Origin of the sequence: Exiguobacterium sp. s48 (assembly GCF_018617395.1) — a bacterium.
In the GTDB taxonomy this organism is placed as follows: Bacteria; Bacillota; Bacilli; order Exiguobacteriales; family Exiguobacteriaceae; genus Exiguobacterium.
Genome location: NZ_JACSKC010000002.1, coordinates 229,756 through 320,851, shown reverse-complemented (window position 1 = coordinate 320,851; position 91,096 = coordinate 229,756). Strand labels below are relative to the sequence as shown.

At 48.0% G+C, this 91,096-nt stretch carries 98 protein-coding genes, 10 tRNA genes, 1 riboswitch and 2 other annotated features (1 of these 111 cut by a window edge); of the genes, 40 read left to right on the top strand and 68 right to left on the bottom strand.

What is annotated here, in order from left to right:
• Positions 1 to 97 precede the first annotated feature (97 nt).
• From KNO66_RS12055 to acpS, 18 genes are all read right to left on the bottom strand, one after another.
• Positions 98 to 174 (bottom strand) — tRNA-Ile (locus KNO66_RS12055).
• Positions 175 to 184: 10 nt separating this feature from the next.
• Positions 185 to 261: transfer RNA gene (locus KNO66_RS12050), tRNA-Arg, on the bottom strand.
• 3 nt (positions 262 to 264) lie between these two features.
• Positions 265 to 352, bottom strand: a tRNA-Leu gene (locus KNO66_RS12045).
• Between the two features lie 24 nt (positions 353 to 376).
• A tRNA-Lys gene (locus KNO66_RS12040) sits at positions 377 to 452 on the bottom strand.
• Between the two features lie 10 nt (positions 453 to 462).
• A tRNA-Gln gene (locus KNO66_RS12035) sits at positions 463 to 534 on the bottom strand.
• Between the two features lie 7 nt (positions 535 to 541).
• Positions 542 to 617 (bottom strand) — tRNA-Asp (locus tag KNO66_RS12030).
• 21 nt (positions 618 to 638) lie between these two features.
• A tRNA-Val gene (locus tag KNO66_RS12025) sits at positions 639 to 714 on the bottom strand.
• Positions 715 to 719: 5 nt separating this feature from the next.
• Positions 720 to 794 (bottom strand) — tRNA-Glu (locus KNO66_RS12020).
• 29 nt (positions 795 to 823) lie between these two features.
• A tRNA-Ser gene (locus KNO66_RS12015) sits at positions 824 to 915 on the bottom strand.
• Positions 916 to 924: 9 nt separating this feature from the next.
• Positions 925 to 999 (bottom strand) — tRNA-Asn (locus KNO66_RS12010).
• 204 nt (positions 1,000 to 1,203) lie between these two features.
• On the bottom strand, positions 1,204 to 3,378 hold the full coding sequence (locus tag KNO66_RS12005; protein WP_214742692.1) for a Tex family protein: 2,175 nt from the start codon (positions 3,376 to 3,378) through the stop codon (positions 1,204 to 1,206).
• A 24-nt stretch (positions 3,379 to 3,402) separates the two neighbouring features.
• Positions 3,403 to 4,203: an RNA polymerase sigma factor SigB gene (gene sigB, locus KNO66_RS12000; RefSeq protein ID WP_015880560.1), complete on the bottom strand. Its 801-nt coding sequence runs from the start codon at positions 4,201 to 4,203 to the stop codon at positions 3,403 to 3,405.
• Positions 4,169 to 4,648: an anti-sigma B factor RsbW gene (rsbW, locus tag KNO66_RS11995; protein WP_015880559.1), complete on the bottom strand. Its 480-nt coding sequence runs from the start codon at positions 4,646 to 4,648 to the stop codon at positions 4,169 to 4,171. Before rsbW ends, sigB begins: the two co-directional genes overlap by 35 nt.
• Entirely contained in the window at positions 4,645 to 4,971 is a 327-nt protein-coding gene (locus KNO66_RS11990) for an STAS domain-containing protein (RefSeq protein ID WP_015880558.1), read from the bottom strand. The genes rsbW and KNO66_RS11990 overlap by 4 nt, the downstream gene beginning before the upstream one ends.
• 141 nt (positions 4,972 to 5,112) lie before the next feature.
• Positions 5,113 to 5,463: a type II toxin-antitoxin system PemK/MazF family toxin gene (locus tag KNO66_RS11985; protein ID WP_026824472.1), complete on the bottom strand. Its 351-nt coding sequence runs from the start codon at positions 5,461 to 5,463 to the stop codon at positions 5,113 to 5,115.
• A gap of 5 nt (positions 5,464 to 5,468) precedes the next feature.
• Positions 5,469 to 5,747, bottom strand: coding sequence for a hypothetical protein (locus KNO66_RS11980; protein WP_214742691.1), 279 nt, complete (start codon positions 5,745 to 5,747; stop codon positions 5,469 to 5,471).
• 129 nt (positions 5,748 to 5,876) lie between these two features.
• The gene (alr, locus tag KNO66_RS11975) at positions 5,877 to 6,953 is read right to left on the bottom strand and encodes an alanine racemase (protein WP_214742690.1); all 1,077 of its coding nucleotides are present in this window, start codon (positions 6,951 to 6,953) and stop codon (positions 5,877 to 5,879) included.
• Positions 6,940 to 7,308, bottom strand: a complete 369-nt coding sequence (gene acpS, locus KNO66_RS11970) for a holo-ACP synthase (RefSeq protein ID WP_214742689.1) — start codon at positions 7,306 to 7,308, stop codon at positions 6,940 to 6,942. The genes alr and acpS overlap by 14 nt, the downstream gene beginning before the upstream one ends.
• Positions 7,309 to 7,371: 63 nt before the next feature.
• On the opposite strand from acpS, the gene KNO66_RS11965 reads away from it, so the two are divergent.
• Positions 7,372 to 8,097: a rhomboid family intramembrane serine protease gene (locus KNO66_RS11965; protein ID WP_214742688.1), complete on the top strand. Its 726-nt coding sequence runs from the start codon at positions 7,372 to 7,374 to the stop codon at positions 8,095 to 8,097.
• 35 nt (positions 8,098 to 8,132) lie between these two features.
• On the opposite strand, the gene argF is transcribed toward KNO66_RS11965, so the two are convergent.
• The 10 genes from argF to KNO66_RS11915 form a co-directional block, all read right to left on the bottom strand.
• Positions 8,133 to 9,059: an ornithine carbamoyltransferase gene (gene argF, locus KNO66_RS11960; RefSeq protein WP_214742687.1), complete on the bottom strand. Its 927-nt coding sequence runs from the start codon at positions 9,057 to 9,059 to the stop codon at positions 8,133 to 8,135.
• A complete protein-coding gene (carB, locus tag KNO66_RS11955) occupies positions 9,056 to 12,076 on the bottom strand; it encodes a carbamoyl-phosphate synthase (glutamine-hydrolyzing) large subunit (RefSeq protein ID WP_214742686.1) in 3,021 nt (1,006 codons plus the stop codon). The genes argF and carB overlap by 4 nt, the downstream gene beginning before the upstream one ends.
• Positions 12,069 to 13,121: a carbamoyl phosphate synthase small subunit gene (locus tag KNO66_RS11950; RefSeq protein ID WP_214742685.1), complete on the bottom strand. Its 1,053-nt coding sequence runs from the start codon at positions 13,119 to 13,121 to the stop codon at positions 12,069 to 12,071. The genes carB and KNO66_RS11950 overlap by 8 nt, the downstream gene beginning before the upstream one ends.
• Positions 13,118 to 14,263 (bottom strand): acetylornithine transaminase, encoded by a 1,146-nt coding sequence (locus tag KNO66_RS11945; protein ID WP_214742684.1) that lies wholly within the window; start codon positions 14,261 to 14,263, stop codon positions 13,118 to 13,120. The genes KNO66_RS11950 and KNO66_RS11945 overlap by 4 nt, the downstream gene beginning before the upstream one ends.
• Positions 14,223 to 15,002, bottom strand: a complete 780-nt coding sequence (gene argB / locus KNO66_RS11940; protein WP_214742683.1) for an acetylglutamate kinase — start codon at positions 15,000 to 15,002, stop codon at positions 14,223 to 14,225. The genes KNO66_RS11945 and argB overlap by 41 nt, the downstream gene beginning before the upstream one ends.
• Positions 14,999 to 16,216, bottom strand: coding sequence for a bifunctional glutamate N-acetyltransferase/amino-acid acetyltransferase ArgJ (gene argJ / locus KNO66_RS11935; RefSeq protein WP_214742682.1), 1,218 nt, complete (start codon positions 16,214 to 16,216; stop codon positions 14,999 to 15,001). Before argJ ends, argB begins: the two co-directional genes overlap by 4 nt.
• A gap of 11 nt (positions 16,217 to 16,227) precedes the next feature.
• A complete protein-coding gene (gene argC / locus KNO66_RS11930; protein WP_214742681.1) occupies positions 16,228 to 17,253 on the bottom strand; it encodes an N-acetyl-gamma-glutamyl-phosphate reductase in 1,026 nt (341 codons plus the stop codon).
• A gap of 159 nt (positions 17,254 to 17,412) precedes the next feature.
• Positions 17,413 to 17,730, bottom strand: a complete 318-nt coding sequence (locus KNO66_RS11925; protein ID WP_015880545.1) for a hypothetical protein — start codon at positions 17,728 to 17,730, stop codon at positions 17,413 to 17,415.
• 33 nt (positions 17,731 to 17,763) lie between these two features.
• Entirely contained in the window at positions 17,764 to 18,246 is a 483-nt protein-coding gene (locus KNO66_RS11920) for a hypothetical protein (protein WP_251125863.1), read from the bottom strand.
• Positions 18,239 to 18,514 carry a 4a-hydroxytetrahydrobiopterin dehydratase gene (locus tag KNO66_RS11915; RefSeq protein WP_214742680.1) on the bottom strand — a complete coding sequence of 92 codons (276 nt, stop codon included), beginning with the start codon at positions 18,512 to 18,514 and terminating at the stop codon, positions 18,239 to 18,241. The genes KNO66_RS11920 and KNO66_RS11915 overlap by 8 nt, the downstream gene beginning before the upstream one ends.
• A 140-nt stretch (positions 18,515 to 18,654) precedes the next feature.
• On the opposite strand from KNO66_RS11915, the gene KNO66_RS11910 reads away from it, so the two are divergent.
• Together KNO66_RS11910 and KNO66_RS11905 are read left to right on the top strand one after the other, a co-directional pair.
• Positions 18,655 to 19,188, top strand: coding sequence for a cysteine hydrolase family protein (locus tag KNO66_RS11910; RefSeq protein ID WP_214742679.1), 534 nt, complete (start codon positions 18,655 to 18,657; stop codon positions 19,186 to 19,188).
• Positions 19,189 to 19,210: 22 nt separating this feature from the next.
• Positions 19,211 to 20,656, top strand: coding sequence for a nicotinate phosphoribosyltransferase (locus KNO66_RS11905; protein WP_214742678.1), 1,446 nt, complete (start codon positions 19,211 to 19,213; stop codon positions 20,654 to 20,656).
• 33 nt (positions 20,657 to 20,689) lie between these two features.
• Here the strand turns inward: KNO66_RS11905 and KNO66_RS11900 are convergent, their stop codons facing one another.
• A complete protein-coding gene (locus KNO66_RS11900) occupies positions 20,690 to 20,992 on the bottom strand; it encodes a 7TM diverse intracellular signaling domain-containing protein (RefSeq protein WP_214742677.1) in 303 nt (100 codons plus the stop codon).
• Positions 20,993 to 21,104: 112 nt separating this feature from the next.
• Here KNO66_RS11900 and KNO66_RS11895 point away from each other — a divergent pair, with 112 nt between their 5' ends.
• The gene (locus tag KNO66_RS11895) at positions 21,105 to 21,578 is read left to right on the top strand and encodes a YwpF-like family protein (protein ID WP_214742676.1); all 474 of its coding nucleotides are present in this window, start codon (positions 21,105 to 21,107) and stop codon (positions 21,576 to 21,578) included.
• 75 nt (positions 21,579 to 21,653) lie between these two features.
• Here the strand turns inward: KNO66_RS11895 and KNO66_RS11890 are convergent, their stop codons facing one another.
• The 3 genes from KNO66_RS11890 to KNO66_RS11880 all read right to left on the bottom strand — a co-directional run bounded on the left by KNO66_RS11890 (position 21,654) and on the right by KNO66_RS11880 (position 23,739).
• Complete coding sequence (locus tag KNO66_RS11890; RefSeq protein WP_214742675.1) at positions 21,654 to 22,130, bottom strand: DUF456 domain-containing protein; 477 nt, start codon at positions 22,128 to 22,130, stop codon at positions 21,654 to 21,656.
• 10 nt (positions 22,131 to 22,140) lie between these two features.
• On the bottom strand, positions 22,141 to 22,740 hold the full coding sequence (locus KNO66_RS11885; RefSeq protein WP_214742706.1) for a histidine phosphatase family protein: 600 nt from the start codon (positions 22,738 to 22,740) through the stop codon (positions 22,141 to 22,143).
• Positions 22,741 to 22,803: 63 nt separating this feature from the next.
• The gene (locus KNO66_RS11880) at positions 22,804 to 23,739 is read right to left on the bottom strand and encodes an alpha/beta hydrolase (protein ID WP_214742674.1); all 936 of its coding nucleotides are present in this window, start codon (positions 23,737 to 23,739) and stop codon (positions 22,804 to 22,806) included.
• Between the two features lie 172 nt (positions 23,740 to 23,911).
• Between KNO66_RS11880 and KNO66_RS11875 the strand changes: the two genes are divergently transcribed.
• Complete coding sequence (locus tag KNO66_RS11875) at positions 23,912 to 24,889, top strand: metal ABC transporter substrate-binding protein (RefSeq protein ID WP_214742673.1); 978 nt, start codon at positions 23,912 to 23,914, stop codon at positions 24,887 to 24,889.
• Positions 24,890 to 24,927: 38 nt separating this feature from the next.
• Here KNO66_RS11875 and KNO66_RS11870 read toward each other — a convergent pair whose 3' ends face one another.
• The 5 genes from KNO66_RS11870 to KNO66_RS11850 all read right to left on the bottom strand — a co-directional run bounded on the left by KNO66_RS11870 (position 24,928) and on the right by KNO66_RS11850 (position 30,371).
• Positions 24,928 to 25,374 (bottom strand): hypothetical protein, encoded by a 447-nt coding sequence (locus KNO66_RS11870; protein WP_214742672.1) that lies wholly within the window; start codon positions 25,372 to 25,374, stop codon positions 24,928 to 24,930.
• 53 nt (positions 25,375 to 25,427) lie between these two features.
• Positions 25,428 to 25,883 carry a hypothetical protein gene (locus KNO66_RS11865; protein ID WP_214742671.1) on the bottom strand — a complete coding sequence of 152 codons (456 nt, stop codon included), beginning with the start codon at positions 25,881 to 25,883 and terminating at the stop codon, positions 25,428 to 25,430.
• Between the two features lie 84 nt (positions 25,884 to 25,967).
• A complete protein-coding gene (locus KNO66_RS11860; RefSeq protein WP_214742670.1) occupies positions 25,968 to 27,413 on the bottom strand; it encodes an alanine/glycine:cation symporter family protein in 1,446 nt (481 codons plus the stop codon).
• Between the two features lie 190 nt (positions 27,414 to 27,603).
• Complete coding sequence (locus tag KNO66_RS11855; RefSeq protein WP_214742669.1) at positions 27,604 to 30,069, bottom strand: CoA-disulfide reductase; 2,466 nt, start codon at positions 30,067 to 30,069, stop codon at positions 27,604 to 27,606.
• Positions 30,066 to 30,371 carry a rhodanese-like domain-containing protein gene (locus KNO66_RS11850; protein WP_214742668.1) on the bottom strand — a complete coding sequence of 102 codons (306 nt, stop codon included), beginning with the start codon at positions 30,369 to 30,371 and terminating at the stop codon, positions 30,066 to 30,068. The genes KNO66_RS11855 and KNO66_RS11850 overlap by 4 nt, the downstream gene beginning before the upstream one ends.
• Before the next feature lie 276 nt (positions 30,372 to 30,647).
• On the opposite strand from KNO66_RS11850, the gene KNO66_RS11845 reads away from it, so the two are divergent.
• The 3 genes from KNO66_RS11845 (at position 30,648) to KNO66_RS11835 (ending at position 32,451) form a co-directional block, all read left to right on the top strand.
• The gene (locus tag KNO66_RS11845) at positions 30,648 to 30,914 is read left to right on the top strand and encodes a metal-sensitive transcriptional regulator (protein ID WP_214742667.1); all 267 of its coding nucleotides are present in this window, start codon (positions 30,648 to 30,650) and stop codon (positions 30,912 to 30,914) included.
• Positions 30,915 to 30,981: 67 nt separating this feature from the next.
• Positions 30,982 to 31,413 carry a type III secretion system chaperone family protein gene (locus KNO66_RS11840; protein WP_015880528.1) on the top strand — a complete coding sequence of 144 codons (432 nt, stop codon included), beginning with the start codon at positions 30,982 to 30,984 and terminating at the stop codon, positions 31,411 to 31,413.
• A 90-nt stretch (positions 31,414 to 31,503) separates the two neighbouring features.
• Positions 31,504 to 32,451: a DUF4003 domain-containing protein gene (locus KNO66_RS11835; protein ID WP_214742666.1), complete on the top strand. Its 948-nt coding sequence runs from the start codon at positions 31,504 to 31,506 to the stop codon at positions 32,449 to 32,451.
• Here the strand turns inward: KNO66_RS11835 and KNO66_RS11830 are convergent.
• Both KNO66_RS11830 and KNO66_RS11825 read right to left on the bottom strand, forming a co-directional pair.
• Positions 32,448 to 33,170 (bottom strand): YwiC-like family protein, encoded by a 723-nt coding sequence (locus KNO66_RS11830; RefSeq protein ID WP_214742665.1) that lies wholly within the window; start codon positions 33,168 to 33,170, stop codon positions 32,448 to 32,450. The two genes, KNO66_RS11835 and KNO66_RS11830, sit on opposite strands and share 4 nt — an antisense overlap.
• Before the next feature lie 109 nt (positions 33,171 to 33,279).
• Positions 33,280 to 33,465 (bottom strand): hypothetical protein, encoded by a 186-nt coding sequence (locus tag KNO66_RS11825; RefSeq protein WP_214742664.1) that lies wholly within the window; start codon positions 33,463 to 33,465, stop codon positions 33,280 to 33,282.
• Between the two features lie 140 nt (positions 33,466 to 33,605).
• Between KNO66_RS11825 and KNO66_RS11820 the strand changes: the two genes are divergently transcribed.
• A complete protein-coding gene (locus KNO66_RS11820; RefSeq protein WP_214742663.1) occupies positions 33,606 to 34,061 on the top strand; it encodes a hypothetical protein in 456 nt (151 codons plus the stop codon).
• 10 nt (positions 34,062 to 34,071) lie between these two features.
• On the opposite strand, the gene KNO66_RS11815 is transcribed toward KNO66_RS11820, so the two are convergent.
• The 3 genes from KNO66_RS11815 to KNO66_RS11805 form a co-directional block, all read right to left on the bottom strand.
• Positions 34,072 to 34,704 carry a YitT family protein gene (locus tag KNO66_RS11815; RefSeq protein ID WP_214742662.1) on the bottom strand — a complete coding sequence of 211 codons (633 nt, stop codon included), beginning with the start codon at positions 34,702 to 34,704 and terminating at the stop codon, positions 34,072 to 34,074.
• A 248-nt stretch (positions 34,705 to 34,952) separates the two neighbouring features.
• Positions 34,953 to 37,076, bottom strand: coding sequence for an MMPL family transporter (locus KNO66_RS11810; RefSeq protein ID WP_214742661.1), 2,124 nt, complete (start codon positions 37,074 to 37,076; stop codon positions 34,953 to 34,955).
• A gap of 91 nt (positions 37,077 to 37,167) precedes the next feature.
• Positions 37,168 to 37,968: a hypothetical protein gene (locus KNO66_RS11805; protein ID WP_214742660.1), complete on the bottom strand. Its 801-nt coding sequence runs from the start codon at positions 37,966 to 37,968 to the stop codon at positions 37,168 to 37,170.
• Between the two features lie 126 nt (positions 37,969 to 38,094).
• On the opposite strand from KNO66_RS11805, the gene KNO66_RS11800 reads away from it, so the two are divergent.
• Positions 38,095 to 38,259 carry a YycC family protein gene (locus KNO66_RS11800; protein ID WP_015880521.1) on the top strand — a complete coding sequence of 55 codons (165 nt, stop codon included), beginning with the start codon at positions 38,095 to 38,097 and terminating at the stop codon, positions 38,257 to 38,259.
• 15 nt (positions 38,260 to 38,274) lie between these two features.
• On the opposite strand, the gene pulA is transcribed toward KNO66_RS11800, so the two are convergent.
• A complete protein-coding gene (pulA, locus tag KNO66_RS11795; RefSeq protein ID WP_214742659.1) occupies positions 38,275 to 40,272 on the bottom strand; it encodes a type I pullulanase in 1,998 nt (665 codons plus the stop codon).
• Positions 40,273 to 40,340: 68 nt separating this feature from the next.
• Between pulA and KNO66_RS11790 the strand changes: the two genes are divergently transcribed.
• Both KNO66_RS11790 and KNO66_RS11785 read left to right on the top strand, forming a co-directional pair.
• Entirely contained in the window at positions 40,341 to 40,832 is a 492-nt protein-coding gene (locus tag KNO66_RS11790; RefSeq protein WP_214742658.1) for a YajQ family cyclic di-GMP-binding protein, read from the top strand.
• The gene (locus tag KNO66_RS11785; protein WP_214742657.1) at positions 40,829 to 41,407 is read left to right on the top strand and encodes a metallophosphoesterase family protein; all 579 of its coding nucleotides are present in this window, start codon (positions 40,829 to 40,831) and stop codon (positions 41,405 to 41,407) included. The genes KNO66_RS11790 and KNO66_RS11785 overlap by 4 nt, the downstream gene beginning before the upstream one ends.
• 41 nt (positions 41,408 to 41,448) lie before the next feature.
• On the opposite strand, the gene argS is transcribed toward KNO66_RS11785, so the two are convergent.
• Positions 41,449 to 43,131 carry an arginine--tRNA ligase gene (gene argS, locus KNO66_RS11780; protein ID WP_214742656.1) on the bottom strand — a complete coding sequence of 561 codons (1,683 nt, stop codon included), beginning with the start codon at positions 43,129 to 43,131 and terminating at the stop codon, positions 41,449 to 41,451.
• A gap of 57 nt (positions 43,132 to 43,188) precedes the next feature.
• Positions 43,189 to 43,400: a binding site (T-box leader), on the bottom strand.
• A gap of 154 nt (positions 43,401 to 43,554) precedes the next feature.
• Here argS and KNO66_RS11775 point away from each other — a divergent pair.
• Together KNO66_RS11775 and KNO66_RS11770 are read left to right on the top strand one after the other, a co-directional pair.
• Positions 43,555 to 45,234, top strand: a complete 1,680-nt coding sequence (locus KNO66_RS11775; protein ID WP_214742655.1) for a GGDEF domain-containing protein — start codon at positions 43,555 to 43,557, stop codon at positions 45,232 to 45,234.
• Between the two features lie 99 nt (positions 45,235 to 45,333).
• Positions 45,334 to 45,428, top strand: a riboswitch (SAM riboswitch).
• A 67-nt stretch (positions 45,429 to 45,495) separates the two neighbouring features.
• Positions 45,496 to 46,779: a Na+/H+ antiporter NhaC family protein gene (locus KNO66_RS11770; protein ID WP_214742654.1), complete on the top strand. Its 1,284-nt coding sequence runs from the start codon at positions 45,496 to 45,498 to the stop codon at positions 46,777 to 46,779.
• A gap of 15 nt (positions 46,780 to 46,794) precedes the next feature.
• On the opposite strand, the gene KNO66_RS11765 is transcribed toward KNO66_RS11770, so the two are convergent.
• Positions 46,795 to 47,439 (bottom strand): TVP38/TMEM64 family protein, encoded by a 645-nt coding sequence (locus KNO66_RS11765; protein ID WP_214742653.1) that lies wholly within the window; start codon positions 47,437 to 47,439, stop codon positions 46,795 to 46,797.
• 225 nt (positions 47,440 to 47,664) lie between these two features.
• Here KNO66_RS11765 and trhO point away from each other — a divergent pair, with 225 nt between their 5' ends.
• The 4 genes from trhO to ald all read left to right on the top strand — a co-directional run bounded on the left by trhO (position 47,665) and on the right by ald (position 51,724).
• On the top strand, positions 47,665 to 48,606 hold the full coding sequence (trhO, locus tag KNO66_RS11760) for an oxygen-dependent tRNA uridine(34) hydroxylase TrhO (protein WP_214742652.1): 942 nt from the start codon (positions 47,665 to 47,667) through the stop codon (positions 48,604 to 48,606).
• 126 nt (positions 48,607 to 48,732) lie between these two features.
• Positions 48,733 to 49,146 (top strand): divergent PAP2 family protein, encoded by a 414-nt coding sequence (locus tag KNO66_RS11755; RefSeq protein WP_214742651.1) that lies wholly within the window; start codon positions 48,733 to 48,735, stop codon positions 49,144 to 49,146.
• A 91-nt stretch (positions 49,147 to 49,237) separates the two neighbouring features.
• Positions 49,238 to 50,461, top strand: coding sequence for a PucR family transcriptional regulator (locus KNO66_RS11750; protein ID WP_214742650.1), 1,224 nt, complete (start codon positions 49,238 to 49,240; stop codon positions 50,459 to 50,461).
• Between the two features lie 132 nt (positions 50,462 to 50,593).
• Positions 50,594 to 51,724, top strand: a complete 1,131-nt coding sequence (gene ald, locus KNO66_RS11745; RefSeq protein ID WP_214742649.1) for an alanine dehydrogenase — start codon at positions 50,594 to 50,596, stop codon at positions 51,722 to 51,724.
• 92 nt (positions 51,725 to 51,816) lie between these two features.
• Here the strand turns inward: ald and murB are convergent, their stop codons facing one another.
• Both murB and KNO66_RS11735 read right to left on the bottom strand, forming a co-directional pair.
• Complete coding sequence (gene murB / locus KNO66_RS11740) at positions 51,817 to 52,737, bottom strand: UDP-N-acetylmuramate dehydrogenase (RefSeq protein ID WP_214742705.1); 921 nt, start codon at positions 52,735 to 52,737, stop codon at positions 51,817 to 51,819.
• A gap of 155 nt (positions 52,738 to 52,892) precedes the next feature.
• Positions 52,893 to 53,543 carry a diacylglycerol/polyprenol kinase family protein gene (locus KNO66_RS11735; RefSeq protein ID WP_214742648.1) on the bottom strand — a complete coding sequence of 217 codons (651 nt, stop codon included), beginning with the start codon at positions 53,541 to 53,543 and terminating at the stop codon, positions 52,893 to 52,895.
• Between the two features lie 199 nt (positions 53,544 to 53,742).
• On the opposite strand from KNO66_RS11735, the gene KNO66_RS11730 reads away from it, so the two are divergent.
• Positions 53,743 to 54,318, top strand: a complete 576-nt coding sequence (locus KNO66_RS11730) for a DUF1836 domain-containing protein (protein ID WP_251125864.1) — start codon at positions 53,743 to 53,745, stop codon at positions 54,316 to 54,318.
• Between the two features lie 56 nt (positions 54,319 to 54,374).
• Here KNO66_RS11730 and KNO66_RS11725 read toward each other — a convergent pair whose 3' ends face one another.
• Both KNO66_RS11725 and KNO66_RS11720 read right to left on the bottom strand, forming a co-directional pair.
• Entirely contained in the window at positions 54,375 to 54,857 is a 483-nt protein-coding gene (locus KNO66_RS11725) for an LURP-one-related family protein (protein WP_214742646.1), read from the bottom strand.
• 218 nt (positions 54,858 to 55,075) lie between these two features.
• Complete coding sequence (locus KNO66_RS11720) at positions 55,076 to 55,570, bottom strand: restriction endonuclease (RefSeq protein WP_214742645.1); 495 nt, start codon at positions 55,568 to 55,570, stop codon at positions 55,076 to 55,078.
• 126 nt (positions 55,571 to 55,696) lie between these two features.
• On the opposite strand from KNO66_RS11720, the gene KNO66_RS11715 reads away from it, so the two are divergent.
• Both KNO66_RS11715 and KNO66_RS11710 read left to right on the top strand, forming a co-directional pair.
• Entirely contained in the window at positions 55,697 to 57,871 is a 2,175-nt protein-coding gene (locus tag KNO66_RS11715) for a PAS domain-containing sensor histidine kinase (RefSeq protein WP_214742644.1), read from the top strand.
• Entirely contained in the window at positions 57,868 to 58,938 is a 1,071-nt protein-coding gene (locus KNO66_RS11710) for an SDR family oxidoreductase (protein WP_214742643.1), read from the top strand. The genes KNO66_RS11715 and KNO66_RS11710 overlap by 4 nt, the downstream gene beginning before the upstream one ends.
• Positions 58,939 to 59,036: 98 nt before the next feature.
• Here the strand turns inward: KNO66_RS11710 and KNO66_RS11705 are convergent, their stop codons facing one another.
• Positions 59,037 to 60,416 (bottom strand): TrkH family potassium uptake protein, encoded by a 1,380-nt coding sequence (locus KNO66_RS11705; protein WP_214742642.1) that lies wholly within the window; start codon positions 60,414 to 60,416, stop codon positions 59,037 to 59,039.
• A 221-nt stretch (positions 60,417 to 60,637) separates the two neighbouring features.
• On the opposite strand from KNO66_RS11705, the gene KNO66_RS11700 reads away from it, so the two are divergent.
• The 3 genes from KNO66_RS11700 (at position 60,638) to KNO66_RS11690 (ending at position 62,433) form a co-directional block, all read left to right on the top strand.
• On the top strand, positions 60,638 to 60,808 hold the full coding sequence (locus KNO66_RS11700) for a hypothetical protein (protein WP_251024965.1): 171 nt from the start codon (positions 60,638 to 60,640) through the stop codon (positions 60,806 to 60,808).
• A gap of 85 nt (positions 60,809 to 60,893) precedes the next feature.
• Complete coding sequence (motA, locus tag KNO66_RS11695) at positions 60,894 to 61,676, top strand: flagellar motor stator protein MotA (RefSeq protein ID WP_214742704.1); 783 nt, start codon at positions 60,894 to 60,896, stop codon at positions 61,674 to 61,676.
• Positions 61,654 to 62,433: a flagellar motor protein MotB gene (locus KNO66_RS11690; protein ID WP_214742641.1), complete on the top strand. Its 780-nt coding sequence runs from the start codon at positions 61,654 to 61,656 to the stop codon at positions 62,431 to 62,433. The genes motA and KNO66_RS11690 overlap by 23 nt, the downstream gene beginning before the upstream one ends.
• A gap of 33 nt (positions 62,434 to 62,466) precedes the next feature.
• Here the strand turns inward: KNO66_RS11690 and KNO66_RS11685 are convergent, their stop codons facing one another.
• The 4 genes from KNO66_RS11685 to KNO66_RS11670 form a co-directional block, all read right to left on the bottom strand.
• Positions 62,467 to 63,891 (bottom strand): dihydrolipoyl dehydrogenase family protein, encoded by a 1,425-nt coding sequence (locus tag KNO66_RS11685; protein WP_214742640.1) that lies wholly within the window; start codon positions 63,889 to 63,891, stop codon positions 62,467 to 62,469.
• Positions 63,888 to 64,253, bottom strand: a complete 366-nt coding sequence (locus KNO66_RS11680) for a DUF1499 domain-containing protein (protein WP_214742639.1) — start codon at positions 64,251 to 64,253, stop codon at positions 63,888 to 63,890. The genes KNO66_RS11685 and KNO66_RS11680 overlap by 4 nt, the downstream gene beginning before the upstream one ends.
• Positions 64,254 to 64,317: 64 nt before the next feature.
• Positions 64,318 to 65,697 (bottom strand): sensor histidine kinase, encoded by a 1,380-nt coding sequence (locus tag KNO66_RS11675; RefSeq protein WP_214742638.1) that lies wholly within the window; start codon positions 65,695 to 65,697, stop codon positions 64,318 to 64,320.
• On the bottom strand, positions 65,694 to 66,386 hold the full coding sequence (locus tag KNO66_RS11670) for a response regulator transcription factor (protein WP_214742637.1): 693 nt from the start codon (positions 66,384 to 66,386) through the stop codon (positions 65,694 to 65,696). Before KNO66_RS11670 ends, KNO66_RS11675 begins: the two co-directional genes overlap by 4 nt.
• 129 nt (positions 66,387 to 66,515) lie before the next feature.
• Between KNO66_RS11670 and KNO66_RS11665 the strand changes: the two genes are divergently transcribed.
• Together KNO66_RS11665 and KNO66_RS11660 are read left to right on the top strand one after the other, a co-directional pair.
• The gene (locus KNO66_RS11665) at positions 66,516 to 67,337 is read left to right on the top strand and encodes a Cof-type HAD-IIB family hydrolase (protein ID WP_214742636.1); all 822 of its coding nucleotides are present in this window, start codon (positions 66,516 to 66,518) and stop codon (positions 67,335 to 67,337) included.
• A gap of 30 nt (positions 67,338 to 67,367) precedes the next feature.
• Positions 67,368 to 68,366, top strand: a complete 999-nt coding sequence (locus KNO66_RS11660; RefSeq protein ID WP_214742635.1) for an alpha/beta hydrolase — start codon at positions 67,368 to 67,370, stop codon at positions 68,364 to 68,366.
• A 50-nt stretch (positions 68,367 to 68,416) separates the two neighbouring features.
• On the opposite strand, the gene KNO66_RS11655 is transcribed toward KNO66_RS11660, so the two are convergent.
• The 4 genes from KNO66_RS11655 to KNO66_RS11640 form a co-directional block, all read right to left on the bottom strand.
• Positions 68,417 to 69,976 carry an aromatic amino acid hydroxylase gene (locus KNO66_RS11655; RefSeq protein ID WP_214742634.1) on the bottom strand — a complete coding sequence of 520 codons (1,560 nt, stop codon included), beginning with the start codon at positions 69,974 to 69,976 and terminating at the stop codon, positions 68,417 to 68,419.
• 45 nt (positions 69,977 to 70,021) lie between these two features.
• Positions 70,022 to 70,216, bottom strand: a binding site (T-box leader).
• A 131-nt stretch (positions 70,217 to 70,347) separates the two neighbouring features.
• Positions 70,348 to 71,025: a uracil-DNA glycosylase gene (locus KNO66_RS11650; protein ID WP_214742633.1), complete on the bottom strand. Its 678-nt coding sequence runs from the start codon at positions 71,023 to 71,025 to the stop codon at positions 70,348 to 70,350.
• 80 nt (positions 71,026 to 71,105) lie between these two features.
• The gene (locus tag KNO66_RS11645; protein WP_214742632.1) at positions 71,106 to 71,741 is read right to left on the bottom strand and encodes an FMN-dependent NADH-azoreductase; all 636 of its coding nucleotides are present in this window, start codon (positions 71,739 to 71,741) and stop codon (positions 71,106 to 71,108) included.
• Between the two features lie 118 nt (positions 71,742 to 71,859).
• Positions 71,860 to 72,291 carry a MarR family winged helix-turn-helix transcriptional regulator gene (locus KNO66_RS11640; protein WP_031424396.1) on the bottom strand — a complete coding sequence of 144 codons (432 nt, stop codon included), beginning with the start codon at positions 72,289 to 72,291 and terminating at the stop codon, positions 71,860 to 71,862.
• 159 nt (positions 72,292 to 72,450) lie between these two features.
• Between KNO66_RS11640 and KNO66_RS11635 the strand changes: the two genes are divergently transcribed.
• From KNO66_RS11635 to KNO66_RS11625, 3 genes are all read left to right on the top strand, one after another.
• On the top strand, positions 72,451 to 72,825 hold the full coding sequence (locus tag KNO66_RS11635) for a hypothetical protein (RefSeq protein ID WP_015880488.1): 375 nt from the start codon (positions 72,451 to 72,453) through the stop codon (positions 72,823 to 72,825).
• 133 nt (positions 72,826 to 72,958) lie between these two features.
• Positions 72,959 to 73,843: a diacylglycerol/lipid kinase family protein gene (locus tag KNO66_RS11630; protein ID WP_214742631.1), complete on the top strand. Its 885-nt coding sequence runs from the start codon at positions 72,959 to 72,961 to the stop codon at positions 73,841 to 73,843.
• 58 nt (positions 73,844 to 73,901) lie between these two features.
• On the top strand, positions 73,902 to 74,426 hold the full coding sequence (locus KNO66_RS11625; protein ID WP_214742630.1) for a GNAT family N-acetyltransferase: 525 nt from the start codon (positions 73,902 to 73,904) through the stop codon (positions 74,424 to 74,426).
• 35 nt (positions 74,427 to 74,461) lie between these two features.
• On the opposite strand, the gene cbpA is transcribed toward KNO66_RS11625, so the two are convergent.
• The gene (gene cbpA, locus KNO66_RS11620) at positions 74,462 to 75,097 is read right to left on the bottom strand and encodes a cyclic di-AMP binding protein CbpA (RefSeq protein WP_214742629.1); all 636 of its coding nucleotides are present in this window, start codon (positions 75,095 to 75,097) and stop codon (positions 74,462 to 74,464) included.
• A 186-nt stretch (positions 75,098 to 75,283) separates the two neighbouring features.
• Here cbpA and pdxK point away from each other — a divergent pair, with 186 nt between their 5' ends.
• The 3 genes from pdxK to bshB2 are packed head-to-tail and all read left to right on the top strand — an operon-like array spanning position 75,284 to position 77,182.
• Positions 75,284 to 76,108 (top strand): pyridoxine/pyridoxal/pyridoxamine kinase, encoded by an 825-nt coding sequence (pdxK, locus tag KNO66_RS11615; RefSeq protein ID WP_214742628.1) that lies wholly within the window; start codon positions 75,284 to 75,286, stop codon positions 76,106 to 76,108.
• Between the two features lie 55 nt (positions 76,109 to 76,163).
• Positions 76,164 to 76,535 carry a YojF family protein gene (locus tag KNO66_RS11610; RefSeq protein WP_214742703.1) on the top strand — a complete coding sequence of 124 codons (372 nt, stop codon included), beginning with the start codon at positions 76,164 to 76,166 and terminating at the stop codon, positions 76,533 to 76,535.
• Entirely contained in the window at positions 76,532 to 77,182 is a 651-nt protein-coding gene (gene bshB2, locus KNO66_RS11605; protein WP_214742627.1) for a bacillithiol biosynthesis deacetylase BshB2, read from the top strand. Before KNO66_RS11610 ends, bshB2 begins: the two co-directional genes overlap by 4 nt.
• A gap of 161 nt (positions 77,183 to 77,343) precedes the next feature.
• Here bshB2 and KNO66_RS11600 read toward each other — a convergent pair whose 3' ends face one another.
• The 5 genes from KNO66_RS11600 to nhaC form a co-directional block, all read right to left on the bottom strand.
• On the bottom strand, positions 77,344 to 78,177 hold the full coding sequence (locus tag KNO66_RS11600; protein WP_214742626.1) for an undecaprenyl-diphosphate phosphatase: 834 nt from the start codon (positions 78,175 to 78,177) through the stop codon (positions 77,344 to 77,346).
• Positions 78,178 to 78,292: 115 nt separating this feature from the next.
• Positions 78,293 to 79,363: an MFS transporter gene (locus KNO66_RS11595; protein ID WP_214742625.1), complete on the bottom strand. Its 1,071-nt coding sequence runs from the start codon at positions 79,361 to 79,363 to the stop codon at positions 78,293 to 78,295.
• A gap of 166 nt (positions 79,364 to 79,529) precedes the next feature.
• Positions 79,530 to 80,042 (bottom strand): type 1 glutamine amidotransferase domain-containing protein, encoded by a 513-nt coding sequence (locus KNO66_RS11590; RefSeq protein ID WP_214742624.1) that lies wholly within the window; start codon positions 80,040 to 80,042, stop codon positions 79,530 to 79,532.
• Positions 80,043 to 80,124: 82 nt separating this feature from the next.
• Entirely contained in the window at positions 80,125 to 80,709 is a 585-nt protein-coding gene (locus tag KNO66_RS11585) for a DNA-3-methyladenine glycosylase (protein ID WP_214742623.1), read from the bottom strand.
• An 84-nt stretch (positions 80,710 to 80,793) separates the two neighbouring features.
• On the bottom strand, positions 80,794 to 82,170 hold the full coding sequence (gene nhaC, locus KNO66_RS11580) for a Na+/H+ antiporter NhaC (RefSeq protein ID WP_214742622.1): 1,377 nt from the start codon (positions 82,168 to 82,170) through the stop codon (positions 80,794 to 80,796).
• A 217-nt stretch (positions 82,171 to 82,387) separates the two neighbouring features.
• Here nhaC and queC point away from each other — a divergent pair, with 217 nt between their 5' ends.
• Genes queC through queF form a run of 4 tightly spaced genes read left to right on the top strand, consistent with a single transcriptional unit; the run spans position 82,388 to position 84,679 of the window.
• Entirely contained in the window at positions 82,388 to 83,032 is a 645-nt protein-coding gene (gene queC / locus KNO66_RS11575; protein ID WP_015880476.1) for a 7-cyano-7-deazaguanine synthase QueC, read from the top strand.
• Positions 83,029 to 83,487, top strand: coding sequence for a 6-carboxytetrahydropterin synthase QueD (gene queD, locus KNO66_RS11570; protein ID WP_015880475.1), 459 nt, complete (start codon positions 83,029 to 83,031; stop codon positions 83,485 to 83,487). Before queC ends, queD begins: the two co-directional genes overlap by 4 nt.
• Positions 83,469 to 84,179, top strand: coding sequence for a 7-carboxy-7-deazaguanine synthase QueE (gene queE / locus KNO66_RS11565; protein WP_214742621.1), 711 nt, complete (start codon positions 83,469 to 83,471; stop codon positions 84,177 to 84,179). The genes queD and queE overlap by 19 nt, the downstream gene beginning before the upstream one ends.
• An 11-nt stretch (positions 84,180 to 84,190) precedes the next feature.
• Positions 84,191 to 84,679, top strand: coding sequence for a preQ(1) synthase (gene queF, locus KNO66_RS11560; RefSeq protein ID WP_015880473.1), 489 nt, complete (start codon positions 84,191 to 84,193; stop codon positions 84,677 to 84,679).
• A 30-nt stretch (positions 84,680 to 84,709) separates the two neighbouring features.
• Here the strand turns inward: queF and KNO66_RS11555 are convergent, their stop codons facing one another.
• Positions 84,710 to 85,366 (bottom strand): TVP38/TMEM64 family protein, encoded by a 657-nt coding sequence (locus KNO66_RS11555; protein ID WP_214742620.1) that lies wholly within the window; start codon positions 85,364 to 85,366, stop codon positions 84,710 to 84,712.
• 111 nt (positions 85,367 to 85,477) lie between these two features.
• Between KNO66_RS11555 and KNO66_RS11550 the strand changes: the two genes are divergently transcribed.
• A complete protein-coding gene (locus tag KNO66_RS11550) occupies positions 85,478 to 85,975 on the top strand; it encodes a hypothetical protein (RefSeq protein WP_214742619.1) in 498 nt (165 codons plus the stop codon).
• A gap of 24 nt (positions 85,976 to 85,999) precedes the next feature.
• Here KNO66_RS11550 and KNO66_RS11545 read toward each other — a convergent pair whose 3' ends face one another.
• The 3 genes from KNO66_RS11545 to KNO66_RS11535 form a co-directional block, all read right to left on the bottom strand.
• Positions 86,000 to 86,488, bottom strand: coding sequence for a hypothetical protein (locus tag KNO66_RS11545; protein ID WP_214742618.1), 489 nt, complete (start codon positions 86,486 to 86,488; stop codon positions 86,000 to 86,002).
• A gap of 88 nt (positions 86,489 to 86,576) precedes the next feature.
• The gene (locus tag KNO66_RS11540; RefSeq protein WP_251127448.1) at positions 86,577 to 87,035 is read right to left on the bottom strand and encodes a GNAT family N-acetyltransferase; all 459 of its coding nucleotides are present in this window, start codon (positions 87,033 to 87,035) and stop codon (positions 86,577 to 86,579) included.
• Between the two features lie 58 nt (positions 87,036 to 87,093).
• On the bottom strand, positions 87,094 to 87,858 hold the full coding sequence (locus KNO66_RS11535) for a TrmH family RNA methyltransferase (RefSeq protein WP_214742616.1): 765 nt from the start codon (positions 87,856 to 87,858) through the stop codon (positions 87,094 to 87,096).
• A 220-nt stretch (positions 87,859 to 88,078) separates the two neighbouring features.
• Here KNO66_RS11535 and KNO66_RS11530 point away from each other — a divergent pair, with 220 nt between their 5' ends.
• The 3 genes from KNO66_RS11530 to KNO66_RS11520 all read left to right on the top strand — a co-directional run.
• Entirely contained in the window at positions 88,079 to 89,707 is a 1,629-nt protein-coding gene (locus KNO66_RS11530) for a PTS transporter subunit IIBC (protein WP_214742615.1), read from the top strand.
• Positions 89,708 to 89,760: 53 nt separating this feature from the next.
• Positions 89,761 to 90,552, top strand: a complete 792-nt coding sequence (locus tag KNO66_RS11525) for an endonuclease/exonuclease/phosphatase family protein (RefSeq protein WP_214742614.1) — start codon at positions 89,761 to 89,763, stop codon at positions 90,550 to 90,552.
• 117 nt (positions 90,553 to 90,669) lie between these two features.
• Positions 90,670 to 91,096, top strand: partial view of an MFS transporter gene (locus KNO66_RS11520; protein WP_214742613.1) — the 5' portion only. Its footprint extends 752 nt past the window's final position; the window shows 427 of its 1,179 coding nt (coding positions 1-427); the start codon lies at positions 90,670 to 90,672; its stop codon lies off the right edge, out of view.

The following is a 91,096-nucleotide window of genomic DNA, read 5'->3' as shown; positions in this document are numbered from 1 at the left end:
GATATAGCTCTTAAATTGACGAAGCTTGCGCTTCATTCAAAAATTGTAAAACTTATTTTTGCCTCATCGTTCAGTTTTCAAAGTTCGTCAGTTTAAATGGTGGGCCTAAGTGGACTCGAACCACCGACCTCACGCTTATCAGGCGTGCGCTCTAACCGGCTGAGCTATAGGCCCATAAAAAGAATGGTGCACCCTGAGAGATTCGAACTCCCGGCCTTTAGATTCGTAGTCTAACGCTCTATCCAGCTGAGCTAAGGGTGCATATGGTGCGGTCGAGAGGACTTGAACCTCCACGGTGTTAACCACCACTAGGCCCTCAACCTAGCGCGTCTACCGATTCCGCCACGACCGCAGCGTATAAAGTTAAAAAGAAAAATGGTGAGTCATGCAGGGCTCGAACCTGCGACCCTCTGATTAAAAGTCAGATGCTCTACCAACTGAGCTAATGACTCAAATAAAAAGCTGGGCTGGAAGGGATCGAACCTTCGCATGTCGGAATCAAAATCCGATGCCTTACCACTTGGCTACAGCCCAACGTAAATGGCGGTCTTGACGGGATTCGAACCCGCGATCTCCTGCGTGACAGGCAGGCATGTTAACCCCTACACCACAAGACCAGATTACGTTTTTATTTGAAATGGTGGAGGATGACGGGATCGAACCGCCGACCCCCTGCTTGTAAGGCAGGTGCTCTCCCAGCTGAGCTAATCCTCCATATATGGTGACCCGTACGGGATTCGAACCCGTGTTACCGCCGTGAAAGGGCGGTGTCTTAACCGCTTGACCAACGGGCCAATCTATGTGTCTTCTAAGTAATGTTAAGTGGCGGAGACGGAGGGATTCGAACCCTCGCACCGGTTTCCCAGCCTACTCCCTTAGCAGGGGAGCCCCTTATAGCCTCTTGGGTACGTCTCCAAAATAAAATGGCTCCGCAAGTAGGATTTGAACCTACGACCTACCGGTTAACAGCCGGTTGCTCTACCACTGAGCTATTGCGGAACGTTGCTTGAAATTATCGAAGTAACGATTTATATTGTAACCGCAAACCAGAAACCTGTCAATCACTTTCTTAGAAAAACGTTTATTTCGCGTGCCGTCTCTCGGCGACTTCTATAAGATATCATGGTACAAAAAGACCGTCAACACTTTTTCTAAAAAAAATCAGGTAAAATGAAAAACATTTTACCTGATTCGAGTTTCTTCTTATTTAATGCTCGGCGCAAGCATTGTTAAACTAATTCGTCCCCGATTCACATCGACTTGTTCGATCCACACGGTCACGATATCACCAACGGCCACGACATCTAACGGATGTTTCACGTAGCGATTCGATAATTTCGAAATGTGGACCAAGCCATCCTGTTTCACCCCAATGTCAACGAACGCTCCAAAATCAATGACGTTTCGAACGGTCCCTTGGAATTCCATGCCGACTTGAAGGTCTTCAAGACTCATGACATCTGTTCGTAGTAACGGTTTCTGGATATCTTCCCGCGGGTCACGACCTGGTTTGGCTAACGACTTCAAAATATCTTCGACTGTCGGAAGACCTGCCTCCAATCGTTCACTTAAAGCTTTGGCGTCGACTTGTTGCAATCGTTCTCGAAGCGCGACCGTTCCGACCTCCGACTTTGAAGAACCGATTTCTTTTAAAATCGATAACGCGAGCGGATAGCTTTCTGGGTGAATCTCTGTCTGATCGAGAACGTCCTTCCCGTTCATGATCCGCAAGAATCCAGCCGCTTGTTCAAACGCCTTCGCTCCGAGGCGAGGAACTTTCTTAATTTCCTTTCTCGTTTCAAAGCGTCCATTCTCTTCACGGTATGCCACAATATTTTTTGCAGTTGTTTTATTGAGTCCCGAGACGTACGTCAATAAAGACTCGGACGCACGGTTCACATCGATTCCAACCATGTTGACCACGCTCTCGACGACGAACTCTAAAGAGGCCTTCAGTTTATTCTGGCTGACGTCATGCTGATATTGTCCGACACCGACAGATTGTGGGTCGACTTTGACGAGTTCCGCCATCGCATCCTGAATTCGACGTGCAATCGAGACGGCTGACCGTTCCTCGACTTTCAAATCCGGGAATTCACTTCGTGCGACTTCCGATGCCGAGTAGACACTCGCCCCCGCTTCGTTCACGATCGCATAAGCAATGTCACGTTCCGCTTTCTTCAACCAGTCGGCGACGAACTGTTCCGTCTCTCGTGACGCCGTTCCGTTTCCGACGACGATGACCGAGATTGGGTATTTCTTCGCAAGTCTCGTCAGTACGTTTTCAGCACCGGCGATATCGTGCTTCGGTGCAGTCGGATAGAAGACGCCAACCTCTTCGACTTTTCCGATCTCATTGACGACTGCCCATTTACAACCAGTTCGATAAGCCGGGTCGATCCCTAGGACGACGACCTCTCGAAGGGGCGGCTGCATATAAAGTTGTTTCAAGTTTTTCGAGAAGACATCGATCGCCTGCTCTTCTGCCTTTTCTGTCAGCTCACCACGAATCTCCCGTTCGATAGCTGGGAAGACTGACTTCTTGTATGCCTCTGTCACAGCTGCCTCCACAACTTCACGCTTTTCTTTCGGAAGTCGTTCATATGTACGGAGCGCTTGATCCATGAAACGCGTCTCGTCAAATACCACTTTCACTTGGAGCACATCCGTACGTTCCCCACGGTTTAAAGCGAGTACGCGGTGTGGGACAATCCCAGCAATTTTTTCTTCATATTCATAATACTGCGCAAAAATCTCTTTTTCGTCTTCCGCTTGTTTTTTCTTCTTCGAGCGCAAGAGTCCTTCTTTTCGTACACGATCGCGAAGCATCTGACGTAGTTTCGCTTCTTCTCCCCATTCTTCGCCGATGATGGCGTGAACGAGTGGCATCGCCTCTTCTACCTCAACTTCTTGAGAGAGTTCTTCTACCATGTCCGAAGAATAAGGTGACTTGTCCCGGAACCAGTCCGCTAGCGGCTGTAATCCTTTTTCGCGTCCTTGTTCCGCCTTCGTCCGTCGTTTTGGACGATATGGCAAGTAGATGTCTTCCACTTGTTGAAGCGTAGTCGCTGCCTCTAACGCTTTCGTTAGTTCAGGCGTATTTTTTTCCAACTCTTCTAATTTAGCAAGGACATCCGCTTTACGTTTTTGTAGACTCTCTTCATATTGAAGAGCATCTAAGATTCCTTTGATTTCGACTTCGTCTAGATTTCCCGTCATTTCCTTCCGATAACGGGCCATGAACGGAATCGTCGCCCCTTCAGATGCGAGCTGCCGAACCGTCTCGACTTGGTTCACTTTCAAGTTTAACGCGTTAGCCACTTTCGTAATCACTTGAATCACTTCCTTTTTTGATCTCTTCCAAAGTGTAGCAAACATTCAAACAAAAAAGCGATGACTCGATTAGTCATCGCTTGAGAATACTTCATTGAGTGGGACCTTGATGGCTTCACGCAGCTTTTCGAGTGCTCGTCGTTGCAAACGGGACACATGCATCTGCGAGATTCCAAGAAGTTCTCCTGTCTCTTTTTGACTCATATTCTTATAATAGGCGCATTCTAAGATGGCGCGTTCACGCTCGTTTAAGACATTGAATGCCTTCTCTAGAATGAGACGTTGGTCGACCGATTCATATCCACGCTCTTGGCTACCGACCAAGTCGAGTAACGTGACGGTGCTGCCTTCGTTATCCGCTTCGATTGAACTATCAACCGATAAGGCTTGATAACTCTTACCCATCTCGAGCGTTTCGAGAATTTCTTCATCGGATACACCGAGGTGATCGGCAATCTCATCGATCCGTGGTGAACGTTGTAATTCGGTCGTCAACTCTTCGACCGTCTTTTTAATCTTTGGACCGAGCTCTTTAATCCGGCGCGGCACGTGGACACTCCACGTCTTGTCACGGATGAATCGTTTGATTTCTCCGATGATTGTCGGGACGGCAAACGATTCGAAACTACGACCAAATTCCGGGTCGAATCGACGAAGTGCCGCTAATAATCCAATCATCCCAACTTGCACAAGGTCGTCGTGAATCGCACGCCCACGCGAGAATTTGCGGGCGAGTGCTTCAACGAGGTCTGAATAGCGGTTGATGAGGAGCATTTGCACTTCTTCGTTTTGATCGTCTTGTTGATAGCGTTCAATCCACTCTAGTACCTCGTCATCACTGTGATGGCGTTGTTGAGATTTTGCTGGCACTCTGATCCACCTCGTCCCTGTTGAGGAGTTTTGTCATCGTCACTTTGACACCGTTGTCTTTATTGATCGAGACATCGTCCATTAATGCTTCGATCAAGAAGAGACCAAGTCCTCCTTCATGGAGCGATTCAATCTCGGTCGTCTCTTCGACCGGAGCGGCCTGACGCTTCACATCGTCTGCGAACGTCTTACCTGAATCTTCAATCGTGATTTCAAGACGATCGGCATAGACGCCACAAGCGAGTTTGACTTCTCCATCTTGATGATCGTCATAAGCATGTTGGACGGCGTTGCCACATGCTTCCGAGACCGCGATTTTAATATCCTCGATCTCGTCGTACGTATATCCCATACGGTTAGCGATTCCTGAAACGACTAATCGAACCACACCGACATATTCGGGTTTGGCCGGGAACGTCATGACCGTCTGTTCAACATTGTTCATTGCGTGCCACCTCTTACGTTCGAATTAATAGAAAGAAGTTTGTGAAGACCCGTCAATTCGAATAGACGATTGACTCGGTCTGTGACTCCGACAAGTGACAATTCTTTCTCGTTGCGTGTGGCAATTTTCAATGCCCCTACGAACACGCCAAGACCTGTCGAATCCATATACTCCACTTCGTCTAAATGAACGACCACGTCTTGTTCACTGATGGCCGGGTGCAATACTTCTTTCAATTTTGGTGCAGTATATGTATCCACTTCTCCGGATACGTAAAGGTGTAATTGTTCTCCAATGACTTGCTCGCGAATCGCTAAATCCATCGTCTATTCCCTCCTAAATGTCCGTACAGAAAAATTGAGTACGATTAACTTAAATTCCCCTTCAACAAAATCTTAAACCACTTTTTTAAAAAAAGTTTAAAAAAAGACCGATACCTATGTACCAGTCTTATCTATGTAAGGCTAGAGAGGGATCAATCCCATACTGATCTCTAGCGCTCTGTCCACTTTATGCATCGTCTCATCATCGAGATGAGTGACTTTATCCGTCAGACGACGCTTATCAATCGTTCGAATCTGTTCAAGCAAAATCACAGAGTCTCGTTCGAGCCCGTGCTTCTCTTGATATACTTCCACATGAGTCGGCAGTTTTGCTTTTTGAATCTGAGCTGTAATCGCAGCGACAATGACGGTCGGGCTAAAGCGATTGCCGATGTCGTTCTGTACGATGAGAACGGGTCGAACGCCACCTTGCTCTGAGCCGACTACGGGCGACAGATTCGCATAAAACACGTCACCACGCTTTACGATCACGCTGCTCACACCCCACTTACTTGACGTAAGAGAGCGTGTTCGGCTTCGGTTTCAATCGTGAGCATCTCTTCTGCCATATTCAAGTTAAACGCGGCCATCTCTTGATAGCCTTTCGCCAATTCTTCACGCAGTGCTTGTTGTCGATCAGCAATTTCTTTAGACAAGTATGTCACTACATCGTTCAAGGACAGTGTTTCACGGTCTTTCATCGAAATCGGACCCCCTTGTTGCGAGAACCGATCTGGGACGGACGCTAGCGCACCCGCAGTTCGCTGCTTCAACATCTTACACCTCCAGAATCGTTTCATGGACTGGCGGAAAATCTCCCGCGTTCTTTATCAATATAACACGCGGGAATGGGAAAATATAGAGAAATCGAGAAAGAATTCAGATAATTTCACACGATTTATGATTCATACATAAAGACGCGGCAATCGGCTTGTGAATTGGCAGACGATCTCATAGTTGATGGTCCCGAGATAAGACGCCAGTTCATCAATGGTGACGTTTCCACCAACAAGGGTCACATCCGTCCCGACAGGAAACTCTTCTGGAAGTCGGATCATGAAACGATCCATACAGACGCGTCCCACGATTGGGCAACGGACCCCGTTGACCTCCACTTCAAATCCACTCGCCTTGCGTAACCATCCATCCGCATAACCGACCGGGACCGTACCAATCCATTCATCGGCTGACGTCGTATACGTCGCACCGTAACTGATTGTCTGACCTGCCTCTAGCCGTTTCACCTGCATGAGCTGACTTTTTAGCGTGAAAGCCGGGCGCAGGAACGAATAGAACGTCTCCATCTCATGTGATGGATATAACCCATAGAGCGCGATGCCGACACGAACCAGATTATAAGAAACGTCTTGTCCCGCCATCCGGATGGCCCCGGCCGAGTTCGACGTATGGATATAGCGGAACTGCTCATGCAGCCCATCCATTAAGCGTTCGAACCGCTCTTGTTGTGTGAAGTATAAGTCGCTATCAAGTTCATCCGCCGTCGCAAAATGAGTGTAGATGCCTTCAATGACAAATAAGTCGTTCGCTTCTTCAAGTAAGGCATCTAATTGTTCACGGGTGCGTAGGCCGAGACGTCCCATTCCGGTATCCACTTTGATATGAACCGTCAACGGTTTTTCTTCTATATAAGGAGCAGCCTCTTGTAACCATTCAGCAGAAAATACAGATAGCGTGATGCCCTGTTCTGCCGCCACTCCGGCATATTCCGGGAATTGTGCTTCCATGACAAGAATGGGTGCCTCAATTCCTGCATCCCGAAGTTCGATTGCTTCCTCGAGTAATGCGACACCTAGCATCGTCGCCCCGTTCTCAAGTGCGATTTTCGCCACTTCGACAGCCCCGTGTCCATAGGCATTCGCTTTGACGACCGCCATGAGGTCCTGCGGAATCCGTCTTGTTAATTCTTTTATATTATGGGCAATGGCCGCCCGATCAATCTCGATTCGACTAGGACGAAACATGTTGTCCCTCCTCTTCTAAGATGACTTGTGCGATGGCATAAGTTTGACTGTGGCTGATGCTGACATGAATCTTCCCCGCAAACGGCGCGGTCATGACAGGTCGGCCTGTCTCATCCGGTAAAATTTCTATATGACGCCACGATAAACCACGTGCGATGCCAGTCCCAATCGCCTTGGCGTAAGCCTCTTTTGCGGCAAAGCGACCTGAGACAAATTCGATTTGACGTGGAAGTGGATACTGTTGAGACAACTCATATTCTGCATCGGTGAGCAGACGTTTTAAAAAGCGTGGTTGTTTCATCGAGCGAGCCATCCGATCAAGCTCGACGATATCGACTCCGATTCCTACAATCACAGGACACTCGCTCCTTTCCTTTTTTCCCCGTTTCCTTATACAATTGAGGAAAGAGGTGATGTTATGTTTAGTCGTACGGAAAATGTACAAACGTTTGTACGGGCATATCCACTCGTAACGCTGTTCATTGTAATCCAACTCCTTGTGTTTGTCATCGATTCTTTCGCTCCTGGCTTACGAATCGTGGCGACGGGAGGATCGTTCCATTTGGCACTGGCGGACGGACAATGGTACCGCTTGGTCACGGCCAACTTCATTCATTTGAGTCTCGGCCACTTGCTGTTCAACTCGTTCGCGCTGATCATCTTCGGACCGGCGATGGAACGAATGGTCGGACACGTGAAATTTGCCTTGTTTTATGTATTTGCCGGAGCACTTGCTAACTTGTTTACGTATTTTACCGTCAGCAACTTATTTTATTTACAAGCCGGTGCGTCAGGTGCCATCTTGGCCGTCCTCGGATTTTACGTATTTATTGGACGCTTCCGCCGGACATTGATGTATAGCCAAGATGCCCGCTTGGTCTATATCTTTGTCGCCATCAGCGCCGTCTTCACATTGATTGGATCGAATGTGTCGCTTTGGGGACACGTGTACGGTTTCTTGGCAGGATTCTTACTCGCCATCCCGCTCTCACGATTCACTGTTCCGTACACAAGACCGACTCGCTACGGACCTTATAAACAACGTTCGTACGCACCTCCTGTCATTCATTCCGGTGACGGGAAATGGTTCTTCTACATCATCATCGGACTAGCGATCTTTGGTTTATTGGCGCGATTCCTATAACAAAAGGGTGACACTTCGCGTGTCACCCTTTGTCGTTACGTCAACAATGTCAGCATCAATGCCTTTTGCGCATGCAAACGATTCTCGGCTTGATCAAACACCCATGACTGCGGTCCATCGATCACATCGGCTGTCACTTCTTCCCCGCGATGTGCCGGCAAACAGTGAAGGAAGATGGCGTCGGTGTTTGCAAGAGCCATCAACTCTTCATTCACTTGAAACCCGTTAAACTTCAATAGACGCTCCTCGGCTTCCTCCTCCTGCCCCATGCTCGCAAAGACGTCCGTGTAGACAACATTCGCCTCGTTCATAGCAAGCGACGGGTCTTCAAACAACGTGATGCTTCCCCCGGTCGATGCGGCCAACTTCTGCGACGTTTCATAAATGGTTTGATCAACGGTATATCCGTTCGGTGAGGCGATGCGGATATGCATCCCACTCAGTGCCCCACCAATCATGAGCGAGTGAGCCATATTATTGCCGTCTCCGATATACGTCAACACTTTTCCGGCACGACTCCCGAACTTCTCTTCAATCGTCAATAAATCCGCGAGGACTTGGCACGGATGATGCAAGTCCGTCAGTCCATTGATGATTGGAATCGAACCGTGTTGCGCCAACGTCTCTACCGTTTCATGCGCATATGTTCGAATCATGAGCGCGTCCACGTAACGATTCATCACTTGGATCGTATCCGTTAACGGTTCTCCGCGCCCGATTTGAAGATCTTGACCGCTAAGGAAGAGTGGGTATCCACCTAATTCGACGACCCCGACTTCAAATGACATACGCGTCCGTGTCGATGCCTTTTCAAATAGCAAAGCGACTTTCTTCCCTGCCAGTGCCGTTGCGTAAGATTGAGGCGAGCGTTTTACTTCGTCTGCCAATTGAATCAACGTATCGAGCGTATCCGGCGTCAATTCCTCCATCGTTAAAAAATGTTGCATCGTCTTTACTGTCATTTGGCTACTCCCTCTCTCATTTGAATGGATTGTAACGACTGAACCGGATTGCCGGTCTGTGACTGACTCATCTGATAATACTGAGCTAACTGTTTGGACGAAATGATATGCACCCCGTGACGGACGGCGATTTCACGTGATTCTCGCTCTTCGATTACGTCCGATAACAGGACAGCGACATCTTGGAAATCAGTGACGTCTGCGAGTGGTGTATCTCCGATATGTTCAAACCCTTTTCCAAATACAATCTGCGTACGATTCATCACTCGTGTCGTCAACGCATCATACGTGAACCGCTCCGGCACATATGGGGATGAACTGAACTGAAGCGTCTCGCCTGTCGAACGCATGACGGGACCCGTCATCGGATCGACGCCCGGCAATTTGACGTTCGAGAAGATTGGGGTCTTCACCGCATAGTTCGTCAATGTCGAAGGATGTGTCGGAACGAAATCCTTCAATGCGAGACCATACGCCGCATACGTCGCCCATTCGATCAATGGTTCACCCGTCACTTTGCTGACAATCGGCACGGTCCGTGACGCACGCGGATTGATTTCAAGGACGTAAATCGTGTCTTCCTTCAACACGAACTGGATGTTTAGGGCTCCCTTGTAATCGAGCGCCTGTCCAATTCGTTTCGCAATCGACTCCACTTGTTCTTGAATCGACAAACTCGTCTCAACTGGTGGCAAGACCATCGTCGAGTCTCCCGAGTGAACACCTGCCGCTTCGATTTGTTCCAGGACGACCGGCACATATACCGTTTCTCCGTCCGTCACACAATCCACTTCGAGCTCACGCCCAGCGACGTATTGATCCACTAGCGTTGGATAGGAAAGGGTCGGTAATGCCTCTTCCAACTGTTCCTCTGAACGAATGAGTAGCATTCCTTTCCCTCCAATTACGTAGGACGGGCGCAGGATACATGGATAGCCAAGCTTTTGAACGGCATCATGCAACTGTGTTGGGGAAGTGACTTCTTCACCCGGGATATGTTCGACTTCAATCGAATCAAGGAATTGGTAGAAACGTTCCCGGTCTTCCATTTGGTCAATGGTGTTTGCGGATGCACCGAGCAAGTGATACCCCGCCGCTTCTAAATCATGAGCGAGTGCAATCCCCGTCTGTCCACCGAACTGAATCAAGACATCCTGGCACCCTTCTGCTTCTAACACGTTCATGACGTCTTCGCTCGTCAGCGGTTCGACGTACAGTTTGTCCGCAATCGAGAAGTCGGTCGACACTGTCTCCGGGTTGTTATTGATCATGATGGTTTCGACGCCACGTTTTTGAAGGGCCCAGACCGCATGTACCGAACTGTAATCGAACTCAATCCCTTGACCGATTCGAATCGGACCAGCCCCAATGATGGCCACTTTTCGCGTGTCACTCGACTCCACCTCAGACGTCCCGTGCCACGAGCCGTAAAAATAAGGGGTCTTACTTTTAAACTCGGCTGCGCATGTATCGATCATCTGATATACCGGTTGAATGGAAGCCGCTTCTCGGAGCGCTTTGATGTCTTCCACTTGCATGTGCATCACGTCGGCAATTTGTGCGTCCGTGAACCCGAGTCGCTTCGCTTGAAGCAACTGAATCGGATTCGCCAAATCCTCCTTCGTCATCTGAATGAGTCGTTTTAAAATGTGAATGAAATGAGGGGTGATACCTGTAATCTGCTGTAATGTATCGGCCGACATCAACTCACGGTCGAGCAAGGCGAGACAAGCGTGCAATCGACGATCGGTCGGTGCCTCGACTTCATTCATCAAGACGTCGACCGCGGCTTCATGCATCCACTTCGGATAAAGCGGTGACTGTTCAATCCCGGCACCACGCCATGCCTTTTGTAACGCTTCTTCTAATGTTTTCCCCATCGCCATACTCTCGCCAGTCGCCTTCATCTGTGGTCCGAGGGCACGGTCTGTCTCCGCGAACAAGTCGAACGGGAAACATGGTACTTTCGCTGTAATGTAATCAAGTGCCGGTTCAAAACTTGCCATCGTATTCGTTGTAATTGGATTGATACAGCGATCTAACGGTTCACCCAAAGCGAGACGTGTCGCAATTTTGGCAATCGGATAACCGGTCGCTTTTGACGCAAGGGCCGAACTTCGAGAGACACGAGGATTCACTTCAATCACGTAGTACTCTGACTTCGTCGGATGAACCGCGAACTGAATGTTACAACCACCAATCACACCGAGTTCGGATACGATTCGAAACGCCGCACTCCGTAACGTCTGATGCATTTGGTCCGATAAGGTTTGTGCCGGAGCAAACACGACCGAGTCTCCTGTATGCACACCGACCGGATCGATGTTTTCCATGTTGCAGACGATGATGCACGTTCCGAACGCATCACGCATGACCTCGTATTCAAATTCTTTATAACCAGCGATGCTCTTCTCGACCAAACATTGTGAGATTGGACTCGCTTCCAGACCCCGACGTGCCATCGTATACGCCTCATCCTCCGTCATCGCAATCCCACCGCCGGTCCCACCGAGCGTGAACGCTGGACGGACGATGAGTGGCACACCTGTCGTTTCAATGAATGCTGTCAGTTCTTCAATCGTCTCAATCGTCGTCGATGTCGGGATCGGCTCGTTCAACAGCTCCATCTTTTGCTTGAACCGCTCACGGTCTTCCCCGTCACGAATCGTGTCGAGTGACGTACCGAGTAGTTCGATTCCATATTGTGCCAACACGTCGGCTTCTTCGAGATCAAGAGCCAAGTTCAGTGCTGTCTGTCCCCCGACCGTCGCGAGGACGTGCGTCGGACGTTCCTTCTCGATGATGTCGATTGCTTTTTGAACGGTCATCGCCTCAATATACGTCGCGTCCGCCATTCCTGGGTCCGTCATGATTGTGGCAGGATTGGAGTTCAATAAGACTACTTCACACCCAGCTTCACGAAGCGCTTGGCACGCCTGTGTTCCGGAATAATCAAACTCTGCGGCCTGCCCAATCACGATGGGACCTGAGCCGATCACGAGTACTTTTTTATGCATACACGTTCACTCCCTCTTGAATCATTTCATCAAAACGGTCGAAGACGGACTGCGCGTCCGTCGGTCCAGGACTCGCCTCCGGATGGAACTGTGTCGTGAAGATCGATGCATTCGGATGAATCAACCCTTCCACCGAGTGATCGTTTACGTTCTCATACAGCAGTTCAAGCGGGCTTTGTTCGATACTCGTACGCTCGACCACGTAGCCGTGGTTTTGCGACGTCATCCATACGTCGTTCGTTTTGACGTTTCGGACCGGATGATTCGAGCCACGATGTCCGTAGGTTTGTTTTTCAATCTTGCAGCCGAATGCAAGTCCAAGCAATTGATGCCCCATGCAAATCCCGAGTGTCGGATACGATAACGCTAATTCCCGGATGACTTCAATCTGCCCGAGATGATCTCGCGGGTCCCCGGGTCCATTCGATACTAAAATCCCGTCCGGTCGTAACGTCTCGATGATCTCTTTTGACGTATGGTATGGAACACTCGTCACGCGATACCCACGTTTCACGATTTCACCAACCATCGACGACTTCACCCCGAAGTCGAGGCAGACGACATGCCCTTTCTCCCCGTCTCCTTCCAGAATGAGCGACGTCGTCGTGACATACTCTGTCAGGTGATAACGCTCGGGAACTACCATCGATTCATGTTTTTCCGCTGACATGATCCCGAATTGATCACCTTCATCACGCAACACATGAACGAGCGCACGCACATCAACTTGTGACAGTACCGGAATCCCTTCCTGCTCTAACCAATCCTTTAATTCAGATTGGGCACCAGCGTCGGCAAGTGTTTGAACGAGGACGCCGGCCACTTGAATGCGAGTACTTTCGCTCCCGTCTGATTCCAGTCCATATTGTCCGATCAGCGGATAAGTGAATGCGATGATTTGTCCAGCATATGACGGGTCGGTTAACACTTCTTGATAGCCCGTCATACCGGTGAAGAACACGACTTCGCCACTTGCGCGTCGTGCACTCGTCTCCCAAGTTCCTGCAAAATGCATGCCGTTCATTAAGCTGATGTTTCCGTTCATACGACGCCCTCCTTCTGTAAGATTTGTTCAAGTTTTGTCAACGCTTCGTCAATCTCGCATTTAGTAACCAGTAACGAGGGAAGGAAACGCATGACGTGCGGACCTGCCATGACGACCAATAATCCCACCTCTGCCAATTGTGCGACCCATTCACTTACTGGTTCTGTCGAGACAAGCCCAATCATCAGCCCAAGTCCTCTCACTTCGACGAAGCGTTCTCCGTCCACGAAGCGATTGAGTCCTTTTTTCAAATAATTCCCCATGTCTGTGACATGCTTGAGAGACTCCGGTGTGAAGAGGACATCGAGCGTCGCTTCTGCAGCGGTCATCGCTAAGGGATTTCCACCGAATGTCGACCCATGGCTCCCAGGACCAAAGATCGTCGCCGCTTCCGACGTCGTCAAGATCGCGCCGACCGGAATACCACTGCCCAATCCTTTCGCCAACGTGACGATATGAGGGCGGAGCGGTGTTTGTTCGTATGCGAAACGCGTACCTGTACGCGCAATCCCGGTCTGTACTTCATCGACGACGATTTTGACATCGTACTTGTCAGCCGCTTCCTGTAACGCCTGCAACCACAGGGGATCTGCGACGACGACGCCACCCTCACCTTGTACAATCTCGAGCCAAACGGCAGACGTTTCGTCATCGATCCAGTTGAGAGCATCCATGTCGTTGAACGGTGCATGAATAAAATCACTCACCATCGGTCCGAATCCCTGTTTCACTTTCTCTTGACCAGTCGCCCCGATCATGGCGAATGTACGTCCATGAAACGACTGCGTGAATGTGATGATTTTAGTCTTCTGCGTCCACTTTCGCACTAACTTAAAGGCTGCCTCGTTCGCTTCCGTCCCACTGTTACAAAAGAAGGCATGCGTCAGATGCGTCCCTTCCGTCAACTTTTCAGCGACACGCTGCTGACCAGATATCAAATAGAGGTTGGACGTATGCCACACCCGGTTCAATTGATCTTCAATTTTCTGTTGCACGTATGGATGACGATGTCCCGTCCCACAAACGGCAATGCCCATCACAAAGTCTAAGTATGTCTTTCCAAAAACATCCGTCACGTACGACCCGCTCGCCTGCGCGATCTCAATCGTTCGTGGTCCGTATGTCGGTAACAGCGAATTCATAGTTCCCCTCCCATAATCTTGTCCCTGCGAGCGTCGCGTCACGACCATCTCGAATTCGGGCACTTTTGACCCCACCTGCCACTGCTTTTAAGAGTGCCTCTACTTTCGGTACCATCCCTCCATTAATTTCTCCAGATGCGATGGCTTCTCGAACGTCCAGTTCGTTTAGCATCGGCAGAAATTCACCGTGTATCCGAATACCGTTCACATCGGTCAATAGTTCCAATTCATCCGCTTGCAACGAAACGGCAAGTGCCACCGCACAATCATCGCCATTACAATTCAACGGACCATCCATGCCACCAATCACCGATGTCACAACCGGCACATGTCCGGAATCCATCAATCGTTCGAACACGTCATTTCGAATCGAAACCACTTCACCGACTTTCCCGAGTCCATGTAGGGGTTGACCGAAAATCGCACTCCCGTCGACCCCCGATAAACCAAATGCATCGATATCATTTCGCGCTAGTGTCGACACGACATCCGTCTGCATTTCCCCTGCCAAAACACGCCAAGCTCCGATCAACACCTCGTCTGTCGTCACACGACGTCCGTCCAAGAACAACGGTTCAATTTGTTGAGATGTGCAATAAGTCGATAGTTTCGGCCCGCCTCCATGGACAATGAGCAGTTCATTCCCTTCTTCCATCCAGGCCCGCCACTCTTCAAAGTACGCAGGTGTCATCGAATCCCAGACACTGCCTCCAAGTTTGATGACTTTCCGCTTCGTCATGTCCGGTAACTCGCGTTGATTTTGACGTAGTCGTAAGTCAAGTCACATCCGTATGCTTGGCCGAATCCATTCCCATCATGCAAATCGACCGTGATGGTGACGACGTCCCGACTCATCTCTTCGGTCGCAGACACCTCGTCAAACCAAACAGGCGTACTGTCCTTTAAAACAAGTTGACTTCCGATTTGAATATCAATCGCTCCGACGTTTACCGGGAACGGCACGGCACCGATTGCGGCAATGATTCGTCCCCAGTTGGCATCCTGTCCATATACCGCCGTTTTTACTAGTGATGATCCGACGATTTGCTTGGCAATCGCTCTAGCTTCTTGGTTGGATGTTGCTCCACTGACATTCACTTCGATGAGTTTCGTCGCCCCTTCCCCATCTTTTGCAATCGCTTTGGCAAGGTCTAAACACACATCTGTCAACGCCTGTTGGAACGCGTCATGTGCCGAAGTTCCCTCTTTGATCTCTTCCATTTCTACTGCCCCACTCGCCATGACGAGCACCATATCATTCGTCGAGCTATCCCCGTCCACCGTGATGTTATTGAACGAGGCGTCGACACTTTTCTTTAGCGTCTGCTGTAACAATTCCGGTGCAATGACGGCATCTGTCGTGACGAATCCAAGCATCGTCGCCATATTCGGATGAATCATGCCCGATCCTTTAGCGACACCCGCAATCGTCACGGTCGCTTCTCCTTCGTCATATTGAACAATCGTCTGTTTCGTTCCCGTATCCGTCGTCAAAATAGCCTCAGCAAACGATTGTCCATCTTCCCAGTCGGTCGTCGGTTGCAGTTGACCAATCCCCTTTATGAGCGGGACCATCGGAAGTGGTTGTCCGATGACGCCTGTTGAGGCAATCGCCACTTCCTCCGGTTTCACACCTATATGTGTTGCGGTCATGTCGCGCATCGTGTAGGCATCCTCTAATCCCTGATCTCCTGTACAGGCATTCGCGTTCCCACTATTGATCAATGCTGCTCGCAGATATCCATTTGATGCAGCCAGTGATACTTTCGTCACTTGAATCGGTGCCGCTTGAAAGTGGTTCGTCGTATAGACGGCCGCCGCGCTGGCCAATCGCTCACAAACGAGTAGCGCCAAATCTTTACGCTTTCGTTTTAGTCCTGCATGGATGCCACACGCTTGAAATCCTTTCGGTGATACGATGCCCGGCTTCTGGGTCGCCATGATGTCGATCATGCTTCATCCTCCTAAATGTATTGTGGTTGATTCAATAGTCCGAGTGTCTCCTCGAATCCGAATCGAACATTCGCATTTTGTAGCGCTTGTCCGGCCGCCCCTTTTTGCATATTGTCGATGACCGAGACGAGCGTCAGTCGATTCGTCCGTTCTTCTTTATACACCCAAAGGTCGCAGTAATTCGAACCGACCGCTGACTTGATTTCTGGTTCTCCCCGCTGCACCCGGATAAATGGTTCATCCCTATAAGCGTTTCGAAGACGATTCACCCACTCATCTTCCGACACGTGATTGTTCGGCTGGACCGTGATCGTTGCCATGATCCCTCGATTGATCGGTAGCAAATGCGTCGACATCGAGATTGTCGCTTCTTTACCTCCCATGTCGTACAACGTCTGTTCGATTTCCGGAATGTGCTGATGCGCATGAATTTTATATAACTGCACGTTCTCATTCGATTTGGCGTGATGGGTCTTCTCACTCAATCCTTTACCGGCGCCTGTAATTCCAGAACAAGCCGAAACGATGATGCGCGTCGGATCAATCCAGTCATTTTGAACGAATGGCAATAAGGCGAGCGAGACAGCGGTCGCATAACAACCCGGATTCGAAATCCATTTCGCGTCTGTGAGCCTGTGTCGATTCCACTCGGTCAATCCGTAAACAGCCTCTGTTTGAATGACTTCGTTGACAGGTGGCTTCCCGTACCACGTTTCATACAAGTCGGATGGCAATCGCAAGTCCCCACTCAAATCGATGACCACCCCAGGAAAAGATGCTAACTGTCGAATATAATCAGCAGACACGCCGCTCGGTGTCGCAAGAAACAACACATCAATCCCGACTAAATTGTCCACTTGAAACGGCTCGAGTGTTTTCTGTCCTGCTTGTAACCACGGGTACAATTCAGACAAGGTCATCCCGGCGCTCGAGTCGCTGATTGCTTTTTCTAATTGGATAGTCGGATGTTGCTCGATCAGCTTCAGCAACTCCAACCCGGCGTATCCTGTTACGCCGACGATGCCACACGTAATCATCTCTCTACCTCCTCAGAAGAATAAAATGATTGAACCATACGCATATTTATTCTGTCAATTGTATTTTTATTCATTGTTGATAGAATGATACCTTGTTTACTGGTGTACGTGGGTTTTGGCAAATAAAAAAAGCCTGATGCACATGCACCAGGCCTATGATTAGATTTGATTTTTATGACGAGCCTCTTGAAGCGCATCGACTAGGTCTTTGACGTCTTCGACGAGGTTTTGAATCGTATCTTGGTTTTCTTCGTAAAGCGATTTCCATTCCATGACACGGTCTTTTAAGTTGCCTTTTGATGACGCTTGAAGACCGACTGCATGTGCCTCAGTCGACGTGTTGGATGACTTCAACTTCGACTTGATGCCTTTCAATTGTCTCACTTGTTGATCGCGCGTTTCGCTATGGAGAAGTGATGCCGCTGCACCAATGACTGCACCTGCTGCCATCCCCAACCAAAAATAATTCTTGTTCATAAAAATCCTCCCCTAACATGACGTTATCTTTTATTATAGATTATCTGACTTACTGACGACATAGTGTTTTATGACAGGACCGGATCCGCGCTGTTCCACGGCCCGTTTCAATCGGTCTTCGAGGATTGCATAATCCGTTGTATCTCGGAATCGCGTCCCCTCGGATGCGAACTGAATGAAGACGACGGCATGATGATCGTCAGGGTCAACGCCTAGCCGGTAAGCCGAGAAGCCTGCATGACCGACGCCAAGCGGCGCTTTTTCGGTCAACAGTTGATGAAACAAAAGAGAACGCGCGTTTTCATCCGCAGGCACATTCGCATACAAGATGTTCCCGTTGTTTTCAAACTGCCCAGACGCCTCTTCAATCTCAAATGTTTTCCCGCTACTAAAAGGAGATTTGTCTCCTTCTGCAAGAAAAATCATTTCAGGTCCGTTCGCCGCAATCACCCCCGGCTTTTGAGCCAACTGATCCGCCACACTACCTGACGCAAAGGTCATAAAGAGTTTAGACAAGTTCCTCACACCCTTTCGCAAGCGTGATGTCTTTCTCTGTAATACCACCTTCATCATGAGTCGATACGGTCAATGTCACATCGCGATACTCAATCAAAATAGTTGGATGATGATCAAGTGACTCTGCTAAATCTGCCACGAGATGGACAAATTGAATGGCTTCCGGGAACGTTTCTAGCCGATATGTCTTTTGAATCTCCCCATTTACTTCTTCCCAACCGTTTAAACGAGACAGTTCATCTGTCAATTCATTTTGCGAGTATACCATCATCACAATCCCCTTTCCCTATACGTTCTACTCTCTTTTACTACCCACACTAGAGAAAAATAATCTTCCTCGTATGATGTATAATGATTTAGAATGAGGTGGATAACCACCATTTTGAATACGAGAGAGGAGCATCTCCCATGCGTGCATTGATTGTCATTGATTATACATTTGATTTTATCGCAGACAGTGGTCGTTTGACTTGTGGGAAACCCGGGCAAGAGATTGAAGAACGAATCGTCGAATTGATAGGGACGTTCGCAGCGGAGGATTATGTTGTCATCGCGAACGATGTCCATGATGCAGGTGACACATTCCACCCCGAAACAACGTTATTCCCTCCGCACAATATCCGTGGGACAGAGGGTCGTGAATTGTACGGTGCCGTGAAAGAAGCGTCGAAACAAGCAGATCATTGGATTGATAAGACACGTTACAGCGCCTTCGCCGGAACTGATCTTGACCTGCGTCTTCGGGAACGCGGAATCACTGAAGTTCATCTCGTCGGTGTCTGTACAGATATTTGTGTGCTTCACACGGCCGTAGATGCCTACAACCTCGGTTATCAAATCGTCGTCCATGCTGATGCCGTCCAGAGTTTCAATCCGGTCGGACATGAATGGGCGCTCGAACATTTCGTCACGACACTCGGTGCGACCGTCGTCGGAAAGTGACGTAAAACAGAAAGGAAACCATATGTTACATCGTAATTTAGCACTTCACACGGATCTCTATCTTCCACGCTGGATGTATATCTATTGGAAGCAAGGTCGCCATAATGAACAGGTCGTCTTTGACCTTTACTATCGCTCGAATCCGTTTAGCGGCGGTTATGTCGTCTTTGCCGGACTCGAGAACATCGTTCACTATTTAGAGAACGTCTCGTTCACAGAAGAAGATATCGCCTACTTGAAACAACAACTCGGGTTCGAAGATGAATTCGAAGACGTCTTACGAAACTTTAAGTTCACTGGTTCACTATATAGTGTCCGTGAAGGAGAAGTCATCTTCCCACACGAACAAGTCGTTCGAATCGAATCGACCATCTTTGAAGCAAAATTGTTCCAAACAGCGCTGCTCAATATCGCGAACCACGAATCCCTCATCGCCACGAAGTATGCTCGAATTCGTCAAGCCGCACCGAACGAGACATTGCTCGAGGGCGGTGCACGCCGTGCGCAAGGTGTCGATGCCGCTTATTACGGGACACGCGCCGCGTATATCGCCGGTTTCGACGTGACGAGTCTCGTCTCTGCCGGACGTGATTTCGATGTTCCGACAGGGGGAACGATGGAACATGCGGATATTCAATTCCATGACGATGAATTGAGCGCATTCCGTTCGTTCGCCGAGATGTATCCGGATAACACAAGTCTCCTCATCGACACGTATGACACACTCAAGTCCGGTCTTCCGAACGCGATTACGGTCGCGAAAGAATTAGAGGCGAAAGGCCATCGTCTCAAGTCAGTACGCCTCGACTCCGGAGACCTCGCCTACCTATCGAAACGTGCCCGGAAAGCGTTGAATGAAGCAGGACTCGACTACGTCAAAATCGTCGTCTCTGGTGATTTGGATGAGTATGTCATCCAAGACTTACGGATGCAAGGCGCTGAAGCCGATACGTTCCTTGTTGGGACGCGCGGCATCACAGCCTACGAACAACCTGCTCTCGGGATGGTATATAAATTGGTCGCACGCGAGGATGAGTCCGGAGAACTGAAACCGGTCATCAAAGTGTCTTCTTCCAAAGTGAAGACGACGACACCTCACAAGAAAGAGTTGTATCGCATCATCGACAACGAAACGAAAAAGTTCAAAGGCGACTATATCGCCCTCGCTGATGAACCGGTCGAATCGTACACCGAGATTGACTTGATCGATGTCCGTGACCCGGCCTTCAAGATCAAGACACGCAACTTCAACGTGAAACGCTTGTTGCAACCAATCTTCCTTGACGGAAAACGGGTATACGATCTTCCTAGCACGAGTGAGATTCGTACGTATCATCACGAACAGATGAACGGACTGTGGGAAGAGTATAAGCGTCTCCGTTTGCCAGAAGTGTATTCAGTGACGTTCAGTAAGCCTCTATGGGACTTAAAGCTCGATATGATTCGCAAGACGCGAGTACCGAAATAAAAAAAGTTGTGGGTGCGTAACCCACAACTTTTTTTATACCATTGTCATCTCGCCTGCTTGGCTTTGATCTTCTTTTCTCCGAAAGTAAAGCGCCATCGATAAAGAGAGCAATATCAAGACAAAATAGACAGTCCGTTGCCAAAACGTCGCTTCGGTGTCTCCTTGGAACAGTGCAATAATATAATCGCTCCCACTGATAAAAAATAATCCGGCAAGCAAGAGAAAGATTCGATAGCCGGCCCGACTCCGCTCCCGTTTCACTTTGAAGAAAAGGACACCATAATAGACGATTGCGAGAATCGTCATATACCCGATTACGCCAACAACCCAACTCATCTTGATGCCTCCCTCACTCTCTATTTTCTGTTTCTTCCTCGTTATCTTAACACATTCTATTCAACAGACTATGTTAAGATGGTCTAAAGAAAACGCGGAAAGGAACGATCCTATGAAAACGTTTCGCCTCGTCCAAGTCCGTCTCGTTCAAGACGAGTACGGCAATGAACTGAATTTACCAATCGATTTGCTAGACGGCTTGATCATCTCGAAAGAGCACGATTCGGAATGGCTACTCGAAATGCTTGTCCCAACCGAATCCGCCGTTACGCTCCACCACTACTTAAACAAACGAATTCTTATCCTTGCTGAAGCGGTCATTACATCCCCAACGAATGCACCGGCCGCACTCGCGCTGACGTTCACAAGCGAGCGAGCTCTAAACGATCATCACACGTTCGTCGCCGAAGGACTCATGTTGATGCCGAAACAGGATGCGACGAAACAAGTGCTCGACTCCTTGATTCAAGAAGGGGTCGCCACCTCAAGCTTGAAGCCGGCCTTCTTCGAAAAGAAAGTCGAGATGCAACAAACGTTCAGTCGCTCCGCCTTCAATCAATTGGTGAAAACCGGGTCATTCGAATAATCGAGTGACCCTCTTTTTTCTTTCCCCAAAATGGTTCACTCCTCAAACAAAAAAGACGGAGAGCAACACTCCGTCTCAAATGTAAATAAAGAACAAGATGACCATCATCGTCATTCCAACCACTTTTAAAAGCGTGCTACCGAGAAACGCGAGCACTGTTCCGACACCGATACTCCATGCCTCACGCGTCGTCTTCCCTAGCGTCAATTCTGCAAGAAAGGCGAAAATAAACGGGAAGATAAGCACTCCGACGAGCGGAAAAATAAACGGTCCAGCAATCAAGCCAATCGTCGCTCCCCATTTCGCTCGTTCTGAACCCCCTCGTTTATCCACTGTGGCTCGAGTGACAACGTAGTCCACTACAAACAAGAAAATGAGGAAAACAATTTGCCATACCCAAAATGTCCACGTTAACGGTTCAAATGAAAAACCGAACCCGTAAATCATATATCCGATGAACAAGAATAGCACACTTGGGATGACCGGATAAATGAGTCCGGCAAATGCAACAATAAATGACGCGATAATGAGTATCCACAATAAGGTCGTCATGACATTCTCCTTACTTCATCATGGTCGAATCGGTGATGTGATCAGCCACGTTGATGGCCTTTACCTCAAATTGACCATGTCGATAGTTAATATAATTCGAGCAAGCGTTTCGCATAGCTTGACGGAACGTGTAGGTGTCGTCGACAGCAGAGAGCGCCGCTTTGATCGCATGGGAATGGCAGACGACAATGATGCGCTTACCTGGATACGTATCCACCAAATCCTTCATCCCATCTAATACACGGGCTCGCATCTCGTCTTCTGTTTCAAGTCCGGGAATACGTTCCTGGTCGTCTGCTTGAACCGCTTCGTAGATTCCTTTTACCGGCTTTCCGGATGCCGCTCCAAATTCACGTTCGATGAAGCGTTCGTCTAGCTGAATCGCTTCATGATCGATTTCACATGCTGTCGCAATCGCTTTTGCGGTATCGACCGCACGCGATAACGGACTCGATACGATGAGGTCCCACTGCTCCTGACTCAAAAAAGCCGCGCTCTCTTCTGCCTGTCGACGTCCGAGTGCATTTAACGGATTGTCTTCACGTCCTTGAATAATTTCTAAACGATTCCAATCGGTCTGACCGTGTCTGACTAAACATAACTCTGTCACTGCTTCCACTCCTTACGATTTCAATCATCCCCCATCGTACCATCTTCCCTAAAAATCGCAACGTCATACGAGGCATTCATCAATAAAACGATTCATGCGTGCCATGAGTTGTTCTTCTTTGATTGGATTGTCCGATTGAAGGAAACTCGCAAGCGAATGGGTTCCGTTTGGAAATGAGATGAGTTGAACGTTCGCGCCGACGTCACTCGCATGTTCGACGAAGTGAAGCGCTTGACCGAACGGGACAATCGGATCTTTCTTCCCATGTAACAGTAGAATCGGCGGGGCATCAGCGTAAAGATGGGAAACCGGAGAACATTTCACCATCAATTCACGCCACTCCTCACGACTCCCCTCGTAGAATTTCAAATGCGCCAGCCAAGTCTGGATAAATTTGAACAATAAAAAGTTCGTCGGTGGATACAGCGCAATGACTCCTTTAATGGTCGGGAGGTCATCACCTAACTCACCCACAAATTGTTTGTGGCGATCCAGTGCGGTCGCGAGCATTAACGCCGCTCCTGCCGAATCACCCCACACGAGCAACTGACTCGTATCGAGCGACAAAATCGATTCATGTTGTTTTAAATAACTGAGGGCATCCGACACATCAAAAATGTTGTCCGGGAAATACACCCCGTCCTCAAACAAACGGTAATCGATACTGACAACGGCGATCCCTTTCCCCAAAAAGTGATCGAGTAACGGATGGAACAATGTCACCATGCTCCGATCCCCTCTTACGAACGCCCCCCCATGTGCATATACAGCTACCGGGAAGGGGGCTTCACCTGGTGGGAGGTACAAATCAAATTGGAGCGGACGATCGTGAACAATTTTATACGTATACGTGTGGCGCCGACGTGTGGTCGGTCGAATCGGCAACTCAGGTTCTTGCCATCGGACAAGTGATCCGTACTGACTCCACACGCTAGCCCCGGCTGCCGTTGCTGCGGCAAGCGCCGCACCCCCGACAAACCAGGCAGTCTCCTTTCTCATACAATCCACTCCTCGTTCCTTTTTTAATCATATTCCCGCTTTTTTCAAAAATCCATCCATCAGAAGTCGGACTTGACGTGCTTTGAACGTCACACTATAATAATATTCGCAGTCATAAAACGTAACAGTTACGATTTAATATTCAGATAATTTGAAAGGTGGACGATGCAAGATGAAGAAGACATGGTTAGGCGCTGTTGCGGCTGGCACACTTTTGCTTGGTGCGTGTGGGAATACCGAAGGAGACAACGCATCAGAATCAACAGACGAGCAATTGACCGTCTACGCTTCCACATTTGCTTTAAAATCAATGGCCGAAGAAATCGGAGGGGATCGTGTCAATGTGGAGATGGTCATTCCACCCGGAGCAGACCCACACACATATGAACCAACTTCGAAACAAATGACTCAAATCGCAGAAGCGGATCTCTTTTTGACAATCGGTCATGACCTTGAACCGTATGTCGAGTCTATGGAGAAGAGTTTAGAGGGACAGAACGTCGCCTTTGTCAAAACAGCAGAGGACGTGACGTTGCTTGATGCAGCCGATACGGTCCATGTTCATGAAGAAGACGGTCATGAAGAGGATGGTCATTCTGAAGATGAGCACGCTGAAGAAGGACATGACCACGGTCAATATGACCCTCATGTTTGGCTCGATCCAATGAATGCTGTATCGATGGCAGAAGCTGTCGAAGCAGCATTTAGTGAGGAAGCACCCGACTATAAGGATGAATTCGCAGAACGATTGAGCACATTCAAAGACGAAGCGAACGCCCTCGATGCGGAGTTAAAAGCAGCCGTCGAGAACGGTTCGAAGTCCGAGTTACTCGTGACACACGCGGCATACGGTTATTTGGCTGAACGCTATGGTTTCGATCAGTTGCCGATCGCCGGCCTCACACCTTCTGAAGAACCGTCACAGCAAGCCCTCAAACGAATCATCGAAGAGGCGCGTCTTCATGACTTGAACTATATCGCTTTTGAAGATACGGTCACACCGAAAGTGGCCGAGGTCGTGAAACAAGAAATCGGCGCAGAAAGCGTGACGATTTACAACTTGGAATCTGTCACAAAAGAACAGATGGACAAGAGCTATTTTGACTTGATGCGTGAAAACGTCAAGGCACTCGAGACAGCCTTGAAATAATCAAAATCCCGAAACGAATTGATTCGTTTCGGGATTTTTTATGCTTCTACTCGACGGTCTAACGTCTTCATCGTAACGAGAAGCAGGATGAGTAACAATACGATAACACTCATCATCCAGAATTCCCCGTCCATGAAAAGGGATGTCGTCCACTCTCCCGTACTCAATCCTACCCACGCTTGACTGACGCCAACGCTAATCAGTGCGATTATACCGAAACGAACCCATGTCATCTGTGGAACGAACCGTTTGCTGACCAAATAACTATTCAATACTAACAGCGCGACGTAAGCGATCAACAACAAACTCCACGCTGTGTCAAATAGGGCTGGTACCGTCCCACCCATCACCGCATATCCCCATGTCATCAAGAATGTGACAAAGGAGATGAGTATGATGCGATAAAGCGATTTGATTTTCGTTTGATACGCAAGAAACGGGTTGATGAGAATGCCAAGCCAGATGAGTATGCCGAACACGTCCATGATTGAATCCCCTTTTATCCATTTTTTAACATCATATCATAGGGAACTCACTTTTATTCATAATAAATGAGGACGAGCTCTTCTTGGGACGCGGCCGTCTCACAAAATTGTTGCAACCGGGTCCATTCTTCCCAAATCGTCTCGAATTCATCTTTTGGTACAAGCGCCATATCTTTCACGTCATCTCGCCCGAACGCATGCAGCGTGTCTTTGACGATATGAAGTAACTGCGGGGTCAAGATGCCGACCACGACCGCCTGCGCTTCATTGACGATTAACTCCTCGCCGACGAGCGCCATTTCCATGTTATATGTGTCAGCCCCATCGATATACACCTCAATTTGACTGAGTACACGTTGAAATGGCTCCACATTCGGGAGCGTCAGTGTCTCGTCGCGGTCCCGATATTGCTCATGCATATGAATTAACCAATCTAAAATCATCTCTGGATCTTGATTAAAAGACACCCAAACTTCTGGGGAAACACGTACATAATGCGTCGTCTCCATACATGAACGCCCCCTTTTTATGACATTACCCGTCTTGTATACGTAAAAAAACCGCCTACTTAAATTCGTAGACGGTTCCTTAGATCAAGAACGACTTGTTCCCGTTTGTTGTTCTTCTGTTTCGCTTTCCCAAGCTTCCACATACTCACGACCTGGAAGATTCTCAACTGAATCGACATAGAAGACCGGGTCTTCTCCTTTGCGTCGTTGTGACAAGTAGTCATCGAGAACGGCACGAGCCACTTTCGCTAAGCGGAAGATAGCATATAAGTTCACGAGTGCCATGAGACCCATGAACACGTCAGCAATCGACCAAACGAGTCCAGCAGAACGGACGGCACCAAACAAGACCATTCCGACGACACCGATGCGATAGAGTGTGACGTAGATTTTTTTATCCGAGATGAACTGAATGTTCGTCTCACCGTAGTAATAGTTTCCAAGAATCGAGCTGAAGGCGAACAAGAAGATCGCAATCGTCAAGAACGATGTCGCGACTGAACCAACTTCTGCCGTCAACGCGGCTTGCGTCAATTCGACACCCGCAAACGACTCTGAGCCGGCTACGCCTGAAATCAAGATGATCATCGCTGTCGATGTACAAACGAGCAATGTATCTACGAATACGCTAAACGATTGAATCAATCCTTGTTTGACAGGGTGCGATACTTCTGCTGTCGCAGCGGCGTTCGGTGCAGAACCCATACCCGCTTCGTTCGAGAAGAGACCGCGACGAATCCCTTGAAGTACCATGGCGCCAATCGCTCCTCCGAAGAGTTGCTCGATTCCGAGGACTCCTTCTGAGAAGATGAGGCTGAAGACGTCTGGTAGAAGGGAGACGTTCGTCACCATAATCCAAATCGCGAGTAAGATGTAGCCACCTGCCATGACCGGTACGATGATACTCGACAAGAGTGCGATCGATTGGATCCCACCGAAGACGACAATTGCCGTCACAATCGCAAGGACAATCCCGACGACTGTTGTGCTGATCCCGAACTGGTTACTCACAGAGAGTGAAATCGTGTTCGACTGTACCGAGTTAAACGCAAATCCGAATGAGAACGTGATCAAAATCGCGAACAAGACACCGAGCCAGCGTTGACCGAGCGCACGCTCCATGTAGTAGGCAGGTCCCCCACGCCATGTGCGTCCATCACGAATCTTGTACACTTGTGCCAATGTACTTTCGACAAATGCAGATGCTGCTCCAATCAACGCGATGAGCCACATCCAGAAAACTGCTCCGGGGCCACCTAGCGCAATCGCTGTCGCCACACCGGCAATGTTACCCGTCCCGACACGTGCTGCCGTCCCGATTGCGAACGCCTGGAACGAAGACACTTGGCCTTTTTCACGCTCTGTGCCTTCTTTGAACAAGAGGCGGAACATTTCAGGAATCATGCGGAACTGAACGAAGCCCATACGAACCGTAAAATAAAGACCTAAAGCGACAAGTACAACGATGAGCACTTGCGACCACAACAAATCGTTTGCTTGCGAAACGAGTTTCTCTACCAATTTCTCCATACTAATCCTCCATCATTCTAAAAATCTCAACAGAAAAAGTCATGTCAACTTTTTTAACATGACTTGAATTATAGGTAAATTATACGAAAATTGCAATATTAATTCGTTTTTCAACGTCATCTCGGTTCTTTTGAAAAGCAAAAAAACGAGTCGAAAAGCTTATCGCAATCCGACTCGTTCTATATCTCATTTAGATAAAGAGGTTTAAGTTACCGCCCTCTGCTGCGCCGAGATACGCCGCAACACCACCAAGGTCGACCCCATCAATCAACTCTTCTTCTTTAATGCCCATGACGTCCATCGACATCGTGCAAGCTACCATCTTCACGCCTGCTTCTTGCGCCGACTTGATCATTTCTTCTACAGAAGGAACATTTTTGTCGCTCATGACTTTCTTCATCATTTTTTGACCGACACCACCGAAGTTCATGTTCGAGAGCGGGAGTTCGCCCGCATGCCCTGGCATCATCATGCCGAACATTTTTTCAAGACCTTGTTTCTTCACTTCCGGTGCGTCCGGTTTACGGATGACATTAAGCCCCCAGAATGTGAAGAACATTGTCACTTCTTTCCCCATCGCAGCAGCACCTTGCGCAATAATGAGGGATGCGAGTGCACGGTCGAGATCCCCACTGAAGACGACCATTGACGCACCGTCGCCTACAGGAGCGTCCGCTTGTGGTGCAACCTGACCTTGTCCTTTTTGAAGAATTGCTTCAACGCGTCCGTTGACGAATTGTTTCGAGACAAGCTTGTTGCCCGTCTTTTTCGCCCATGCTTCGATATCGGCGAAAAATCCTGGATCACTTGCGAGGACGCGAAGCGTTTCGCCTTCCCCGAGTTCTGCAACTTTTTTATTCACTTCTAAAATTGGTCCCGGGCATTGTAGACCACATGTGTCTAACACGACCGCCTCGCCGATTGGAGCATTCGTCATTTGGGTTGGTTCCTCCTCTACAACGGTAGCCGCTGTTTCATTTGATGCGTTCGCTTCTTCAAGCGCCTCGAAATCACGATTGATCTGTGACCACGTTTTGTAGCCACCGCTCAAGTTTTTCACCTTGAAGCCGTTTTGGCGCAAGATGCGTGATGCGAGATAACCACGAAGACCCACTTGGCATGTCACATAAATCGTTTCATTCCGGTCATAGTTGTCCAAGTTTTCACGTAATGAGTTCAACGGTACGTTAATTGATCCTGGAATTTTCCCAAGCTCGTGTTCAGATTCATCGCGAACGTCTAGTAACGTCGCTCCATTTCCAACGAGTTCATCAATCTCATCCCAATGTACGACTTCGTTATCACCGAGGACGACGTTCGACGCGACATATCCAATCATGTTGACCGGATCTTTCGCCGAGCTGAACGGTGGTGCGTAACTGAGTTCGAGGTCAGGCAGGTCAAGGACAGTCAAACCACCTTTCATCGCTGTCGCAATGACGTCGATGCGCTTGTCGACTCCGTTGATCCCCACACCTTGTGCACCGTAAATTTCACCCGTTGTCGGGTGGAACAAGAGTTTGAGTGACACAGGCGTCGATCCCGGATAATATCCTGCATGCGAACCTGGGTGCACGTGGACAGCTTCATACGTCTTACCAGCCGCTTTCAAACGTTTTTCATTCCATCCTGTCGATGCGACAGTCATATCAAATACTTTGGCGATTCCCGTTCCCATCGTTCCGTTATACTTCACGTCACGACCGTTAATGATATCAGCAACGAGACGACCTTGACGGTTCGCTGGCCATGCGAGTGGCACGACAGTTGGCTCTTTAAAGACGTAGTCGAGTACTTCGACCGCATCTCCGATTGCGTAAATATTCGGGTCTGATGTGAGCATTTTTTCATTCACGCGAATCGCGCCGCGCGTACCTGTTTCAAGACCTGCTTCACGCGCAATCGTCGACTCTGGTGTGACACCGATTGACATGATGACCATGTCTGTATCGATGACGCGACCGCTCGTCAAATGTACTTTCTTCCCTTTTTCAGAGAATGAAGAAACACCGTCTGACAGTTGAAGTTCGACGCCGTGCAGACGTAAATGTTCATGAATCGGTGCGACCATTTCACGGTCGAGTGGCGTCATGACTTGATCTGCCATCTCGACGAGTGTCACGTCAACGCCGCGTTCTCGTAAGTTTTCCGCCATTTCGATTCCGATGAAGCCTCCGCCGATTACCGTTGCATGTTTTGGTGCTCTTTCATCGACGTAACCACGGATTTTGTCTGTGTCCGGAATGTTGCGAAGTGTGAAAATATCTTCTGCCTCGTCGATTCCAGGGATATTCGGACGAATCGGTTTTGCTCCCGGTGAAAGAACGAGAACATCGTACGACTCATCGTATGTTTTGCCTGTTTGGACGTGCTTCACCGTTACCGATTTCTCGTCACGATTGATTTTTACGACTTCCGTCAAGTTGCGGATATCGAGTTGGAAACGTTTGTTCATTCCTTCAACCGTCTGAACGAGCAACTTTTGACGATCTTGGATGACGTCCCCGATATAGTATGGAAGACCACAGTTCGCAAATGAAATATATTCTCCACGGTCAAACATGACAATTTCATTTTCTTCATTTAAACGACGAAGACGTGCCGCTGCAGATGCACCACCAGCTACTCCACCAACGATTACGATTTTCTTGCTCATTGTCCATTTCCTCCTCTGACAACTTCTCCTGGCCAACTCATTAAACCATCTTCTATATTGACCACTTTATAGCCTTTCGCCTCCATTTGCCAAGTCGCTTGCGTGCTTCGTGCACCAGAGCGGCAAAGAACGACATATTCTTCAGTTGGATCGAGTGTGTCAATCCACGTTGTGATTTCTGATAACGGATAGTTTTTGGCACCTTCGATATGCGCTTCTTGAAACTCGTCACGTTCTCGAACGTCGACGATATTTACAGGCACTTCAAAGTCCATTTGACGTTTTAAAGCAGACGCTTTCATCGTTAATCTACCTTCCTTTTTCGATTCAATCTATACCATTCGGCTTGGTAGCTGGCGTTCAACAAGTTTGTGATTTGTTGAACATTTCGCTTCCACGTCATTAATATACCCCCTTAGGTATGCAATTGCAAGAAATAAGTTTGACGAAATATAGAATATTTTATTCTAGTCTTCTCAAGTAGTTGATGCTCGACACATACTCCCCCATGTATTAAGATGAGCCTACATATTAAATAGTTGGGTAACTGAACAATTTTTACTATAGAGGTGAAGGACATGGAACAATATCAATACGATCCGAAGGTATTGAATCGCATGAAACGGGTAGAAGGACAAATTCGAGCCATCATCCGCATGATGGAGGAAGGAAAGGAATGTCGTGATGTCGTGACGCAACTGAGCGCCGCACGCTCCGCACTCGATCGCGCGTCTACGATCATCGTGGCCAAGAACTTAGAGCAATGTATCATCACAGCACAAGCAGGTGGCGAAGATACATCCGAAACGGTAGAAGAAGCTATTAAAATGTTGATGAAACGCTAGTTCCCCTTGCTTTCCCTGCCCAAATGGGGGAAAGTTAGAGTAACGACTTACTAAGGGGGATTTCCTTGTGAACTTCGAAGAAAAAGTAGAATCATTTAGAGCGCTTGCCGCTGAACGCAACATGACGTTCAAAGAAAGCGACACTGAAACGCACGTCACGTTTTTGACTCGTGAAACAACAAAATCCGGGGCTCAGCCCGTTATGATTATCGCTTTTAACAAAAAGACGACAGACGCTGAGTTGTACGCTGCTACCGTCACGCACGTCCCAGACTATGTAGAAGACTTACCGATTCTCAATGCCTTGAACGAGTTCAACCAGGAGTTCAAGTACTTCCGTTGCGTACTCGACAGCGATCGCGATGTCACACTCGCATCGACACTCGACCTTGACCTCGGTTTCTCACCAGAAATCATCTTGCAACATTCATTCATGATGTTCCAAGCGGCAGATGAAGTGAACGAGTACATGCAAAAATTGTATACACAAGTACAATAATGAAAAGCCGTCCGGAATTTTTTCCGGACGGCTTTTTTTGAAACATCTTTTCACCCCAATTCGTATAGCTAAACGAGGAGGCGATTCGATATGACACGATATGAACGCTATGTAGAGGCACTAGACGCCATCAAGGCAGCAACGAAATGGGAACTGACGGATGACTTCCGGCGCTTGATGGCCATTCATTATGCGATTCACGACACCCCGTTCGAAGCATCTCGATTTTCGAACGCACGCGATGTATTAAAGCAAAAAACGAAGATGTTCTCGAAATTTCGAGGCAGTCAAAACCTCGTCTGGCTCTCGTTTCTCGATGCCAAATACGAGGACATCGAGACCGCAATCGACGAGGTGCTCCGACTCGATACGTTACTCGACCGGAAACATTTCCGTTTCAGCTCTCTACGCCCTTTTTTAGCAAATCAACTGATCAATGTAGATGAACCCGACCGTCGTCTCGATGAGGCGACCGAACTATATCAAACGTTTAAACAACATCATCCTTGGTTGACGAGCGAGGAAGACTTGTTGTCGGCGCTCGTGCTCGTGCAAGCGTTTGACGATGTCATCGATTTAAACGAACGGATCGAGCAGCATTATACCTTATTGAAAGATCGGCTACCGAAGTCAAACGAACTGCAACTCGTCTCGCACCTCTTGACGTTTAGCGAGTCCTCACCCGAAGAAGCAGTTTCTCGACTTCTGACATGGAAGTCTCAATTAGATGAAGTGCATATCTCGATTCGTCGTGAACACTTGCCCGCACTCGCACTACTTAGCATCGTGACGGAACCGAATACGAGTACCTTGCACGCCGTTCAAGAAATCGTGGATACCGAAAAGGACAAACAGCGTTGGTTTAATACGCATAGCGTTCTAGTTGCGCTTCAACTCGTAGCGGCCGAACGCATAACGAGCGAGGCGAGTGACTTATTGCTACATGGTACGTTCGCCCACTTATTGGCGATGCAACAAGCGGCGACCGCTGCTACGACTGCTGCCGTCATCGCGAGTACTTCATCATCTACAAACTAAATCAGGAGATATGTCGCGAGCCACGTTAATACAAAAATCGAGTTAGCAATTTCCACAATCCCAATCTTCATGATTGGGATCTTTTTGCCGTAGAACCAAACAGCGCGTACCAGGCTTGGTGCATAAGCCAATGCGAGTAGAGGATAACCTAGTGTAATGAAAACGATGATTAGTAACATATGATACCCCCACGAAAGGTTTCGATACGTGAGGCTCTGCTTTTCACGGATCATCGTCTTGACGAAAAAGATGCTTCCGAGGAAATAGAGGTATGGTAAAACGAATACCCATATAATCGTTTCATCAAAGACGTGTGTTCCGTGGTAATAACTCGCCATTCCTCCGATACAGAATGACGTGACGGCACTGACGTCGTTCCACACGTTTCGCTCATCTTTGATTTTGGCAAAGTAGGCGTTCACGAGACCGAATGGAATCATCGCAAAAGCGAACCAGATGAGACTCCATTGCATCCATAGGACTGGAATGATGGATAATGTAGCAATCATCAGATAGATCATCACTGTGCGTAAAAGCTCACGCGATTTCTTACGTTGTTTGATGTATTGGAACAAGAAGAATGTTCCCATATAAACAAATAGCCATGCAATGGCAAAAGGCATATGTGTCCACGTCCATCCTCCGACCGTTCCTCCAAGAACGAACGGCAAAATGAGCATCGACCATGCCCCATGTTGTGTTGGAATCATCCATTTCATCACCTATCACTCCTTCATCCACTAGTGTAATGGATGGTGATAGCATGCGCTGTGAGGTTTAGCACAAATAACGAAAAAGAAAAATAGGTAGCCTCAGCCACCTATCTCATCATATTGCCTGTTTCTTATTTTTTGCATAGTTTGTCACGTATACAACTCCGATGACAGATAACGTCAAGATTGCAAGACCGTTCACCAACGTCTTGAGCGTGTGTAGCCCATCAACGTTGTTCACGACCATCACTGCTATAAGCAACACGAGGATACTAAAGTTGACGATATTTCGATTTTTCATAAGATGCACCTCTCATTTCTAGTCATCCTCCATGATATCATCATCAGTGAATAAAAAGTTATTTTTTGTATGTTTTAACCAAATACCTCATTTATACTAAATGAAAATGTATAAATTGTTCAGTGAGGTGAAATTCGATCATGTTTTTACTGCCACAAGATCGAAAGGGTCGTTTTATCTTCAAGTGTATCCTCGGCATGAGTCTCCTTCTACTTTTTATCGGACGAAGCGAAGTCCCTCTACCCATTCACGCAACGACTTCTTTCGTCCCATTCGAGATTCAAAGCCCCACGCAGCTACCTTTTGTCACTAATAGCGAGTATGCTCATCTCGTCAGCTTAGGTCGGGTCGAACTCGTTTATGAAAATGATGAACAGTCTATTACCGTATGGGCCACGACTGAACTAGGATGGCACCATACTGAAACGTGGGAAGCATATGCTCAAACCATTCAAGGTTCTCCTGTCTACATCAATGAGTCCGATGAACTCACCATTCTCAGCTGGCAACGAGATGGCGTCGAATATGCAATCGACTACAAAGGAGATCAACTTTCGAAACAAGACTTGTTTGACATCGCAGTTTCGATGAACTAAAAAAACGATCTCACGCGAGATCGTTTTTTGGTGTCCAATTTTGTACGACAGATGTTGCTTTCGGCTCATCGACGACGAGCATTTTTGTAACGACCCGTCCGGCGATTGAGACCGCAAGAAGTGTATAGAGCGCATTCGATAATGGTAAATAAATGAGTGAGATTGCAAGGACAATCACATCAAAAATAATCAAAATCGTACCGACCGACACACCTGTCCACTTCGATAGACCTAGGGCGAATAAATCGTCGCCTCCGGTTGCCGCACCTGACTTCAAGACGAGACCGAGACCATATCCGGTCACAATCCCACTGGCAATCGCAGCGAACAACGTCGCTGGCCACACTTGAATATCAAACGTGAGCAAGTCGAGACGGTCCCACATCGCATAACTGAGCGACAAGGACGAAGCGGCTAGTACCGCTTGCCCGACAAAACGCCATCCTTTCCACCACAAAGCGACGATAAAGAATGGGATGTCGAGCACGATCATCGAAATCGCCGGGTCGATATCAAATAAATAACGACCGAGTAGCGATAATCCGACGAACCCGCCTTCCGCCAAACCAAACTGTTCATTCAAATAATAATAACCGAACGCCATGATCAGCGTTCCGAGCACTATGGTAGCAACTCGTTTCATTCCGATTGTCCTCCCCGTTCTTGACGGAGAGGAGGATCCTCAGTCGTAGCCGCGGTTCCATCTGTTCCATCTCCGATCTTCCGTTTGTTGATTGATACACGTGTAGGTGATCAGTCAACGCTAGAAGTCCGGAAGTTGGAACAGAGGCCATGTCCTCTCGGTATCCATAAAGACCTTCCTTTCTCAAATTGCGCGTAATCTTGTAGGTAGTTTACCACACCTTTTGATTCAGTTCATGAACTTTACCTTTAGTGCATGTTACGTTTCGGTAAATTTTTCTTCCCAAACCACCACCAGTTCCAATCCCCGAACAGTTTCATAAGGGACGGAACGAGCAAGATCCGGATGATGGTCGCATCAATAAAGATGGCGAGCGCAATCCCCACACCAAGCTGTTTGATTGGACTGACACCCGTGAAGGCAAAGGCACCTGTCACGACGATCATAATGATGGCGGCCGAGGTAATGATCTTACTCGTTTTCGCCAGTCCCATCTCTGTCGCATAATCATTGTCGCCTGTCTCACGGTAATATTCCTCGATTCGTGAAACGAGAAACACCTCATAGTCCATCGATAAGCCGAAGACGAGTGAGAAGATGAAGACCGGTGTCAATATACCGATGGTTTCGGCATCATAGATGTACCCTGATTCAAAGATGATGACGAGTAAGCCGAACGTCGCCCCAAGACCAAGCACGTTCATGAGAATGGCCTTGATCGGAATCAAGATAGAGCGGAACGCCCACATGAGGATGAAGAAGGTCGCCAAGATAACCGTAATCACCGCGTAGGGAATGCTATCATAAATTTCGTCATAAATTTCTTCATTGAAAGCTGCCGGTCCACCGACTTCAAACCCCTTGTCTCGCCAATCCCGTACGAACGCTTGCGCTTTTTTATCGCTCGGAGGTACATCGAAGCTAACATTCACAAGTGCCAAATCTGTATTCCCGTCAAGTGTCACGAGGCGCTCAAGCGGATCGAGTTGTTCCGGTGCTGTCTCGGCGAGTTGTGTAAAGGTCTCGGGTGTCAGACCAGACGTCGTCAAAAAGGTCGAAACGTTAGAGACGATATCGACTTCATTCAACTCATCCGTAAGACTCGTCAATTCCTCTAAAATCATCGGGTCCGTCAAATCGTTCGCTTCGAACAAAATGACCGCGTCAGTCGAGTTATCCCCAAACACATCGTCCCATCGTTCGAGCGCCGACCGCGATTCATATGAAGTCGGGAGCGCGTCTGCGTCCGGAATGTTCAACTCTAAGTCACGCACGAACCAAAGACTCGGAAGAAGAATCAATAACGCAACAAGCGTCATCGTCACCGGACGTTTCATCACGAAGCGCGCCAGCTTTTGCCAACGCTTTTCAGAACGTGTTTCGTCCGACTTGATGATTCGCCCTTTATTTAATGCATCGCCGACCAAGTAAAGAGATGCTGGCAATAGCGTTAGTGCGGACAATACAGCCCCCGCAACGGCAATGAGGGCACCGAGCGCGACCGCCTGGAAAACGTCCACTTGAATGAACAATAGGCCAGCCAATCCCACAAAGACGCATAGTCCGGAGAAAAGAATGGAGCGTCCCGCTGTCGCGACAGTCCGAACAATCGCCTCTTCTCTCGATTGACCACGCGTCAACTCTTCTCGATACCGATTGACGAATAAGAGTGAGAAATCAATACCGAGCGCAATGGCAATCATCGCCACGGCGTTCAAGACGAATATGGATAATTCCATGTTTTGCGCAAAAAAGAATAGCGATCCGGCCGCTACAATAAAGGTAATCAGTCCAACAAGTAACGGCATGAGCGCGGCGAGCGGCGTGCCGAAAACGAGTAATAAGACGACAAGTGCAACCGGAATCCCAATCAACTCCGCTCGAATCAAGTCATTTTTCGACGCCTCGTTCAAGTCGTCCGCAAAGACCGGTTCCCCTGTCAAACGAACTTCGGTATCCGTATCTACGATGAGCGCGTCCCGCACGGCATCGATTGACGATTCCGCCGCATCATAATCTTCGAATTCCAGCACGAAATAGGACACATCCCCTGAACGAGCATCGGGATTCTCCGTCGGTGTAATCACGCCGTCAATTGAAGGAATCGCTTCAAAGCGGTTTTGTTGTTCGTCCATGACCGCATCCAAGTCTCCATCTTCGAATAAGACGATCATCGAAGCACCCGCTCGATCAAATCGTTCATTTAACGTATCCTCTACCTGTTGGAAACGTCCATCTTGAATGGCAAACCCGTTTCCTCTCAACTCGCCCGGGAGCTGTAGCCCGAAATAGACTGAACCCGCGAGTAAAATCGCCCATATGAGTAATACGCCATACCGAAAGCGAACCAACTGCCTACCTAACCATTCCATTGATGTCACTCCTCCCTGTCTATCCATCTACTTCCCGTTTCTCTCCTCTTTCATCGTGACTTCATAAAAAATTCCCGAACCGTTCACCGATTCAGGAACCTTGGCGTTCAAAGACTTGTAGCCAGCTATGACAAAATCGTGGTGGTGCGGACAAAACAGCGAGTCGATCGCCTCGCTTGTCTAATAACATCACTTTCAATAATTGATTGTCTGCACACACGCTTGAAGAAAACAGCTCTCGATCCCGATGAAACAGTTGAAACGATTCCGTCGAAGCGATGGCTGTCGTATCTCCGACTTGGTCAAGAATGACCGTTTCCCGATTCCCTTCATACGGAATACGCCAACTCTCATTCGTCTTCACATTGTTGATTAAAAAGTGATGCGTTCGTTCATCGAATAAGGTCACACATGATTCTGGTGTAAATCGTTCAAAATCATACGTACCTTGATACGCCATTTCGATGATTCTTCCAAACATCGGAACTTCTTCGTAGCGACTATATCGAAACGTATGATCATGGAGATTCAGAGCCACGACATCTGATTCAGCTGAATATAAATAGATATCATCGTCCTGCCAATAGTGCAAATTGCTAAACCAATCCCCATTAAAACGTTGCGGAATGGCATGTGTTTCCATCTGTCCTTTTTGTAAATCAATCACTCCGTAAAGTCCTCTGTCCCGGAACCACGCTACGGCACGTGCCGCACTCGGCTCCACATATAAGGCGCACGGGGTCCATTTCCAGTCAATCTCCCAGCGAATTTGAGACGACTCGTCAAAGAACATAAATCCGGTTTGCGCCAAGTACAACATCCAACCTTCACCGATACGTTCTAACCATTCGATCGTTTGATGAAATTGAAAGTCTGCTGTTTGTTTGTACATTTGATCACTTCCTAATTTCAGCTTAGCAACGACCGAAACGAAATTCGATTTTGAATGTGTTCATTCAACACATTTTCAATTTTCCTGTATACTGACGGTATAGACATACGCGAAAGGAGAACACCAATGCGTCCATTACAATTATCGCCAGAGACCGCGGTTGAACTCGCAAAAAAATTAAACGTCCCGCTCGAGGAACTGATGCATATGCCAAAACACATCCTCGTTCAAAAAATGATGCAACTCGAGGCATCTCAATCAGAGGAAGACACACCAAAGGAGACGGATTAACGTCTCCTTTTTTGGTTACTGCTCTTTGCGCTTGCGCTTCTTCGATACATACCAGAGACCACCGATTACGGCGAGTGCGGCTCCACCGGCCACGGCGTACTTGCTGTAATCCGGACGACGTTCGGTCACGACAAGAGTCGAAAGTGGCGCGACTGTCATATGACGCTCCTCGATTTGACGTGGTGCCGTCAAATTAACGGTATGATCCTCTACGTTCACCTCGAACTTACCAGACGGAAGTTTGACCTCGACCGCTTCCTCGAGTGCGTTATGGTATACGATATGTCGTTCCACATATCCTTCCACGTGACGGCTCAATTCAAATGCAATCACACCTTCTGCTTCATCAAAGAAACGTAAGTGTTTACGAATCTGTTCCGTGTTCTCGAGTCGGAAGAGCGGATATTGCTTCCGCAAACGCAAGAGACCTTTCACATATTCCACACTCGGCGCTTCTTGTTCAGCTCGGGTCCAGTCCACACGGTTGACGACTTCTCCTGAGTTGAAACTGTTCTCATCCCCGCCTTTTGTCCGGAAGAACTCCTGTCCACTGTGGAGGAAAGGAATTCCTTGGCTTAGAAGCACAATCGAGGTCGCCAAACGGTGGCGACGGCGACGTGTCGTCTCATCATCTTCCGGATTCGTCACGGACAATTTGTCCCAAAGCGTCAAATTATCGTGGCATTCGACATAGTTGACGACCTGGTTCGGCTCATCGGCAAAACTTTGGCTCGTGATCCCACCAGCAATCCCGCGTTTCACGTCGGCCGTCATATCCGTGTTTCCACTTACCCAGCCAGGTAAGTCTTCGATGAAGACATCTCCACGGACACCGTCTCGAATCCCATCATTGAATTGAGCGATGCGTGGCATCTTATGCGCATTATGTTGGTTCGCTTTTTTACGGACCGGGAGTGGTGTATCCAAATCCCATCCTTCCCCGATGACGAGAATCGATGGGTCGACACGGTCGAGCGCTTTCCGAATCTGGTTCATTGTTTTGACGTCATGGAGTCCCATCAAATCGAAACGGAACCCGTCAATCATGAATTCTTTCGCCCAGTACGTGACACATTCAATCATGAGCTTCCGCATCATCGCGCGCTCAGATGCCGTATCATTCCCGCATGCTGAGCCGTCCGCAAGCGTCCCGTCTTCATTTAATCGATAGTAATAGTCCGGGACAAATTGACCGAGCGGTGTCGTCAACGCATCATGAGTATGGTTGAATACGACGTCCATGATGACACGGATGCCTCGATCATGAAGTGCCTGGATCATTGCTTTGAGTTCAATGATCCGTGTCGCCGGGTCATCTGCCGACGAAGCATAAGAACCTTCGACCGCAAAGTAATGAACCGGATCGTAGCCCCAGTTGTAGTTGTCTTCCCCTTCACGTGACTCATTCACCGAGCCGTAGTCAAAGAACGGCATCAATTGAAGATGTGTGATTCCGAGTGACGTAATGTAATCGAGTCCGGTCGGGTAACCGCTCGTGGTCGTCGTACCCGTCTCGGTCATCCCTAAGAACTTCCCACGGTGTGTCGCCCCGCTCTCCGGATGACTCGTTAAATCACGTACGTGCGCTTCATAGATGACCGCCTCTTGTGAAGAATTGAATAGCGGACGTTCTTTGATCCAATGGTCCGGGTTCAAGGATGCCGGATCGAGCAGACATCCTCGTTTCCCGTTCACTCCGACGACTTTCGCATACGGATCGAGCGACTCTACTTTCTTCCCATCAATCAGCGCTTCAAATACATAAAATTGACCTTCGAATAAGGCTCGGTCGAGTTCAATCACCCACGTCCCCTTCTCGGCCTGCTCGAGCTCAAGTCGTTCAAACTTACGGGCACGAGCTGTGCGATATAGCTTCACCGACATCTGTTCCGCTACCGGAGACCAGATGCGTAGTCGAATCTGTTCTCCTTTGAACGTCACCCCTAGGTCTTTTCCGTGATAGGCAACGTGATCTAAGTCTGCATGTGTGTGTTGATCCATTGTACGTTCCATCTCTTCACTCCTTCACTGCTTCAAATCTGCTATCATTATAACAAAACCACACAAAGGATGGATGAAACATGGCAAAAGACAATTCTTTCGATATCGTGTCAGAAATGAATCTTGAAGAAGTAAAGAATGCAATTCAAATCGCGGAAAAGGAAATTTTGAACCGCTATGACTTCAAAGGCTCAAAGAGTGAGATGTCGCTCGACAATGGCGACCTCGTCCTCATCTCGGATGACGACTACAAACTCGAGCAATTAAAAGACGTCTTGATCACGAAGTTGATCAAGCGCGGCGTCCCGACAAAAAACCTCGACTATCAAAAAGTAGAGGGCGCACTTGGTGGTACCGTTCGTCAACGTGTGAAACTAAAGAGCGGAATCGACAAAGATGACGCGAAAAAAATCAACAACGCCATCAAAGAATCAAAATTAAAAGTCAAATCGCAAATTCAAGACGATCAAATCCGAGTGACGGGGAAATCACGTGACGATCTTCAAGCCGTCATGCAGCTCGTTCGTGAACTCGAGTTGTCTGTCGACGCCCAATTCACGAACTTCCGATGAAACTCGCGATCATCAGTGACCCACACGGTTCGTTTGATGATTTAAAGGCCGTTCTCGATGACGTCCGGCGCGAAACCGAGCATATTCTCTGTCTCGGTGACCTGTATGAATGCCACATCGGGAAAAAACGACGTCACGAGCGCTTTCATCATGTGGAAGACGTCGTGACGTATGATTCGAATTATGAAGCGTTACTCACGTTCCCGAGTCTACGGGGCAATCAGGAAGAGCGAATCGACGAGGTGCTCGTCATCGACCATCCCGTGAAAACACGGATTTCCTTATTGCCGGAACAGACGACTCTTGGCGAAGCACGTTTTTTACATGGGCATCAAGTCAAGTGGAATGAAGACTGGGAACCCGTTGTCGAGAAAGGGAAATATCCGCTCGTCTTCATCGGACATAGTCATATTCCCGGGATTTACCGGAAAGGAAGATCCTTGCCGTGGGAAATCGGGACACCGTTCCATTTGAAGAAAAAACGATATGTCATCAACGTCGGTGCCGTCATATTCGATCGGGAATGGTGTCTCTATGACACGGAAGCCCGAACGGTGACGCGGATGAAAGTGTGAATACAAAAAGGACCTCATTTTTTGAGGTCCTTTCGTCTGTCTTACATTTCTTCCGGAGCTTCGACACCGAGTAAACGGAGTCCTTCCGTCAATACGAGCGTCACTGCCTTCACGAGGGCGAGACGCGATTGTTTACCTGCATCTTCTTCTAGGACACGGACATGGCCGTAATACTTGTTGAACGCTTGCGCGAGGTCAAGTACATAACGGCTGATGATGGATGGTTCGCGACGTTCATGCGCACGTGTGATGACGTGCGGGAACGCGTTGAGCATCGTGACGACACCCCATGAGTAATCATCGTCTGCACCAGTGAACGGTGAACCATCGTAGTTCCCTTTACGGAGGAGTGAGTTCGCACGAGCATTCGTGTATTGGACGTAAGGTCCTGTCTCCCCTTCGAACTTGAGCATGCTGTCGAGATCGAATTCGATGTTGTTGATACGTTCGTTCTTCAAGTCGTGGAAGACGACCGCTCCGACACCGACCATACGTGCGACGTCTTCTGCGTTCGCAAGGTCCGGATTCTTCTGTTCGATGTTCGCTTGTGCTTTTTCGATTGCTTCTTTCAAGACTTCCTCAAGAAGAACGATGCGTCCTTTACGTGTCGACATCTTTTTCCCTTCTTGCAAGATCAAACCGAACGGTACGTGATGCATGCCATCGACGAAATCATAGCCGAGCTTACGAAGAACCGAGAAGAGTTGTTTGAAGTGAAGCGCCTGTTCGCCACCGACGACGTAGTTCGCTTGCACGAAGTTGTACGTCTCGTAACGATAGATCGCCGCTGCCAAATCGCGTGTCGCGTACAAAGTCGCGCCATCTTTCTTCTTGATCAAGCATGGTGGCAAGTTCTCCTCTTCGAGCGAGACGACCATCGCTCCTTCACTTTCAACTAAGAGGTTTTTCGCTTCGAGCATCTCGACGACGCGTCCCATTTTATCGTTATAGAACGCTTCTCCGTTGAAGCTCTCGAATTTTACGCCAAGGAGGTCATATACTTTTTGGAACTCTTTGAGCGACTCGTCACGGAACCACTGCCAAAGCTCTGTCGCTTCCGCGTCACCGTCTTCAAGTTTTTTGAACCAAGCACGACCTTCGTCTTCGAGTTCTGGTTGTGTCTTCGCCTCTTCGTGGAAATGGACGTATAATTTTAAAAGTTCTGCGATCGGATTGGCGCGTACCGCTTCCTCGTCGCCCCACTTCTTATAGGCGACCATCAATTTCCCGAACTGAGTACCCCAGTCTCCAAGGTGGTTGACGCCGACGACGTCATATCCGTTTTTACGTGCGATTTGGTTGATTGCATTCCCAATCACCGTCGAACGCAAGTGACCCATCGAGAAAGGCTTCGCAATGTTTGGTGACGAGAAGTCCGTCACAATCGTTTCGTTGCGTGCCTCATGTGTCGCATACTCTGATTTTTCCTCAAGCACGGTGTTGATGATTTCTTTTGATACGACATCACGGCTCAAGAAGACGTTGACGTACGGTCCTGCTGCCTCGACTTTTGTGAACAGTTCATCGTTCAAGTCATTCGCGATGTCTGTCGCAATCATGACAGGTGCTTTCCGGTAGGCTTTCGCCAATTGGAAACAAGGGAACGCGAGGTCACCATGCGCCTCGTGTTTTGGCTTCTCAATCAATGCTTCAATTTGGTCAATCGTGAGTTCTTCACCGATGACACGGGATAGTGCTTCTGCATACTTGCGTTCATAACTCATCTGTATGTCCTCCTTCTTCAATAACAACTCATAAAAAAAACGCCCTTTGCATAGATGCAAAGAGACGGGAATTCCCGCGGTACCACTCTTCTTGCCTGCATGATGCAGACCGCTTTATGGTGATAACGGTTCCCTCCGGCTATGCCTACTCTCGTTTCGGATAGCATCTCAAAAGTGCGTTTCGCGACGTTTGTCAGCCTGGGCTCTCACCAATCCCCAGGTCGCTTTGTTGACTAAACCATCGTTACTCTCTTTTTCATCGACTTTCGTCTATGCAGTTGAAAAGCAATTTCATTATAGAGGATATTCCCTATATACTCAATGCTAGAATTCAAGCATGATAGAAGAGAAGCAGGACTCACACGAAATCGTGACGAATCTTTATATTATATTCTTGAAATTTCCCATGCTAGGAGGGAACGTATGAACCACTTCCGCAAGATGTCCGTGCTCGGTTGGAGTATATGGAGTGTTTTATTCATCTTCACCATCGGATTATTTGCATTGGATGTCTTACACGCCCCGACGATCGACCCGTTGTCCTTTATTCTGATTTCGTTACTCGTCATCATTTTTCAACTCGACTCGATCGAGGTCAAAGGTGTGTATTTTACATTCTCTGAAAGTATCGTCTTAATCTTATTTTTATTCTTCGGATTTGAAACGGCGCTTATCGTGAACCAAATTGGACTGTTCGTCTTCCAATTCGCTAACCTGAGACCAAAAGTCGCCATACGCCGCTTCCGCTTCACCTATCCATGGAACGCTATTACGGCGTACTTAGAAATTGTCATTCCAGCGACCGTCTATCTCTCCCTAGGTGGGGTAACCGGTCTTGACTTTTATTCGCAAGAGTCATTCGTTCCGCTCGCCGGACTGTTTCTTGCCATCTTTTTAAATACCGTTTTTCAAAAATATCAAGTGAGATGGTGGTTCCGTGTCGATATCGCTTTGAATGACTTTTTGAAGATTGCTTTTTACACGTATGTCGTCAGTTTGATTTTCATCTTAGCGGCAGCGTTTTTCCGAGAAACCAACTTACTCGTCGTCAGTAGTATCGCCGCTGCGTTGACGTTCTTCATCAAGCGACTTCTCATTCAAAAAGAGCGACAAGATGCGTTTAAGTCGTTAATTGAACAATATGATGAGGCGAAAGAGGCCGTATCGTTATCACAAAGCGAGGCACAAGCTATCGAAGTCTTTTTAAGTCAATGCGAACAATTGAATCATTATGACGAAGGATACGTAGAGTTCAAACTGTTCGATCGTACGCTCTACTTCGACTTAAAAACGCGTCAGCCGATTGATCGCCCGGTTGCATTTGCATTACTCAACATCAGTCAACCGATTGAGCTTGTCCTCGACTACGAGATGCGATTCGAATGGGATGCCTCACTCTCTGACGCCTTCCATGACGATTATCACAGTTTCGTGTCGATTCGTTCAGAAGAGATTGAGGGAATCCGTACTTGGATTGTGATGACTGGGGAAGCTGTCTATGGATATCCAAAGATCATTCAACATGAAATCACCAAATTGTTAAAGTCGTTCAACCGGACCATCAGCCGCTGTCATGAACGTGACCGTCTGTATACCGAGAGTCGGACGGATAGTTTGACACTTCTCGCCAATGCACGCGCCTTCTATGAGTACGGGATTCAGCAAATTTCTGATGTCTCAATGTATCCGATTTCCGTTGCCATGCTCGACATTGATTTTTTCAAAAAAATCAATGATACGTACGGTCATCAAGTCGGTGACCAAGTGTTACAAGAATTCGGTCGACGCATTAAAAAAGTGCTTCGCGTCGATGATTTTGCCGCCCGTTACGGCGGTGAGGAATTCATCTTACTTCTCAATCACTGCGATGTGACGCAAGCAATCGAAGTCGCTGAACGAATCCGTCATCAAATTGAAGCGACACCATTCATCGTTGATCACCATAATATCTCTGTGACTGCTTCGATTGGTGTCGATACGATTGAGTCGTTTGGGAACAAACGTCTAGACGATACCATTCGAAACGCGGACCGAGCACTTTACGTTGGCGGGAAATATGCTGGGCGTAACCGTGTGGCACACTTTAATCATTTAACGACTTGAACTCCCCTTTCTCACATCGAATTGGGGGAGTTTTTAGGTTGACAAGCCGATTCGAAACAGGTACGTTAGGGAACGTGTTTACTAATTGGATAGATTCACTTTTTATCGAGAGAGACGGAGGGACTGGCCCTGTGAAGTCTCGGCAGCGGGGAACCTGTGCCAAATCCAGCGAGCGAATGCTCGAAAGATGAAAAGGGTATTTCAGACGAAGGACCTTTTTCTTAAGAAAGGGTCCTTTTATTTTTTAGTGAGGTGAATATAGTGGAACAACCAACAGCAAACAAATGGGCACTCTTGCCGTTACTGATCTTCTTGCTCTTTTTCATTGGGGCGGGTGTCTATTATGGGGACTTTTATAAGTTTCCGGTACTCGTTGCGGCCATCATCGCCTTGATGGTTGCAGCATTCATGACCAAAGGTAGCGCTACCCAAACCGTGGAGCGAATCGCGCAAGGAGCCGGTAACCCGGGTATCATCATCATGATTTTCATTTTCTTACTGGCTGGCGCATTTTCAACGGTAGCGGAATCCATCGGAGCAATCGACGCGACAGTCAATGCCGCCTTGACGCTATTACCACCATCGCTTCTCTTGAGCGGGCTCTTCGTGATCGCTGCCTTCATTTCAATGGCGATGGGCACATCGACAGGAACAATTGCGGCACTCGCACCAATCGCTCTCGGCATTCACGAAGAGAGCGGCGTGAATGTCGCCATCGCTGCCGCTGCAGTTGTTGGCGGAGCCATGTTCGGGGACAACCTTTCATTTATCTCGGACACGACCATCGCCGCCGTAAGGACGCAACGGACGAATATGCGGGATAAATTCCGAACGAACTTCTGGATCGTGTTACCGGCCGCGATCATTACGACGATTTTACTCGCCGTCTTGTCGAACGGTGAATCGACAGTCGATGTCGCCGCATTCGAATGGTATAAACTCATTCCGTATCTCGCGGTTATCGGCCTGGCGTTAACGGGACTGAACGTCATTCTCGTCCTGTTGGGCGGAATCACGCTAACAGGAATCATCGGCCTCCTCGACGGAAGCTTGTCGGTCACGGCGTTCGTGACAGCCATTGCGGACGGGATGATTGGCATGGCCGAAATTTCATTCCTAACGTTACTCATGGGTGGTCTTGTGGGACTCATTTCCCATAACGGCGGACTTACGTATTTACGTGATGCATTGACATCACGGATCCAAAAACGCGCCGGTGCCGAATGGAGTATTGCCGGTCTCGTCAGTGCAACGAACGTGGCGACCGCGAACAACACGATTTCCATTCTCGTAGCCGGACCGCTCGCCGCAAACATCGCAGACGAATATGACATCGAACGGAAAAAGTCAGCGAGCGTACTCGATATCTTCTCATGCGGGGTACAAGGAATTCTCCCATACGGGGCACAACTTCTCATCGCTGCAGAACTAACGAAGACCGCTTCGCCTGACCTCGTCCCGTTCATGTTCTATCCGTTTCTCCTCTTTATTTGCGGAGGAATCGCCATCGCATTCAATTTCCCACGTTTCAAAAAACAGTCATAATCAAAAACACCCCTTTCATAGGGGTGTTTGTCGTTTAGTCACCATATCTTGTTTCAACTGCTCGTTTCGTTTTTTGAACGCGCGTCGTTTGAGCACTTCTTCAAGTCCTCGACTGATGCCCCATAGTGCGACCAAAAGTAGACCGAGCATCAGTAAACGAAATGGGCTTTGAATAAATTCTTCCCATTGATCCCCGATGACTGAGAAAATCAAGACGACGAGTAATTTACCAAATCCCGCTGCCAAAACGAATGTACGAAGTGGCATTTGAATAATCGCTAGCAAGTAAGTGATCAGACTGACCGGAATGAACGGGAGTGAGTATAGGAACCCAAGTGAAATCGGACTCATGTGATTGATCCGTTCTAGCCAATACACGGCTGCCTTATGTCTCTCAAGCCAGCGTGTCATCGGTTTTCGGAAGACATATCGGACAGCCGCGAAGACTACGAGCGTCCCGAGGAGATTCCCGATCCATGACAAGAGAACGCCTAACAGAAATCCATATGTCGCTGCATTGGCCGATATGATTAAAACGAGTGGTAAAAACGGAAAAATCGCTTCTAAAAACGGCGCACCGAGTCCGGCCCAAGGACCGCCAGGCAAACTTTGAAGCCATTCAATCAATTGGACGATGTATTGTTGGAGAGAATTCAGCATAGTCGTTCCACCTTCAACTTTCATTACTACTCTATTCCCCGAATTCGATTCACAAGACGCATCTCCCTGCATTCGTCAAAAAAAATTAAAAACCATTTGCGAAAATTCGTCGTGATATTTATCATATAATAATGGACTTGTGGTTGCAGGCAAGTTCATTCGTCGAACGACACAACCCAACGTTCGTTTTCCTGCAAAAAACTGAACACAGGGGAGCAACACAATATGGAAACAAAACCAATGCGGGTCTTGCTGTACTATAAGTACGTCAACATCGAAGACCCAGAAACACTCACGCAAGAACATTTGAAGTATTGCAAGGACCTCGGCATCAAAGGACGCATCTTGATTTCCTCCGAAGGAATCAACGGGACGTGCTCTGGTACATGGGAACAGACTGAGCAATACATGAATGACTTGAAAGCAAACCCACTCTTCAGCGACATCGAGTTCAAAATCGATGAAGTCGAAGAACATGCCTTCAAGAAAATTTTTGTCCGTCACAAGAAAGAGCTCGTGACGTGGCGCTTTGATGGCGAGTTTGATGTACCGAAACAACACGGTGCATATCTCGAACCAGCAGAATGGAAAGAGATGATGAATCGTGATGATGTCGTCATCCTCGACGTTCGTAACAACTACGAGTACGAACTTGGTCACTTTAAAAACGCGATCAAAATCGATGTAGAGGCTTCACGTTACATGCCAGAATGGCTCGAAGAGAACAAGGACCTCTACGAAGGGAAAACACTTCTCACGTACTGTACTGGTGGCGTCCGTTGCGAGAAATTTACAGCATATATGCGTGACCAAGGTCACGACAACATCTTCCACCTTAAAGGTGGCGTCGCGATGTACGGAAAAGACGAAGCGACAAAAGGCGAAAACTGGGATGGTGAGCTATACGTCTTTGACGAGCGCATCAACGTCCCCGTTAACTCCGTGAACCCGACTGTCGTCTCGCATTGCATGCATTGCGGAACCGAGACGGTTCGTTATGTTAATTGTGCTAACCCGGAGTGCAATGTACAACACTTCTGTTGTGAAGAGTGTGAACCAAAACAAATGCGTTCATGCTCGAAAGAGTGTCAAGAACACCCACGCAACCGTTATATCATTGACAACATTGCTGAGAAAATTCAGGAAACTGAAGGAGTAGTCGGGTAACAAAAATCGACCAGAAGGTGTCATGGATGACTTGTCCATGACACCTTTTTTTGACGAAATCTTAACGTCTAGTCTGCGCTTCTTTCGGGTATAGTCAAGATACCATGTCAGACAGGAAGTGAATGCATGTTTAACGAACCTTTACTTGCCGCAATGCTCGCTTGGTTCATCGCGCAAGCTGCTAAACTCGTAACAGAACTCATTAAAACACGGGATTTTGAAATTGAAATCATGTTCGCTTCAGGTGGCATGCCTAGTTCACACTCGTCTACGGTTGTCGCACTCGCAACTGCCATCGGACGTATGGAAGGCATCGATTCGGGCCTATTCGCACTCGCCGTCGTCTTTGCCACGATTGTTATGTATGATGCGACCGGAGTTCGTCAAGCGGTCGGTTTCCAAGCCCGACTCTTGAACGATTATTTTAAAGGGATCAAACATGAGACCCCGCTCTTGAACGAGCTCGTCGGTCACACACCGTTTCAAGTCATTGTCGGAGCCTTGCTCGGTCTGGCCGTCGGATTATTTTTCCCTATGTGATGAATAGAAGGTATGTCATTTCTCACACTCTCGATTCTTTTTGTGAAGTTTCACAAAGAAGACGGTATACTCAGAGTGAGGAGGAATCGACATGCCTTTTTTGCAGAAATCATACGAATCACTCGATACACTCGCCGAAGCGATTGGACAGGCCATTCGAGCACCAATCACTATCGAAAACCGCCATCATCAATTACTTGCGTACAGTACACATCCCGATTCAACTGATCCGGCCCGAATTGCGACCATCATCGGTCGTCGTGTCCCGGAAGCCGTCATTGAAGATTTATGGGAGAGTGGCATTTTGCGAGAAGTGATTGATCAGGACGAACCCGTTGTCATCCCCGCCCGACTCGCTGTCGGTCTAGGGGAACGTGCTGCAGTCGTCATTAAACAACATGATGAAGTACTCGGCTATATTTGGAGTTTAGCCCGAACAAATCCGTTCACCGACCAAGAGTTGGCGATCCTTCAAGAAGGTGCGAACATTGCGAAGAAATTACTCATGACCATCGCGATGCATGAGCGACGGATTAATGCCGAACTTGAACGCTTTTTGCTAGATGTTCTCGCTTCACCCACACTTTCCGACCCGAATCGTGAACGATTAAACGAACTCGCTCCTATCGCGGTCGCCAGTCGTTTGACGATTATTGATTGTAGCCAACCGATCACCCCTCAACTGGCTGAACGTTTGCATTACGTCCTTGCGACCCAAGAGGCAATCGAAGTCGTTCTACACGCCATCGATGGTCAGCAGTTACTGGTCTGGCACTATATGAAATCTGAGCTCTCTGATGAGGAGACAGAATTACTGGCTTGGGCTGAACGATTCGAACAGTTGCTCCAAGACAAATTCGCCGAGTCTGAACCTCGACTGGGAATTAGTCGACGCTTTTTCGAAAGTGATACGTTATATGCGGCAGCCGAAGAAGCGAAACGTGTTACGACCTTACGTCGTAAGTTCCCTCTTGAACTCTCAAGCGCTCGTGCTTTCGAACAAATCGGCATCTATCAGCTTGTTCCCGAGCTCGCACGTCGCATCGGGTTACGTCTTGAGACACATCCGACGATTGAACGTCTGCAACAATATGATTCATCCCATCAGACCGAACTCGTCACGACACTCGAATGGTATTTTTACTTCGAAGGAAACGTAAAACGAGTCGCATCTCACCTACACATCCATCCGAATACCGTCCTGTACCGGATTCGACGAATCGAAGAACTGACGAATATCACGCAAGTATCTTTACCAGAACGCGCCATGATTTACTTAGCGATTAAAGCCGGTCAATATCGCTTAGAAGACTAGACGCTCACTTTGTGTTTTTTCACAAGGTGAGCGTCTTCATTTTTAGAATCCATGATAAAGACAGCGTTTTCGGATGGGTCTATACTAGGGGTGTGAACAATTTGTGTCAACGGAATGAAAGGGGAATGTTCCATGAAAATCGGGGTATTAAAAGAGATTAAAAACAATGAAAACCGGGTGGCTTTGACACCAATGGGTGCATTTATGTTAACGGAGCTAGGTCATGATGTATTCGTCGAAACGAATGCCGGTCTCGGTAGCGGCTTCACGAATATGGAATATATTGATGCCGGTGCAACGATTCTTGAAACGGCGAAAGAGGTTTGGGAAGGCGTTGAGCTAGCCCTCAAAGTAAAAGAGCCACAGGCATCAGAGTATCAATACTTCCGTCCTGATTTGACGCTCTTCACGTATCTCCACCTCGCGGCTGAACCGGAATTAACAAAAGCACTCGTCGATTCTGGGATTACAGCGATTGCGTATGAGACAGTAGAAGTTGATCGGACGTTACCGCTTCTCACGCCGATGAGTGAAGTCGCAGGTCGTATGGCCGCACAAATCGGAGCACAGATTCTCGAAAAACCACACGGCGGCAAAGGAATCCTCATGTCTGGTTTACCTGGCGTACCTCGTGCGAACGTCACCGTCATCGGTGGTGGGGTCGTCGGTACAAACGCGGCTCGTATCGCGATTGGTCTTGGTGCGAGCGTGACGTTGATGGATATCAGCCCGGCTCGCCTACGCCAAATCGATGACTTGTTTGGAAACACAATCAATACGTTAATCTCAAACAAGTACAACATCGCGAAACAAGTGGCCGAGAGTGACCTTGTAATTGGGGCAGTTCTCATTCCAGGAGCGAAAGCGCCGAAGCTTGTTACAGAAGAGATGGTTCAGCGTATGTCACCAGGCTCTGTCATCGTCGATGTCGCAATCGACCAAGGTGGAATTTGTGAGACGATTGATCATATCACAACACATGACGCACCGACGTATGAGCGCTATGGTGTCCAGCACTATGCAGTTGCCAACATGCCAGGTGCCGTACCACGCACATCAACGATGGGTCTCACGAACGCAACGATGCCATACATCATCGAATGCGCTCAAAAAGGTGTATTCCCGGCACTTCTTGAAAACGACGCACTTCTCAAAGGCTTGAACGTGATTAACGGTACGGTCACATACGAAGCGGTTGCTCGTGATTTGGAGTATCCGTTTGTCCCTGCCTATGAGGCAGTTGCTAAACAGAAACAAGCGTAAACACAAGGCGACGAGATGCCCGTTCTCGTCGCCTTTTTACATAAAGAAGGAATCGAACGACAGCTTCGTCCGATTCCTTCTTTCTTTACTATTTATGCGTTCTCTACCGTGATGTCTTCCCCGATGATTTTCACTTCCGGTTCTAACTCCACTTCGAACTTCTCTTTGACAGTCGCTTGCACATGACGAATGAGCGAAATGTATTCTGTCGCTGTCGCTTCATCAATGTTGACGATGAATCCTGCGTGTTTAAGCGATACTTCAGCCCCACCGATCCGCTTCCCTTGTAGACCTGAGTCTTGAATCAACTTTCCGGCAAAATAGCCAGGAGGACGTTTAAATACGCTTCCACATGAAGGGTATTCAAGCGGTTGCTTCGATTCACGTTTATACGTCAAATCATCCATGACTTCTTTGATCAACTCATAGTTCTTTGGCTCAAGTTCGAACGTCGCTTCAAGTACAATCAAGCCCTCTTTCGAGACACGGCTCGTTCGGTAGTCGAGGTGTAGCTCATCTTTAGATAAGTGGAGGACCTGTCCTTCCTGCGTCAATACCGTCGCTGACGCAATGACGTCTTTCGTCTCCCCACCGTAAGCACCGGCATTCATATAGACGGCGCCACCGACTGTTCCAGGGATGCCACAAGCGAATTCAAGACCGGACAACCCTTCAGCGAGTGCCTGACGCGATACATCGATAATCGCTGCTCCGGCCTGTGCGATGATCTGGTTACCATCCCGACGAATCGTATTCAATTCATTCAAATTTAAAACGACTCCGCGGATTCCACCGTCTCGAACAATTAAGTTCGATCCGAACCCAAGAATCATAAATGGCATCGATTCCTGATGCGCCAGTTCTAAGACCGCTTGGACCTCTTCATATGTGTGTGGTGCTACGAAGTAATCTGCTTTACCGCCTAATTTTGTATACGTGTGTGCCGACAACGGCTCGTCTTGAAGGACGCGCTCGGCCGGAATGATATTTTGGAGTTGCTGTAAAAAGCTCATGCGTTCACTCAATCCTTTACGTTCTATTTAATCAGTGTCTCGGTCACATTTCATTCATCCCGAGCACGTCACTGAATCGTTTCAGTACGAATCACAGTATACAAATGATTAATGAACGTGACAAGCAACGTTTTTCTTACAACTTAGCGATTAGTTTATAACAATAGCGATGTCGCCACAGCAACAATGATGGGAATTGTAAAGTTATCCCAATCCCGATATGAAATCGCTTCAGTTAGCGTAGCGATAATGGAAATGATAAACCCATAAGTTACCACTTGCCACATCACGACATCATTCCACAAAAACAATAAAAATAAGACTGCGTACGAATTAAGGAACATAGCGAGGCTCCCTTGGAATGAGCGCTTTTGACCATAAAGATCATAAGTAACCGTTCCGTATTTTCGTCCAATCAGTGCAGCCATTCCGTCTCCCCACGCGAGAACGAGCGAACCGGCCAAGAACGCGATAGGCTCTGACTCAAAAAAGAAGTACAGAATGATGAGTAGCGCAATCGGATAATAGACAGTTCCAAGTGATTTGCGTTCCGTTTGATGCACAGGCGACGGACTTTTATATAATAAGACCGCATTCGCAAAGGTGAAAAAGATGAGCGGCACTGCCGCGACGTACCAAGTATCCATCAACCAGACCGCTAACAGCGACCAATGTCCGACTGCGATATGTACACTTTTCCGAATCGTTTCGTCTGTCCATCCGAGCCGCTTCCCGACTTGTTCAAGACCTACGAGAAAGACAAGGACGAACACGATCGAGAGAATTGAACTAATCCATTCATTCATTGCTTGACCACCTCTATGTACAGAATGTATATGATATCGTCATTATACCTTAATCAGTGCCCATCCTAGCTTACTTTTCAAACATTTGGTAGAATGAGGTCAAATGACTGTATAGCCAACGTACGATGTTGGCGATAGAAAGGGTGGCCGTATGCGCGACGCAACTTCAATTCAAACTTTGGCAGATTGCCTTCATTTTATGCAGGTCGGAGAAATCGATCGAGCCCTCGCCCTCTTCCCTGAAGACGTGCGTGAACATTTTCCAAAAGAGCTTCGAAAAATCCACTTGTTTCATATTGAAAAGCATGGCCTCTCCATCAATCAAATCGTCGCTCTCGCAAATGCACTAACAGGTGAACACCTCTCGGCGACGACGATTCAAAACTGGACGAAACGCGAAGTCCGTAAGATTATCGGGGTCCCACGAATCGGTAAGAAGTATTCTTTGCATCAAGCCGCCATCATTTACCTTCTCGATGACTTGAAACACCTTTTTTCATTAGAAGAAACAAGTTCCTTATTGGCTTTAATTTTCAATAACCCTGACCGGGACGAAGACGACTTTATCTCTCCGATTGATTTTTACCGACTGTATGCGGAGTATGCAAAATCGACAAGTCCAATCGACCTTCTCGATACTCGAGCGAAGCGTTCGCTTGAAAAAACGAAATACACACATCCGAATATCATTCATGTCTTGAAGCTCTGTCTTTACGCACATCGCGTCACAACGCTTGAACTCGAGGCAAAACATTACCTGAACCGTTTCATTTGATGAAGCGGTTTTTGTACATGAAAAAGCACCGGTCTCCTGACCGGTGCTCGTCATCGTTATGAGACAGATGCTGCGAGCGGCATCCGCGATTTAACCGTTAACGTCTTTAAGACTGAAAGAAGTTCGAACATCGATAGCTGATCGGCTTCTTTCGTTAAGCAGAACGTATCGTCCTCTTCTTTCCGAAGCTCCGCGACCAATTTGCCTGCTTTGTCGCGAACGCTGAACTTATGACGTTCCACATCGTATTGAATCGTGAAGAGTCCGCGTTCATAGACGTTGTACTCACACTTTTTCCCGAATAACGAGAACTTGTCTTTCAATTGACCAATCGCCTGTCCATCATGGTTCATCACGACCCATTTTTGGCAGTTCGGGATATATTTCCCGTGAGCGATTTGTCGTCCAGACAAATTGTGCACTTGAACACTGCCTTCCGCGTCGCGGTGAACAGATCCGATTGCATCATTTGTCTCATCATAAATGGTCGCCTCGCCTTGCGTAAAGACGCAACCTTTTACATAAATTAATTTGCGCACCGCTTTTTCCTCCTAGCACGTTCCAACCGTGATTGTTTGTATGTGTACGGTCGGGTATTACTGAAAACCCCAATCGTTTCTCTCAGTAGTATTTATCTCGTTTCAACTACTACATATTTCATATGACGAAGATGATTATTGCACCGATTTAAGAAAAAGACAACCCCTTTTTTTCGACATCATTTCTGATTCTGTCGAACTTGTGAAATTGTCGATGTTTATCGCTTGTATCCCGCTTCTTTTAAGAGTTCTTCAAGCTCAAATCTTGCAATCAGACGAACTTGATTTGGAGCAGCCAATTCATAGGCACTGTCCGTGAAAGTTGAGTTTGTCACGACCCATCCCTCATGTGCCTCATAATACGGTACGGCCGCTGCAATTTGTTGCACAGCTTCGAGACCGACCACTTTTTCATAGCGCTTCGCCTGTACCGCAATCGACCATCCATCCGGTGTTTCGAGTAACAAGTCCGCTCCAAAGTCACGCGATGCCGGTGTGACCACTACCTTATACCCGAGCGCTGTGAACACTTCCTCTAAAAACAGTTCAAATTCTCGACCATCCATTCGATCGATTCGATCGATCGTCGACAGCCGAACCTTCCAAACGAACCAGACGATTCCAATGAAAAGAAGCAAGATGCTGCTCCAAAGTGGTGCCCCGAACCACCATAAACACACGGCTCCAATCATACTAACAAGTAATCCGATCATCCTTATCTTTCCTTTCCGAGTCCTCTCTCCCACTTTACCTTTTTGAGGGCAGGAAATGAAAGGGGGATCTGTCGAATGATATAGAAGATGTGCTCGTCTGACACCACGAAGGAGGGATGACTGTTCATGGAGAATCATGCCAATCTCCAAAGTGAGTTACTACATGCATTACCTTACGGGATTGCGTTAATACAGAAAGATGGAACAATCGTTCAGGCAAATCGTCCATTTCTTGAGCAGTTCCCAGAGAATCTACAGAGACGTTCGAACCTTTTCCATATGGTCAATCAGTCACCCATCACGATGGAATTGTCCCGTCGGATGGAACAAGGACTTCCTTGGATGTATGAACTGCCGACGATGCGTGTCCATGCCATCCCGTGGGACAAACAATATATTCTTTCTATTGAACCATTGCCACACGATACACGCGTGACGATACAACACAATGCGTTTGAGGCGATGATGCGTACCGAACTCGACATGGCGATGATCATGACAGATGCGAATCTATTGATCACTCGTTTTAACCAAGGGGCAACAGAACTATTTGGCTACGCTCCTCATGAGGTGCTCTACGAAATGACACCGTTCGCTCTATTTGAGTCGAGAGAGTTAAGTGAAAAGCGCTCTTCCTATCAAGATGAGACGGAACGGTTGCTATCGTTTGAACAAATGTTGCGTCTCGCACTCGACAAAGGAGACCGGGAATGGAAGTTCCAATGTAAGGATCGGACACATTTCATCGGTAAATTATTCATGCATCCCGTATACGAGCAAGAGCAACTCGTCGCGTTCTTTTTCTTCGTATTTGATGTGAGTCCCGAAATCGAACTGAAACGAGAACTCCGCTATAAGGAACAACGCTATCGGATGTTTGCTGAATCCGTCATCGAAGCCGTCCTTTTCCATGAAGACGGGATGATACTCGATGCGAACAAAGCGGCGGAATCCATCTTTAAAATTCCTGCAGAGCAGATGGTAGGTCGCCAAACCGTTGAATTTATCGCGGAGGGATACCGGGCCGATGTGCTGCGTCGCATTCGGAACCATATTCAAACCCCTTATGAAGTGATTGGACGGCGTGAGGACGGCACATTCTTAGAAATGGAAGTATATCCAAAAGAAGTGACGTATCAAGGTCAAACGTTGCGGGTAGCAGTCATGCGTGACATTAGTGACCGCAAGAAAATAGAACGCATGCTCGAACGTGAAAAAAACGCGATTGCCCGTCAGCGCGATATCATCCAGTCCATCTTACAGGCATCGAACGAGGCGTTCGTCTTGACCGAATCGAACGGCAGTGTATTGTTCATGAACGTCCATGCGCGACGACTCATGGACTTACCGGGCATCGCTCCAAACAAAATTCAGGAGCGTATCCCACTCCTCTCTACGTTCCGCCCTCGCGACCGAAGCGAGATGTTGCGCAAGATGGACCAACTTCTTGATGGAACGACTAGAGAGGTATCCATGCGCTTCTCAATCCCACAGCCAAACGACCGGGACGAAGAATACTATGAAATGTACGGAACCATCATGGATACGAAACGACAAATCGGTATGGATAGTGGTTTCCTATTCGTTTTCCGAAACCGGACAGAAGAAGAACGGATGGATCAAATTAAAAATGAATTAGTGAGTACGGTCTCACATGAACTCCGGACACCACTTTCCTCCTTATCTGGATACATTGAATTGATGCTCGCTCGAGATTTGACACCCGAAAAACGGGAACGTTTTTTGAAGACGATGGCACGTGAGGCGCAGCGTCTGACTTCATTGCTCAACGACTTCTTGGATATTCAACGTATGGAAGACGGTCATCAGGAGTATAAACAAGATCACTTCTCTTTGAACGAACTTGTATTAGAAGTAATCGAGCGCTTTCGTGAAACGAATGACCATGCCATTCATTTTGATGACGCGGATGAGGACCTTCACCTCATTGCCGATCGAGACCGCATCGAACAGGTACTCGTCAATTTGGTTTCGAATGCCATCAAGTATTCTCCGAATGGACAAGAAATCGAAGTGAGGGTCCGACAAGACCATAATCAGGCTCATGTATCCATTCGTGACTTTGGAATCGGAATTCCGGAACATGCCTTCGAAAAATTATTTACAAAGTTCTATCGAGTCGACAATTCAGACACGCGTAAAATTGGTGGGACCGGTCTCGGTTTATCAATTTGTAAAGAAATCATCGAATCCCACGGTGGAAGCATCGAAGTGGAATCGACTGTCGGGAAAGGGTCGACTTTCACATTCACATTAGACTTAGCGGAGGAAACGTCATGAACAATTATGCCTTTACTGGATTCCCTGGTTTTTTAGCAGGTAAATTAATTGAACACCTCGCTTCGTTACCGCATCAAATCGGAACGATTTATGCGTTACACCTTCCGCATCAAACACGTGAGGCAGAAGACCTGCGTGATACCTTGCTCATAGCGACGTCACTTGCGCCACATCAACTTGTTCTCGTCGAAGCAGACATCACGTTACCCGAAGTCATTCTCGACCCGATTATGCGGTCTGTCATTGAACGAGACGTACATTACGTCTTTCACCTTGCTGCCGCTTATGATTTGAGCGTTTCTTATGACACCGGATATCGTGTCAACATTCTCGGGACGAAACATGTCACCGCCTTTGCCAAACGTTCGAAGTCATTGAAACGATATGTGTACTTCAGTACAGCCTATATTGCCGGACGTCGTCAGGGAACCGTCTACGAAAACGAGCTATGGCATCGGGCACAGTTTAAAAATCATTACGAAGCGACTAAATATGAAGCAGAGGCACTCGTCTCACGTGAGATGAGCACGATGCCCATCACCATCATTCGCCCTGGAATCGTGATTGGTCATAGTCAAACGGGCGAAACGAAAAAGTTTGACGGCGTCTATTTCGTCTTAAAGTTGATGCACCAGCTTCAGCAGATGCAACCACTCCCTTACATCGGGCGGGCGAACGTCGAAGTCAACCTCGTCCCGTACGATTACGTAGTGGAAGCGACCGCCTTCTTAGCGCATTCTCCTACCGGGATGAAACGAACGTTCCATTTGACGGACCCGTTCCCACATGGCGCACGGGAGGTCTATCGTATGTTGCATGAGACGATGTTTCAACGTGCTCCTCGCGGAACGGTCCCTCACGTTATTGCCGATGCCGCATTCACAGCCTGGAAGAACACGAAACAACTTGATGTCCCTCATGAACTACTTGAGTATTTCAAGCATCCCGTTCACTTTGACACGACACAAACGATTCGTGCGCTCGACGGAACGGGCATCGTTTGTCCGGACCTGCAAGACTATCTCCCGGAGATTGTCCATTATTTTATTGCACACAAAAAGCCCTGATTCGTCAGGGCTTTAACTATGATTCCATCCACTTGTTGATGTGACCTCTACAAAAAAACTGCACTCCTTTGATCAGGAGTGCAGCCTACCACATACTTTTATCCAATCAAAATCTTCTCTTTCGGATAACGAATCTTCCGGTCAGCTTGTCGTGCGACCGTAAAGAGAATCGTCAAAGACCCGACACGACCGAGTAACATCATGAACATGATCAACCCTTTCCCCGCATCGTTCAGTTCAGACGTTATCCCTAAAGATAACCCAACCGTTCCGAATGCCGAGACCGTTTCAAACAAAATGGCGGTCGCCGGAATATCGCCGTTCGTCAAAATGACAAGCGTCGTAATAGTGAGGATAAATAGAAAACTCGAAATCGCGACGACGTATGCCTTTTTCACTTGAAATGGACCAATCGTCCGTTCCATGATGACCGTTTCCTTCTTCCCGGCGATGAATGCCCACATATCTGCGAAAATCACCGCAAGTGTCGTCACTTTAATCCCCGAACCGGTTGAGGCCGCACCTGCCCCGATATACATCAAAATTAAAATCAAGCCGATCGAGGCCGGAGCCATCATTGAAATATCAATGGTATTGAAACCCGCCGTCCGTGTTGTCACAGCCTGGAAGAATGTGACGTGAAGCGCCTCACCGAGCGATCGTCCATACAGGACGCCTTCATTCGATACCCACTCAAACATCATAAGCGCGAACCAGGCGATTCCATTGATGACCATTAGAGATAAAATCATAATTTTCGAATGGAGAGCCAAACGTTTCCATCCTCTCACTTCCGTGGCATCGGCGATGGTCGTAAAGCCGAGACCCCCAATCATGATCATGATTGCAATCGTCACCACGATCCCTGTATTTTGTTCAAATGACATGAGACTGTCCGGGAACAAAGCGAATCCAGCATTGTTGAAGGCCGAAACCGCATGGAAAAAGCCGTAATAAAGTGACGTTCCGAACGAATAGTTTTCTGAACTATACAACTCGAATGTTAAGAACAGCATCCCGATAAATTGTACGATGACTGTTGTGAATACAATATTTCGAACGAGGCGAACCGTTCCGCCGGGTCCCGATAAATTCAATGATTCCTGCAAGAGAATTCGTTGTTTCAATCCGATTTTCTTCCCTAATACGCTGAGAAGCATCAAGGCAATGGTCATAAAACCGAGACCCCCGATTTGGATGAGGGCGACGATGACCAATTCTCCAAACAAATTAAAAGATGACCCGATATCGACCGTAGACAATCCGGTGACCGTTCCTGCGGAGGTTGCGATAAACAAACAATCAATCCAGGAAACCGCTTCTTCTTGGGCAAATGGCATATATAAAAGAGTGGCTCCTACGAAAATCGCGAGTAAGAACCCTCCAGCGATGAAACGGGCGGGTTTTTCAAAAATGATTCGATAGAATGCCTCGATTCGTTTCAAGCGCAACTCACGCGCTGACAATCTATGCCGCATCACGACATCTCCTTCACTTCTATTATTCTAAGCCTCATGTTACTCCTCGCTTTTATAAATGCCAACAAGAAAATGTATCTCTAACGTTTTCCCCGATTTTTTGGTATTATGGGAGATAGACTTTAAGAATGTTGAGGAGGTTGAATGAAACCGTGGACCCTAGTACGGTAGATCATTCGATAGAGGATGTCTCACGAAGGTTGGAGCGCCAATCACAATGTATGCCCGCTCACCTTTATTTTCAGCTAGAAGAGTTACTCAATTGGTCACTCGAGCAAGAAGTCGTGAATCAATTGTACGCATTGTTAAAAAAATACGACGTATTAACCGATATAGAGCGTGAAGAACGAAATATCAGCATCCAAATGCTGATTGATGAAAATGGCGCTTAATCATCGGGAACGCATGTTGCGGGAGACGAGTAGCGTCTCTCGCTTTTTTGTCCTGATTTATTTCGGAAAGGTGGAAAACAAAGACATGGATGTCGTTACGTTAGTCGGACTCATACTCGGGTTCCTCACCCTTGTCGGTGGAATGTTATTAAAAGGAGCGGGTGTTGCACCGCTGATCAACCCTGCCGCAATGGTTATCATTTTTGTCGGGACAGCCGCAGCGGTCAGTATTGCGGTCTCGAAAGAACAGCTACAGAACGTACCGAAACTATTTAAAATCTTGTTTAAAAAACAAGAACTCCCAAGTAAGTCTGGGTTACTCACACAATTCGTCGACTTGTCGACACAAGCTCGGAAAGAAGGTCTATTATCCCTTGAGACGGCACTCGAGCAAGTCGAAGAGCCGTTTCTACGCCAAGGCATGATGATGGTCATCGACGGCCAACCTTCCGAATATATTGCTGAAGTCATGTCCCGTGATATCGAAAACATGGAACAGCGTCACAAATCGAACGCCGATATTTTTACCCAGGCCGGGACATACGCCCCGACACTTGGGGTACTCGGAGCGGTTATCGGATTGATTGCCGCTTTGAAAGATTTATCGGATATTGAAAAGCTTGGACACGCGATTTCTGCCGCATTCGTCGCGACACTATTCGGGATTTTCACGGGATACGTCCTTTGGTTCCCGTTCGCGAATAAATTGAAGCAGTATTCGAAGAGTGAAGTCATCATCAAAGAAATGATGATTGAAGGGATTTTATCGATTCAAAGTGGTGAATCTCCAAAAACATTAGAAGATAAACTGTCTGTGTATTTGTCTCCAAAGGAGCGAGCTGACTATGAAGCGCAAAAAGAAGCATGATCATGAAGAACACATTCCAGAAGGATGGCTGATTCCATACGCCGATTTATTGACGCTCCTCCTCGCATTGTTCATCGTATTATTTGCATCGAGTAATATCGATCAGACGAAACTTGAGAAAATGTCGCGTTCGTTCAACCAAGTATTCTCCGGAGGCGTCAGTGTCTTCCAAGCTTCGACTGCTTCAAACAGTGATATTAGTCGAACGGATAAAACTAATACGACGGCTAACCCGCGGACGTATGAATTGGCTCAGCTCGACGAATTAAAAGAAGATGTAAACAAATACATTAAAAAGAACGGTCTAGAAAGCCAAATTAAAGCGACCATCAATTCTAGTGGTCTCGTCTTAACGATACAAGACCGTGCCCTCTTCAACTTAGGAGAAGCGACACTCGATGCGGATGCTCGAAACGTCGCTCAAAATATCAGTAAAATTTTAGAGAAGGCCGGTAAGCGAGAAATTGTCGTCTCGGGTCATACGGATAATATTCCAATCAATACAGCTCGTTTCCCTTCAAACTGGGAACTCAGTTCGGCACGTGCGACTGCGTTCATGCGCGGCCTATTGGCCAATGACGCCTTGAACCCTGCTCAGTTCACACTCGCAAGTTATGGTGAGTTCAAACCAATCGCAACAAATGATACAGAAGAAGGTCGTTCAAAGAACCGACGTGTTGAAGTGTTGATCAAACCGCTCGTCGACCTATCAGAAGGCGAACCGAAGATGATTGAAACCATCACGTTACCAAACTAACAATCACCCACTCAAACGAGTGGGTGATTTGTGTTATTGCATCAATTTAAAGTAGCGTCTCGCAAGTTCTGTCAGTGGACTTTCGAACAACCGTTTCCGCCAGTAAAGGTCTGTCACTTTCTTCACAGCCTCACTTCGTGAAGGATATGGGTAAATCATGCGGGACAGCTTTCCGATTTTATCACCACGTTGCATCGCATAGACGACGATTTGCATCCAGTCGCCTGCCGATTCACCGACCGCATGCGCTCCGATAATCTTTCCGTTTTTCTTTGTAATGACTTTGACAAATCCAGCCTCTTGTCGCTCCGCAATAAAACGGTCCACTTCGGATAGGTTCGCTTTATACGTCTCGATCTCATCTCCATGTTGTTCACGAGCCTCTTCCTCCGTCATGCCGACATGAAACACTTCCGGGTCCGTGAACGTAATCCATGGGAGTTTACTGTAGTCGACCTTGTTCCACAATCCAAAGAGCGCGTTCGCCACAACCGCCTTGCCTTCTTCGCCGGCTGCATGCGTGAACGGGAGTGTCTTAATCGTGTCTCCAATCGCAAAGATATGGGATTGGGACGTCCGATATGACGACGAAACATCGATATATCCTTTCGTCACCTGAACATTCGCCCGGTCAAGACGAAGTGCATCAATCCGAGGAACACGACCTGTCGCCATGAGCAGCTTGTCCGCTTCATATTCGACCGTTTCGCCGTTCACCTCTGTCGTGACACGAATGCGCCCATCGATTTCATCGACTCGTTTGACCTTGACGCCGACTTTCAACCGCATGGCCATCTCAAGTTGAGATTTTAAGTACGTTGCGACATCTCGATCTTCTTTCGGTAGGAAGTCATCCTGCGCCTCGAGTACGGTGACCTGTGAACCGAGTCGAACAAAGGACTGAGCCAATTCTAGACCGACCGCTCCGGCTCCGATGACAATCAGGCTTTCCGGAAGTGTCTCTTCTTCAAATACGGTTTCATTCGTTAAGTAAGGGACTTGATCGAGTCCATCAATCGGAGGTACGGTCGGCTTCGACCCCGTCGAGATGACGAATTTTTTCCCGATTAATAAATCGTTCCCTACCTTCAATTCAGTCGGGCTTTGGAACGAGGCTTCTCCGATATAGACGTCGACCCCAATCTTTTCAAAACGTTCTGTTCCGTCGTGGTCTTGTATGATGGCACGGGCTTTGTCGACACGGGCTTTTGACATTTGATAATGTTCGGCACCGTTAAATTCCGTTCCGAGGACACGTGCTGCTCGCATCATCGCATTCGCTTCCTTTGAAGCCGCAATCAATGCTTTTGACGGAACACATCCAACGTGCAGACAGTCCCCGCCTAAATGTTTGTTCTTTTCAACAAGCGCGACTTTCGCCCCTAAATTTGCTGCTCCCGCGGCTACCGTCATCCCGGCGGCACCGCCACCGATGACAATCAACTGATAATCCTTCATCGAATCAACCTCCGATATCGTTCACTTACATCTTCCATCCGTTTTCGATTCACGCCAAAGTCGGAATACCCAACACGTGACGCAGAACGGAATTCAATCTGTTGCGTCGTATCATCAAATAGAAAATCGATGTCGTCTTTAAATCGCATCACTTTCGACGTCACCACATAATGAAGTCCATCGTCTGTTTCCTTCACGAGTTCAGCCCGCGGGAGCTGATTCATCGCCATTTTAATCGCTTCAATCGATTGGTCGCGACTACCCGCATACGGTAACGGAGACATTCTCAATTCATTAATCGAGGTTTGCGTCGAGACAGCGTTCGGACTTCCTTTCAACGGCTTCAAGGATTGATTCGCCATAATAAAAACCTCCCTCATTCTACATACATCTATATGTAGCCTGAATTCGGGAGGTCTAATCCTATTAATGTAGTTCGCTCGGGTCGAGTGGCAGTAAGACGGTCACGGTCGTCCCGTGTCCAACCTCACTTTCGATGACAAGCTTTCCTTCGTGCGCTTCAATCAATTCTTTGGAGATGGCGAGTCCGAGTCCACTGCTCCCCTCTGTCACATGAGCTTGATAGAACATCTCGGTGATCCGCTGCAAATGCTCCCGAGAGATACCAGGACCTTCATCAATGATCGAGATGAAAGCGACCCGTTCCGATTGCACGAAGCGAATCGTCAGTGTGCCCCCTTCTGGTGAGAAACGAATCGCGTTTTCTAAAATATTTAAAAATACTTGCTTCAATCGATTCTCATCGAACAAGCCGACCGATTTTTGAGGATAGCGCTCGATGAGTGTAATCTCTTTGTCTTCAAGCGATTGCTTTAATTGCAGTGTCACTTTTCGCAACAAAGAGACTAAATCCAGCTCCTGACGATACAAAACCAATCGACTCTCTTCAATCTTCGTGTAATCGAGAAGTTGTTCGACAAGACCAATCATGCGCTCTGTTTCCGAATGAATGATGCTCAGACCGAGCTCCGTCTCTTCCGACAGTTTTTCGTCACCACCCCGAATTGTCTCCGTCCACCCTTTAATCGATGTAAGAGGAGTCCTTAGTTCATGGGAGACGCTCGAAAGAAATTCGTTCCGCGTCGATTGGTGTTGCTGTACTTTCGCACCTAAATAGGTGAGCGTTCGAGCCAATGCCCCGAGCTCATGTTTCTCGTTCGACTCAACGGATACGTCGAAGTCGCCCTGAGCCATTTCATCGGCGGTCTCAATGATTTTGCGAATCGGTCTAACGAAACGATCGGCAATTCGGATGACCGTGTACAGGGCGAGTAACCAAACCAAGACACCAATCATGACGACCGTCATCCAAATTTCGCGAATGAGCGTGTCTAAGTCTTCAAGCGGACGCGTGAAACTGATGGCAAACTCGGACGTATCGTTCGTCATGATGGGACTCGTGACCGACAAGTAATGCTCACTCTCGATGTCATAATCCTGTACGACCGACTCGCCTTGTGAAAGCTGCTGTAGCTGCTCCTGTGAAAAAGAGGACTGCTTCGTTCGCTGTCCTGTCGTTTTAACAATTGAACCGCTTCGGTCGACAATCGTCAAATCAGTCCCGGGATACCCGAATGTCCGAACGAGGACGGAAAAGGCACTCGGCGTTTCAAATCCAACTTGAGCTTGAGGGTATAGATATGCACTCGTGGTCGCATGACTTAGTAACGCTTCCGACTCGTACTCGTAATAATATCGGTAAGTCCCATAAGACAAGACTCCGACGAGCAAGAGCAAGACGATCGTTACGACAATCATCATGCGAATGACTAACTGTTGTTTCATGCCTCATGTCTCCGCCATTTATAACCATGACCCCACAACGTCTCAATATAGATTGGATGACTCGGATCATCTTCGATTTTTTGACGCAAGCGACGAATGTTGACATCGACTGTTTTTCGGTCCCCGAAATAGTTGATGCCCCATACAGCATCGAGTAACGCATCGCGTGATAAGACGATTTCTTCGTTTTGAACGAGATGACAAATCAAGTCGTACTCAGTCGGTGTCAAATCGATTGATTGACCGTACTTTGTCACTTGTTTTGCGGCGAGGTCGATGGCGAACGGTCCTGACTTCAACCGTTTTGAGTCTTTTCGTTTTACTTTCTCAACACGGCGCAACAACGCTTGGATGCGCGCCACTAATTCACCTGGGCTGAACGGTTTGGCGATGTAGTCATCTGCCCCTTTACCGAGCCCTTCAATTTTATCTTCTTCGAGCGTCCGTGCCGTCAACATGATGATCCCTACGTTTTCGTCAAGATCTCGAATGGCTGCACACGCCTCAAATCCGTCCATCTCCGGCATCATGACATCCAACAAGACGACATCGAACGGTTCGCGGTCAAATGCGGTGACCGCTTCTCGACCGTTCGTCGCCTCAAACACGTCGAATCCAGCTCGTTTTAGATTAACAATAATAAAGCTGCGAATTGCATGTTCATCCTCAGCTACTAAAATTCGATTCATATCGATTTCCACCTCTTCTAGAGTTCACTTCTCTACATTATAGTTACGTTTTTGCGACAAGGTTGTCAATTGACCTTAAAAAGGTTTAGGATGGAGTCATTAGATTCTGAAGGAGGACCCCCTACTACTATGAGTTACAAGATGATTGTATTGGATATGGATGATACGCTCCTCACGAGCGACCATACGATTTCCCCTAAGACAAAAGAAGCACTTCTCGATGCACAGGCGCGCGGCTATAAAGTCGTTCTCGCGAGCGGACGACCAACGTTTGCGATGTGGGATGCAGCCCGTGAATTAGAACTTGCGAAATACGGAAGCTACATTTTATCGTTCAACGGCGCCTCGGTCATCGATTGCGCGACAAACGAGGAGATTTTCTCGAGCACGCTCCAGCCGGATACAGTCGCCCATCTCCATGATATCAGTGAACGGGAAGGAATCGCGATTCATACGTACGTTGGTAACGAAATCGTAACCGATCGCCCGAACCCATATACCGATATTGAAGGTGAGTTGACAGGCATGCCGGTCATTCATGTCGACAATTTTAAAGATGCCGTGACGGCTCCGGTCGTTAAATGCTTGATGCTTGCCGATGGCGACACACTCGCTCCAATTGAGACGAAGCTACAAGAAGAGTTGGCTGGTAAATTGGCCGTCGCCCGCTCAAAACCGTTCTTCCTTGAGTTTACGGAAGCCGGCGTCACAAAAGGAACGAGTCTCGCCTTCCTAGCAGACCAACTCGGCATCGCGCAAAAAGAAGTCATCGCTTGTGGCGATGGAAACAACGATTTGACGATGATTGAATGGGCCGGCCTCGGCGTCGCGATGGGAAATGCCAACACGACGGTCAAAGGGAAAGCGGACTTCATCACAAAATCAAACAACGAAGACGGAATCGCTCATGTCATCGAAACGTACATGACGGACGTACTCGTCACGCAATAAGCTTCTGATTGTAGAAAGGGAGGAAGGAAGATGAATAAAGGGTTGAAACGAGCTGGAGTCGGATTGATTGGAACAGCGGTCGCAGGAGCGGCTTATGTATTTCTCTCACCGAAACCGGCCACACGTTTAATCAAAACTTCGTTTGCGGGGGGAAACGAAGTAGAGATGAAGGGATTCGAGGAAGTCGTTCAAAAGACGTCTGTCCGAAAAGACATCGACTACTTGTCTTCTTATGATAACGGAACGTTTGATTTGATTCGCTATGAAGGCGACCGAAAACCTGTCCCAACAATCTTTTGGGTACATGGCGGATCATTCGTCGGTGGGGATAAATCGGATGTGTTAAAATACGCCACTTCGATTGCGAGTAACGGCTACAACGTCGTCAGTATCAATTATGCGCTCGCACCTGACGTGACGTATCCGACCCCGCTCAAACAAATCGAAGAAGCGTACTCGTTCATCGCGGAGAACAACGATCGCTTCCGTCTTGATTTGGACCGCGTCTTCTTCGCGGGTGATTCGAATGGTGGACAGCTCACCGCACAATTTGTCGGCATCCAGTTGAATGACGACTATTCGCCTTCTGCCGAAGTGGGACAAGTCGTACCGAAGTCCTCTATTCTCGGAGCGATTCTTCTATCCGCTCCACTCGACTTGAAACGATCGTGGCTCGAATCATCGAAATCAGTGAACCGCTTCTTGTTCAAACGCATCGGATGGGCTTACTTCGGCACATACACTTGGGAAACACTCCCGGTCGTTGCAGAAGCATCGCCACTCGTCAATGTGCCGGCCACATTCGTCCCGACGTTTATCGCGGACGGAAATGACCATTCCTTTGAGGAACAGGCGAAAGAATTTGCGACAGTACTCTCTGGTCGCACGGATGTGACGACTGTGTTTTATGATCGAAACGAGCACGAACTCGGCCATAACTATTACTTCGAAATGGACCGCCCAGCGGCCAATTCCACGTATCGTCGTTTGATTACGTTCTTACGTGAAACGACAAATCAATCCGTCTAATACACAAGAGGCGACGTTCTCCTACTATGGAAAACGTCGCCTCTTTTTCGTTAGCGCAATAGGTCGAACGCGCGACCAATCAGTTCATTTCGAGATGGGGAAGTCTGACGCAACGCTTCAAGACGTTCAATCAATGTCTGTTTCAGTCCTTCATCCTTCACCAACTCCAGACACTCGATGTGTAATAACCAGGCGTCAGGGTGGTTCGTTAAGATCTCTGGGATGAGACCGTCGATTGATTCTCCCCGCTCACGCATGAGATGGATGCGATTGAACATCGGATCATCGTTCGTCCATACACGTTCATCCCGTTCGATAATCACAGGTTTTTCAATGATCATTAATTCGTCTACCGTGGTTCCCGGGAAAACGGATGGAAGCGAATCGACCCGTACTTCGAGCGAGTCGAGTGTGATCGTCCGTCCTTCTAATTGAACGATCACGTCTTCGAGCGCATCAGATGCACATGCTTGACGAACGGTCAGCCCGTCCTCAAAGAGGTCATCCCGGTCTAGCGCAGATTCCGTGTCATGGACAACGAGGAGTCCATGACGCTCTCGTTTCGTTAACTGACCACTTTTTACAATGGTACATTCATCCCATTGAATGAGCGTATGTTCGTTCGACTCCGTCATGTGGCGAACGATGCCGACACGTTCTGATCCATCCTCGAGTCGAATCGTCGATTGACTTCCCGACGCCAACGCTTTCGCCACAGATTCAATCCCGCCTTTTCGAATCGCCATTCTTCCTTCTAATTCATCTAAGACAGAAGAGAGTGTATCAAAGTCAGGAATGACAAACAGCTCTTTTTGCATGTTCGTCACGTCCTGCTTCGTCTGTAACGCATGTTCTAAGTCGAATGGATGTTTGATGACCGCATCCGTCAGACAGTGACGGCTCTCCCCTACCGATGATAAGAGACCCGCCCCGTAAATCATCGGGTTGTCTAGGTCGCCAATCAATCCGAATTCAACGGTCCACCAAAAGATACGCGCGACCTGTTGTGCCTCAGAAAAGCCAGTCACTTGTGCTTTCGCCTCATGTACGGCTTTCTCCGCCGCCTCGATGTCTTGCTCGGTCGAATTGGCATTCTCCTTCACAATCGTCAAGCGTTTCAATGCGGCGAACGAGGCATGTTCTTCTCGGTTCATGAACGCCTTTGCCCCTAATTGACCGAAGCGTTTGACGATTGCTGAAAACGTCGGGTCCATCAACATTGGCGCATGTCCCGCCGCCTCGTGAATGATGTCAGGGGCTGGACTGTATAAAATATTCTCGACTTTCCGGATATCTGTTGCGACCGGCAGCATCCCGTTTCCTTGGAAGTCAAAAAAGGCAACACCGGGGATGAGTCCATCCACTGCGACTGTCGACCATCCGGCCGCCTGCATCTCGTCTGTCATCTGTTCGACGTTCGGCAATCGGTCCGGTCCCATTCCCGTCCGTTTCAATCCTTCGATGTAAAACGGATGCGCCTTCCCTTCTAACGTGTGCAAGTTCAACCGCAACACGAAACGCCAAACGGCGTGATCCGTTGGTGTGTATTCATTGTAGAACTGCGGTGAGATATGTGGGGCTAGGTGTTTTGGAATCGATTGTGTCAACATGTGAAGTCCTCCTTTAAAATCAAAAAAATCCCTATCGATTGAATCGATAGGGACGACAAAGCCGCGGTACCACCCTGGTTGCTAGAGAAATTCTAGCCGCTTGAATCCGATAACGGGGGACCGCTCAATGATGAGAGCTCGGGAACTGTAATTCGATTCATCTTTTGGGCGTGTTCGCAGCACCACACGCTCTCTGGGCCAGGGAAGATGTCTCTACTTCGGTTCTTTCTTCGCTTTAATTATTTATCTTTTATACAGTTATGCTGTTATGCATATATGCTTTTAAGCACTAAAGTGACGTCTTGTTAGTTACTTTACCAAACGTTTTTCGACGCGTCAACAAAAAACAGCCTACGAATTTCCGTAGACTGTCAGAGACACCACTCAATCGGAGATTGTCCCCACTCCTTCAATGCATCGTTTACTTGGGAGAATGGCTTTGAGCCGAAGAAGCCTCGATGGGATGATAACGGACTCGGATGAACGGAAGTGAGCACTTTATGTTGATCTCCGATCCATTTCATTTTCTTCTTCGCATCATTTCCCCACAAAATGAATACAATCGGTTCCTCACGACTCCCTAGCCGCTCAATGATGGAATCCGTGAACTGCTCCCACCCTTTTCCGCGGTGAGAGCCCGCCTTCCCCGCTTCGACCGTCAATGCTGTGTTTAAGAGAAGGACCCCTTGTTTCGCCCATTTTTCGAGATTCCCACTCTTCGGTAAATCACACCCAACGTCATCTTTTAATTCTTGAAAGATGTTTCGGAGAGACGGTGGGAAACGCACCCCGTCCTGCACCGAAAAACTGAGTCCATGCGCTTGATTCGGTCCGTGGTACGGATCTTGCCCTAAAATGACGCATTTCACCTCACTAAATTTCGTGTAAATAAATGCGTTCCAAATATCTTCTCGGGTCGGGTAAACGATCGTCTCTTCATACGCTTGGTCGACGAATTGCTTCAACTGTTGAAAGTAAGGCTGTTTCATCTCCTCTTGGATGATATCCGTCCAGTCTCCAAGTAGTCGACTCGATAACTGATCTGCCATTGCATACTCCCCTTTCCCTTTGTATCATACCCAAAATGATTGCATACAAAAAGACGAGTCGGTCGACTCGTCTCTCCAGGTTATACCGTTACAGCGCCTGCAACTTCTTTCGCAAGTGCTTCTGCTTTCGCTTTTGCATCCGCAACGATTTCTTCGATTTTGTCTGGGTATTGGTTCATCCCTTCAACCGCTAACGTCGTCACTTCAGATACACCGACAAACGCAAGCGCTTGGCGAAGGTATGCATCTGCAAAGTTAAGGTCTGTTCCTGTATAGATTCCACCTGTTCCTTGGATGTGGATCGCTTGTTTGTTTTCAAGTAAGCCGACTGGACCTTGCTCTGTGTAACGGAACGTTTTACCCGCCATGAGAACACTGTCGAGGAACATCTTCATGCGTGCTGGGAAGAAGAAGTTCCACATTGGTGTCGCGAATACGTAAAGGTCCGCTTCCATGAACTTCTCGAGCATGCCGCTCATTGTTCCTACTTTCTTCGCTTCTACGTCAGTGAGTGCTTCGCCTGAAGCGAATTTGCCCCATGCACTGAGTACGTCCCCATCGATTTCTTGAACATCGACATCGTAGAGTTCGATTGCTTCTACTTCGATTGATGCGTTTTCTGCTTGGAGTGTCGAAACGAATGTTTCTGCCACTTGTTTGCTGTATGAAAGTTCAGTTGGTTTCGGGTTAGCCGATACATATAATACTTTAGTCATCGTAAAATCCTCCATTTGTGTAATCTCTAATTTTCAATAACAGTTAGAACTATATCATCTGTATATCTCATCGTCAATTAGTTTAACTTCAAGATATTAAACAAAAAAGCAACGGGCTTTATTTGCCCGCTGCGTTGTAACCGACTCGTTTCAATAATGAAATTAATTGTTCCGTCTCATCTTCACTTAACGGTCCATATATATCTTTGAAGATTTCGATGTGTTGTGGATAGACGACGTCCATGAGCGCCTTTCCATCGTCTGTCAACGAAGCGTATGTGACGCGACGGTCAGATGGGCAGGCGATTCGTTCAATCAATCCTCGCTTCTCTAACTTATCAATCACGTAAGTCACGCTACCGCTTGTAATCAAAATCTGGTCTCCAATCTGTTGTAACGGGGTATCGCCTCGTTTATACAGAACGGATAAAACACCGAACTCTGTTGAATTTAGCTGGTGGCGTCGTAAATCTTCTTTTACACGATCACTGATGGCATCCATCGCACGCGCAAGAACGACCCATGCCTTCAATTCAAGGGATTCAATCATGTCGGTTTCACCTCAATTCGTTCATCTTATATCACTAGTATAGCAGGACTTATGAAGTATAAGCCGGGAAAAATACTTCGTCAAGGAACTTCTTCATTGTCGCTTATGTCGGAAACGTTTAGAATGGTAGTATTGTGATTTTCAGAAAGGGTGGACCGTATGCGTGAGTATTACGAAATTTCATTGACGATCAAACGGGAGTTTTTGCACGCTGTCATCGATTTGTTGAATCGAGAAGGCATCGCACCGGACTATGCGCTTGAAAAAGAAGGCGCAGTCTTTTTATTATTCAATCATTTACCTTGGCCAAACGTGACCCGTGAACCGCATGCTGTGGAACGTTTCTTGTTGACGTTGAAACGATCGGATTATTTGTTCGTCAAAACGAAACGTAAATCACCGGTCCCCGACCATGAACCGGTTGCGTGTATGGGTGCCTTAGTCTCACCATTTAACGAACATTTACGCATCGAGCTCGCGGTCGACGAGTCAGAAGCGAGTCATTTAGATATGTCCGCATTTCGCCATTATTAAACTCTCTATCTGTTCTAATCCCCCATGAAGGTCAGCCCACAAGTGTTGACGGTCATGGGGGATTTTTAGGAGTAATTGATTTCTCGTACGGGAATAAAGGACAGTATTCGAACTGAAAAGGAGATATGCCGGAATGGACAAAGTCATGTTGATCGTTAATCCATCCTCAGGAAAAGAGTTAGGGGAAAAACACGCGACACATGCGGAGGAAGTATTACGTGAAAGATATGGACAGGTGGATGTCCGCTTCACCGAAAAAGAAGCAGATGCAACCCGATTCGCACGAGAGGCATCGGAAAAAAACTATCGTGCGGTCATTGCGATGGGGGGAGACGGAACCTTGAACGAAGCCGTAACCGGACTTGCCGAAGCGGAACATCGTCCCGATTTTGGCATCATTCCACTCGGTACAGTAAACGACCTCGCCCGTGCACTCGGTGTCCCCAACGATCCAAAAAAAGCAATCGAGGCGCTCCGTGATGCTGAACCCACACCAATGGATATCGGTAAATATGAGAACGGCTATTTTATGAATGTGATCGCGATTGGACTGATTGCCGAAGCTGTCGACGAAGTAAGCGTGGAAGATAAGACGAAGTGGGGTCCGTTCGCCTATTTAATCGAGGGCGTGAAAGCCTTCCGTGAACATAGTCCCTATGATCTGAAAATCGAGAGCGAGGATGGTCAATTTGATGATGAGGCGTACCTCGTTGTCATCGCGCTGACGAATTCGGTCGGAGGATTTGAGAACTTTGAACCCGATGCACGTCTTAATGATGGTCTTCTTCACGTCTATATCTTTGAAGAACTTGGATTGAAAGACGCGCTTCAATTAACACCTGCCCTGTTCACAGGAAAATTGAAGGAAACGGACAGCGTCACTTCGTTTTGCACGACACACGTGAAAGTTACTTCATCCGAATCCCTTCCAGTCAACGCAGATGGTGACACGGGCGGCACATTACCGCTCACCTTCGAAATTTTACCAAGTCACTTAAACGTGTTGAAACCACTCTAAGAGCAGGATTTTTTGACGAATCAATCGAATGTGTTCAAGCGAGAAAGGAGAATGACTTATGAATATCTCGCTTGTTCCACTAACAACCGCATCCGACGAACTCGTCCATACATTCAATCGATGGAATAACGATCCTGAAATCGTACACCTCATTCGTCCGAGTCGCTCTGAAGAAGAATTGACTGCCTCTTATAAAATGACAGTTGACGATTTAGAAGAACGACTTCTGACACATGATATTTTTCTCATTTACGCAGACGATCATCTCGTCGGCGAAATGAATGTCATGTACGATCCGCCCCATCTGTATCACCAAGAACCCGGTACAGCATGGCTCGGTTTCGTCATCGGCGAAGCCGTTGGTCGTGGGAAAGGTGTCGGCACGGAAGCGCTCCGCCTCTTAGAAGAACGACTAAAAGAACAACACACCCCTCGTATGGAACTCGGCGTATTCGCCTTTAACCATGCAGCACATCGCCTGTATACGAAATGTGGTTACCAGGAAATCGGACGTATTGAACAGTTCACCTATTGGGACGGACAATTTTGGTCTGATATCCGAATGGAAAAACGACTCGACTAAAAAATCCTTCCACGCCGTGTGGAAGGATTCTTTATTTAATTATTCAAATTCTCGACTTCAACGATGCGGAAACCTTTTTGCTCAAGCTTGGCAACCACTTTGTTTTTCTTATCCTCATCACAATCTGGTGGTAAGGTCACCAATACTCGACGCAACACTTTACTCTTCGCATCGAGGGTCATAAGACTCGCAATGGATGTATACTTGTTGATCACTTTCGTAATTTTTTCGAGTGCCCCGGCTTGTTCACTCAAAGCAATCGTCAAGACGTAGCTACCCGTATCGCGACTCCACGCCTCTTCAAGCATTCCTAACATCTTCCCGTGTGGAAGAATTCCATAGAATTCGTTGCTTTCGTCTTTTAATACGGCAATGTACGGTAACTCTTTAATTGAGAAGAATACTTCAAAAAAGCCATCTGATTCATGTACGTACTTTTGTGTATTCTTAATAAGCGTCATCACATTATCGTCCATGTTTTCCCCGTTCATTCCATGACGATAAATATGCATTTTATAAATGTTACCGCGGAAAAATGTTCCCGTCTCATCTAAAACAGGTACACAGCGATAACCTGTCTCTTCAAGCGTATGAAGCGCTTCCCGCAATGTTGCCTTTTCACTGATGGTGACAACATCCTTCTTCGGGATACATAAGCTATGCACTAACATGCGATTTCCTCCCAGCCAATAATAAAGTGGTCTACACCCTATTCATTATTATTCCCCAAATATGATGAATATCCTGCATGTTTTTTCTGAAAAGTTATGAACACTTCTTATAATCCTTGCATTTGTCGGAATTCAAAAAAGTCGTTATAGTGAAACTATCCAAACAGACAAAGGGGATGGACGATTATGACGATGAAAAAAGCATTGACGATTGCCGGTTCTGACACAAGTGGTGGCGCGGGAATCCAAGCCGACCTCAAAACGATGGAAGAACTCGGTGTGTATGGCATGACAGCCTTGACAGTGATCGTGGCACAAGACCCACACAACGCATGGAACCATGAAGTCTTTCCAATCGAAACGACACTGATTGAAAAACAAATCGATACGGTCCTCGCTGGAATCGGAGTGGACGCAGTGAAGACGGGTATGCTCCCGACACCAGAAATTATCGAACTTGCCGCTCGTAAAATCAAAGAGTATGGCATCGAGAACGCGGTCGTCGACCCGGTCATGGCGTGTAAAGGTGCCGATGAAATTCTCGATCCGAACGTCGCGGTGGCAATGCGTCAACACCTCGTACCGGTCGCAAAAATCATCACACCAAACTTATTCGAGGCGCGCATGCTCGCTGGCCTCGACAAAACACCGTCAACGATGGACGAAATCAAAGAAGCCGCTCGTTTAATTCACGAACTCGGCGCAGAGATCGTCATCGTCAAAGTCGGTGGCAAGCTCGGATTTGATACAGCGTTCGACGTCTTGTACGACGGAAATGAATTCCGTCTGCTCGAAAGCGAAAAAATCGAGCCTGCATTCACACACGGTGGCGGATGCACGTTCTCGTCTGCCATCGCGGCCTCTCTTGCAAATGGCCATACGGTTGATGAAGCGATTGAAATCGGAAAAGAGTTCATCACTGAAGCCGTTCGTCACTCATTCCGTCTAAACCAGTATGTAGGACCGACGAACCACACAGGATACCGCAAAAAAGTAGCAACACAATCGTAAACAGATGACCCGGAACCACGCGTTTCGGGTCATCCTTTCCATTGGAGGGACTGACGTGAAAGCGATTCAACCTGATCACATTCAGCACTATTTAGACAATCACGTCGCGACACCACTTTTCGTTCATGTCGAAACGACGAACGGTGCCTACGCGACACATAATGACCCCGACTTCCATAACGCCGGGATGTTTATCCGTAACGCCAACATCAAATATAGCATCGGTCAAATCAAAGGAAACGGACCTTACCGTGTCGGTTTAAAACTCGATCATGGCTGGCTCTATGTTGAAGGGTTGACCGACTACGAGTTGCACGGTGAACAATTGTTACTCGCTGGTCACGATCGACTCGGTCGACTGGCCTGTGCACTGCATATCGATATCAAACCGCTCCCACAAGGCGCATCGGAGGTGGAGAAACAATGAATGGTCCATTACTCGTCATTTTCCCACATCCGGACGATGAAGCGTTCAGCTCAGCCGGAACGATCATCCAACATCGTCAACAGGGACTTCCGGTCACATACGTCTGCCTGACACTCGGTGAGATGGGACGTAATATGGGTTCTCCCATTTTTACAACGCGCGAAGAGTTACCAAAGATTCGAAAACGCGAATTAGAGGACGCGTGTCGTATGATGGGCATCGAAGATCTGCGCATGTGGGGACTTCGTGACAAGACCGTCGAGTTTGAGGACGAGGCAGAGCTCGCCGACCGTTTCCGCGCATTGATTGACGAAGTGAAGCCGGAAACCGTCATCTCGTTCTATCCGGGATATGCCGTCCACCCGGACCATGAAGCGACAGCTCGCGCCGTTGTACGAGCACTTCAAGAGATGGGAGAGGCACGTCCTGAGTTCTTAGGTGTTGCCTTTGATCGCCGCACAGAAGACGAACTCGGACAACCACACGTCATCGTCGATGTAACGGATGAGAGTGAACAGAAGAAAGACGCCCTGTTTGCTCATCGGTCTCAGACGGAAGGTCTACTTCGTGCGATTGATAACGCAGAAAACGCCCACGTCATGGAGTTACTCCAACGTGAGCGCTTCTATCATTATCCGTTCTCATGATTCATAGGCTAGACGGGTCATATAAAGCAATGCCCCAACGGTCCCAAGACCGATTAACGTTCCAAGTACTACAACGATTTGTCCCATGTTTTCACCTCTTCTATACTTTACGAACAATTCTATTCATTGGTTTCAAACACGTGCTCTTAGCACGTGTTTTTTTAGAAGTAAAGAACGTAAATCACAACAGCCAATACGATTCGATAGACCGCAAATGGCATCAATTTCACTTTGTTGATCAGTTTCAAAAAGAATTTAATCGAAAGAAGTGCGAACAAAAATGCGCTGATGAAACCGACGATAAACACGGGTAACGTATCGAGCGTGAAGTACGTCCACTTGCTATAGAGTGACAACGCACTCGCTCCAAACATGATCGGTACCGCCATGATGAACGTAAAATCTGCCGCTGCACGGTGACTCATCCCGAGGAGAACCCCTCCAGAAATCGTTGAACCGGACCTTGAGAACCCTGGCCATAGCGAGAAACATTGAATCAACCCGACCCCAAGTGCTTGCTTGTACGTGATGTCATCTAGCGTGGAGGTCGTCTGACGCTTCACGCCTGATAAATCTGCGGCAATCATAAAGAATGCCCCAATGACTAACCCAATCAACACCGTCTTGACCGAGAAGAGATGTGTATCGATGTAGTCCTCAAACAGTATACCGAGGACGCCGGCAGGCAACAATCCGATCAAAATATGTACGAGATTGAATTGGCGTGCGGTCCCGCTTTGCCTTAAGGTGAGCAGCGACTTCGGATTCAACAACGCTTTGAACCGGTCTCGAAAGACGACAACGACCGCTAAAATCGATCCTAATTGAATGACGATTTTAAACGTGTTCGCTACTTCCTGCCCTAAAAACTGACTCGAATTCAACCAGAGACCGTCCACGAGAATCATATGACCGGTCGACGAGACCGGTGCAAATTCCGTCAATCCCTCGACGACACCTAACAAAAAGCCTACAAATAATTCATACCATTCCACATTGTTTCTCCTATTGATTCATCAAGATTATTCTCATCATACACTTCTCGACACAATCTTTCGTCCGTCTTAAGACGTAAAAACAGACATGGCTTATGCCCCATGTCTGTAAAGGTTAGCGGATAATCGCATGAACGAACCAAACGACAAGCCCAATGAGTATGAACGCCCAAAATAGCGACGCTGTCGTCCCTACAATAAAGACTATCCCCAACACAAGGATACCGAGATGCCACAGCATCGAGACAGATGATTCGGTCGTCGCTCGAATGGATGAAGGAACTTGGTGGTGCAAAAGTCCATAATAGAGCGGCTCCATCGCCCCATACAATAGAGCTAGGAGTCCCATCACACCGATTCCAATCGGACTCGGGAACAACCCGACGAGGAGAAATCCACCGCCCATTAACCAACCGAACCCGTTTAACCAACGCTCGGATGACGCAAATCGTATAAGCGTCCCCGCAAAAAGTTGACCAGGTAACTGAATCAAAAGCAGGACGCTTGAAATGGCACCAAACCAGTAGATCGGGATGGATACATCACGTGCGTACAATTGCCAGAATTCATCGATGAAATTGAATGCGGACACAGCGGCCAAAAATCCGATGGTGACGTTACGAAGGGTTGTGTGCGACCATACAAATTCAAAACCTTTCAATAAGTGCCGCCACGTCAAGCGCTCTTCTGCTTCACTGTGAACGGGTTCAACGAGAAATACACTACACACGGTCGCCATCAATAAACTGAGAATGGAAAGTCTGTAGTTCCACTCCAAGGGAAGGTACTGAGCCAACATACTGCCGCTCAATGCCGCCGTCACAGCGGCAACAATTCCAATCGCGTTCAGTTTACCAAGAACCCGTTCGAACGACGACGCTTCATGACTTTCTTGTAAGGACTCGTATAGCAGCGCATTCTCTGCTCCACTTCGAATGACCGACCCAATGGCCGAACAGCTGAGGGCGACAAAAAATCCGCTGAAGGTGAACGAGTATAACAAGATCCAAAACGATAACCACTCCAAGGCTACACCTACCTGGATCAGCCGACGCCGTGTCGTCCGGTCCGCCCACACGCCGGTCGGCACTTCGAACAGGACGATGATGAGCGCATAGATCATCTCCAAATAGACGACTTCTTGAATGGTGATGCCTCTTGACTCCCAAAACAATCGTTCAATCACGTATGCGGGAATTAACCCTTCAAACCAACGAATCCACCCTAACCAAATGATGTTTCGACGAACTTAACTCGGTGAACGTACTCGTTTTCTCATTTGAATCTCCTCCTTACTTGTCTATTCCCGAATACACAAAAAAAACCACGAGACGAATCTCGTGGTCGACGTGTTATTTTAATAAGTTGAGCATCTCTCGATTGAATGCCGGGATATCATCCGGCTGACGGCTCGTCACGAGCTGGTTTTGACAGACGACGACTTCTTTGTCCGCATATTTCGCACCGGCATACTCCATGTCGACTTTAATCGATTTGTAGCCGGTCGCGTCACGACCTTCTAACGTCTTCGCCGTAATTAACAGCTGAGGTCCGTGACAAATCGCAAAGACAGGTTTTTTTGCGTCCATAAAGGATTTGGCGAACGAGACGAAGCGCTCGTCTTCACGCAATAAGTCAGGAGAGAATCCGCCCGGTAAGAGAAGGGCATCAAAATCTTCCGGCGATACATCGTCAATCGATTGATCGATGTTCACTTTCGCCTCTCCTTGCTTCCCTTCTACCGTGTTGCCCGCTTTCTTCTCGATTGTCACGACGTCATGTCCCGCATCCACCAATGCGTCACGGGGACCCGTGAATTCTACATCTTCAAACATATCTGTAATGAGCGTTGCTACTTTTGCCATGTTCTAAACACTCCCTCTGTTTGTTTTATGCACATAGGGACTGTTCCACTGGCATGAATCCGTTAAACATCTCAAGTGGCGTTCAACGGAACTTCGAGACGTATGGATTGTCGCGTTCAAAGAAGCGATACGGGTAGTCACGCGCCTCTCCCGTGTTCGGGATCCCGATGCGCGGCCCCGCCTCGATCACTACTTCTGTCTCACCCTCCACGATGTAGAGTGGGTCTTGTTGAAAGGAATGACCATATAGATCCATGGTGATACCGAGTGCTTTCGTCAACTTTCCTGGTCCATTCGTTTGGTCATATCGCTTCACCCCGGGACGGTTCGTTGCAATCCATTCATGTCCTTGAATCGGTTCGACGGCTCGAATCAACACGGCTTCCGGAGTACCGACCGGACCGCTGACCACGTTCAGAAGCGTATGCGTATGCATTTGGTATGTGTACACATGCCCGGGTTGTCCGAACATGACTTCCGTCCGCTTCGTTCGACGCCCTCCGAAGCTATGCGCTGCTCGGTCGATGGCACCGAGGTAAGCTTCTGTCTCGACAATCTTTGCGATGATGTCACCTTCTGGATGTCGCCTTACTAAATATTGACCGAGTAAGGCACGCGCCAAATCAAGTGTCGGTTGTTCATAAAATGCTAAATCGAGTCGCTTCATGGATACACCTCCGTTTGTTACATTTTCTCAAAACTCATATGCTACACACAAAAAAGATGCCCTACGTTGCAGGACACCTTGATATTATGATGCGATTTTGAGCGATTCACGTTGCTTCCCCAATCGGACGTATCCCAAAATGATGGAGAAGATTGGGCTGAGCCAAAGGAAGAAGGCGAACGGTGCGTACTCCAATACAGGTACGCCGAGTGTCGCTGCGAAGAACGCTCCCGAGACACCCCAAGGAATGAGTGGGTTGATCACGGTCCCACCATCCTCAAGCGCACGTGACAAGTAGCGTGGGTCGATCCCTCGATCGATAAACCCTTGTTTAAATGCCTGACCTGGCAAGAGAATCGACAAGTACTGTTCTCCTGCGAGCAAGTTGACACCGATTGAGCTGAGAACAACTGATAAAACAGAACTTCCTGGTGACTTCAAACGCTCGAGCAACGATTCAACGATGGCTTGGAAGACACCGAGTTCACGTAACAAGCCACCGAACGCGAGGGCGATCAAGACGAGACTGACCGACCAAAGCATCGATTCAAGACCACCACGATCGAGTACCGTCGCAATCGTCTCATTCTCGACACCTGACTTGAAGCCCGACTGCATGACACCGAGCCAGTTCGAGATGCTCCAGTTGCCTTGAACGAATCCAGCCGTCAATACACCCGCGAACATCCCAACGAGCATCGTCGGTAAGACCGGCATCCGACGGAACGCAAGCACTGCGACGAGCACAGGGGCAATCAACGTGAGCCATGAGAGGTCGAACCGTCCGCTGAGCGCGGCTTGCGCCTCTGCGATTTGAGTCGTGTCGGCAGTTTGACCGCTACGTCCGAGGAACATGAATAAAATCAACGTGATGATGAACGCCGGAATCGTCGTCCCCATCATGAAGCGAATGTGGTCGAACAGTTTGACACCCGCCACTGCCGGCGCAAAGTTCGTCGTATCCGACAACGGGCTCATCTTGTCTCCGAAGAGGGCACCCGATACGATCGCACCTGCGGCGAGCGCCGGCGAGATGCCTAGTGCCGTCCCGATTCCAAATAAGGCGACACCGACCGTTCCGACGGTTGTAAACGCACTTCCTGTGAAGGTCGAGACGATCATCGTGATTAATAAGACACTCGGTAAGAACCATTCCGCAGAGATTGTATTTAGACCGATGGAGAGGATCGTCGCGACCGTCCCGGACATTTGCCATACTCCGATGAGCATCCCGATCAACAACAAAATCAATACCGGCATGATTGCTTCACGAATCCCGTTGATCATCGCCGTTTCAATCTGTTTGAAGTCGCGTGAACGATAATACGCGTATCCACCTACCATTACCATTGTGCCAAAAATCGCCATATGTGGCGTCGCTTTGGCCAAAAACATCAGTGCGAGCAAGGTGATCCCGCTCATCAACACGACGAATACAGCTTCTTTTCCTTTCATCTGCATCGACGTCCCCTCCTTTCGTTATATCATGATTATTTATTATTTCGCCTAACCGCTTAAACGCTTTTATGCACAAAAGCGTGTCAGTGATGTTTTTTACTATACTCGCTTCCTTTCTCCCTGTCAAACGTCTTTTTATGATAAATTATATGCTTGAGGGTGACCTCCGGAGTTCGTAACCTCCTCCGACATCAAAACTAGCGAAAAGGAAGTGTGCTTCATGCAACACGAAAAAGCTTTGGTCGTCTTTAGTGGTGGCCAAGATTCAACCACTTGCCTGTTTTGGGCAAAACAACAATTCTCTCATGTGGAGGCGGTGACATTCGCGTATGGTCAACGCCATGATGCGGAAATCGAGGTCGCAAAAGAAATTGCGGCAGAACTCGATGTCCCACACCACATCCTCGACTTGTCTTTACTTGGACAACTCACATCAAACGCGCTCACGAGACACGATCTCGACATTGACAATGCGGATGTTCCAAACACGTTCGTCGATGGGCGCAACCATCTATTCTTATCATTTGCGGCCGTCATGGCCAAACAACTCGGTATGCATCACATCGTGACCGGTGTGTGTGAAACGGACTTTTCAGGTTACCCGGATTGCCGAGACCAATTCATCAAATCACTCAACGTGACACTCAATTTAGCGATGGATTATCCATTCGTCATCGACACACCGCTCATGTGGCTCGATAAAAAAGAGACGTGGGCACTCGCCGACGAGCTCGGTGCCTTTGACTACGTCAAAGAACGCACGCTCACTTGCTACAACGGTGTCATCGGTTCAGGTTGTGGCGAATGTCCGGCGTGCAAGCTTCGCCAAAACGGACTCACAGCCTATGAGGAGGTGCGCGTATGAAACATGCTCCATTCCTCGCCCCGACCAGTGTCGAATCGAAACAAGAAGGGTCGCTCATCTACTGCCCGCATCGCGTTCAAATCGTCAAAGAAGTGACGTTCGACGCGGCGCACCATCTCTTTGATTATGACGGCAAATGTCGTGCCCTTCATGGTCATACGTATAAGCTCCAAATGGGTGTCAGCGGCTTTCTCGACAATCGTGGAATGACGCTCGACTTTGGTGATTTGAAAAAGATCTTCAAAGAAGAGCTTGAGCCGTATCTCGACCATCGCTATTTGAACGAGTCACTCCCTTATATGAATACAACTGCAGAAAACATGTGTTATTGGATTTTTGAACAGTTGGCGACACACCTGCCAAATGAACGCGACGTGCGCGTCGAATTCGTCCGTTTGTATGAAACGCCGACGTCGTATGCTGAGTTCCGCCGTGAATGGTTGGTGGAATCGTGAAAATTCCTGTTCTTGAAGTGTTCGGACCGACCTTCCAAGGAGAAGGACGTGCCATTGGACAGAAGACGATGTTCGTCCGGACCGCCGGTTGCGATTATCGCTGTTCGTGGTGCGATTCTGCCTTCACGTGGGACGGCTCAGAAAAGCCGGACATGCTGACAGCCGACGAAATCATCGCTCGCCTTGACGCACTCGGTATGTACGATTACGTCACCATCTCTGGTGGCAACCCGCTCCTCATCGCGGCCATGGAAGACCTTGTCGTGAAGTTGAAAGAGCGTGGCGTCACACTCGCCGTCGAGACGCAAGGTAGCCGCTATCAAGACTGGCTCACACAGATCGATGACGTGACCCTCAGTCCGAAGCCCCCGTCGTCTGGTATGAAGACGAACTGGCAGCAACTTGACGACATCGTCGAACGCTTACGCCCGGAGCAGACGACATTCAAGGTCGCTGTCTTTGATGAAGTGGACCTCGCTTACGCGAAAGAAGTACAACAGCGCTACTCACCGGACGTCATGTATTTGTCGGCTGGTAACCCCGAGCCAGGTGCTGACGGAGACATCACCGATGCCCAGCTCCGTCGCTTGAAACAACTATGGGAAGACGTCGCACGCGACCCGTCATGGCAAAGCGTTCGCGTCCTACCGCAACTACACACATTATTGTACGCCAACGAACGTGGCGTGTAAGGAGAATGAACATGAGACCAGAAGACTTACAAGACCTCTCGCTCCTCGGACAGAAGAGCGTCCCTTATATTTTTGAGTACACACCTGATGTACTCGAGGCGTTCCCGAACCGTCATCCGGAGAACGACTACTTCGTCAAATTCAACGCACCCGAATTTACATCGTTGTGCCCAATCACGAACCAACCTGACTTCGCGACGATTTACATCTCATATATCCCGGATGAGAAACTCGTCGAGTCGAAATCGTTGAAGTTGTACTTGTTCAGTTTCCGTAACCACGGTGACTTCCATGAGAATTGCATCAACGTCATCGGGAAGGACCTTGTCAAATTGATGGAGCCACGCTATCTCGAAGTGTGGGGCAAATTCACACCACGTGGCGGCATCTCAATCGATCCGTATTACAACTACGGAAAGCCGGGCACGAAATATGAAAAAATGGCAGAACATCGTCTGTTCAACCACGACCTCTATCCAGAGACGGTCGACAACCGTTAATCAAAAAGTAGGCGCTCCATCAGGAGTCGCCTACTTTTTTTGATAGCGATGAATCTGTCGTTTGATCGGTTCACGGAACACGGTCGCAATGAGCGTCAACACGAGCATGATTCCGAATGCCAAGGCAATCAGGGTCCAATCCCCGCTCGCAATACTGCTCCCGAGAAAATTATTCGCAAACGCCCCGGGAATCATACCGACGACGGTTGCCAACAGATACGCGAGTACGTTTACTTTGGCCAACCCGGAAGCATAACTGACCAAATCGAAGTTGACGAGCGGAATCAAACGTAAAATGAGAACATAGAAAAACCCGTCCTCTTCGATTTTGTGCTGGATGGTTTCATAATTCGTTGATTCGAAGTGATGCAAGAAACGGTCACCGAAATAGATGGCCACGTAATATGCGACGAGGGCACTCAATGTCGCTCCGATCACGGTATAGATGACCCCCGGTAAGATCCCAAACGCCAACCCACCAGCGACCGATAAGACGGACGTCGGAAACAGGATGAGCGGACGAACGGTAAATAAGAGGATATAAATCAAAGGTGCTAGCCAACCGAATTGAATGATATAGTCGCGAATATCGCCCGGACTTACATCAAGCCACTGATAGAGAAATGTCGCCGTCCCGAACAGGAGTAGGACGAGTGCAATCACCCACTGCGCTTTCCATTTCTTCATCGTCCTTCCTCCTTTCTAATTTATTTTATTCCCGCAATATGAGATGTCACCCATCTTTTTTCGTTATTCCCGATGTGGTACGGTTAGAGAAAGCAGAAGGAGGAAATCGATATGAACCTTGCAGATGCCCTAACATTGAAACAGTTGCTCCATGAGCAAATCGATACATTGACCGAAGAGATTGAGCATGTGGCATTCATCTCGCTTCAAGCGAATGAATCTATTCCGACCATTCAGTCCCGCTCCCTTCAAGACATCGAGATGGAACTCGAGCACATCCGTTTAGACTTGCGTCAACTCGACCGTCTGATTCAAGAGGCGAATGTCCGAGCCGTTGTTGAAACACACGACGGTCCGCTCCCGCTCGTCGAAGCGATCGAACTCGCCATTCAGTTACGTGTCCAAGCACGACTTTATGAAAAATTATCGCTTCGTCCGAAGAAAGAATACGTGCACGGGGTCGCCGTGATCAAACACGCCTTATATGACCCAGAACTATATCGCTTAAAAGCACGTGACATAAAAAAACGGGCTCTTCGAATCGAAAGTGCCATCCAGGCCGTCCGCTATCAGACCGATATTGAATTTGACGCTTCACGTTATATGTAAAAAGCGAAGGGATTCCTTCGCTTTTTACATATGGTCATGGTGATTATGATGGATATCATGGTGACTCGATGAGGAACGTCTACGTGGAGGTGCCTCATCCGCAAATTTTTCTCCGTCTAAAATCCCGAGACGCTTGTATTGTCGATCGAGCCGCTCTTTCGTCTCCTCGCGAACGGATCTCGACTCCATCACCAATTGATAGCATCCGAGTGCGACACGGAACGGTTCCATCCGTGTCCGTTCAATCGAGAAGGAATCGACGCCCCGTAAGTAGTCTGCCAATCGCTCAGCCGTGTCATCGTTCGGGTCATCGGCGAGCTGCGAGGCGAATTGTTGTAAGTCTTTCAACGTGCTCGATGTTTTGGAATGATGAAAAATCATTTTTACGAACATAAAAATAATCAGACCAAACACAACCATGAAAATGATTGGAAACATACTAAACAATCCACTAAAAAATGAATCCCCCATCGAATTATCGAACGGATCTCCGCCAAATCCAAACACTGTCATTTCAAATTCCCCCTTTTTCTTTATGTACGTTCATTCATGCGAATCGGTTTCATCAAAAAAACCGCGATCACACGACCGCGGCAACCATTCATCTGTTCAATTGTTTTTCCATCATGATGCGCGGCTCGCCATCTTCTGTGTAAGCGCCCATGATGTCATATCCGCAAAGGAGATTCAAAATGATGACCCCTTTGTTCGTATTACGTGCTTTCGTCCGAATCGAATGGAACCCTTGCGCTTCGACCCATTCGAGTTGCGTGTCCATCAGCTTGCGACCGATACCATGCTTTTGGAAGTCCGGATGGACGCCGCCCGCCCAGCTATAAAACCGATACGGCTCCGCCTCATAACCGATTTTAAAGCCGACCAGTTGCTCTTCAGAGAATGCTAAGAGCACTAGTGGATTGGCGTGTCGATACAGACGCTCTTTAAAGCGCAACTGATCGAGGTCGCCATATAACGTGCGATACAGTCGGAAAAAGTCCTCTTCAAAATCCTTAAAGTTATTCGTCACATCTTTTACGATAAATGAACTCGTCGTACTCATCGTGCCATCCCCTTTCAGTTTCTGGACAAAGATTCCGTACGTCTGTTCATTTCGCCGTTCATTCTGAATTTCCTGTCTCCCGTTCAAAAGCCGTGACACCTTTTTGTTTATATAGTCCAAGCGTACGTTTCGGTAAACTCTTGACCATCCAATCTTTAAAGATGCGTGCCTGATCCTCGACAGGCAGTTCATAGCCATCCGTCACGATATGTCGCGACCGTGTCGTGACATCGTACAAAGAAATCGCCGCTGCCACCGAGATGTTCAAACTCTGCACATACCCTTGCATCGGAATAACAAAGTTCCCGTCCGCCTTATGGAGTGCTGTTTCCGAGACACCACTATGTTCATTCCCGAATAGAAGAACAGTCGGCTTCGACACATCCACTTCTTCGAGCGGAATCGCTTCCTCACTCAATGCCGTCGCATATACTTGGTAACCACTTTCTTTTAAGGAATCAATCGCTTCTTCAATCGAACCATGCTCGACGACGTCCACCCAGCGGTCGGCACTTTTGGCGATAATCGAGTTCGGTTTGAACTTCGCACGCCCTTCGACGACGTGTAACGTCTGCACCCCGAACGCATCGGCCGAACGCAATACGGCAGATTGATTGTGCGGATCGTCGACACCCTCCGTCAAAATCGTGATATGGTTCGTTCGTGTATTCAATACTTCAAACATCCGTTTGATGCGATCTGGCATGAGCATTTCATACAGAGGAAGATCGTCCTCGTGCAATACACCCTTCTGCAATAACTCTTCTTTTAATTCAATCTGCTCGTCTTTCGTCAAAGCAGATGTCGTCTGTCTCCAACCCATCTTTCTCGCTCCCTTCAACCTATCATATTGTAGCTAGATTCGATTCGACTGACAAGTTCGCCTCACATTTACCATTCCCGCTTCAAAAATGAAAACAAATGAAAATAGCGAAAACGGTTGCATGAATTTATGCAATCGATTACAATCATTTATGCAAGCGATTGCACTATTGGCAAACAAAAAATAGATAAAACTCCCTCACAGGAAGGAAGCGTATAGCATGAAAAAAATGATCTCATTCGATTTTTGGCAAAAACTCGGTAAGGCCTTGATGGTCGTCATCGCCGTTATGCCAGCCGCCGGTTTGATGATTTCCATCGGAAAATTGATTGGAATGTCAGCCGGAGACGTCGGTATTCTATTAACAACAGCTCGTATCATTGAAGATTTAGGTTGGGGGATCATCGTCAACTTACATATCCTCTTCGCAGTCGCGATTGGTGGTTCGTGGGCTAAAGATCGTGCAGGTGGTGCGTTCGCCGCACTCCTCGCTTTCATCTTGATCAACCGTGTCACAGGTGCCATCTTCGGTGTCAACGGCGCTATGCTTCAGGATCCAGAAGCGACAATCGAGTCACTCTTTGGTGCAAATCTTGTCGTCTCAGACTACTTCACATCTGTACTTGGTTCACCTGCCCTCAACATAGGTGTGTTCGTCGGAATCATCGCCGGTTTCCTCGGTGGTGCGCTATACAACCGTTTCTACAACTTCAATAAATTGCCGAACGCCCTCTCGTTCTTTAACGGGAAGCGCTTCGTACCATTCGTCGTCATCCTTGGTTCGGTCGTTGCTGCCATCGTTCTATCAATTGTATGGCCAACAATCCAAGGGGCACTCAACAGTTTTGGTGAGTGGATTGCCACATCACGTAACACGGCTCCAGTCCTTGCTCCATTTGTTTACGGTGCACTCGAACGTCTTCTCTTGCCGTTCGGTTTACACCACATGCTCACAGTACCAATGAACTACACAGAACTTGGCGGAACGTATACGATTTTAACAGGTGCGACAGCTGGTTCGGTCGTTGCCGGTCAAGACCCGCTCTGGTTGGCATGGGTAACAGACCTCGTCAACTTGCGTGCTGCTGGTGACACAGCTGCATACAACGCTCTACTTGCTGATGTCGTACCAGCTCGCTTCAAAGTCGGTCAAGTCATCTTGTCATTCGCTGCATTAATCGGTGCTGCGTACGCAATGTACCGTAACGTCGATGCTGAGAAGAAAGAACAATACAAACCGATGTTCTTGTCAGCCGCACTCGCCGTCTTCTTGACGGGTGTCACAGAACCGATCGAGTTCATGTTCATGTTCGTTGCGCCAGTCCTTTACGTCGTCTACGCACTCATGGCTGGTGCTGCCTTCGCATTGGCAGATATCATCGATTTGCGTATTCATGCTTTCGGTGCAATCGAACTCTTGACGCGCATCCCGATGATCATCAAAGCGGGACTTCTTCAAGACTTGATCAACTTCGTGCTCGTCTCTGTCGCGTTCTTCTTCCTCAACTTCGGAGTATTCAACTTCTTCATCAAGAAGATGAACTTGCCGACACCAGGACGTAACGGAAACTACATGGAAGAAACGACAGAAAAATCATCTGTGACAGGTAATGAACAAGTCATGGGGATTATCACACTTCTCGGTGGGGAAGAAAATATTGAAGATGTCGATGCATGTATGACTCGTCTTCGTGTGACCGTCAAAGACGTTACACTCGTCTCTGACGAACAAGAATGGAAGAAAAATGGCGCCATGGGTCTCATTGTGAAAGACCGTGGAGTCCAAGCCATCTATGGCCCGAAAGCCGACGTATTGAAATCAGACATTCAAGACGTCATCGGTGCATAATCTACTGGCCAACTCGCTCGAGAGTTGGCCTTTTTTTCTAAAGGAGGACTACCGTGAATATTTTAACGCTCAATTGTCATGCCTGGTTAGAAGACCGTCAACAAGAAAAGATCGATGCCATCGTCGAACGTATTGCGAGTGAAGAATACGATCTCATCGCACTTCAAGAAGTCAACCAACATAAGGAGGCGCCACTCATCTACGGAAACATCCGTGAAAACAACTTCGCACACGTCCTCGTTGAACGTCTGAACGAGTTAGACCTTCACTATCACATGACTTGGGATTTTGCCCATTACGGCTATGATATTTACGAAGAGGGCGTTGCCATCTTGTCGCGCACACCGTTCCTATCGACCGAATCATTCTTTGTATCCAAGACGACGGACCCAGACAATTACAAGTCCCGTAAAATCGTTAAAGCCGTGATTGAAGGTCATGAAGCTCCGACGACGGTCTACTCGTGTCACCTCGGTTGGTGGCATGACGAAGAAGAGCCCGTGAAACATCAACTGGATGAACTATTGTATCGCGTGGAGCACGACGACCACGCGCTTCTACTCGGTGACTTCAATAACGACGCCTTCATCCGAGGTGAAGGATACGATTATTTGATGGAGAACGGACTTCAAGACTTATTCCATCTCGCCACAGAACGCGAAGGCGACGCGACCGTACAAGGAAAAATTGCCGGATGGGATGAAAACAAAAAATCGCTCCGCATCGACTTGATGTTGACGAATGCACCCATTCACGTCTCCCGGCATGCTGTCGTCTTCGATGGGGAGAACGGACCTGTCGTCTCCGACCACGCCGGTGTCGAAGCCACTGTCTTTTGGCGCTGATTCGCCTTTTTCTTCCGACTTGGGAGAAAAGGGTTTTTCTTTTGGGGAAAATCTTGTAACGTGATAGAAGACTGATGTCTAACTACTAATGAATGAAACAGAAAGAAGTGTTTGAACATGAAGACAAGCTCGCTCAGTCGAAGCGACTGGACTTTAGTTTTATCTCTATCCTTATTAACCTTCGTTCTCGGAACGAGTGAATTTGTCATCGTCGGGATATTACCCGACATCGCAAGTGGTCTATCTATTTCCATTGCAACAGCAGGAAGTCTCGTATCGGCATTCGCGATCAGTTTCGCCGTCGGCACACCCATCACGATGTCCTTGACGAGTCATCTTCCAAAGCGTAAATTGATGCTCGGCCTAACCATCCTCTTCACGGTCCTGAACTTGTTGAGCAGTCTTGCTCCCATGTATGAGTGGTTACTCGTCTTGCGTATGCTGACGGCCGTCGTCACAGGCGTCTTGATTTCGCTTGCCATGCTCGTCGCCAGCGAGAGCGTCCCTCCAACAAAACGGGGTGTGGCCGTGTCCTTTATTTTCG

Excerpts from the sequence above, each read along its gene's own strand:
- KNO66_RS11830 (WP_214742665.1), bottom strand. The coding sequence starts at position 33,170 with ATGAAATGGATGATTCCAACACAACATGGGGCATGGTCGATGCTCATT.
- KNO66_RS11665 (WP_214742636.1), top strand. The coding sequence starts at position 66,516 with ATGAGTTACAAGATGATTGTATTGGATATGGATGATACGCTCCTCACG.
- KNO66_RS11545 (WP_214742618.1), bottom strand. The coding sequence starts at position 86,488 with ATGACAGTGTTTGGATTTGGCGGAGATCCGTTCGATAATTCGATGGGG.
- KNO66_RS11900 (WP_214742677.1), bottom strand. The coding sequence starts at position 20,992 with ATGAGTTGGGTTGTTGGCGTAATCGGGTATATGACGATTCTCGCAATC.
- KNO66_RS11855 (WP_214742669.1), bottom strand. The coding sequence starts at position 30,069 with ATGAGCAAGAAAATCGTAATCGTTGGTGGAGTAGCTGGTGGTGCATCT.
- pulA (WP_214742659.1), bottom strand. The coding sequence starts at position 40,272 with ATGGAACGTACAATGGATCAACACACACATGCAGACTTAGATCACGTT.
- nhaC (WP_214742622.1), bottom strand. The coding sequence starts at position 82,170 with ATGCAGATGAAAGGAAAAGAAGCTGTATTCGTCGTGTTGATGAGCGGG.
- KNO66_RS11635 (WP_015880488.1), top strand. The coding sequence starts at position 72,451 with ATGCGTGAGTATTACGAAATTTCATTGACGATCAAACGGGAGTTTTTG.
- KNO66_RS11645 (WP_214742632.1), bottom strand. The coding sequence starts at position 71,741 with ATGACTAAAGTATTATATGTATCGGCTAACCCGAAACCAACTGAACTT.
- KNO66_RS11860 (WP_214742670.1), bottom strand. The coding sequence starts at position 27,413 with ATGGAGAAATTGGTAGAGAAACTCGTTTCGCAAGCAAACGATTTGTTG.
- KNO66_RS11775 (WP_214742655.1), top strand. The coding sequence starts at position 43,555 with ATGAACCACTTCCGCAAGATGTCCGTGCTCGGTTGGAGTATATGGAGT.
- KNO66_RS11800 (WP_015880521.1), top strand. The coding sequence starts at position 38,095 with ATGCGTCCATTACAATTATCGCCAGAGACCGCGGTTGAACTCGCAAAA.
- KNO66_RS11820 (WP_214742663.1), top strand. The coding sequence starts at position 33,606 with ATGTTTTTACTGCCACAAGATCGAAAGGGTCGTTTTATCTTCAAGTGT.
- KNO66_RS11810 (WP_214742661.1), bottom strand. The coding sequence starts at position 37,076 with ATGGAATGGTTAGGTAGGCAGTTGGTTCGCTTTCGGTATGGCGTATTA.
- KNO66_RS11540 (WP_251127448.1), bottom strand. The coding sequence starts at position 87,035 with ATGAGTACGACGAGTTCATTTATCGTAAAAGATGTGACGAATAACTTT.
- KNO66_RS11660 (WP_214742635.1), top strand. The coding sequence starts at position 67,368 with ATGAATAAAGGGTTGAAACGAGCTGGAGTCGGATTGATTGGAACAGCG.
- argB (WP_214742683.1), bottom strand. The coding sequence starts at position 15,002 with ATGACGAAGCGGAAAGTCATCAAACTTGGAGGCAGTGTCTGGGATTCG.
- murB (WP_214742705.1), bottom strand. The coding sequence starts at position 52,737 with ATGAGCTTTTTACAGCAACTCCAAAATATCATTCCGGCCGAGCGCGTC.
- KNO66_RS11530 (WP_214742615.1), top strand. The coding sequence starts at position 88,079 with ATGAAAAAAATGATCTCATTCGATTTTTGGCAAAAACTCGGTAAGGCC.
- KNO66_RS11680 (WP_214742639.1), bottom strand. The coding sequence starts at position 64,253 with ATGGCGAATCAATCCTTGAAGCCGTTGAAAGGAAGTCCGAACGCTGTC.
- KNO66_RS11675 (WP_214742638.1), bottom strand. The coding sequence starts at position 65,697 with ATGAAACAACAGTTAGTCATTCGCATGATGATTGTCGTAACGATCGTC.
- queD (WP_015880475.1), top strand. The coding sequence starts at position 83,029 with ATGAAACATGCTCCATTCCTCGCCCCGACCAGTGTCGAATCGAAACAA.
- KNO66_RS11865 (WP_214742671.1), bottom strand. The coding sequence starts at position 25,883 with ATGGAGACGACGCATTATGTACGTGTTTCCCCAGAAGTTTGGGTGTCT.
- KNO66_RS11845 (WP_214742667.1), top strand. The coding sequence starts at position 30,648 with ATGGAACAATATCAATACGATCCGAAGGTATTGAATCGCATGAAACGG.
- KNO66_RS11965 (WP_214742688.1), top strand. The coding sequence starts at position 7,372 with ATGTTTAGTCGTACGGAAAATGTACAAACGTTTGTACGGGCATATCCA.
- KNO66_RS11890 (WP_214742675.1), bottom strand. The coding sequence starts at position 22,130 with ATGACGACCTTATTGTGGATACTCATTATCGCGTCATTTATTGTTGCA.
- KNO66_RS11895 (WP_214742676.1), top strand. The coding sequence starts at position 21,105 with ATGAAAACGTTTCGCCTCGTCCAAGTCCGTCTCGTTCAAGACGAGTAC.
- KNO66_RS11880 (WP_214742674.1), bottom strand. The coding sequence starts at position 23,739 with ATGAGAAAGGAGACTGCCTGGTTTGTCGGGGGTGCGGCGCTTGCCGCA.
- KNO66_RS11805 (WP_214742660.1), bottom strand. The coding sequence starts at position 37,968 with ATGTACAAACAAACAGCAGACTTTCAATTTCATCAAACGATCGAATGG.
- KNO66_RS11730 (WP_251125864.1), top strand. The coding sequence starts at position 53,743 with ATGCAGGTCGGAGAAATCGATCGAGCCCTCGCCCTCTTCCCTGAAGAC.
- KNO66_RS12005 (WP_214742692.1), bottom strand. The coding sequence starts at position 3,378 with ATGTTTGCTACACTTTGGAAGAGATCAAAAAAGGAAGTGATTCAAGTG.
- KNO66_RS11550 (WP_214742619.1), top strand. The coding sequence starts at position 85,478 with ATGAACCTTGCAGATGCCCTAACATTGAAACAGTTGCTCCATGAGCAA.
- KNO66_RS11815 (WP_214742662.1), bottom strand. The coding sequence starts at position 34,704 with ATGAAACGAGTTGCTACCATAGTGCTCGGAACGCTGATCATGGCGTTC.
- KNO66_RS11950 (WP_214742685.1), bottom strand. The coding sequence starts at position 13,121 with ATGAACGGAAACATCAGCTTAATGAACGGCATGCATTTTGCAGGAACT.
- carB (WP_214742686.1), bottom strand. The coding sequence starts at position 12,076 with ATGCATAAAAAAGTACTCGTGATCGGCTCAGGTCCCATCGTGATTGGG.
- argJ (WP_214742682.1), bottom strand. The coding sequence starts at position 16,216 with ATGATCGACATCATGGCGACCCAGAAGCCGGGCATCGTATCACCGAAA.
- KNO66_RS11825 (WP_214742664.1), bottom strand. The coding sequence starts at position 33,465 with ATGAAAAATCGAAATATCGTCAACTTTAGTATCCTCGTGTTGCTTATA.
- KNO66_RS11705 (WP_214742642.1), bottom strand. The coding sequence starts at position 60,416 with ATGCGGCATAGATTGTCAGCGCGTGAGTTGCGCTTGAAACGAATCGAG.
- KNO66_RS11925 (WP_015880545.1), bottom strand. The coding sequence starts at position 17,730 with ATGAACAAGAATTATTTTTGGTTGGGGATGGCAGCAGGTGCAGTCATT.
- KNO66_RS11785 (WP_214742657.1), top strand. The coding sequence starts at position 40,829 with ATGAAACTCGCGATCATCAGTGACCCACACGGTTCGTTTGATGATTTA.
- pdxK (WP_214742628.1), top strand. The coding sequence starts at position 75,284 with ATGACGATGAAAAAAGCATTGACGATTGCCGGTTCTGACACAAGTGGT.
- cbpA (WP_214742629.1), bottom strand. The coding sequence starts at position 75,097 with ATGTTAGTGCATAGCTTATGTATCCCGAAGAAGGATGTTGTCACCATC.
- KNO66_RS11945 (WP_214742684.1), bottom strand. The coding sequence starts at position 14,263 with ATGAATTCGCTGTTACCGACATACGGACCACGAACGATTGAGATCGCG.
- argS (WP_214742656.1), bottom strand. The coding sequence starts at position 43,131 with ATGAGTTATGAACGCAAGTATGCAGAAGCACTATCCCGTGTCATCGGT.
- KNO66_RS11700 (WP_251024965.1), top strand. The coding sequence starts at position 60,638 with ATGCCCGCTCACCTTTATTTTCAGCTAGAAGAGTTACTCAATTGGTCA.
- KNO66_RS11980 (WP_214742691.1), bottom strand. The coding sequence starts at position 5,747 with ATGTTGAAGCAGCGAACTGCGGGTGCGCTAGCGTCCGTCCCAGATCGG.
- KNO66_RS11875 (WP_214742673.1), top strand. The coding sequence starts at position 23,912 with ATGAAGAAGACATGGTTAGGCGCTGTTGCGGCTGGCACACTTTTGCTT.
- KNO66_RS11655 (WP_214742634.1), bottom strand. The coding sequence starts at position 69,976 with ATGTTGACACAATCGATTCCAAAACACCTAGCCCCACATATCTCACCG.
- KNO66_RS11870 (WP_214742672.1), bottom strand. The coding sequence starts at position 25,374 with ATGGACGTGTTCGGCATACTCATCTGGCTTGGCATTCTCATCAACCCG.
- argF (WP_214742687.1), bottom strand. The coding sequence starts at position 9,059 with ATGACAGTAAAGACGATGCAACATTTTTTAACGATGGAGGAATTGACG.
- bshB2 (WP_214742627.1), top strand. The coding sequence starts at position 76,532 with ATGAATGGTCCATTACTCGTCATTTTCCCACATCCGGACGATGAAGCG.
- KNO66_RS11535 (WP_214742616.1), bottom strand. The coding sequence starts at position 87,858 with ATGGGTTGGAGACAGACGACATCTGCTTTGACGAAAGACGAGCAGATT.
- ald (WP_214742649.1), top strand. The coding sequence starts at position 50,594 with ATGAAAATCGGGGTATTAAAAGAGATTAAAAACAATGAAAACCGGGTG.
- rsbW (WP_015880559.1), bottom strand. The coding sequence starts at position 4,648 with ATGAACAATGTTGAACAGACGGTCATGACGTTCCCGGCCAAACCCGAA.
- argC (WP_214742681.1), bottom strand. The coding sequence starts at position 17,253 with ATGATTACGTGTGGCATCGTCGGCGTAACAGGATACGCCGGGTTGGAG.
- KNO66_RS11720 (WP_214742645.1), bottom strand. The coding sequence starts at position 55,570 with ATGATCGGATTACTTGTTAGTATGATTGGAGCCGTGTGTTTATGGTGG.
- KNO66_RS11670 (WP_214742637.1), bottom strand. The coding sequence starts at position 66,386 with ATGAATCGAATTTTAGTAGCTGAGGATGAACATGCAATTCGCAGCTTT.
- KNO66_RS11710 (WP_214742643.1), top strand. The coding sequence starts at position 57,868 with ATGAACAATTATGCCTTTACTGGATTCCCTGGTTTTTTAGCAGGTAAA.
- motA (WP_214742704.1), top strand. The coding sequence starts at position 60,894 with ATGGATGTCGTTACGTTAGTCGGACTCATACTCGGGTTCCTCACCCTT.
- KNO66_RS11715 (WP_214742644.1), top strand. The coding sequence starts at position 55,697 with ATGGAGAATCATGCCAATCTCCAAAGTGAGTTACTACATGCATTACCT.
- KNO66_RS11630 (WP_214742631.1), top strand. The coding sequence starts at position 72,959 with ATGGACAAAGTCATGTTGATCGTTAATCCATCCTCAGGAAAAGAGTTA.
- KNO66_RS11835 (WP_214742666.1), top strand. The coding sequence starts at position 31,504 with ATGACACGATATGAACGCTATGTAGAGGCACTAGACGCCATCAAGGCA.
- KNO66_RS11790 (WP_214742658.1), top strand. The coding sequence starts at position 40,341 with ATGGCAAAAGACAATTCTTTCGATATCGTGTCAGAAATGAATCTTGAA.
- queF (WP_015880473.1), top strand. The coding sequence starts at position 84,191 with ATGAGACCAGAAGACTTACAAGACCTCTCGCTCCTCGGACAGAAGAGC.
- KNO66_RS11555 (WP_214742620.1), bottom strand. The coding sequence starts at position 85,366 with ATGAAGAAATGGAAAGCGCAGTGGGTGATTGCACTCGTCCTACTCCTG.
- KNO66_RS11690 (WP_214742641.1), top strand. The coding sequence starts at position 61,654 with ATGAAGCGCAAAAAGAAGCATGATCATGAAGAACACATTCCAGAAGGA.
- KNO66_RS11640 (WP_031424396.1), bottom strand. The coding sequence starts at position 72,291 with ATGATTGAATCCCTTGAATTGAAGGCATGGGTCGTTCTTGCGCGTGCG.
- trhO (WP_214742652.1), top strand. The coding sequence starts at position 47,665 with ATGGAAACAAAACCAATGCGGGTCTTGCTGTACTATAAGTACGTCAAC.
- KNO66_RS11915 (WP_214742680.1), bottom strand. The coding sequence starts at position 18,514 with ATGGTATACTCGCAAAATGAATTGACAGATGAACTGTCTCGTTTAAAC.
- KNO66_RS11585 (WP_214742623.1), bottom strand. The coding sequence starts at position 80,709 with ATGAAGCGACTCGATTTAGCATTTTATGAACAACCGACACTTGATTTG.
- KNO66_RS11755 (WP_214742651.1), top strand. The coding sequence starts at position 48,733 with ATGTTTAACGAACCTTTACTTGCCGCAATGCTCGCTTGGTTCATCGCG.
- KNO66_RS11990 (WP_015880558.1), bottom strand. The coding sequence starts at position 4,971 with ATGGATTTAGCGATTCGCGAGCAAGTCATTGGAGAACAATTACACCTT.
- KNO66_RS11850 (WP_214742668.1), bottom strand. The coding sequence starts at position 30,371 with ATGAAAGCGTCTGCTTTAAAACGTCAAATGGACTTTGAAGTGCCTGTA.
- KNO66_RS11625 (WP_214742630.1), top strand. The coding sequence starts at position 73,902 with ATGAATATCTCGCTTGTTCCACTAACAACCGCATCCGACGAACTCGTC.
- KNO66_RS11590 (WP_214742624.1), bottom strand. The coding sequence starts at position 80,042 with ATGGCAAAAGTAGCAACGCTCATTACAGATATGTTTGAAGATGTAGAA.
- KNO66_RS11765 (WP_214742653.1), bottom strand. The coding sequence starts at position 47,439 with ATGCTGAATTCTCTCCAACAATACATCGTCCAATTGATTGAATGGCTT.
- KNO66_RS11750 (WP_214742650.1), top strand. The coding sequence starts at position 49,238 with ATGCCTTTTTTGCAGAAATCATACGAATCACTCGATACACTCGCCGAA.
- queC (WP_015880476.1), top strand. The coding sequence starts at position 82,388 with ATGCAACACGAAAAAGCTTTGGTCGTCTTTAGTGGTGGCCAAGATTCA.
- KNO66_RS11910 (WP_214742679.1), top strand. The coding sequence starts at position 18,655 with ATGCGTGCATTGATTGTCATTGATTATACATTTGATTTTATCGCAGAC.
- queE (WP_214742621.1), top strand. The coding sequence starts at position 83,469 with ATGGTTGGTGGAATCGTGAAAATTCCTGTTCTTGAAGTGTTCGGACCG.
- KNO66_RS11650 (WP_214742633.1), bottom strand. The coding sequence starts at position 71,025 with ATGGCAGATCAGTTATCGAGTCGACTACTTGGAGACTGGACGGATATC.
- alr (WP_214742690.1), bottom strand. The coding sequence starts at position 6,953 with ATGTTTCGTCCTAGTCGAATCGAGATTGATCGGGCGGCCATTGCCCAT.
- KNO66_RS11905 (WP_214742678.1), top strand. The coding sequence starts at position 19,211 with ATGTTACATCGTAATTTAGCACTTCACACGGATCTCTATCTTCCACGC.
- KNO66_RS11685 (WP_214742640.1), bottom strand. The coding sequence starts at position 63,891 with ATGAAGGATTATCAGTTGATTGTCATCGGTGGCGGTGCCGCCGGGATG.
- KNO66_RS11735 (WP_214742648.1), bottom strand. The coding sequence starts at position 53,543 with ATGAATGAATGGATTAGTTCAATTCTCTCGATCGTGTTCGTCCTTGTC.